Genomic DNA, 112,150 nt, shown 5'->3' on the forward strand with positions numbered 1-112,150 from the left:
TAAAGTCTTTACCAAAGGCGGTACCGCCAGTGATATCAATATTTTTAAACTCGGGTTTTGGACTGCAAGCAGTCAGTGCAAATAAAAATATTGCAATCAAAGTACTACGTAAAAAAGGAATTTTCATCTTAATGAATGTAATGGTCTATTAAAAGAGCGACGAACAAAATCGATAAATAGGTAATTGAAAAGCGGAAGGTCTTCTTGGCAAGCGCATCACTATAGGATAGGAACAAGGCAATTACGTAAGCTAAGAAGATCAATCCGAGAATGATCGCTGAAATTAAATACACTAAACCACTCATGCCATAAATATAAGGAAGCAATGTGGCAGCTATCAAAATTAGGGTGTACAGCAGAATATTCAGAAGCGTAAAGCGCTCGCCATGAGTCACGGGCAACATCGGTAAACCAGATTGCACGTAATCATCACGACGATAGAGAGCCAGCGCCCAAAAGTGGGGTGGGGTCCACACAAAAATAATGAGCACCAAAAGCCAAGCTTCTGCTGATAGCGAATTCGTCACTGCAGCCCAACCAAGTGCAGGTGGCATGGCACCCGATAGTCCGCCAATCACAATATTTTGAGGGGTTGCTGGCTTGAGCAACCAGGTATAAATCACCGCGTAGCCCACAAAGGTAGCAAGGGTCAGCCACATCGTTAAGGGGTTACAGAAGTACCACAAGATGATCATGCCAAGCGCACCCAAGATGAGCGAAAAAATAACAATGTGTGATGCTGGAACCTCGCCCGTTGCGGAAGGTCGCCACGCCGTACGCTTCATCTTGGCATCGACTGCTTGTTCAATTAAACAGTTCATCGCAAACGCTGCGCCTGCAAGCAACCAAATACCAACAATGCCCCCAATCAGAATGGGGTAAGGCACCATACCAGGGGTTGCCAGAAACATCCCAATGACTGCGCAAAAAACCGCCAACTGGGTTACTCGGGGTTTCGTTAACACCCAGTATTGGCGCCAACGCGGCATGACAGCAGGAGTGAAAGATTGGGGCTCACTCATACTGCTTTACCCATCTTGAAGGGAGTAGACCAAGATGCCCATTGACTGAGTCTTACTAAACAAAATACGATGGCCGCTGAACCGGCTGTGTGCAGCAAGGCGGCCGCTAATGGCCACTGAAAAATGACATTAGAAATACCGGTGATTAACTGCAATACCAGCAGCGCTAACAATAGCTTTGCAGTGCCGCTAAGCCCTGGCAATCCAGCATGCGCTACCCTCAAGGCATGCACCCCTAATAAGCCGAGTACTAGTGAAGCAACAATGGCAAACACCCGATGCGCCCAATGAATCGTCTGCAATGCCACTGGAGAAATATACTCACCTTGAGCATTCATACCCAGTTCACGCCATAAAGAAAAGCCCTCTTGCCAAGCAGTCTCTGGCCACACTCTACCCATACACGTAGGGAAATCAGGGCATGCTAAAACAGCATAATTTGTGCTCACCCAAGCCCCTAGAAATACTTGCATCGCTAAGACGAAAAATGCAATTACCAATAGTTTTGCCGAGAGAGGACGCGCTGGCTGCTGAGGTATTGAGGAAGTATGACCTTCCCATGATTTCTGGGCATAAGCCGTTAAAAAGGAAAGTAATACTAAAGCGAGCATGAGATGGATGGTGACAATAATCGGTTGCAGTTTGAGAGTCACAGTCCAAGCACCGAAAGCACCTTGAATACAAACCAAAATGAGCAAACCCAAACTCGCAAATAAAGGAGTCTTACCTAAACTTTTTACCTTACTCCAAGCCAAGCCCACCTGAATCAAAATTAAAGCCCCAACCATCATGGCCAAGTAGCGATGAATCATTTCAATCCAAGCCTTCATCACGGTAACTGGGCCAGTAGGCATATTAGCCTCTGCTAACCTAATTTCTCCCATTGCGTGCCAGGGATTAGAAGTCCCATAACACCCTGGCCAATCAGGGCAACCGAGTCCAGAATCCGTTAGGCGGGTGAAGGCTCCAAACACAATAAGGTCAAAAGTCATGAAGACTAAAACCCAATTGAGCTTTTGAAATACGCTGAAACCCGGCCTTCGCCAAAGATAGAACAGGGGTATGCCAGCAAAAACAATAGCGATCGCTGCCAACTCCCCGAATAACAAAAAAGAATGCATTACAGGTTTTCACCCTTACGATTTAAGCGTAGCAACTTTGCTAAATCATTTTTGATACTGGCAAACTCCTTAGGAGAATTACTCACCGGAAAATACATCATCTTGGCAGCGCTAGGATCAAGTAACTGAATCTTTTGGCCAGCACCTTCACGATTGAGCCAATCTAAAAGTTGAGTTTTTAATTGAGGGTCTGCCGGCAGATTAACGACCTTAAATCCAGCGACTTTCTCATCATAGGCAAGCAATACTTCTGGATCTACTGGCTTGCCATCGGTATTTAACCAAACCAATTGCACTCGGTCACTTTCGCGGCCTACTCCAATACGCAGCTGTCTCATCAAAAACAAGGCCTCTAAGCAAGTCTCATTTTTGATGGTGCACTCCCCTGCAGGACGAGCCACCAATAAGGTCCATTTGCCTTTGAGTGGAGTATCTAACCAGGCAGGATTAGTATCTTGTGGGGGCTGAACAAAAGTTCCGAAGTTAGTCTTCCCACCCTCTGGTTTATAAACGTAATAAGCAAAGTAAGAGGCGATCACTGGAGAGGCGCAGGCAAGTAGTAAGAACAGCATTTGAATACGGCCACGTCGCGTTTGCGAGTGAATCGCCGCTGAATCTGTTTGCGATGCTGGAATTAATAATTCTTTATCAATCACTCTAATCTCCACACTCTTTCCGTAGACGTCGATACCCTATAAATCCATTAATAAACCAGAATAAGAATCCGCATAGTGCTAGCGCAAACCACTGGAATGCATAAGCATAATGGCGATCGACTCCATTCGTTGGGGAAGGCCAGTTTCTAACTAAACCATCATTTGTTGTAGGGTTCTCTTCTCGCAAGATCCAAGGCAACTGCTTCCATGGATGAGTCTGAGCCTCAACAGCCAAATCAAAATTTTGCTCGATGCGAGGCTTAGTTTCTGTAAGGCCTTTTTTGCCCAACTCAAAAACCCTTCCGGGATGAGGGAAAACGATTCCCTCAATAGTCACCACACCATCGGAAGTGCTGATGGGAGGCAACTCAAGGCGGTTCATATTATTACGTGGAGCCCATCCACGATTTACCCAAACCACCACATCCTGATCTACTAGTTTCAGAGGCATCATCACATAGAACCCAGCTTGTGCCGCACTACCGATACCACCCTCAGGAATCGGTCTAGGGCGGTTATCCAGCCACACAGCGTCATCAGGCAAAAAGTGTCCACGGGCAATCATGCGACGCTCCTGGGCCTGCTCTAAGCCGACACTAGTGATATTTGTATTGAGATTCGCATTAAGAACTGGCATTTGCAATCGAGAGGCTAAAGAGTTGGCCAGCGCTATCTTCTGTTCAGCTCGATTAAGCTGCCACATGCCTGCCGCACAGCCAATCGCTATCACCACTAAGGCTGATACAGTAGCAACTATGCGAGAAGTAATAAAAACAGAAAAAATATTCAAGTGAGGACTTTGAGATGAAGTGGGTAATTCCAATAGCACTGCTGTTTATCGTTGGGAGCTTAGGTTCTGCTCTTTACTTCATGATGAAAGGTAAGGGTAATAGTTCAAAAATGGTCCATTCCCTGACTTTACGAATTGGCTTATCCGTTCTACTCTTTTTAGGCATTCTGCTTGCCCACTATTTTGGCTATATTGAAGCGACTGGCATCCGTGTCGGAACAAACTAAGCTAAATAAAAAAAGCAGTACTACAAAACAAATCGGGGCTCAAAGCCCCGATGTCATGGATGCTCATTACATCCAATAAATCACGACGTACAGACCAAGCCACACCACGTCAACAAAGTGCCAATACCAAGCGGCGCCCTCAAAAGCAAAGTGGTTGTCAGCAGTAAAGTCGCCCCGAATCATCCGGCGCAACACAATGGCTAACATCAAACCACCCAAGAATACGTGGAAGCCATGAAAACCAGTAAGTAAGAAAAAGGTAGAGCCGTAAATACCTGAAGTCAGTTTCAGGTTCAGGTCATGGTATGCATGGTAATACTCATAGACCTGGAAACCCAAGAAGATCACACCCAAAGCCACGGTAGCTGCCAACCAAATACTGGCTTTCTTCATGTGGTTTTCTACAACGGCATGATGGGCAATCGTGATTGTCACACCAGAGCTAAGGAGCAATAAGGTATTGATCGTTGGAATAGGCCATGGGCCCATGGTGGTGAATTTCTCGACCAAACCTGCTGGACCATCATTAGGCCAAGCTGCTGTGAAATTCGGCCAAATTATTTTACTGTCTACATCCCCTAACCACGGTAAGGCAATACTGCGCGCATAAAACAACGCGGAGAAAAAGGCAGCAAAAAACATGATTTCAGAAAAGATGAACCAGGCCATAGACCAACGATAGGATACATCCACGTTGATACCATTCTTACCTGCATTCGCCTCAGCAATCGTATCGCCAAACCACTGGTAGAGCACAAATAAAACCCAGATAACGCCTACTGCAGTCACAGGGGCACCCCAAGAGGCTTGATTGACCCAGCCTGTCATTCCAAAACCAAAGGCCACTAAGCCAAGCGCTGCCATGGCTGGATGTCTAGATAGTCCAGGGACGTAATAGTATGGGGTTGAATTAGATGACATCTTATTCTCTCTGTTCAATCAAAAAATAATCAATGGGATACAACAAGTTTTACTATCACTATGAGGATAGACATAAAAATTAACGCACCTAAAACACCTGCAATGATGATGTGCACAAAACTCAGTGAAGCAACATCCTCTTTTAAGCCCGATTCTTTCCGCACTCCTAAGAAACCCCATAAAACGGCTTTCATAGACTGCAAAAAGCTACTGTTCTTTTTCACAGCGTCGCCTTAGATTTTGGGGTCGTTGCACCAGCTGGCTGCTGAGGAACGCCTAGCTCAAAGAAGGTATAGGACAGAGTAATCGTTTTGACATCCTTGGGCATGCCTGCGTCAATCACAAATAAGACTGGCATCTTCTTCATTTCATTTGCCGCTAAGGTTTGCTCCTGAAAACAAAAGCATTCCAGCTTAGTAAAAAATTCTGTGGAGCTCTTCGGGGCATAACTCGGAATAGCTTGGGCTTTGACTGGTCGACCTAAATTGTTAGTCACCTCATAAACAATTTCTGTCATCTCGCCTGGGTGCACTTCTAAAAAATTCTTGACGGGCTTAAAAGTAAATGGGCCACGAATATTGGAATCAAATTCAATGGTGACTGTGCGTGAGTAATCGACCTGAGTGTTCCCTACTTTGTTGGCGCTATAGGCACGTGTACCGTAGGCATTTTTAGAGGTGACTACATTAATGCCGGTTACCTCACACAAAGCCTTATACATCGGCACCAGCGCATAACCAAAACCAAACATCATCACTGATGCAATCAGTAACTTCAGCAGGATTTGTCGGTTAAGGGATTGAATGGCAGCCATTGTTTTTAGTGGGAGTTAACCCAACATACTTCGTTTGATCATGATGCCAATAAAGAAGATCAGCGCAACGCTTAAAAGGATGTAACCCAATCTACGATTACTCGCAGATTGGACAGCCTTGGTAGACGCTTTAGATTCCTGCGGCATGCAACTCTTTTTCATTTGGTGGGGTTTCAAAGGTATGGTGGGGTGCTGGTGAAGGCACAGTCCATTCCAAACCTTTGGCGCCATCCCATGGATTCATGGCCGCTTTAACTCCCTCGCCGCGATAAGCAGGCAGCACAACGAATACCAAGAAATAGACCTGGGATAAGCCAAATCCTAATGCACCTATAGAGGCGAGCATATTGAAATCGGCAAACTGCGTTGGATAGTCTGCATAACGACGTGGCATACCCGCTAAACCCAAGAAATGCATTGGGAAGAAGGTAATGTTGAAGAAAATCATGGAAGTCCAAAAGTGCACCTTGCCACGGAACTCATTGGCCATATAGCCAGTCCACTTTGGACACCAGTAGTAGAAACCACCAAACATTGCAAATAAAGAACCTGCAACCAAAACATAGTGGAAGTGGGCAACAACATAGTAGGTATCTTGCGCACCAATATCAATTGGCGCTAAAGCCAAAATCAGACCAGTAAAGCCACCCATAGTAAATACGAAAATAAATCCAACCGACCACAACATCGGGGTCTCAAAGGTCATAGACCCTTTCCACATCGTTGCAACCCAGTTAAAAATCTTCACGCCTGTTGGTACAGCAATCAACATCGTGGCATACATAAAAAACAGTTGGCCTGTTACGGGCATACCGGTTGCGAACATGTGATGCGCCCAAACGATAAATGACAAGATCGCAATCGATGATGTTGCATACACCATGGAGCTATAGCCAAACAATCTTTTTCTGGAAAACGCAGGAATGATTTCACTGACAATTCCGAACGCTGGAAGAATCATGATGTAAACCTCTGGATGACCGAAGAACCAGAAAATATGCTGGAACATGATGGGGTCACCACCACCTACTGCAGAGAAGAATGATGTACCGAAATGACGATCTGTCAGAACCATCGTGATCGCACCCGCCAACACGGGCATCACAGCAATCAACAAGTAAGCAGTAATCAGCCAAGTCCAACAGAACATAGGCATCTTCATGAGCGTCAAGCCAGGGGCGCGCATGTTCAAGATGGTCACGATAATATTAATTGAGCCCATGATGGAAGACGCACCTAATAAATGCAGGGCAAAAATAGCCATGTCTAAGCCTGGGCCCATTTGCAATGTTAATGGCGCATACAAAGTCCAACCACCAGCAGGTGCGCCACCAGGAGCTAAGAACGAACCAAACAACAAACATCCCGCTACCGGCAGAATCCAGAAACTAAAGTTATTCATGCGCGCAAAGGCCATATCCGATGCACCAATTTGTAGTGGCACCATCCAGTTCGCAAACCCAACAAAAGCAGGCATGATCGCGCCAAATACCATGATCAGTCCGTGCATCGTGGTGAGCTGATTAAAAAATTCCGGGCGTAAATATTGCAAACCAGGTTGGAATAATTCCAAACGAATTCCCAACGCCATTACACCGCCAGCTAATAAGCTCACGAATGAAAATATCAAATACATTGTCCCGATATCTTTATGGTTGGTCGCAAACAACCAGCGGCGCCAGCCATGGGGCATGTGATCGTCATGCGCATGATCGTGTGCGTGGTCGTGTTCGTGTGTAGTAGAGACTGTGCTCATGGATTACTCCGGTTTAATTTAATTTGTATTAGCTATAAAAAGAATTACTTACCTGCGCGGGACGTGACAATATCTTGGGTCTGAGTGACGTCACCCGTTTTATTACCCCATCCATTGCGGGTATAAGTCATCACTGCAGCAATATCCCCATCAGAAATCACGCCCGACCATTTCGGCATTGCGCCCTTACCGTTAAGCAGGATGTTGTATACCGCGTCTTTTGGTCCTTGCACTAGCTTGCTGCCATCTAAGGCCGGGAAGGCGCCGGCACCTTTTCCATTTGGTTGATGACATGCTGCGCAATTGGATGCATACACTTTTGCACCGCGCTCTTTTTGCTCGTCCAGGGCGTACACCTTAGACGGATCATCGGAAGCAGCAGCCATTTCTTTTTTCTTATCCTCTACCCACTTGGTGTAATCCTCAGGAGAAACAACGCGGACGACAATAGGCATAAAGGCATGTTGAGCGCCACACAACTCAGAACATTGGCCACGGAAAGTACCGATTTTGTCTGCACGGAACCAAGTATCACGAACAAATCCTGGGATCGCATCTTGCTTCACACCAAATGCGGGAATGGCCCAGGCATGAATCACGTCATTAGCGGTAGTAATTAAACGAATTTTCTTACCGACGGGTACCACCATCTCGTTATCTACTTCCATCAAATACGTATTTGATTTAGGCGCTAAGTTATTGATTGCTTCGCGAGAGGTGGACAAGGTGGATAAGAAATTGATCCCTTCGCCCTCACCCTTGATGTAGTCGTAACCCCATTTCCACTGATAGCCCGTGGTCTTAATGGTGATATCTGAATTTGTAGTGTCTTTCATCGCCACCACAGTCTTAGTTGCTGGCAATGCCATGCCAATTACGATAATCAATGGGATCACTGTCCAAATAATTTCAACCGTAGTACTTTCATGGAAAGAGGCAGATTTAGCCCCCAAGGACTTACGATGCTTTAGGATGGAATAGAACATCACCCCAAAAACACCCACAAAAATCACTGCACAAATAATCAACATCATCCAGTGCAACCAATGGATCTCTTGCATGATTTTTGTAGCTGGAGCAGCAAAATTCAGTTGATTTACAGCAGGGCCACCTGGCATATTCTCAGAGGCATATGCCATTGCGCTACCTAAAGCGCCAACGATGTAGAGCGAAGCCCCAGTGACTTTTCCAAATAAATTCATCTTATTCTCTGTTTATTGTCATGAACACTGCAGCAAAACTGCTCCAGATAGTCCAAAAATGCGGTTTCAAGCCAAAACTCACTGCCATAATTATAGGGTTATTTGCATTGAAGAACAAACACTCGAGGCTAGGGCAATCTCAATCTTGATCAAGCTTATATAGATAGTGATTACTCACACTCAATCAGAATCAATCCTTGTCTTGCGCTGAATTTGATTTGGGTCAATATAGGCAATGTGATCTTGGGGCTTAGCAAGGTGTTTACCTAGGGCCCAAGCATGCCCATAAATCACCTCTAGGGTCAGCATTTTTGGCAAATCAGGCGCTGATCTGGCACTCAGATCGCTCGCAGAAGTGAGTTTTAAGGCACGAGCATCTGCCAACATGAGTTCATCGGACTCGTAATCTAAATTCAGAAACTCCATATCCATGACGGGATCAGAAAAGCGCTCACCGAGAAGCGCATCACCCATATCGTGCATATCCCAAGGGCTCGCTAACTTTTGAATACCGACCGCTTGCCCAACACTCTCGAAACGAAGCTGCTTACCCGTATCAGGACCTAGATAGCTAAATGTCAGTAAGCCGCCTTCTTTTAAAACCCGCCAACATTCTTGTAGAAAGTGTTTTGGATCGTTTAAATCCTGGAGGAATAGGGTACTCAACACCAAATCTACTGAACTGTCTGGGAGAGAAATACGACCTGTTTTTTGATAATCATCGAGAGAAATGAGAGGCGCTCTTTTAAATCTGGAATGCCACAAACGAGAGATTTGCAACTTCAGTTGATTTAGCCCAGTTAAATCTTGGGCAGGGGCACTATAAAAATGAAGGCCAGGAAAACGCTTTGTCAGAATATGCGCATGATTGCCAAGAAAATCTGGAATCACTAAAACATCTTTTACTTGGAGCTTGACGATGTCTAATTTTTGCAACATCCGGTCTGCAATTTCATCTTGAAGCCATTTGATTGATTGGGTCATTGACTCAGTATACTCAGCGCCCCATGCCTGTATTCCAGAATATTTTCCAATCCATTTGTACGCACTTATTGCCAACTGCCTGTATATCCTGCGGGAATCATCAAGCACAAACCTTGTGTATAAATTGCAGTGGAATCATCATGTCAGAGCAACTTTTGCACTATGAATGCTGCCCACAATGCGGCATCACACTTGCGTCAGATGAGCTTGATCAAAAACGCTGTCAGGATTGCACCATCCATCCGCCTTACTTTGACAGAACCTATTGTCTGGATCGATATGATGGCAAGCTTCAAAGTGCCTTGCACCAACTCAAATATCAGCATCGGCTAGCAAGTGCATACGGACTCGCGTGCGTATGGAATCAACTGCTATCTGGATCCTTAAAGAAACTTGCGGCAGATTACCTTTTACCCGTTCCCTTGAGCGAAGAAAAGCTTCATGCTCGAGGTTTTAATCAAAGCTGGGAGCTGGCAAGACGCATTGAATGCGATGCCACCATCCAAAAAAATCCATACGCCTTGATGCGCCATCACCATTCCCAACATCAGGCTAATGAAAACCGCAGCAATCGCCATACAGCCGTTCAAAATATGTTTTACGTCAACCCCATTTATTGTGAGTCTTTCAGGGCTAAGACGGTCATCGTGTTTGATGATGTCATGACTAGCGGGGCCACCTTAAATGAAATTGCTCGCATTCTGAAGGACAATGGTGCATATAAGGTGATCAATTGGGTATTACTCAGAACGCTTCGCCCGATGAAGATGAATGAGCACAAGATCTAAATAAAGAACAAAGCATGTTTAATATCGTTTTATTCGAACCAGAAATTCCACCGAACACGGGCAATATTATTCGCCTGTGTGCGAATACGGGCGCTCAACTGCATCTGATTGAACCTCTGGGTTTTCCGATGGAGGATGCCAAGCTGCGCAGAGCGGGGCTCGACTATCACGAGTTTGCTAAGATAAAAATTCATCCAAGCTGGGCGCAGTTTCTTGCCAATGAACAACCCAAACCAGAACGTCTCTTTGCACTGACCACTAAAGGTTCGGGAAAATTTCATGAAGGCGCGTATTCACCCCAAGATTATTTTGTCTTTGGCTCCGAAACCAAAGGCATTACAGATGAAGTCAGAAGCTCCATTCCAGCTCCCAATCAGATGCGCTTAGCGATGCAAAATGCTAGCCGTAGCCTTAATCTCTCAAATACGGTAGCGATTGTGGTGTATGAAGCTTGGCGCCAAAACGGGCTTACTGGTGGAAGCTAATCCAGCCTAAACTTCAAGCTTGGGGTCGCGGCTCATCAGTTTTTTTAGTGCCTCTTGTGCGGATAATTTTCCCGATAGGACCGCACCCATCATCATCGTGATCGGCATCTCAACACTAAGGCGATTGGCAAGATCAGCAACAGCGGAAGCGCACAACACTCCTTCTGCAACATGTCCTAAATTATTTAAAATCTCTGGAAGCGGTGTGCCTGCTGCAAGTGCAAGACCAACGCGACGGTTTCTGGAAAGATCACCCGTTGCCGTCAAAATCAAGTCTCCAACACCAGTCAATCCCATACAGGTCTCCGGTCTACCACCAGCAGCTTTGACTAAACGCATCATTTCTGAAAGTCCACGTGTTAATACGGCGGCTCGTGCATTAAGCCCCAGATTGAGGCCATCACCAATACCAGCAGCAATGGCTAAGATATTTTTAACTGCTCCGCCAAGCTCAACGCCAATCAAATCATCGCTCGCGTAAACACGCATATTCCCATGATGAAAGGCCATCTGAACAATATCGCATAAGGCATTCGACTTGCTCGCTATCGTCAATGCACACGGCATTTCATTACCGACCTCTTGTGCAAAACTAGGTCCTGACAGGGCGCCATAAGCATGACGCAAACCATGGCTATGCTCAAGATCTTCGCGCTCTACCACTTGATGCGGCAATAGGGCAGTACCTGGTTCTAAACCCTTACACAACCAAATAATATTGAGCGGCTGTTTAGCAATGCGCAAGACCTGCGCCACGGTTTCCGATAAACCGGACATCGGGGTAGCAACCACTAAAAGATCGTTCTGAGAAAGACGCGCAATAGCACGCTCAAGATGGGGCTCTAATTCAAGCCCTGAGGGGAGGGTAATTCCGGGCAAATACCCACGGTTTTCACCTGACTGCTTAATCTCTTCTAACTGCTGTGCATTACGGGACCATAAGCAGACATCGCCTGGCGGAAGATGGCGGGCTGCTTGCGCAGCCATAGCAGTACCCCAAGATCCCGCTCCAAGCAGTGTCACTTTCATGAACTGTGAGCCCTTAAGGCATCTTAGTGAGGCAAAACAATTTTACTTTCAGCAGGGCTTTCTTTTTCAGCCGCTTGCTGCGCTAGCATCATGCGATGCTCATACATACCGTGAAAGTTAATTTCATTTAAGTGAATTGGCTGGAAGCCTGCACGACTAATCAGGTCAGCAATATTTGAGCGCAAATAAGGATACAAAATAGTGGGGCAAGCAATTCCTAACATCGGATCAATTTGCTCAGGTGGAATATTGTTAAATTCAAAAATACCCGCTTGCTTTGCCTCTACCAAAAAGAGTGCCTTGTTATCCACTTTAGAAGTCACGGTGGCAATTAAGGTCACTTCGAAAATCTCTTCTCCTAGGCGAGTAACAGCAACATCTACCTCTACCTCAACTTGAGGCTCTGTTGCAACCAACAAAATTTGGGGTGCATGAGGCTGCTCTAAAGAGACATCTTTGAGGTAAATACGCTGGATACGAAACCCTGGCTCTTTAGAGTTATCAGCGTTATCTGGAGTGGGAATGGTTTGGTCTGTCATAGCAAACTTTCTTGTTAAATGTTTTAAGCCAATAGTGGATCAAGTTGGCCAGCGCGATCTAAGGCAACCAGATCGTCATAGCCGCCAACATGGGTTTCACCAATATAGATTTGGGGAACTGTGCGGCGCCCTGTCCGAGTCATCATGATGTCTCGTTGAGCTGGGTCGCGATCAATCAGAATTTTTTCTAAGTTGGCAACACCCTTCTTTTGCAAAAACTTCTCTGCCATCACGCAGTAAGGGCAGACTTGGGTGCTATACATCGTTACGGAAGGCATATCAATGACCCTTCTCTTTATTTAACAAGTGGCAGCGCGGCATCTTGCCAAGCCATCACGCCACCATCTAAAACGCCCACCTCAGCAAAGCCCATATTTTTAATTTTGGAAGCTGCCTTGCGTGAGCTCATGCCGGTTTCGCAAACCAATATCAGCGGGTTCTTGCGATCTAACTTCAGCTTTTCAAAACCTGCAGGCACTTGATCAGCAGGTAGATGTTTTGCACCTGGTAAATGACCCGCCTTAAATGCAGCTTCCGGACGTAAGTCCACGACGGCTGCTTTACGACGGTTCATCCAAATGGTCGCTTCGGTGGTAGATAAGCCTTTTCCGCTCATAAGCGTAGATAATGTAGGCATGAAAAGCGCTGCACCCGAAACTATTAAGAGGGCGATTAGCGCTAAATTGTCGATTTGTGTAAGAAAGTTCATCCCCGGATTATAGAATGGCTCTATGAAACAACTTGTCCTTATTCGTCATGGTGAATCCACCTGGAACCTTGAAAACCGCTTTACTGGCTGGGCAGATGTAGACTTAACCCCAAAAGGCACTCAACAAGCCATTACTGCGGGAGAAAACCTGCGTAAAGCAGGGTATGAATTTGATATCGCCTATACCTCTGTATTGAGGCGAGCCATCAGGACGCTTTGGCACATTCAAGATGCCATGGACTTAATGTGGCTGCCGGTAGTGCATAGCTGGCGATTAAATGAACGGCATTATGGCGCTCTCACCGGCCTCAATAAAGCCGAAACCGCTATTCAATACGGAGATGCGCAAGTGCATATTTGGCGTCGCTCTTATGATGTGCGTCCGCCCTTATTGGAGGCGGTAGATGAGCGGAATGTCCAAAATGATCAGCGTTACGCTAAGCTCAAGCCTACGGATATTCCCCTAGGGGAGTGCCTGAAGGACAATGTCGAGCGTGTTTTACCGCTGTGGAATGAGTCTATTGCCCCTGCTCTGAAGGCAGGCAAGCGGGTTTTGCTGGTTGCGCACGGCAATAGTATTCGCTCCCTTATTAAGTATTTAGACCAGGTTTCAGATGAAGACATTATGAAAATTAATGTCCCTAATGGGGTACCCTTGGTTTATGAGCTCGATGATGAACTCAAGCCCATTCAACATTTTTATCTAGATTAGAGTAAAAAAGAGTATGCGTAAATTTCTGAAAAACTTTACCCTCATTGCTGTCGGTCTCATAGCCGGTATTGCTGCAACGATTCAATTCTCGGCAACTGCACAGCAGAATACTACCCTGCCGCTAGATGAGTTACGTACTCTTTCTAATGTCTTCGCTCAAATTAAGCGAGAGTATGTTGAGCCCATTGAAGATAAACAATTGCTCACCGATGCCGTCAAAGGAATGGTGAGCAGTCTGGATCCGCACTCCACTTATTTAGACAAAAAAGACTTTTCAGAAATGCAAGAACAAACCAGCGGGAAGTTCGCTGGTCTCGGCATTGAAATTACATCTGAAGATGGCTTGGTTAAAGTGCTCAACCCCATTGAAGATAGCCCCGCTGCAAAGGCAGGTCTCCAAGCTGGTGATCTCATCACGCGCTTAGATGACAAGCCCGTTCGCGGTATGTCACTGGATAAAGCAGTTCGCACCATGCGTGGAACGCCAGGTACAAAAATTACCTTAACGGTATTTCGTAAGAGTGAAGAACGTAGCTTTCCAGTAACAATTACTCGTGCCGAAATCAAAGTGCAGTCGATCAAAGCAAAGATCGTAGATAACAATATTGCTTGGGTAAGAATTACTAGCTTTCAAGAACGTACGATTCCTGATCTCGCTAAAAAGTTAACAGAGCTTGCAGCCCAAGACCCAAAACTAAAAGGCATCATCCTTGACCTCAGAAATAATGGTGGTGGCTTACTTCAGGGCGCAGTCGGTGTCGCAGCCGCTTTCTTGCCGCCAGATGCCGTCATTGTTTCTACTAAAGGTCAAACACCCGATTCCAAGCAAGTGTTTAATGCCACGCCCTCTATGTACCGATTAAGTGAAGCGGGTGATCCTTTGGCCGGAGTGCCAGCGATATTTAAGAAACTACCTATGGTAGTTTTAGTCAATGCCTACTCAGCATCTGCCTCTGAAATTGTTGCTGGTGCATTACAAGATTACAAGCGCGCAACCATTATCGGTAAAACAACTTTTGGTAAAGGGTCTGTACAAACAGTACGTCCACTCACTAATGATTCAGCACTCAAGATTACTACTGCTTACTATTACACTCCTAGCGGTAAATCCATTCAGGCATTTGGTGTTCGGCCCGATATCGCAGTAGACCAAAATAAAGATGGCGATCCGGACGATGTATTAATCACCCGTGAGATCGATAGTGAAAAGCATTTACGTAATAAACAATCTCCTGAAGAAATGTTAGTAAAAGATAGAGAAAAACGTCGCCTCGAAGAGCTACAGCGTATTGAAGAAAAGAATGCTAAGAAAACGCCTGAAGAAAAAGAAAAAGATAAATCTAAGAAGCCCATAGAACTCGGTAGTGCTGATGATTTCATGCTGTCTCAGGCAGTGGCATTTATCAATGGCGCACCCGTTAAACGCTCTGCTTCCAAGCTCGAATAACTCATATCTGATCTTTAGCTGATTTATGAATGACGAGCAGTTACTTCGCTACTCAAGGCACTTACTGCTTGAGGAAATCGATGTAGCTGGGCAAGAAAAGTTACTCGACTCGCACGCCCTCATCATCGGGGCAGGTGGTTTAGGTTGTGCAGCCGCACCCTATCTTGCGGCTGCTGGTGTGGGCAAGATCACACTGCTTGACCATGACATAGTCGAGCTCACGAATTTACAGCGCCAAATTATGCATACCCAACATTCTATTGGGCAAAGCAAGGTGGCTTCAGGGAAAACATTTTTACAAAATACTAATCCCACCATTACCATCGATGCAGTTCAAGAAAAAGCAACAGAATCCTTGCTTGATAAGCTACTTCCAAGCACTAATATCGTTTTAGATTGCACTGATAATTTTGCTACTCGCCAACTGATAAATGCTGCAAACTTTAAGCATCAAAAGCCCCTAGTCTCAGGATCAGCATTAAAGTTTGACGGGCAACTGAGCGTCTTTGATGCGCGCAATCCTCAATCACCTTGCTATGCCTGCCTCTTTTCTCCAGATGAGAAATTTACTGAAGTCAGTTGTGCCAGCATGGGCATCTTCTCCCCTTTGGTAGGCATTATTGGTGCCATGCAAGCAGCGCAAGCCTTACAAGTACTGATTGGATTTGGGCAACCTTTAGTCGGAAGAATGCTGCTGTGGAATGGACTCAACACCCAGATAGATGAAATGCGAATTACTAGAAATCCAGATTGCCTCGTTTGCGGCAAAGCCCACTAGGCCATCAGTTTTTCTAAAGCCTGAGCTTGATCCTCTGGCTCAATAGCTTGCAATACGGCCATCACTCGGGACTTTAATAAACCAACATCTGCTTTCAGAATCTCGCGTTTAACCAATAAGAGCTGACTGAAGTGCATTGAAAAATCAGTTAATCCCAAACCTAATAGCAATTTAGTCATCGTGGGATCTCCCGCCATCTCACCACAAACTGCCACTGGAATATTTGCCCGCTTTGCCTGATCAATAATGCTAAATAACAAGTTCAGAATGGCCGGATGTAATGGGTCATATAGATGCGCAACCGCATGGTCTGCGCGGTCAATCGCTAAGGTATATTGAATTAAATCATTCGTACCAATAGAGAGGTAATCAAAACGATTGATAAACAAAGGAAGCACTAAGGCAGCCGCCGGAACTTCAATCATGGCACCCACTTGAATATTCGGATTAAATGCCTGTCCGCGTTGATGTAACTGCTGCTTTGCTTTTTCAATTAAGCGTAAAGTCTCATCAATCTCTCTGACATGCGCGAGCATGGGGATCATAATGCGCGCCTGTCCATGGGCTGAAGCTCTTAATATCGCCCGTAGTTGCGTTAAGAAAATTTCTGGCTCTGTTAAGGACCAACGAATTGCCCGCAAACCTAATGGAGACGTCCCGGTTTGAGATACATCAGCGCTAGCGCCTAAGGCCTTATCTGCGCCTACATCAATAGTGCGAATATTCACTGGCAAGCCATGCATTAAATCGACCACACGACGATATTCTTGATACTGCTGCTCTTCATCTGGCAGAGCTTGATGACGATCCATGAATAAAAATTCAGAGCGGAATAAGCCAACCCCAATCGCGCCCAAATCGATCGCTTGTGTCGCATCTTCTGGTAACTCAATATTAGCCAGCAATTCAATGGCTACCTGATCGACAGTAGCTGTTGGTGAATACTTGAGCTCCAAGAGCTTATGTGTTTCTTGGATAGCTTTCGCTTGGAGCAAGCGATACTGAGCCAATAACTGCTCATCCGGTGAAACTACCACCACACCGTGCACACCATCAATTACCAACCAATCGCCGTGGCGAATCATTTCACTAGCATGGCGAACGCCTACTACTGCAGGAATCTCCATACTGCGCGCAACAATAGCAGTATGTGAGGTCTTACCACCCAAGTCAGTAACAAAGCCCGTAAAGGCGTGCTCTTTAAAGCGCAACATATCGTGCGGAGCAATATCGTGCGCCACAATAATGGCGTCTACCCCAACTCCACTAGGAGAAAATAAATCCGACTCATTTAAGGTATTTTTTTGTTGCACACTGAGCGCCTTCAGAACGCGCTCCGCAACCTGACGGATATCATTGGCACGCTCTTTAAGATACGCATCTTCAATCTCAGAAAATTGCTCTAGAAGATCGTTGAGCTCTGTCGTTAATGCCCATGCGGCATTGAGGCGTTGGGTGCGTATCAGCTTGAGTGGCTTTTCAGTCAAAGCAGGGTCTGCCAGAATCATCCCATGCACATCTAAAAATGCCGCCATCTCTTGAGGAGCATCTTTTGGTAAGCCTTGACGCAATTTCGTAAGCTCTTGGCGTACTTGCTCAAAAGCATCTAATAATCTTTTAGCTTCTACTTCTTCCTTACCAAGCTCTACTAGGTGATGACTTACCTCTAGTGCTGCACGAGAAATCAGTACTGCCTTACCAATCGCAATACCATTGGATACGGGAATGCCATGTAGAGCAAAAGTCATCGCTATTCGCCTTCGCCAAAGCGATTCTGAATGAGCACTGTAATAGCTTGCAAAGCCTCATCCGCTTGCTCACCAACAGTTTCTAGCGTGATCGTGCTACCTATACCGGCAGCGAGCATCATGACGCCCATAATGCTTTTTGCATTAATTTGACGGCCATTGCGTGACAGCAATACTTCGCAAGGAAATTCTGCAGCAAGCTGTGACAGCTTTGCTGATGCCCGCGCATGTAGCCCTAGCTTGTTGATAATTTTAATTTCTGCTACTGGCATCGCTGACCTTATTTATCTGTCACTTCTTGTTGAGCTTTGGAGCCCAAACGTAATATGCCATTTTGACCGCCTTGTAAGGCTTTTTGAGCCAACTCTTCTAGCCCCTCTCCACGATGAGAAATGCATCGCATCAGCATGGGTAAATTCAATCCTGTTAAAACAACCACTGCAGAATTCAGTCCCGACAAAGGGCCTAGAGCCTCTAATTTAGAAGCCACATTGGCAGGCGTTGCCCCCATTACATCAGTCAGTATCAAGACACCGCTATCAGTACTCACGCCATAGGCAGCCTTGAGAACACGATCAAAACTTACCTTGGTATCTTCATATGGTGGAATATCCACCGCTCTAACACCTTCAGGTAATACGCCGAAGGCATGCTCAGCAAAACCGAGCATGGCACTGGCTACTGGGGTGTGGGCAACAATCACAATTCCAACCATCTCTATACCAGTTTCTTTTCGAGGGCTTTTAACCAATATTGCGCAACATCAAATCCGCTCTGCTCTGTAATTTCAACAAAACAGGTTGGGCTCGTTACATTAATTTCAGTGACGTAAGCACCAATCAAATCCAATCCTACTATGAATAAACCGCGTTCATTCAAAATGGGGGCTAAAAGTTCTGCTACACGCTTTTCAGCAGCAGTCAGTGGCATAGCGACACCCTTGCCGCCAGCAGCTAAATTACCGCGAATCTCATTGCCTTGAGGAATGCGAGCCAAAGCAAATGGTACTACTTCACCACCAATCAACAACACGCGCTTATCCCCTTCTGAGATCTCCGATAAAAAGCGTTGTGCCATTAAGGTTCGGGCGCCATTCTCACCTAAAGTTTCTACGATGCTTGCTAAATTTAAGCCGTCTGGGCCCACTCTAAATACGCCCATACCTCCCATGCCATCCAAGGGCTTAATCACAATATCGCGATGCTCTTGATGAAATGCTTTAATCGCACTCAGTTCACAAGTGATCAAAGTAGGCGGGATGAATTCTGGAAACTCAGTAATGGAAATCTTTTCTGAATGCTCCCGAATTGCCATGGGATCATTGAACACCCTAGCGCCTTGACGGACTGCAGCCGATAACAACCAAGTGGTATTTAAATACTCAATATCAAACGGGGGGTCAGTGCGCATGAAGACTGCTGTAAAGGCATTTAAGGCACGACCTTCAATACTGCCCAACTCAAACCAAGATGTACTACTGGGTTTTATCGCTAAAGTCTGACAATCTGCAACGACTGTATTTCCTCTCCAGAGAATATTGCGGCTCTGACAGAACCAAAGTTTGTGACCTGCTGCTTGTGCGACTCGCATCATTGCTAAGGTGGAGTCTTTCTCAATCTTAAAAGACTCTAACGGATCAGCAATAAAAAGAAGATCCATATTTATCTATGTGCGGGAATAAATAAATTAGGCTGCTTCAGCATTAGGATCAGAACGCTCAAGCTCTAAAGAGGCTGCTAGCAAAGCCAAACGCGCCACTACACCATAGAGATAAAAGCGATTGGGTGGCGCACTACCAGGCTTAGCACCTAGATCCGGAATAGAGTTTTGCTCAAATGCCAAGGGAACAAAATGCATGCCAGGTGAATTGAGGTTCTCATCAGGACCACGATCCGTATGTACGCGATAGAAGCCACCAATCACATAACGATCAATCATGTAGACCACAGGCTCAGCCACCGCTTCATTGACCTTCTCAAAGGTATACACACCCTCTTGAACTAATACATCACTCACCTCAAGACCTTCTTTAACCACACTCATTTTATTGCGCTCTTTGCGGTTCAAATCTTTGAGTTGGGCGGGGTCATTGACTACCATGATGCCCATACCATAGGTACCTGCATCGGCTTTTACGACCACATAGGGCTTCTCTTTGATGCCGTACTCACGGTATTTCTTAGCCGTCTTCTTGAGGATCTGCTCAACCGCTGTTTGCAATTCATCTTCACCTTTACGCTCATGAAAATTAACATTTGAGCAACTCGTGAAATAAGGGTTAATCATCCAGGGATCAATATTGACTAACTTCGCAAACTTTTTCGCAACCTCTTCATACGCTGCAAAGTGAGCAGACTTACGACGAACATGCCAGCCAGCATGCAAACCAGGTAAGAGATATTGCTCATGCAGATTTTCCAGGATCGGTGGAATCCCTGCAGATAAATCATTGTTCAACAAAATAGAACAGGGATCAAAATCTTTAAGTCCCAGACGCTGTTTCTTTAAACCAAGGCGAGATAAAGGCTCCATCAAAAGACGATTGCCATCGGGCAAATCAATCCAAGTGGGCTTTTTAATTTCATCAGACAAGGTGCCTAAGCGAACATGGAGTCCAGACTGACGCAGGATAGAGGCCAAACGAGCAATATTTTGCAAATAGAAAGTATTGCGAGTATGCCGCTCTGGAATCAGGAGTAAATTTTTTGCTTCCGGGCAGATTTTCTCAATCGCTGCCATGGCTGCTTGTACTGCCAGGGGCAACATTTGCGGTGAGAGATTATTAAAGCCGCCCGGGAAGAGGTTGGTATCTACGGGTGCCAGCTTAAATCCGGCATTACGCAAATCGACTGAACAATAAAATGGCGGGGTGTGTTCTTGCCATTCCAGCCGAAACCAGCGTTCGATAGTAGGAGTTGCTTCTAAAACCTTCGACTCGAGATCGAGAAGGGGGCCGCTCAGGGCGGTAATGAGATGTGGAACCATTCCACCATTGTAAGATTTTTAAAAGAAAGACGCGAAATCCAAGGATCTCGCGCTTAAAAACTGGGCAGCCATGCTAGGCCGCCCAGTGAGGGGTAAAACAGGCTAATTAAGACTCGTAAGCAGTCTCACCATGTGAACTAATGTCCAAACCTTCACGTTCTTGATCTTCTTTAACACGTAAACCAATCACAATATCGACTAATTTAAAGGCTATAAAAGAAACTACGCCAGACCAAATCAAGGTGGTAATCACACCTTGGCTCTGAATCCATACTTGGCTGGAAATAGAGTATTCAGCAGAAGCAGCATTAGCAACGTAATCCCAAATACCAGAACCACCCAAAGCAGGATCAGCGAATACGCCGGTTAACAAGGCACCCAAAATACCACCTACTCCATGGATACCAAATACGTCCAAGCTGTCGTCTGAGCCTAAAAGTTTCTTCAGGCCACTAACACCCCAAAGGCAAATCACACCAGCAGCAACACCGATGATTAATGCACCCATTGGACCGACAAAACCAGCAGCAGGAGTAATGGCAACCAAGCCAGCTACGCAACCAGATGCACCACCCAACATAGAAGGCTTACCTTTAATAAGCCACTCAGCACATGACCAACCCAATACAGCAGCGGCCGTTGCCAGTAATGTGTTCACGAATGCTAAGGCTGCACTACCATTTGCTTCAAGAGCAGAACCGGCATTAAAACCAAACCAACCGAACCACAAGAGTGATGCGCCAATCATGACAAACACGAGGTTATGTGGCTTCATTGCTTCTTTGCCATAGCCCAAACGCTTACCAACCATGAATGAACCTACTAGGCCAGCCATCGCAGCGTTGATATGAACTACTGTTCCGCCAGCAAAGTCGAGAACACCCTTCTGCCACAACCAACCAGCACGAGCAGTAATAGCTTCAAGTGATGCAGCATCTTTGATGTCATCCGGACCAGGCCAGAACCAAACCATGTGCGCAATTGGCAAGTAGCTAAATGTAAACCAGAGAACCATAAACAAAACGATCGCAGAAAACTTTGCGCGCTCTGCAAATGAACCAATGATCAGGCAGCAAGTAATCGTTGCAAACGCTGCTTGGAATGACATAAAGACAAACTCAGGAATCACAACGCCCTTACTAAAGGTTGCTGCTACAGAGTCTGGCGTTATACCAGCCAAGAACAAACGATCAAAGCCCCCAATAAATGCACTGCCTTCAGTAAATGCAAGACTGTAACCATATAGTGCCCACAGCACCGTGATCAAAGAGAAGCCAAACATGCACTGTACGAGTACAGAAAGAATGTTCTTACTACGGGTTAAGCCACCATAGAACAAAGCCAAACCAGGCAGTGTCATCAAGATAACTAATGCAGTACACATTAGTAACCATGCTGTATCAGCCTTATCAGGAACCAATGCAGGTGCGGCAGGAGCAGCTGCCGTCACTGCTGCCGCAGCAGAAGCTGCAACTGCCTTAGCTTCCTCAGCAGCAAAAGCTGGGGAAGCTACCATCACACTAGTCGCCCCAATGGCCAAAGCCATTGCGCTTCCAGCTAGGAGTCGTTTCATCCAAATTAACATTTTGAACCTCTCTTTAAAGTGCTGACGTACCGGTTTCACCGGTACGAATGCGAATGACGTGTTCAACTGAGGAGACAAAAATCTTGCCATCGCCAATCTTGCCAGTACGAGCTGATTTTTCAATTGCTTCAATCGCTCGCTCCAAGATGCCATCTTCAACAGCAGCTTCAACTTTTACTTTAGGTAAAAAATCCACTACATACTCAGCACCGCGATACAACTCGGTGTGACCTTTTTGACGACCAAAGCCTTTAACTTCAGTAACGGTAATGCCCGAAACTCCCACTTCCGAGAGAGCTTCGCGCACTTCGTCAAGCTTGAAGGGCTTGATGATTGCGGTAATTAATTTCATACGTTTCTCCGTTCAGAGGAAAGGAATTAGAAAGTTTTGGTGAGGGAAACAATGCCAGTTGAACCAGCTAAATTCTTAGAGCCTTGATTTGTTGGGCCTACATATGCATAAGTGCTACCACTCTTAGCAGCGGTTGTCCCAATATAAGCTGCTGCTAAAGATAAACCTCCACCGAAATCTTTGGTTAAGCCTAACTTGAAATCGGTATAGTTGAGTGTTGGAGTGCCAGCAACAACTTGTTGCCCAGCTATATATTGATAACCGACGTGCGCATTAACGGCTAAACCCCACATACCTGTATCGTAATTAACTGTTAAATCTGGATAGTAAGATCCTGCACTCTTTGCATTACCGAATAACGGGGTAACCGCGTAGGAAAACTTAACAAAACCAGTTAAGGGTCCGAATGTGAAATTCTGAGCTGCATATAGTTCCGTTGTATTCGGATTCACTATTGGTCCGGCAGTAGTGGAAGCTGAGTAAGCTCCACGAGATGGATATACGTATTGCAAGACTCCAACATCAGATGCAAAACCTTCGCCGATTAATTCCTTTTTAAATCCGCCATAGAAGTCCATTTCGATCGGTGCGGTTACACCAGAGTTACCATCTCCAATCCAGCTAATAGAGCTATTCCAGTTACCAAGATACAGACCGCTTTCATGAGCGTAGTCAAAGCCGCCTTGTATGGCCGGCTTCATATTTGACTGTGAAATACCACGATAGCGATAGTCACTGACAACTGTAACGTTCGCTGTAATTGGGCTAGGCTCTGGCGCTGCAGGTGCAGTCTGGGCAAATGCTGCTGATGCCAAGAGGCTTGAAGCTGCTAAAGCGATAGCTGTTTTTTTAATAGTTTTCATGTGTAACTCCTTGCTGTTTGAATTAAAAAGTTGAATGCTTTAATGCATGTAGCGATGATGAGGGGAGGCCATTTGGGCGCTTTGGTGGTATTCACCTAAATAATGCATATGCACTACTTTGGTGCTATTAATGGCACTCATTTAGTGAATTTTGGCTAAATTCCCTGTTTTTAGCCCTTCTCAAGCCCTTTTTGGCCTAACAACTTAAAATGTCTTCTGTGACTTTTATGCAACTCTTTATAGATCGGCGATCCCTATCATGCAAAAACCAGGCGAAATCCTAGAGCAAATTCAGCGTATTGCTGGCGAAATGCAGAACAAAGTGGGTGAGGCTATTCGGAATTCACCAGCGCAAGAAATTGAAAAGAATGTCCGCGCGATGATGAACCAAGGTTTTCAGAAGATGGACTTGGTGACGCGTGAAGAGTTTGAGCTGCAATCTAAGGTGCTATCAAAAACGAGAGAGAAATTAGAAATGCTCGAAGCTAAGGTAGCTGCCCTAGAAAAATCTTCATAACATCTGAGGATTCATTAGAGATTAATTGATGTCTTACTCTGGACGAAACTCATCAAAGAAATTGGCATACGCCTCTTCAGCAAAAAACTTTTTAGCATCTACCCGCGCTGGCGCGGTATGTAATACAGACAGTTGATAGATCCAAGCGCCGCTATCTGGTCTAACTCTCACAATCCACCGCACACGCATCGCGGTCTCGACTGCACCCGTAGAGGGAAACTCTAAAAAGTAATCTTTAGCAGCAGCACGTTGACGAGCGGCGGTTTGATACACCACATCTGCACTAGCAGCGCTTTCTGCATTAACGCTCGCTCGATTAAAAAGATTGCTTTGTATCTGCTCTATTAATTTTGGTAACAGTGGGAGCTGCTCCTTGTTCAAATAAGTAGAGCTTACTGAATAAATATCATCGTCTATTTTTACTGCCTCTAATACTTGCGCTATTTTTTGGTCTTGATATGGCAGTACTCTATCGATCTTTTCAGGCTTACCAGGAAATAATGCTGTGTAGCCCTCTTGCGGGGATTGCACTGTACGCCAATCCAATTTGGGACTACAGGCAGTTATTAAGAAAGCTGTTATGAGTAAAGCTAAGGTCTTACTAAAAGAGTAACTAGACAACACCCGCCTCATGCGCTTGTTGATCGGCGTGATAACTAGAACGCACCATCGCGCCCACAGCCGCATGCGAGAAGCCCATAGCTTTAGCCTCTTCTTCGAAATGCTTAAATACATCCGGATGAACATAGCGTCGCACTGGCAGATGATGTCCAGATGGAGATAAATACTGGCCAATAGTGAGCATATCGATATTGTGCTCACGCATATCGCGCATCACTTCTAATATCTCCTCATCCGTTTCACCTAGACCAACCATCAAACCGCTCTTGGTTGGAATATGTGGGAAACGCTCCTTAAAGTCTTTGAGTAACTTTAAAGAGTGGGCATAGTCTGCGCCGGGTCGCGCTTCTTTATACAAGCGTGGCACAGTTTCTAAATTGTGATTCATCACATCAGGTAATCCGGTAGCTGCGTGAGCACTAAACACATCTAGGGCTTTATCCAGTCGTCCTCGAAAATCGGGCACGAGTACCTCAATACGCGTATGCGGTGACAAGGCTTTAGATTGGGAAATGCAATCCACAAAATGCATGGCACCACCATCACGTAAATCATCACGATCTACGCTGGTGATCACAACATAATTCAGTTTTAAGGCAGCAATAGTGCGAGCTAAATTAGCGGGCTCTTTGGTATCTAGCGGATCTGGCCTACCGTGACCAACATCACAAAACGGACAACGCCGCGTACATTTATCCCCCATGATCATGAAGGTTGCAGTGCCCTTTCCAAAACATTCACCAATATTGGGGCAACTCGCTTCTTCACACACTGTGACCAATTCATTCTCGCGCAATATTTTTTTAATCTCATTAAATCGCGAGTTTCCAGAGGCTGCTTTTACCCGAATCCAATCGGGCTTCTTCAACACTTCATGCAATGGAATAATTTTGATCGGAATGCGCGCAGTCTTCTCGCTCGACTTTTGCTTACGCGAAGCATCGTAGTTAAGATCCTGCCGAACATTTATCGGGGAATCGAGATCTAACTTACTGGTGGTCATGATGTCATCAATTGCTTTTGCAAATGCCCTAAGAGGGTTTGGCTAATAATGTCTATATTGTCCTTGATCCCCAAAGTTTGCATGTCCAAGGTTCTTAAGCCCTCATAGCCGCAAGGGTGGATTCGGGCAAAAGCACTTAAATCTGTGGCTACATTGAGTGCAAGACCATGGTAAGAGCAACCTTTAGAGACCTTTAGGCCTAAAGCAGCCATTTTGGCACCTCGATAGTCTGGCGCTATACCAGGATCCTGTGAAAGATAAATACCAGGCGCCCCAGGTTGTCTCTCTGCCTGAATACCAAAGTCTGCCAAAGTATCAATCAATGATTGCTCGATCCGCACAACCAACTCTTTTACAAAAATACCTAGGCGCCGAAGATCCAAGAGGAGATACACCACAATTTGACCGGGGCCATGATAGGTAATCTCTCCACCGCGATCCACTTGTACTAAGGGAATTGCTTGACTAGGAGAATGCAAATTACCGGCATCACCTGCAAGCCCTAAAGTAAAAACGGGGGGATGCTCTAGCACCCAAATTTCATCAGGTGTATCAGTAGTTCTTTGTTGGGTAAACGCACGCATGGCCTGATACGTTGTCTCGTAATCAGCAACTCCTAAATGTTTTACTAGGATGCTCATCTCAAGGTGTTACAGAACAACGCTCACCAATGGGTGGGTGGACAAGGTGCGATAAAGCTCATCTAACTGCTCGCGACTCGTAGCGGTGATGGGTAAAGTAATCCCCAAATAATTCCCATCCTTTGATGGCCTTTGCTCGACCTTACTCTCATCAAAAGTAGGATCAAATTGATGGGCAATATGTAAGATGGCGGGCAAGTAATCCGGGTTCACTTTTCCCATGACCTTAATCGGAAATTCAGATGGGTACTCAATCAAGGATTTTTGTTCAGTCATATTTATCTCTAGTCTAGTGAATGGTTTCGATGATCGGGCATACCCAACCAAGCACTCGTAATGATGTTACGAATGCAATGTAAGCGACGGTGGAAAAAATGATCGGCACCTGGAACTACTTGAACCGTTAACTCTTGTGGGCGCGCCCAATCTAAAACAGCACTCAAGGTAATGGTTTCATCTACCTCACCATGAATCAAAATCGTATCTGCTGGCACAGGGGCTAATTCCCACTTACCAGCTGCACTGCCCACCATTACTAGCCGCTCTGCAGGGCGGCCCAGCTCAATCAGCCTTTGTATCAGATGCGTACCGACAAAACTTCCAAAAGAAAATCCAGAAACAACTAAGGGCAAAGTATTTGCCCCAGAAGTCCAACTCTGAGATGTAGTGAGCTCCAGTGCACTCCAGCTCGATGGGGTCCGCATCCAATCAGTGACGTAGAGTAAATCTTCTATCTCACCAATACCATCATCATAAGCACCAGCAGTAGCGCCTACACCACGAAAGTTTGGCCGCACACTCACATAACCCAATTGATTAAAAGCACGCGCCATGGTTTGTGCAACCTTGTTATCCATCGTACCGCCCATTAGGGGATGCGGATGCGCCACCAAGGCTAAACCTCTAATAGAAAAATTGGGATTGCTTTTTAATTCATCAGGTAAGTCGATGGACATTTCTATCTGACCGACTACCCCTTCAATCTGAATGACTTTTGTACGGCTATTCATGAACTGAACTTTCTGAAATCTCTCAAGCTAACTGCAAACGCTCGACCGGGCGTCCTTGAATTAAATGCGATTGGATAATTTCCTCGACATCTTCGGTATCAATAAAGGTATACCAAACTCCTTCTGGATAGACGACCATCACGGGGCCTTCAGAACAGCGATCCAAACACCCTGCTTTATTGACCCGAATTTTTCCAGGGCCAGAGAGCCCGAGTTCTTTTACTCGTTTTTTGGCATAGTCAAATAATGCAAATGCGTTGTGCTGATCGCAACACTCATTGCCGTTATCACGTTTATTAAGACAGAAAAAGAGATGGTGCTGAAAGCTCATAAAAAATATCTATCAAGGTTTTAATTTAAAGGTTAATTTATTTCGAATAAGCCAAAATAAGGCTAGTGGCAACCATACCACTGAAACCCACTGCATGAGTTCATTAAAGTGCAATAGTCGCCCTTGGTGCCAGTGTCTTAGGGTCATGATGAAATAAGGATTATCAGGTAATAAATTAATCGCAACCGTAGCGCTAATTAAAGAGATCAGCGCAATCCAAAACTTCGTTCCAGCTGAACGATTGAGCGCGAACCATAATAAAACGCTGCCCAGCATCATTCCCCAAATAGCACCAGCGGTTAACCAAAGCAAACTAAATTCCACCCCAAATTGCAAAGTTGTAAAAATCACTTTAGTAAATAGAGTCAAGCAAAGAAGGCTATTGAGTATTCTCCACTGGGGTGCCTTGCTACGCATTCCTAGCGATAGTAATAATGCCGCGCCCAGCCAACAGAGTGCGGTAATGACTGATTCTTGTACAACGTGATTCATCACCATGGTGCCCCAGTCAACTGGAGCAAATATGGCATGCCCCCATACCCCGGTGCCTAACCAAGAACTCTGCGGATAAATTTGTGACCAGGGAAATAAGAGAAATAAGGCGCAAGCTGCCCAATTCAAACCAAACCATTGATCAAATTGACGGCGGATCACGCTACCGGATAGCCACTTTGGACCCAAGGGAATAGCCAGCAAACCACCCAAAAGACCTCCTAAGACATTGGCCCACCAATCCATCAAACTTGGAATACGCGTTGGCAACCAAGTTTGCAAGGATTCCACACTAAACGCCAGAATGGCGCTTAAACCCAATGCCATAGCCAGGGCAACGAGATGACGCCAGCGGGGATAAGCGGCAAATACCAATAAAAAGCCGAGGGGGATATAGGCCAAGATATTGACCGACACATCAAATAACGTAATAAAACGAGGGGAAGGCGCAAATAACCATGCCCACGCAGCTACGCCATTCTGGAGGTTGAAATCAAAGGGATTGAGGCTGACATAGACGATTAAAAGCCCGTAACCCAAACTGATAGCTCGAGCTAAAGGCATGGCTTGTAGAGGCCAATCAAACTTGCGTGGGCGCTGCTCTTCGTGATCCATTCCCCAATTCTAGGTCAGACCTTTCTACAATAGAGAAATGAGCTGGAATTGCATCCTAGAGCGTGTCCCCAAAACCCAATCCACCAATGATGATTTATTGGTTCGCTGGCGTGCTGGGCAATTAATTGACCCTGTAGCCAGGATTGCCCATGAACAAACCGCAGGTAAAGGTAGGGCGGGTAGAGTCTGGCTTGCTCAGCCTAACGACACCCTGTGCTTCTCTTTAGCCTACCCCTTTCCATGCCGCCCCAATGAGTTAAGCGGCCTGAGTCTGGTAGTTGGCCTGGCCCTTATTACCGGCATTTCCACAGCCCTGAATATTCCTGAGAATGTCCTTTACAGTCAGGGATTAAGACTTAAGTGGCCGAATGATCTGCTACTAAATAATGCCAAGCTTGGTGGGATTCTGATTGAGGGTGGTCAAACTACACTCAGCGACCCCAGCTGGATGATTATTGGTGTTGGACTGAACTTGCGTTGCGCTGATCACATTGCTCAACGCTTAGGATCTCAGTCTTCGTTTGAGCTTGGTGCACTTGACCAACTCATCCCTGCGAAAAATGCTTTACCTGATATGGAATTTATCTGGCTCCAATTACTGGCGTCTTTTGAAAAATATCTTACTGAGTTTAAGCAATTTGGTTTCAGCCACTTTCAAAAAACTTGGGCACAGTGGGATGCATTTGATGGTCAAGCAGTGCGCATTTCCGGTGGTGGTGCTGAGCCCCTCTTAGGCATATCCACTGGGGTAGATCCATCTGGCGCATTACTTCTAAACCAAAATAACACCATCATCCCTATTCATGCGGGTGATGTTTCCTTACGAGTGCAATCATGAGTCTGTATCTTTTATTTGATGTTGGCAATACGCGCCTAAAGTGGGCCGCTGTTGAATCGACCCAAAATACTGCCGACCGCAATAAAAAACTGTGGGCTTACTCTGGCTCTATTAGCAGTAAATCATTTCAGTCGGCAGAGCTTCGTGCGGAGCTCTCCGACTACATTGCTAAAACTTTACCTAAGCCCGATGCTATCGCCTTTGCCTGCGTTGCTGGCGACGAGGTCATTGCCCATCTGCAATCTCTCTTTCCACAATGGAGTGATATTAGTTGGCATCAGTTGACTGGTGATAGCCCCTATCATGGCATGCGTACCCTCTATCAAGACCCTAGCAAACTCGGAGCCGACAGATGGGCCGCCCTGATTGGCGCAAGAGCGCTCTCGAATACCAATACTTTAATCATCAATGCCGGGACTGCCACGACGATTGATCTTTTGGGCGGTAATGGCGTGCATTATGGTGGCTGGATTTTGCCAGGACTGAGCCTCATGCAGGAGAGTCTGCAAAGCAACACCGCGCGACTTCCATTAGTCAATCGCCATGCACATCTTGCGGCGAATACTACTTCTACAAATTCAGTCCCACAAACTAGTCTTGGAGTCAGTACAGATGAGGCGATTATTGGGGGATGTGATGCCGCACAATTAGGTGCCATATTGCGTGCAGCTTACCTAGCAAAAGAGATGAATCACCCTGTTGAACGCATCTGGCTTGATGGCGGTAATGCTGCAGTGTTAGCCAATGAGATCAAGCAATTTCCTGAATTAGCCAGGCTACCCGTAGAGCCTATTGAGGGACTTGTGCTCCGCGGTCTTTGGGCTTGGTTGCTGCAGAAAATCTAAGATCGGATCAACTACTTAGCTTCTATTGAGCGCGGATCTTCCCTAATAAGGTTGTAGTCGAACGCTCATATAAAAAAGGGATCGCAAATGCTTTGCCGCCCCAAGTTTTCACTAAGCGGGTTTCTTCTAAAGTATCGATTTCATAATCGCCACCCTTGATATAAATATCCGGCCGAATTCGGGCAATTAAATTTACTGGCGTCTGCTCAGTAAAAAGTACCGTTAAATCTACGCTAGCAAGCGCAGCAAGAAGGGCCTGACGATCTGCCTCTGTATTAATCGGCCGATCATTCCCTTTGCCCAGCAGCTTGACAGAAGTATCTGAATTCACGCCAATGACTAGACTTGCCCCAAATTCTCGGGCTTGCGCCAGATAAGTGGCATGTCCCCGATGAAGAATATCGAATACCCCGTTGGTAAACACCAATGGCCTTGGAAGGGCTGCAATACGGGCATCGAGCTGTGTCAAAGAGCAGACTTTTGATTCAAAAGAAGGTAAAGGCAAAAGAGTCATATTGCAATATTAATGGCATTACGGAATGCCCAACGATATTTGCCAGAATGTCTTAGACTTACGTATCTCATTATCCTAGCTCATCTACAAGGTTCAGCATGACTCGTTATATGGCACGGTGGGCATTAGCGCTACTTTTTCTGATGCCCACAATCACATTTGCTCAAACAGCGCCACCAACAACACCCAAGTGCAGCCCCTTGTTATCGCATACCTTTCCCAGGCTGCAGGATGAAGCCCCACAGAATCTATGTCAATACCAAGGTAAGGTAGTGCTCGTGGTCAACACAGCCAGCTTTTGTGGCTTTACTGATCAATATGAGGATCTAGAGAAGCTGTACGCAAAGTACAAAAATCGCGGCCTCGTTGTTCTCGGATTTCCGACCAACGATTTTGGTAAGCAAGAGCCTGGCACTAATAAGGAAATTGCTGATTTTTGTAAAAATACCTATGACGTTAAATTCCCTATGTTTGCTAAAAGCACAATTAGTGGAAGTAATGCAAACCCCCTCTTTAAAATGTTGATTGCAAAAACAGGGACAAGTCCCAAATGGAATTTTTATAAGTATCTGATTGATCGGAATGGCAATGTCGTAGACTCTTATGGGAGCCTTACCAAACCAACCAGTAGCAGCATAACTAAAGAGCTTGAAAAGCTCCTTGGAGAAAAAATTTAGTGAGTAAGAAAAAAGTAGCCATTATTGGCGCTGGTATATCTGGTCTGGGCTGTGCTTATGCTTTAAGAAAACATCCAGACTTAGACATTACGATCTTTGAGGGCGGTAATCATATTGGTGGTCATAGCAATACGGTTGATTTTTCTCTAAAAACTAATCAAGGCGACATTAACTATGGAATTGATACTGGATTTTTAGTATTCAATCGTAAAACATATCCTCGCTTAGTCCGTCTATTTGAGGAAATCAAAGTTCCTATTGCGCCATCTGAAATGTCTTTTTCAGTATCGATTGATACCAAGGCAAAAGATGGTCATCACAAAAATATTGAATGGGCAGGGAATGATCTCAATTCTTTTTTTGGGCAAAGATCAAACTTACTCTCCCCCTCTTTCTGGAGAATGGCATATGACATCCTGCGCTTCAATCGTATGGCAACTCGGCTAGCGGAAGAACAGATTGCGGCAGATCTTGATTACGCTGAACCCGATGAGCGCATCAAAGATTTTTTAGACCGTAATCGTTTTAGCACTAGCTTTAGAGAAAACTATTTCCTACCAATGATTGGTGCCATCTGGTCTTGCTCCGTTGATCAAATGCTCGAGTTTCCGATTCAAACGATGGTGCGCTTCTGTCATAACCATGGCCTCCTTCAGATTCAGAATCGCCCGCAATGGCTTACGGTACAAGGTGGCTCTAGAGAATACGTCAAACTTCTCGTCGCCGCACTTGAAAAACAGGGCGTCAAGATCGTACGTGAATCAGTTAGCCGTGTGAATGCCAGTCAGGTAGATAAAGCGCCAGTGGAGGTCATTACCCCCTCTGGTAATCAATGGTTTGATGAAGTGATTATGGCCTGTCACAGCGATCAGTCATTAGAGCTGGTGCACGGTATCAACCAGGATGCACGAAATATTTTGGCCTCTATTCCTTATCAAAAGAATCGAGCTATTTTGCACACCGATCAACACTTCCTACCCAAGAATCAGCGCTGTTGGGCGGCTTGGAACTACACGGCAAAATCTGGTATCTCTCCCACCGCACAACAACATGTCAGCGTTAATTACTTAATTAATCGCTTGCAACCATTACCTGAGGCACTACAGAGCACTCAAATTATTGTGAGTCTCAATCCACTCACTGATCCAGATCCGAATCTGGTGCATGAGGAAATTCATTACTCTCATCCTGTCTTTGATATGCGCGCTGCTCAAGCACAAAAAGAATTGCCGCTTATTCAAGGGAATAGTTCCATTTGGTATTGCGGTGCATGGACAGGTTTTGGCTTTCATGAAGATGGTCTACGCTCTGGCGAACTCGTTGCCAAAGATCTCTTAGAAAGTATTTCTCATCCCATTCATTCTGACTCCGTTCAAGATAGCCAATAAATGCAGGTAGCAACCATTAATTTTGGTGCGGTCAAGCATCGGCGCTTTCGTCCTGCTAAAAACGCGTTTGGTTATGGGGTCTTTACTATCTCTATTCCAATGCGTGCCCGCAATGCAGATAAAACCTTACTGAGTAAGCATGGCTTAGGAGATAAGCAATTTAGGCTTTTTTCATTCTTTGACCAAGATCATGGCCTTGGTCATGCCGATAGTCTTGCCTGGGTCGAGCAGATTCTTAAAGAAAACAATATTCCTCATATTGATGGGGAGATCTGGTTGCATACTTTTCCCCGAGTACTAGGCTATGTCTTTAATCCGGTCAGCTTTTGGATTTGCACCAGGGCAGATGGTCAAGTCCAAGCCGTACTTGCTGAGGTCAACAATACCTTTGGGGAGCGCCATTGCTATCTCATCCATCAAGACTCTGGAGCAGTCTTGCGGTCCGGCGAAACCTTTGTGAGTAAAAAAGTATTTCATGTCTCCCCCTTTTGCGATGTCAGTGGGGAATACCATTTCCGCTTCCTATTTCCAAGTGACAGCCAATCGAAAAACAATATCGTCTGTCGTATTGAGTTACATGAGGATGGCCAACCCCTGATTAATACTAGTATTAGCGGCGTAGCACAGCCTTTAAGCAGGGCAGCACTGTATCTCGCTTTTCTGCGTTATCCCCTCATGAGCTTGGGTGTTATTGGACGGATTCATTGGCAGGCATTAAGATTGTGGATTAAAGGCGTTCCTTTTCACTCAAAGCCAAAACCACCCGAACTTGAAGTAACTCGATGAATCGCCCTGGTCAATCCCTTCTCTCACGCTTAATTTTTTCTCGTCAACCACAACGAGAATCTAAAGCTCAAGAGTACCGTCTAAGCACTAAAACAGTACTGAACTTGTTATCCCAGTTACGTAGTGGCCATCTTGTGGTTACCTTGCCTAATAACGAGACCAAAGAGTTTGGTAATCGCGATGATAGTTTGCATGCAGAAATCCAAATTTTGGACTGGTCTGTCTTTAAACACATTCTGTCTCATGGCGATATTGGCTTTGCAGAAAGCTATATTCGTGGACAGTGGAATACACCAGATCTCAAAGCCATTCTTGAGCTTGCTATTCGTAATCGCACTATTTTAGAAAAAGCGATCTATGGCAGTTGGTTTGGTTCCATCATGTACCGCTTAAAGCATTGGCTGAGAGATAACTCAAAAGCAGGCAGTCGTAAAAATATTCATGCGCACTATGACTTAGGAAATGCTTTTTATACCTTATGGTTAGATCCAAGCATGAGTTACTCCAGCGCTTGGTTCTCTGAGGGCGGTAAGGAGTCTTTGATTGAGGCTCAACGCGCGAAGATTAAACGAATTCTAGACTCCATCAATACTAAGCCTGGCGATCATCTCCTCGAGGTGGGTTGTGGCTGGGGCGGCTTTATGGAAGAAGCTTTACGAGATGGCCATCGTGTTACAGGCTTAACTTTATCCACTGAACAAAAAGCATTTGCAGAAGCGCGCTTAAAACAGGTTCAATCTGAAACAGAACAAGCGCAAAACTTTGAAGTTCGCCTTCAAGATTATCGTGACTGCAAAGAAAAATTTGACGGTATTGCTTCTATAGAAATGTTTGAAGCCGTTGGAGAGAATCATTGGGGTGAATATTTTCAGACTATTGCCTCACGGCTTAAAGCAGGCGGTAAAGCATGTATTCAAACTATTGTGATTGCCGAGGAGTTATTCGAACGCTATCGTCACAGCACAGACTTTATTCAACAGTATGTTTTTCCAGGGGGCATGTTGCCATCGCCCTCAAAGTTCAAAGCGGCTGCAGCTCAAGCAGGGCTAGAGGTCGAGTCTGAATTTTCTTTTGGTATTGACTATGCCAAGACCTTATGTATTTGGCGCGATAGCTTTAATCAAAAGGTAGAAGATATTTATCACTTAGGATTTGACGAGACCTTTGTCCGCCTTTGGAACTTCTATCTCATGTATTGCGCGGCTGGGTTTTCTGAAAAGAATATTGATGTTGTTCAGTTCACGCTTAAACATCAATCCACATCCATCCCACAGCCTACCTAGAGGTCGATTACCCCATGAAACAAAAAGGAATTGATAGCTTTGTAAATCAGCGTATCTGGGTAATTGGCGCCTCGAGCGGCATTGGTGAGGCATGTGCCCGGGCGCTATTGAAGGCAGGCAGCAAAGTAGCGCTTTCTAGTCGTCGTGTTGAGCGCTTAAATACATTGGCAGAATCGGCACAAGGGATGGCCTTAGTGCTGCCCTTAGATATCACCCATAAAGATCAAATCGATACCGCCTATCAAACCATCTTGGATAGCTGGGGCGGCTTGGATTTACTGCTGTTTGTTTCAGGGGTATACACCCCCATGCGTGCTGATCAGTTTGACTTTGAGATTGCACAAAAAACGATTGATGCCAATCTTTTAGGCCCGATGCGCGCTGTTGCTGCGGTATTACCTCAAATGATTACAGAACACTCAGGGCATATCGCCATTGTGGGCAGTGTAGCGGGCTATAGTGGCCTCCCCAAAGCGCTTGCTTATGGTCCAAGTAAAGCAGGGATTATCAATTTCTGTGAAACCTTGTATTACGACTTACTCCCTCAAGGAGTCAGTGTGCATATGATCTCTCCAGGATTTGTAGCGACAGAGGCTACTGCACAAAATGATTTTGAAATGCCTGCCCTGATTACTGCTGAAGAGGCAGCTACAGAAATACTGAACGGCATGCAAGCTGGCAAGTTTGACATTCACTTCCCAAAGCGGTTTTCGGGCTTCTTAAAGTTCCTCAGAATCTTGCCCTATCCCGTGTACTTCTGGATTGTGCAACGCTTCGTTAAGATCTAGGCTACATAAAAGCAAGGATACTGCGCTCGCTAATAGGGATTACTTGTATTTGTCCTTACGGATTTTTTGTTCTAAGAATTCCATTACGCTAATCGCTTTAGCCTTGTTACCAGCAATCGATGGCGAGGTCATATAACGGCCTTGCATCACAATCGTGGGTACGCCATCAATCCGATAGGCCTCTGCCATTTGTCTAGCGGCACGCGCCTTAGAAACCACTGCAAAAGAACGATACGTTGCCAAGAATGCATTGCGATCAACGCCTTGTGATGCCACCCAATCAGCAATCTCATTTTCAGTCATGAGGCGCTTATTTTCTTTATGCATCGCAAACATCACTTTGTCATTAAGCGCATCTCCTTTGCCCATAGATTCGAGGGCATAAAACAGTTGGCTGTGTGGCATCAAATCATCTCGAAATGCGACCGGCACCTTTCGAAATACGACATCATTTGGCTTACGCTTCAGCCATGCATTTAACTCTGGCTCAAAGTCATAGCAGTGTGGACAGCCGTACCAAAAAAACTCAATCACCTCAACCTTGCCCTTGGTATCTAGAGGCTGAGCTACTGGCAGAATGCGGTAGTCAAATCCCTCTTCTATCTTAGAGTTTTGAGCGCTTGCCATACCCGAAACAGCAATGGCCAAAATTGCCGTAGTAAACGAGAGAAACATCCGCTTAGATAGTGACATCATAATTTTCCAGATTTAATAATGGTTGGTTTAATGCCAATAGCATTTAATTTATCACGTACTGGGCTAGTATCTTCAACACTATTAAATGGTCCAATACGAACACGCCATAAGGTATTGCCGTCACTACTGATCTCACTTAATTGAGACTGAATTCCCTGAATAGCTAAACTAGCTTTTTGTGCATCCGCCTCCGCACGCTTGTTAAAGGCGCCCACCTGTAAGAAAAAAACCACGTCCGGTTTAATGGTAGGTGCTGGTACTGGGCTTGCCTCAGGCGGCTTCTTACCGGTAGCGAGATCGCCAATAGGATCTGGGGTGCTAATAGCAGGTGCGGCTGATTTACCTTGCAGTGGTTTGTTCAGATCCACAGGCTCGGTTACGGTCTCTTCAGTCTCTGCTGAGGTAGGTCCAGACTTGATCGCAAAAGGAAGATTGGGCGCTCTGACACCAGGGCGCTCCTGGGGTGTATTTTTTGAAAGATAAAAAGCAATCACAAAGGCAATACCTAAACCAACCCCAAGACCCAAAATAAAACCTAGGATCGTACCGCCATATTCGGAGCTAGATGCGCTAGCTCGAGAAGTGAGACTTGCTGGTTGATTGATCTTTTTCATAGCTGCTTAACCCTTGATTTTCACCATTTGATCATTACTTCTGATCTTAGACTGCATACGGATAACTTACATCTTAGCGGGTGCAGATACACCCAGTACTTTTAAGCCATTTTCAATCACCTGGCGAGTGGCTAAGAGCAAGGCTAAACGGGCCAGTTTTAAGGCTTGGTCATCCACTAAAACACGATCAGCATTATAAAAAGTATGGAAATCCCCCGCAAGATCACGTAAATAAAATGCTAAGGCATGGGGTGCCAAGTCTGCTGCAGCATCCGTTAGCACCTCTGGATACTCTGCTAAACGGCGTAATAGATGGTCAGCGGCTTTGCTCGACAACAGGGATAACTCTGCAGACTGGAGTTCAGATAACTGCCCACCCCATTGGGTCAAGATAGAGCAGATCCGTGCATGAGCATATTGCACATAAAACACGGGGTTCTCATCATTTTGCTGCAAAGCCAAATCGATATCAAACACAAACTCAGTATCCGCTTTGCGAGATATCAAGAAGAAACGTACGGCATCGCGTCCCCGTTGTAATGCTACCTCGCGCTCATCCGCTGTCATCTCAGGCGTAATGCCACCCGACCACTCCACCAGATCTCGCACAGTGACATAAGATCCCGCACGTTTGGAAATTTTGACTTCCTCACCATTGCGCATCACCGTCACCATCTTGTGCAAAATATAGTCAGGATAGGTTTTGGGAATATCCCACCCGCGCTTTAGGGCCACACCCTGCAGGCCAGATCGTACACGGGCAATAGTGCCATGGTGATCACTGCCTTGCACATTAATCACTTTCTGAAAGCCCCGATTCCATTTACTGGCGTGATAGGCGACATCTGGTACGAAATACGTAAAGCTCCCATCAGATTTGCGCATGACGCGATCTTTATCATCGCCATCATCCGTTGTTTTTAACCAAAGCGCGCCCTCAGCCTCATACGTCTTCCCTATGCTTTGTAAGTCTTGAACAATTTGCGCGACACTGCCATCGGTATAGAGGGAAGACTCTAAGTAGTAACAATCAAATTTGACGCCAAAGATTTGTAAATCTAGATCTTGCTCATGACGCAAGTAAGCGACTGCAAATTGACGAATGGCTTCAATCCTAGCTTCCTCTGATAAATCATGGCGATACTTAGGGTCTGCTTTATAGGCTGCCGCAATCTCAGCAATGTACTCCCCGTTATACGCTTGTTCTGGCCACTCAGCATCCCCTGACTTATGACCATCTAAACGGGCCTGTACAGAAAGTGCCAAATTTGCAATCTGTACACCAGCATCGTTGTAATAAAACTCACGATGGACTTTGACGCCTTGCGTTGCCAGCAAGTTAGCAAGCGCATCTCCCAAGGCTGCTTGGCGCCCATGGCCCACATGCAATGGGCCTGTGGGATTAGCAGAGACAAACTCAATCATAGCGCTGGAGACCGATGCTGCGCTGGGTGCAAGCTGCCCAAACTGCGATCCGGTTAGTAAAATCTCTTGCACAACAGCTGCCTTAGCGGATGGGCTCAAGCGAAAGTTAATAAATCCTGGGCCCGCAATTTCTGTAGAGGCAATCAGATCGGCGTAAGTTGGTTGTTGTTGTAAACGTTCAACCAAACTTTGAGCCAGTTCTTTTGGATTGAGCTTCCAGGCCTTAGAAATCTGGAGTGCAATATTGCAAGCAACATCTCCGTGATCAACGGCCTTAGGACGCTCTAAACGAGGCTGTGGGGCCTCGTCAAAGCCGCGCTCCAGCGCCAAACCTTGCAAGGCTGTCCTGAGCATCTCAATTAAATGATTTTTATGGGTTAACAACATAGATTATGGAGTTTATCAGGTGGTAAGCTATAGAAATGATCTATCAATTTCACTCTAAAGCAGGTGCAGACGTCATCATGCTGGCTGACTTAAGCCAAAGAATATTTGACCTTTTGGCTCGTCCACTAGAGGCAAGGGGGATTTTCACAACCGAGCAATTACCGGCCCTGATTACCGCCTTAGAAACAGCCATTCTTAAAGATCTCGAAGAGCGGGCCAAACATCATCAAGATGGTCCGGATAAGGCAAAGCTAGCCGATCGACTGGGTCAGCGCGCCTACCCTTTCTTAGAACTCATGAAACAAGCTCATGCTAAAGGCGAACCAGTAATGTGGGGCGTATAAACCTAGGCTGACCTAGGCCACCCCCACCATTAATCTATTGAGCTAGAAAGCTGGCGACGCACATCCTCAACTGTTTCACCGCGACGTTGAGCCATATCCTCAATTTGATCAGCAGAGATTTTGCCCACATTAAAGTAACGCGCATCTGGATGAGCTAAATAAAACCCACTCACACTAGAGGCTGGGTTCATAGCCATCGATTCTGTTAAGGTCATGCCAATATCTTCGGATCCAATCACACGCAACAAATCTTTTTTGACTTCATGCGCAGGGCAGGCTGGGTAACCAGGAGCGGGACGAATACCTCGGTACTCCTCATGGATCATCTGCTCATTCGTCAACAACTCATCCGTCGCATATCCCCAAAGATCGGTTCGAACGCGGTGATGCATGAGCTCTGCAAAAGCTTCCGCCAAGCGATCCGCTAATGCCTTCAACATAATGGCACTGTAATCATCATGCTTGGCCTGAAACTCAGCCACTTTCTTCTCAACGCCATGGCCTGTTGTGACTGCAAAACAACCCAAGTAATCTGCCACACCCGTATCTTTAGGCGCAACATAATCAGCTAATGAGCGATTAGGTCGACGCACACCATCAACCACTGGCCGCTCAGCTTGTTGACGCAAGTTATGCCAAACAAATAATGGGTGCTCACGCTTCTCATCACTGTATAAAACAATATCGTCACCAACAGTATTAGATGGATAGAACGCTACTACGGCATCGGCCTGAATCCACTGACCCTTAATCAATTTATCGAGCAAGGCCTTGGCATCCTCGAATACTTTGCTTGCCTCAATACCAACCACTTCATCTTCTAAGATTGCGGGAAACTTCCCTGCTAAATCCCAAGTCTGAAAGAAGGGCGTCCAGTCAATGTACTTGGCAATATCACTCAGAGCGAAATTCTTAAAGAGGCGGCGACCAATAAATTTGGGCCTCTCTGGAACATAAGTAGACCAGTCAATCAGCTCGCGATTTTTGCGAGCAGCTTCTAAAGAAATTGTGGGTGAGGCTTTTTTATTTGCATGCTGTTCACGAATACGGACATAGTCATCGCGCAATTCTTGAATAAATTTCTTAGCGCCTTCATCGGAGAGTAGGCTAGATGCGACTGATACAGAACGGGACGCATCGGGCACGTAGACCACAGGACCATCGTAATGGGGCGCAATCTTGACTGCAGTATGAACGCGTGATGTCGTAGCACCACCAATCATCAATGGAATTTGACGCTCGCGGAAATAGTCGTCACGCTGCATTTCTTGTGCGACATAGGTCATCTCTTCTAGCGAGGGTGTAATTAAACCTGACAAGCCTACGATATCTGCCTTCTCTTCCTTGGCACGCTTCAAGATTTCAGCACAAGGAACCATCACACCCATATTGGCTACTTCAAAGTTATTACATTGCAACACCACCGTCACAATATTCTTACCAATGTCATGGACATCGCCCTTAACAGTAGCCATCACAATTTTGCCTTTGGCTTTGGCTTCGCCACCAGCTGCAATATGCAAACGTTTTTCTTCTTCGATATAGGGAATCAATAAAGCCACAGCCTGTTTCATGACACGGGCACTCTTGACTACCTGCGGCAAAAACATCTTGCCCTCGCCGAATAAATCACCGACCACATTCATGCCGTCCATTAATGGGCCTTCAATCACTTCAATAGGTCTACCGCCTGAACCCATAATTTGCGCACGCAACTCTTCAGTATCTTCTTCGATAAATGTCGTGTTGCCATGGACTAGGGCGTGGGTTAAGCGTTCACGTACTGACGCTTCACGCCAAACCAGATTCTCTACCTGCTTAACACCACCACCTTTAAATTGATCAGCAATATCAAGTAACCGTTCTGTAGGTGTCTTGCCTTCTTTTTCCTTAAAACGATTAAGGACCACATCCTCAACCCGCTCTCGTAACTCTGGATCTAAATCAGCATACACCCCGAGTTGACCAGCATTCACGATGCCCATGTCCATGCCTGCTTGAATGGCGTGATACAAAAACACTGTGTGGATGGCTTCGCGAACACGATCGTTGCCACGGAAAGAGAAACTCACATTCGATACGCCACCGCTTATTTTGGCTGCAGGTAAGTTTTCTTTGATCCAACGCGTCGCATTAATAAAGTCAACAGCGTAGTTGTCATGCTCCTCAATACCGGTAGCAATCGCAAAAATATTGGGATCAAAAATAATATCTTCAGCAGGAAAATCGAGTTCGTTCACCAGCATCTCATAGGAGCGCTGACAAATTTCGGTCTTACGCTTAAAAGTATCAGCCTGCCCTAACTCATCAAAAGCCATCACGACAGTGGCAGCGCCATAACGACGAATGAGTTTGGCTTGTTTTCTGAAAGAATCTTCCCCTTCTTTGAGGGAAATAGAGTTCACAATCGGCTTGCCCTGAATACACTTCAAACCTGCCTCGATCACACTCCACTTAGATGAGTCAATCATGATAGGCACACGCGCAATATCTGGCTCAGAGGCAATCAAATTTAAGAAGCGCACCATCGCCGCCTCAGAATCCAACATTGCTTCATCCATATTGATGTCGATAATTCGGGCGCCACTCTCCACTTGCTGTCTTGCTACGGCCAATGCCTCATCAAATTGATTATTCAAAATCATGCGGGAGAATGCTTTTGAACCGGTGACGTTAGTTCGCTCACCGATATTGACGAAACCAACAATGGGGGTAACGTTATAAGACTCAAGCCCGGAGAGCTTCATCACTGGTAAGTTCGTCTGCTTTTCTTTATTACTCATGCGGACTCCTCCGCACTCTCGCGGTAGAAAGCACGAGGCCTGCGCTTAGCAACAGCCTCAGCTATTGCTCGAATGTGATCGGGCGTGGTACCGCAACAACCACCTACAAGATTGACTAAACCATCTTTAGCAAAACCATCTACTAAGCTCGAAGTAATGTCTGGGGTCTCATCAAAACCTGTATCACTCATCGGATTGGGTAATCCAGCATTCGGGTAGCAAGATACTGCAGTGTCACAAATACGAGCAAGCTCAGCAATGTAAGGGCGCATGAGGGCTGCGCCCAAGGCACAGTTCAAGCCAAAAGTAAGTGGCTTGATATGACGCAAACTATTCCAAAATGCTTCTACTGTTTGGCCTGAAAGAATACGGCCAGAGGCATCGGTTACCGTTCCTGAAATCATGACGGGTAGACGCTCGCCCGTCTCTTCAAAGAATTCATCGAGCGCAAATAACGCCGCCTTGGCATTGAGCGTATCAAAAATAGTTTCTACTAAAAATAAGTCAACACCACCAGCAAAAAGACCTTCAATCTGTTCTCGATAAGAAAGGCGCAGGGTATCAAAGGTCACATTGCGCGCGCCCGGATCGTTGACATCCGGAGAGATACTCGCCGTCTTCGGAGTAGGTCCGATTGCTCCTGCAGCAAAACGGGGCTTATCAGGGGTGCTATATTTTTCACAAGCGGCGCGCGCTAATCTAGCAGAGACTTCATTCATCTCCCGCGCCAAGCCCGCCATGTTGTAGTCTTCTTGCGCAACAGAAGTAGCACCAAAGGTATTGGTTTCAATAATGTCTGCGCCAGCATCTAAGTACTGCTCATGAATCTTGCTAATAATGTCGGGTTGCGTGAGCACCAACAGCTCATTGTTACCTTTAACGTCGCTTGGATGGGCTTCAAATCGCTTGTTAGCAGGCAGCCCACGATAATCTGCCTCAGACAGTTTGTACTGCTGAATCATCGTGCCCATAGCGCCATCCAAAATGAGGATGCGCTGCTTTAGAAGCTCTGGAAGTGCCTGACCGCGGGTATAAAGCAGGGATAAACCATTAGATTGCATTGAATGACCGGGATTAATCTCTAGAATCTCTTATTCTATTGGTAAACGCCACTTTTATCTTACCCGGAGCCTCTATGTTTGGAACTATCCCAGAATTCAATCAAAGCCTTGAAATGCTGAAAACCATGTGGGGCCAAGCTGCGCCCGGGCAGGCTGGTCAATTCCCCTTCAGTAGTGATGGTTCGAAGGGCGCAGGGGGCTTTGGCTCAGCCTTTCCAGGCATCGATACCGATGAGCTAGAAAAGCGCATCAAAGACCTTAAAAGTGTCGAAAATTGGCTCAATCTCAATCTGAATGTCTTGAAATCCACTATTCAAGGCTTAGAGGTACAGCATGCCACTATGATGGCGCTCAAGTCCTTTGGTGATGCGGTTTCTGCTACAGCTGCAGCCGCTACAGGAAGCAGTTCGGCATCCGAAACTAAAGCAAGCTCTGCAAGCAAGTCGCCTAAGCCACGGAAAACCGCAACACGCCGTCCTCGCAAAGCTGGCGACGCAACACACCTCGACGAAGTAGGTAGTTAAGGTGGGCAATGGCCTCGCCCATCGCAAATGTCATCTGGTGAATATCTAATTCTCGTTTGAATAACACGGGAATAATGTCGCGCGCAGTGGCTGGCTTTTGACATGCGCTGATGGTTTCTGCCAGACGATCATCGTGATGCGCTTTTAATTGCGCCACCCGTAACTTCATTCCTGTAAATGGTTTGCCATGAGACGGTAGTACCAGAGTGTCATCCGGCAAAGGTAAATAGCGATCAAGCGAGCTGAGATACAGGCCCAAAGGATCAGCGTCGGGGTCGGCATCATAGACACTGACATTGGTAGAGATGCGGGGCAAGAGCATATCCCCAGCAATCAAGACTCCGAGTGCTCGACAAAATAAAGAAGCATGTTCCGGCGCATGGCCAAAGCCCATGATGACTTGCCACTCATGACCACCAATCAAAATCATTTCACCTTCAATGATGCGACGATACTGACGTGGAACACCAGGCACCATATTGCTATAGTAATTAGAACGTCCTCGAATTTTTTCCAAATCTTCAGGGGCATTCAATCCATGCTTTTGAAAATGGTCTGCAGAACCGCCGCCACCTGCTCGTGCACCTACTGCAGCACCGCCTTCTTTGTGACTCAACCATTGGGCCGTTAAATAATCCGTCATGGAGATCCATAAAGGTACTTGCCATTTCTCACATAACCACTGGGCCAGGCCAATATGGTCTGGATGCATATGCGTGACAATGACTCTCAATACTGGCAAACCCCCAAGCTCATTGGTAAAAATCTGCTCCCAAGATGCTTTAGTTTCATCATTGGCAATCCCGCAATCTACAATTGTCCAACCCTCAACACCCTCAAAGACATCTCGCAAAAGCCATAAATTAATGTGGTCTAAAGCAAAGGGCAGCCGCATACGCAACCACCGTACACCCGGCGCAAGCTCAAGCGTGCTACCCACATCCGGCAAAGCATCTGCTAGGGGATAATGAAGAGTCTCTGTTTTAGTTGCATGATGGGCTGTGCTAGATGGATCTGATTTTTTCATGGTCTGAAGTAAGTTGATTTCTTTTAATATACTTTTTTAATTGCTGGAAAAACTGTGTCTACTGTTCCATCGCCATGCGTTAACTGGTGCGATATCAACCCAGAAAATGGGTACTGTCGCGGCTGCTATCGCACCCTCACTGAAATTGCTAAATGGTCTGCACTCTCTGATCCTGAAAAGCGGAAGGTCTGCGCCAATTTAGAAACACGCAAACCTCCAGGAGATCTTTAAGCTTATCGGTTGACATCCACAATTAAGCGGCCGCGAACATTTCCGGCCATCAACTCAGCAGCATACTTTACCGAATCTTCTAAACTAATTTCGTGAGAGATCTCCTCTAAAGTCTTGAGATCTACGAGCTTACTCAGTTGCTCATAAGCAGCTATTCGTTTAGCGCGGGGCACAGTCACACTATTAATGCCATATAAGGTTACGCCGCGCAAAATAAATGGGGCAACACTCGATGGAAAATCCATACCCTGAGCCAGACCACAAGCAGCAACTGCACCGTCACTCTTAGTTTGCGCGCAGGCATTCGCTAAAGTATGACTACCAACACTATCAACCACTGCAGCCCAGCGCTCTTTAGCCAATGGCTTTCCGGGAGCAGACAATACAGCGCGATCGATCACTTCAGCAGCCCCTAATTTCTTCAAGTAATCTGCCTCTGCCATCCGACCTGTACTCGCAATCACGGTAAAGCCTAACTGGCTCAATAGCGTAATGGCAAAGCTACCGACCCCGCCCGCCGCACCCGTTACTAGCACCTCGCCATCACTGGGTTTTAGACCATGTTTTTGTAATGCCATGACGCACAGCATGGCCGTATAGCCTGCTGTTCCGATCGCTAAGGCTTGCTTTGCAGTGAAGCCCTGAGGCAAAGGTATTAGCCATTCCGCTTTCACACGTGCCTGCTGAGCCAAGCCACCCCAATGCCCTTCACCAACACCCCAGCCATTCAAGAGCACCATATCGCCCACCTTAAAGTCAGGGCTACTGCTTTCTAGAACTTGACCTGCAAAATCAATCCCCGGCACCATTGGGAAGCTACGCACTACAGGACCCTTACCCGTAATAGCCAGTCCATCCTTGTAATTCAATGTGGAGTACAGGACTTTTACTTTGACATCTCCTGCTGGCAGGCTCGACTCGTCTATATCAGAGAGCTCAGCCCGATAGCCTTGATCATCCTTATTTACCAAAATCCCTCTAAACATGTCTCTTCCTTTTAAATACGCTGTTTTCTCCACAGCAAATGGGTAATAGGTTTATCCTAACGAGCATTGCTGATTATGGAGGTTTCCATGAAAAAAATTCTACTATTAACTACGATATCTGGCTTAACTTTGATTGGGTGCTCCTCAAGCCAAATTAATATGTCTATGGGCAATATGCGCTTAATCAGCTCTAGCGCTGCACCTCAAGAGGTGATGAACTTTGCCAATACTGCCTGTATGAACGATTTTTATCAGGGGGCAAGCTTTCTGTCTAAGGCGGGCACTGAATACCGCTTTAAATGTGTGAAAGCAGAAGAGAATGAAATCTTGACACCGATTCCTGGCACTTCAATTCCAGTTGCAGTGACTGGAAATAAATAACTCTATCTATCATTGAATATGACGCCATTTAACTCACAAGAACTACGCAAAGGATTTTCATCCTTTGCCACTGGGGTTACGGTCATTACTTGCCTAGATGCCGACCAAACACCTTTTGGTGTCACCATCAGCTCTTTTAATACCGTCTCTTTAGAGCCGCCATTGGTTCTCTGGAGCCTCAAGCAACGCTCGCACTTGATGCCCTATTTTGAAGTTGGTCATAAACAACTGATTCATGTTTTAGAAAGATCTCAAGAATCGATCGCGATGCATTTTGCTACCGTCAAAGAAAATCAGTTTGTAAACATCCCGCACACAAGTACTTTGAGTGGTCTCGCCCACATTGATGGCTGCGTTGCTTATTACGAATGTGAAACAGTTTCCATACATACTGGCGGAGATCACAATATTATTGTGGCTAAAGTACTCGGCTTAAAAAATCATCCCGAGCGTGAGCCCCTTATTTTTTCTCGTAGTCAGTTTGTTGGGCTAGATGTCGCCGAAGAAAAAACTATTTAATATATTGCCATCCCAATTGAAGGAAATCTCATGATGCGTTTATGGGGTAGAAAAAGTTCTATCAATGTTCAAAAAGTTTTATGGTGCCTCGCTGAGCTTGGGCTCGAAGAAGGAAAAGATTTTGAACGCATTGATGCAGGACTTCACTTTGGGAAAAATCGCACCCCAGAGTTCTTGAAGCTCAATCCCAATGGCTTAGTACCCACATTGGAAGATGGTGATCTTGTCCTGTGGGAATCGAATACCATCTTGCGCTATCTAATTCGTCAATATGACCAAAACAAGCGCTTTCCAACAGATACCGCTAGTCAATACCGTTCGGAGAAGTGGATGGATTGGCAAGTAGGGACGATGTGGCCAGTATTACGGATCGCTTTTCTGGGGCTCACTCGCACACCCGAGCCCGAACGCAATCATGAGAGTATTCGAAAATCATTTGAAGATACTACTCAACTACTCACCTTACTAGATCAAGATCTGGCCTTACAAAAATATTGCTCCGGAAATATTTTTCACATTGGCGATATTTCCCTGGCGCTGTGCGTCAGTCGCTGGTTTCTCTTACATCAAACCTTTCCAGATCAGACTGGGCCGCGTACGCCATTAAAAAATATTGATGCTTGGATGAAAAGGCTAGAAGACCATACGCAATATGCTGTCGTAGCCGAATCCCAACTCAATATTATTAAGTAAATTTAAGCGTAGCTTACTTCGGGTTACTTACTTAGAGTTGCTAACTGAGGTTTGCTAACTTACTGCTGCTTAAATTTCTTTTGCTGATGGTCAGCCCCAATAAATAAATACATTGCGGGCACAACAAACAGGGTGAAGAGCGTACCAATTGAGAGTCCCGTGAAAATCACGATGCCCATGGACTGACGTCCTGCAGCGCCTGCACCAGAAGCAATGACTAAGGGAACAACCCCAAGCACCATCGCCGCAGTAGTCATCAAGATAGGGCGTAGACGCACACTACTTGCTTCTACAATCGCATCCAACTTACTACGCCCCGCTTCTTGCAGTTCATTAGCAAATTCGACAATCAAAATACCGTGCTTACTAATGAGACCCATGAGCGTGACAAGTCCCACTTGGGTATAGACGTTTAAGGTCGTGAACCCTAGATTAATAAAAATGAGGGCGCCAAATAAAGCCAGCGGCACCGAAACCAAAATCACAATCGGATCTCGGAAACTTTCAAACTGCGCTGCCAGCACTAAGAAGACGATCAAAATCGCGAAGAACATAGTGACTAAAAAACCGCCAGACTCTGCCATAAATTGACGGGAAGGTCCCGCATAGTCTATGTTGTAACCCCCACCAGGAGCTACCTCTTTCAATGCTTGACGCATAAATTCTAAAAGATCTGCTTGAGATATAAAGGGGGTGCTAACCCCACCAATCGTCGCCGAGTTTAATTGCTGGAAGTGATTAATTGACTGAGGTACCACTTTTTTCTCAATCGTTGCAATCGTACGCGCCTGAATCATCTGCCCACTAGGCGTGCGAATGTAATAGTCAAGGATCTGATCAGAGTTCAAGCGATCCGTTTGCTTTACTTGTGGAATCACCCGATAAGAACGACCTGCTACAGAAAAGTAGTTAACAAACCCACCTCCTAAAGCAGCAGACAGTGCACTACCCACTTGTTGCTGAGTCATGCCTAAAGCAGCTACCTTTTCTCGATCAATCACGAGCAAGTCCTGTGGCTTATCAATCTTCAAATCTGTATCGACGTAGAAAAAATGGCCACTCTTGCGAGCTTTATCTAGAACAGCCTGAGAAACCTCATTTAACTGTTCATAAGATTCAGTAGTATTAATGACTACCTGCACGGGGAAGCCTTGCGCACCCGGTAAGGCAGGAAATTGAAAGGCTGCTACACGGGCGCCAGCAATTGTGTTCCATTTATTTTGCATATCCTGCTGAAACTTGGTCGCATTACGACTGCGCTCCTCCCAGTCTTTGAGCAGAACACCGCCAAAGCTACTTGTTGGACTGGTGATTTGAAACATTTGTTCATATTCAGGCTCTGCACTCGATATTTGATAAATCTGATCGGCATAGGTTTGCATCTGATTCACCGTGCTATTGGGAGGGCCTGAAGCCTGCATTAGTACGATCCCTTGATCTTCTGTTGGGGCTAATTCAGCATGCGCAGTGGCATACAGATATGCTACGCCACCAAGCAAAATGACCCCCATCACAATAATGACCTGCCAGGTGCTTAATAAGTCACGCAAGGTTTTTTGATAGCTATCGTGAACCTTATCAAAGATTCGATCAATTTTTTGCACGAAAGGAGAGGCTTCTTGCTCCTCAGTAAAAATACGGGAGCACATCATGGGCGACAACGTTAAAGCAATTAAACCGGAGACTGCTACAGCACTAGCCAAGGTAAATGCAAACTCTGTAAAGAGTGCCCCCGTTAATCCACCCTGAAATCCAATAGGAATATAGACAGCAATCAATACAACCGTCATCGCCAAAATAGGGCCGCCTAACTCACGAGCTGCAATCAAAGATGCCTCTAGGGGAGACTTCCCTTCTTTCATATGGCGATCCACGTTCTCGACCACAATAATGGCATCGTCTACAACTAAGCCAATAGCGAGAACCAAGGCTAGTAAAGTCAATAAATTAATGGAATAACCCAAAATCTGCATGAGGAAAAAAGTGCCAATTAATGACAAGGGCATCGCAATCACCGGGACCGCAACGGCGCGCGCACTTCCCAAGAATAAATAGATCACCACAGTCACAATCAATAGTGCTTCTAATAGCGTCATGACGACTTCATCGATAGAGCTCGTGATGAACTTGGTAGAGTCATAGACCACCTTACCAGTCATGCCAACAGGTAATTGCTTCTGAATATCTGGCACTGCAGCACGAACGCGTGCTGCTACATCCAACAAATTAGCCTGTGGTGCCACCTTGATAGCTATAAATACTGAACGTTTGCCACTAAACGCTACATTGGTGTTGTAGTCCTCTGAGCCCATATTGACAGTCGCAACTTGGTCCAAATAGACAATGTTGACACCATCTTTTTTAACGACCAATTTTTGAAACTCTTCAAGGGTATGCAAATCCGTACCGGCTACGAGGCCAACGGTGACCATATCGCCTTTAGTACTACCGACTGCCGAAAGAAAATTATTTGCGGCCATTGCGTTATACACATCATCAGCACCTACGCCTAAGCCTGCCATCTTCTCGCGGTCTAACCAGGCACGTAAGGCAAATTTTCTACCACCAGTGATCTCGGCATTCTGAACGCCTTCAATAGAATCTAACTTGGGCTTAACTACCCGCAGCAAATAATCGGTAATCGCGTTATTCGGAATGTCATCGCTATAAAACCCCATATACATGGCAGCGGTAGACTGACCAATCTGCACCGTCAGAATAGGTTGTTGAGCTTGCGGGGGTAGCTGATTCTTCACCGAACTAATCTGTGTCTGAATCTGCGTCAAAGCCGCATTAGAGTCATAGTTCAGTTTCAGGGTAGCGATGATGGTCGATAGGCCACTCACGCTTGTAGAAGATAAATAATCTATACCTTGAGCCTGCGCGATTGCAGTCTCTAGCGGTTGGGTAATGAAACCCGCAATGGTTTCAGGATCTGCGCCAAAGTAAGCCGTAGTGATGGTGACCAATGCATTTTGGGTTTGCGGGTATTGATTAACCGGCAAGGAACCTACTGCCTTTAAACCAAACACCAAGACAAGCGCACTCACAACGAGTGATAACACGGGCCTACGAATGAAGATGTCCGTCCAATTCATTTTGGACTTACTCCTGGGGCTGTGGGTTTGGTGCGTTAGCAGGCTGCACCTTGTTATTCACAATCAAGGGAGTGCCATTCTTGAGCTTAAGTTGACCACTTGTTACCACCGTCATACCCTCATCAACTCCTTTTAAGATAGCCACTTGATCGCCACGGGTAGGACCTGTGGTGACAAAGACCTGCTGTGCCTCTAATCCAGGATTGCCTTGTTTGTCTTTCTTACCGGTTGCCTTAGCAATAAAAATAGTTGAGCCATAAGGGTTATAGGTAATCGCTGTTTGAGGAAGAGTAAGTAGCTTTACTTCATCTCCTAACTTCACATTTACATTGGCAAACATGCCTGGCAATATTTTTTTATCCGGATTAGCCAGCCGTGCCTCAATCTGAATATTGCGAGTATTGGTATCCACCTTAGGGCTGACTGCCGTCACTTTGCCCACAAAACTGTCATCCTTAAACGCATCGGTCGTGACAGTAATCTCTTGTCCAACCTGAATTTGTGAGGCATTACTCTGCGGTAAATTAAAGTCCACAAAAATAGGATCTAAAGTTTGTAAGGTAAGTAACTTATCGCCAGAGTTGACATACTGTCCGGGGTTCATCATTACTATGCCCACTCGTCCGCTAAATGGTGCTTTTAAATTCTTCTTGGCAACCAAGGCGATTTGCTGTTCTACCTGAGCTTGCTTCGAAGCGGCATCTGCTTTGCTAGTATCAAATACATTTTTACTAATAGCCTGAATATCAAGCTGCTGTTTATCTCGCTCATTAATAACTTTAGCTAAATCTGCGAGTGCCTTCAAAGAATTCAGTTGGGCAACGTCAGAATTGTCATTGAGCTTAATGAGTAACTCACCCTCCTTGACATCCATGCCAGATTTAACGGGGACTGATTGCACAAGACCACCAATTTCAGTACTGAGATCTACCCCTCTAAATGCACGTACATTTCCCACGCTAGTGAGTTTTGGCTGCCACTCACTCGTACTAATTACCATGGTTGAAACCGTTGCGGGAGGTAGGCCCATGCCTCCAATGAAGTACTTGATCATCGCAATCTTGAGCTGGTTAAAGCCAAAAATTAAGCCGAGCAATAGCAACACGCCACAAAGCATGATGGTCATACGACGGCGTAATGGAGTCATAGCCTGCAATTTTGCATAGGCCTTGGTATTCATAAAACGCTCACGTGGCCGTAAAGTATTTCCAATACCCGCCCATAGAGAAATGATGCGATTACGTAAATGCCATTCTGCTTCCTTGGCGCAGATCCAAGTCCACATTGCCAATATCGCCGTTGTTACTTTTGTTTTAATTATTTCCAGAAGTTTCATTTTGATCTTTGTTCGCTATGTCTTTTGGTTGAAAGGCTGGGCCACTTCGATTCCACCAGCCTCCGCCTAATGCTGCAAATAATGCTGCCGTATCAGAGAAGCGAGTGGCTTGTGCAGATACGGATTTCACTTTAGCCAATTGATATTGATTTTGGTAATACAGCACAGCTAAGTAACTTGCTGTACCTAACTTATATTGCTGCTGTACTAAATCTAAAGTTTCACCGGCATAACGCTCTGCATCGGATGCGGACTTCAAAGCCTGTGCACCCGTCTCGAGCGCACGCAATGCATCCGCTACTTCTTGAAAGGCTTTAAGTACAGTAGCTTGATACTGGAAAACAGCTTGATCATAATTTGCGAGAGCGCCACGTCGCTGAGCTAAAAGGCGTCCGCCCTGAAACAGAGGCTGCAAAATACCGCCCGCAATCGACCATAATGCGGAATTAGGGCCAAATAACGCATCACTCGTTAATGCGGCTGAGCCAATGGCACCAGTAATAGTAAATTGTGGCAATAAATTTGCAGTCGCTACTCCCACAAAAGCATTCGTTGCCTTTAATTGTGCTTCTGCTGCACGGACATCAGGCCGCTGACGCACTAAGCTAGAGGGTACAGAGAGTGGTAGCTTCTGCGGTAAGTGTAAGGTGCCTAAATCAAACTTCGTCAGGTTGGCATTGCTCGGCAGTTCACCCACCAGTACAGCGAGTTGATTGCGCGCAAAAGCAAGATTACGTTCGTAATTAAATAAATCCACTTGTGAACTAGATACGAGGGTTCTTTGGGATGTCACATCCACTTTAGAAACGGTACCGATTACAAGCTGCTTCTCAGTAACCTCAGCTAAATTTGTTTGTGCTTTCAGAATTTCTTCCGTAGCTTGCATCTGTGCACGCAGTGCAGCTTCACGTACTGCCCCAGTCACAATATTGGCTGTTAAAGATAAGTAAGCACCTTCTAACTGAAACTGCGCAATTTCCGCTTGGGCTCTAGCGCCCTCTACTGTTCGCCGCGCCCTACCAAAGACATCTAGGCTATAAGTGACATTGACAGATGCGTTGTATAGGTTGTAGGTGTCTGAGCCATAAGGCAGGCCATAAATTGCAGAGGGTTGTAGTTGCCTATTCACCCCTCCACCCAAACCAATTGCGGGAAAATACTGCCCACCAACTTGGGCACTGACATTGGCTTGACTGGCGCGCAAGGCAGCATCGGCAGCACCTAAGTTTGGATTTTGTTGCAGGGCTTTTTTGATTAAGGCATCAAGTTCAGGAGATTTAAATAAAGCCCACCACTGCGCCTCAATATCGGCTCCTTCTAGAAATTCTTGCTCGGTACCACCGGGCACACCGGGTGCAGTCGCTAATGTTTTAGAAAGCGTACTCTCAGTATAGGTAGTAGTCTTTGGTGCATCCGGCTGCTTAAAATCGGGGCCCACTGCACACGCAGAGAGAAGCCCTGCAAAGAGCAGCGGAGATAAGCGCGCAAGAGAACAATCTATTGAAGCAAACATGAACTGTGACAAATATCCTTTTCTACAAACAATATTTGAACACACTTTTATAAATCTAATAATCTAACACCTTGATTTGAATAATGTTTTTTGTTCACAAGAAGCGGTATAAGTCAAATAGAAATTTTTACCAGTGATTTTTAAATTAAGTAATCTTCCCAAAACTACCGCTATTAAAGTCATGTATGGCTTGAGCGATTTCTGCTTGAGAATTCATCACAAACGGGCCGTATCCAACAATCGGCTCATCAATCGGCTCACCACTTAGAAGTAAGGCTCTTGAATCCTCTAACACATCAAGCTCAATACCCTGTCCATCATGACTAAACATCAGCATTTGGGCATCTTTAGCGGGCAGACTCTCACCAGACGTAACGGCTCCTGTTAGCACCACCAGAGAAGTATTCCAACCATCAGGTGCCTCAATCGTGGCCATTCCCTTCTTGAGATGAAGGTCAATTACCTGCATTGGCGTAAAGGTATGGGCAGGGCCGATTATCCCCTGAAATTTTCCAGCAATGATGCGTGCGCTCCCACCTACATTCTGGAGGTCGACAGAAGGTATCTGTTTATCCAAAATAGCTTGGTAAGCAGGCTGAGTCATCTTATCTTTTGCAGGTAGATTTATCCAAAGCTGCACCATTCTCAATATGCCGCCGCGCTTAGCAAAACTTTCTGCATGAAATTCTTCATGCAAGATACCCGAACCAGCAGTCATCCACTGCACATCACCGGGGCCAATTACACCGCCTTGGCCTGTGGAGTCTTTATGCGCTACTTCACCATCGTAAACAATCGTCACTGTTTCAAAACCACGATGGGGGTGAGAGCCCACTCCTTTGCGCTCCGTCGTTGGCAAAAATTCTGCTGGGCCTGCGTAGTCCAGCATCAAGAATGGACTCATTTGTTTTCCTAGGTTCTGATAGAAAAACAAAGTGCGAACCGGAAAACCATCGCCTACCCAATGTCCTTGATCGTTACCTTGTATGCCAATGAGTTTTTTCATGTATTCCAGTGGCCTCGAACTACTGTTCAGATTTACTCTACCGTGACGCTCTTCGCTAAATTACGTGGCTTGTCTACATCTGTGCCCAAGGCGCAGGCCGTGTGATACGCCAGGAGTTGCAAAGGCACTACATGCAAGATCGGGGAGAGGTCGCCATAGTGTTCTGGCAAGCGAATGACATTGATGCCTTCGCTACTAGTGATCTCCGTATCTTGATCCGCAAATACATATAGCTTGCCACCACGGGCTTTAACTTCTTGCATATTCGACTTCAGCTTTTCTAATAGCTCATCTTTAGGTGCTACGGTGACTACTGGCATCTTTTCAGTCACTAGAGCAAGAGGACCGTGCTTGAGTTCCCCGGCTGGATAAGCCTCAGCATGAATATAAGAAATCTCTTTTAATTTAAGTGCGCCCTCTAGTGCAATTGGGTAATGCATACCACGGCCCAAGAAGAGCGCATTTTCACATTTAGCAAATGCATCGCTCCAGGCAATAATTTGTGGCTCTAGCGCTAAGACCGCTTGTAAGGCTTTAGGTAAATGGCGCAACTCCCGAAGTATTTCTTTTTCACGCTCAGGCAATATTCTGCCAGCACGCTTAGCTAGGGATACTGCTAAAAGATAGAGTGCGACTAGTTGAGTCGTAAATGCTTTTGTAGAGGCGACTCCGATTTCAGTACCGGCCTTGGTTAAAAAACTCCATTTAGTTTCTCGCACCATGGCACTACTGCCCACATTACAAATAGACAGCGTATAGGGATGCCCCAAAGCTTGCGCATGCCGCAAAGCCGCTAAAGTATCCGCTGTTTCACCAGACTGAGATACCACCACAATCAGCGCATTGGGATTGGGAACTGTCGTGCGATAACGATACTCGCTAGCAATCTCTACTTGGGTTGGTACACCCGCTAAATCTTCTAACCAATACTTGGCAACACAGGCAGAGTAATAGCTGGTGCCACAAGCCAAAATCAAAATATGATCAAACTTCTTCCACTCTTCTGGATCCGCATGAAATAGTTCCGGGCCAAAACTAGCGATGTTGGCCAGCGTATCTCCTATAGCCCTAGGCTGCTCAAAGATTTCTTTTTGCATATAGTGCTGATAGGGACCCAGATCTACAGACTCCGCTTGCGCAGGCATTGGCTTTAACTCTCTTTGCACTAACTGGCCAGCGCGATCCATCACTTCAACTGAATCTGCTTTCAAAATAGCAATATCGCCTTCCTCCAAATACATCATGGATTGCGCCTTACCTGCCAGTGCTAAAGCATCCGAAGCTAGAAAGTGTTCATGCTCACCATGGGCTACTACGAGTGGCGAACCTGCACGCGCACCTACTAAAGTTTTGGGGCTATCTTGTGCAATTACCCCAATCGCATACGCACCATGCAACTTTGGCAATACAGCCTTCACCGCTAAAGCCAAATTCTTTTGACCGTCAGCGACATACTGCTGATGAACTAAATGGGCAATGACCTCGGTATCGGTTTCTGAAGTGAAGACATAAGCTGCAGCCTGCAATTGAGCACGCAAAGTCTCGTAGTTCTCAATAATGCCGTTATGTACGACAGCGATTAAGCCATTCGAGATATGGGGATGGGCATTTTGCGTATCCGGCTTACCATGTGTTGCCCAACGGGTATGGGCAATACCTAGTGTTCCATGAAAATCTTTACTTTGCTCTGCTAACTCAGCAACGCGTGCCGTGGTCCGCGCTCTTTCAATGGGATGCTTGGCATCAGCGCCATCAATCACAGCAAAGCCACAAGAGTCATAGCCGCGATACTCGAGACGGCGCAAACCCTCCACCAACACATCTACGATATTTTTATTAGAGATTGCCCCAACAATGCCACACATTATTTTTTACCCTTAGCTACAACCTTCTTGGCAACTTTCTTCTTGGCAGAAACTTTTGAAGCAGCTACTTTTTTCTCTTGCTTTATCGGACGCTCCCAAGGAAGAGAAATTTGTTTCGCACGGGATACCGTTAACTGGTTAGGAGGTGCATCTTTTGTCAAAGTAGTGCCAGCACCTAAGGTAGCGCCTCGCCCAACTCGCACTGGGGCAACGAGCTGAGTATCTGAACCAATAAAGACATCGTCCTCAATAATAGTCTGGTGCTTATTAACACCATCGTAATTACAAGTGATCGTACCTGCACCAATATTGACGCGTGCACCCACAATTGAATCACCTACATAAGCTAAATGATTCGCCTTACTATTTGCAGCAATCCGACTATTTTTTACTTCGACAAAGTTACCGATATGAACATCATTAGCTAAGTCAGCACCAGGACGTAAGCGTGCATATGGGCCAATGACAGAAGCAGCACCCACCTTTGCGCCATCAAGATGACTAAAAGCATGAATGGCAACCTGTTTACCAATCGTACTATTGCGAATAATGCTGTAAGGGCCAATCCGTGTTCCAGAGCCTAATGTGACATCGCCTTCAAATACACAGCCTACGTCAATGAAGACATCTGTCCCGCACTCAAGAGTACCGCGGACATCAATACGCGCAGGATCTGCAAGCGATACACCGGCATCCATTAATTGCGTAGCAATATGCTGTTGATGCACACGCTCAAGAGCAGCCAACTGATCACGACTATTGACGCCTACCGTTTCATATTCAGCATCGGCTTGTGTAGTGCGAATAGGTACGCCATCCTTAACCGCCATCGCAATCACATCAGTTAAATAATATTCGCCCTGAGCATTGCTGGCACGCAAGGCCTTTAACCATTTCTTTAAGGAATTGCTTGGCAGCACCATAATGCCGGTATTAATTTCTTGAATTTTCTTCTGAGTAGAGGTGGCATCTTTTTCTTCTACGATCTCTTGCACTGAGCCATCGATATCACGCACAATCCGACCATAGCCACTAGGATTGCTTAGGCTTTGCGTCAGGAGCGCCAAAGCACAATCCTGTCTACGCACACCATCAGCCAAGGTCACTAATTTAGCCAGTGTCTTCTTGCTAGTCAGTGGTACGTCGCCATATAGAACCAAAGTAGGCTCGTTGAGATCTAGCTTAGGTAATGCTTGTAAGACAGCGTGGCCTGTGCCTTTTTGCTCCGCCTGAATAGCAGTGCTCACTTTGCCATAGCGAGGATCTTGCTTAACGGCATTAAGAAGAAATGCTTTGACATCGGCAGCACCATGACCAATCACTACGATCGGGCCATTTTTTGTATTCTTAGTTTGTAATTCCAGGGCTGTGTTAAGAACATATTGCAGTAATGGTTTGCCAGCCAAGGTTTGAAGAACCTTGGGTAAGGCAGATTTCATCCGCTTTCCCTGCCCAGCAGCCAAAATAACGATGTTCATAGAGAGGGATTATAAGACCCCTGAATCACCGTACCGCAAGCTAATTCATCGATTTCTGCCTCGTCAATCGCCTTATCGCCCGCCGACCTTGCGGCAATGCCTGAAAGCTCCGTAGAAATCTCTAAATTCTGAAAATCAAATGCCTCACTATCCATCAAATGAGAAGGGACGATATGGTGCATAGAACGAAATAAATTCTCCACCCGGCCTGGGTATTTCTTTTCCCAATCCCGCAGCATCTCTTTCATCGCACCCCGTTGCAAATTCGGCTGACTGCCACACAAATTGCAAGGAATAATAGGGAAGTCCATATCGACTGCATAACGCTCAAGCAACTTTTCAGGAACATAAGCTAAGGGGCGAATCACAATGTGTTTACCGTCATCAGAGCGCAATTTCGGTGGCATGCCCTTAAGCTTGCCAGCAAAAAACATATTCAACATTAAGGTTTCCAAGATGTCGTCTCGATGATGACCCAGCGCAATTTTGGTCGCACCCAACTCATCTGCTACACGATACAAAATGCCTCGCCGTAAGCGTGAACATAAACCACAGGTTGTCTTCCCCTCAGTAATGACGCGCTTAACAATGCTATAGGTGTCCTGATTCTCAATATGAAACGGTACGCCCAAAGCAGTTAGGTAGTTCGGCAAAATTTCTTCTGAAAACCCAGGTTGTTTTTGATCTAAATTGACAGCAACAATCTCAAAATGAATGGGGGCACGCTCGCGTAACTTTAAGAGAATGTCGAGCATGGCATAGCTATCTTTACCGCCTGAAACACACACCATGACTTTATCGCCATCTTCAATCATGCCGAAGTCACCAATAGCTTGCCCAACTAGACGACATAATTTTTTCTCAAGCTTATTCTCTTCAAGCACCGCTTTACGAGTATCGCCCGTCATAACTGAATGCTTTTCAGCTTGCATTAGCTTGACTTCATCCGAAAGACTTCGACACCGACTGAATGGCAATCTGGATACACATCCGGCTTGGCGGTACTGACACAGGCAGCAATCACCTTAGGGTGCTGCAGCATCGCAGCCACAATATCATCGCAAAAAGTTTCCTGCAAATGAATATGCCCCCTAGAAGACAATCTCTTAATGGTTTCACGCATAAAGTCATAATCTACTACTTCATCTAATTGGTCATTGGACGGCGTATTGACATTGAGGGGTACATATAAATCAACATTCAGAATGACACGTTGCTCACCCTGCTTCTCAAAATCGTGAACCCCAATATTAATGTTGACTTCATAGTCGCGCAAAAATAAACGGCGGCATTCCATAAGCGCTGGATGAGAAAGAGTAGCTTGCATAATTTTCTTTATTTTTATTTTAATGTTTCATTCGTTTTAAACATGACGTCGCGTGAAGAAGGCGCTAAGTGCTGTCCCCCATCTACATATAAGGTGGTACCAGTTATCGCTGTCGCATTGGCTAAAAAAACAGCTGCTTGAGCAACATCCTTAGGTGTTGACGATTTACCCAAAGGCGTCATCTGATGTGCTTTAGTAAAACCAGCTTCTGTTTGATCACCTGAGAGCAAGGTAATTCCCGGAGCCAAGCCGACCACTCTTAAATGGGGTGCAAAATCAAAGGCCAATATTTCAACGGAATTTAATAGCGCCACTTTTGATAAGGTGTAGGACAGGTGATCTGGATTGAGATTAATTAACTTCTGATCGAGCAATTGAATCACTGAGGGAATGGCAGATCCCGATGTATATTTTTTTTCTAAGATACTTTTTTGATATTCGAACATACACTGTGACAACAAAATCGGTGCAGTCAAATTAACCTGCATATGGTCTTGCAAGTTTTTAGATGTCAGAGGTGTATTTGAATTAGCTCGATCATATTCAAAGATCGAAGCGCTATTAACCAAGCACTGTAGGTTTTCAAACTCAGAGGTGACGGCGCTAAATAAGGCTTTCACTTCAGCTTCTTTAGCCAGGTCCGCTTTAAATGCTGTGGCTTTGCGCCCAAGTGTTTGAATTTCAGCTACGGTTGCCTGTGCTTCCGCCTCTGAATGTCCATAATGGACTGCAATATCCCAACCTTGACGGGCAAATTCCAAAGCAATCTCTCGCCCTAGGCGCTTAGCTGCACCGGTCACTAAAACCGCTTTATTTGGCTGGGATGAGGTGTTTGAACTCAAGTTCACTGAAATTCTCTTAGACTAGCGAGCTATGGATATTACCTTGACCAGCCTAGAAACGGCTCATACCGAGCTGCTTCAGCAACAAATAATGGCTGAAATAGCTTCCCAAGGGGGCAAAATCCCATTCTCTAAGTACATGGAGATGGCTTTATATGCCCCAGGAATGGGTTATTACAGCGCTGGCGCCCATAAATTAGGATCAGGTGGAGATTTCACAACAGCTCCTGAGATCAGTCCGCTCTTTGGGGCTGCAATCGTTTCTACCTTGTTACCTATCCTGCGGGGCCTGCAATCTCAAGGCTTGCCTACCCAAATTCTGGAGTTTGGCGCCGGTACGGGCAAGCTTGCTGAATCTATTTTGACGCGGCTGCATGAGCTTGGGTTTGCTCTTGATCGTTACGACATTATTGAAATTTCCCCAGACCTTGCCCAAAGACAAGTGGCGCGCTTGCAGACGCTTTCTCAAAAGCTCAGCCTATCTACGCAATGCCATTGGCTTAGCGCCCTGCCAAGTCAATTCAAAGGGATCATTCTGGCAAATGAGGTGATGGATGCTATCCCCTGTGATGCCATTATTTATCACGATGGTTTTTGGCATTGGCATGATGTCACTACAGTCAATGAAAAATTAAATTGGATAGTAGGAAGGCCTGTTCAACAAGATTTACTTCCTGAAGCTTTACTCACGGGTCATTTCTCGGAAGGCTATCTCACTGAATTACATCCGCAAGCCAACGCTTGGGCTGGACAAATTGCCAAGCAATTACATACTGGCTTATTTCTGACTTTTGATTATGGCTTTCCGGAGACCGAGTACTACCATCCTCAGCGTTCTACTGGAACGCTCATGGCACATCATCGCCATCATGCCATTCAAGATCCTTTTTATCTTCCAGGACTTTGTGATATCACTACGCATATTGCATGGACTCAGATAGCGCGTAGTGTATTAAATAAAACCGTAGACGATGTCTATCTGAGCAATCAAGCAGGGTATTTACTCGATGCCGGCATTGGGGATATTGCGCTAGAAATCGGTGACCCCAGCAATCCAAAAACTTTCTTACCGATTTCTAATGCATTACAAAAACTGTTATCAGAAGCTGAAATGGGTGAGCTCTTTAAGGTCTTTGCTTTTTCGAAGAACCTCAACGCTGCTCTACCCGATGTACTCCACTACACCTTAGAAGACTTGCCAGGGCTGCGAGGCAGAAACCGTCTCTCGTCTTGCTAGTTTTTAAGCGCCACTGTCACAGCAGCAAGTCTTGCCGCATCGACTGCGCTTCGAATGACCTCACCATTAGCGCGATTCTCTGAGGGAATACTAGCGATCACCGCTGCGGTATTCAGCGCTTGGGTTTGTTGCAAACTCGTCATCAAGGGTTGAATTGACAAACTAATACTTTGAGCTAACCCTAGTAAGTCTAGTGTGCGCTCAGGCTTACGCCACGCATCTGCGCGGTTAAACCAAGTCAACACATCAACGGGTTCATATACCCCAGCAGCTGCACTAGCGGTCTTTTCTATCAGTTGATACAACTTACTAAAGATCTCGCAAAAATCTCGCACCTCCTTAGGCATGCGCACACACTCTGCCCAAGAACGAATAAGCTCACTAGGCAGGTGCATGAGTACTACAGCGCAGCGATACTCGAGCAGAGCATGGATTGAATGTAAACGCACAATCAATTCTTCGCGGGCAAGCTCTTGAGTTAACTGCAATGTGAGCGCTGATGGCAAAAGGGTTTTAGCAGCGCCCGTATCTAACAGAACCTGAAACATTCGCATTGGCTTCTCAGCCATCAATCCTCTAGCCAACTCTTGCCAAATACGTTCTGCAGATAGTGCGGCTAATTCATTCGATTGCACAATGGCTTGTAAAGCCTTCATAGTTTGCGCTGCTATCGTAAATGTAGGGAAACGTGCTGCAAAACGCGCAATGCGTAAAAGTCGCAAAGGATCTTCGGCAAAAGCATCAGATACATGACGAAATACTTTAGCTGCTAAATCCTGTTGGCCATTGTAGGGATCCAAAATAGGTCCCACCCTATTACACTCTTGATCGACTTCTTGAGCCATTGCATTGATCGTGAGGTCTCGACGCTCTAAGTCTTGCTCTAAGGTGACAGTAGGGTCGGCATAAAACATAAACCCTTTATAGCCCTTGCCAGTTTTTCGTTCTGTTCGCGCAAGCGCATACTCTGCCTGAGTATCTGGATGCAGGAATACGGGGAAATCTTTCCCTACCGGCCGATAGCCCTTAGCGATCATCTCTTCGACGTTGGAACCCACCACGACATAATCAATGTCATGTACTGGTAAACCCATAAGGGTATCCCGAATAGCGCCACCGACTGCATAGATCTTCATTAACTTATTTCATACCTTCAAGCGTACGCCGACTCATTCCAAATACTTGAGTCAGTGCATCTAGACCGCCAATCGGCAAAATATTTGGCACCTGCATAGAAGCAATATTGTCTCGTGACATCAAAGTTGAAACAGGTAGGTACTCAAAAGCCAGTGCTTGCAAATACCCCACAAAGTCTGGAACAGGAATAACGGCACATCGAGTGTCTACTTTGCGTGCTGCCAGTTCGACAATCTCTCGCATGGTGTAAACCGTTGTTCCAACAAGGTCATATGTCTGGCCAATAGTAGCCGGCATCTTTAGAGACTTAGTAAAGGCCCCAGCTACATCATCCACGCTGACAGGCTGAAACTTGGCAGTGGAATTAGCCAAAGGCATCGCTGGAAAAATCTTGGTTAATTTTGCAAATAAATTAATGAATTGATCTTGGGCGCCAAAAATCACAGAAGGTCTAAAAATAGTCCAATCTAGACTACTGGCTTTTACAGCTGCTTCGCCATCACCTTTACTGCGCTGATACATAGAAGGACCCTTTGAGTCAGCTCCTAAAGCACTCATATGTAAATAACGCTTCAGGCCGTTGAGTTGCATAGCAGTAATAATATTTTTTGGTAGATCCACATGGGCTGCTTTAAACACTGCACCATAAGGTAATGCTGGCTTGTCATGTAAGACGCCTACTAAATTAATCACAGCACCGTTAGCTTGGATGCGTGAGCACAGATTTTGCAAGGTATCAAACTCGTGAACATCAGCATCTTCTATGTGAACCTTAGGTAGCATGCGTAATTCACTAGCTGCTGCTAAGTGCCGCGTAGGCAGTAACACGGAATATCCCTCAGCTTGCAATTGCGCCGCTAAGACCCTGCCTACAAAGCCATTACCACCAATCAGCAAAATGTCATATTTCATAAAAAATCCGATTTCATTAAAGGTTTAAGGTAATTCAGATGCGAGGGCTACCTTAGGTGTAATTACACCTAGGCGTTGCTTCAAAGAAGTCGTCTGACCATTCATAACTGAGGAATAGTAAATCGAATTGGCAAGCACATTCTTGACGTAAGTCCGTGTCTCTAAGAACGGAATCGTTTCCGCAAAAATGGCGCCCTCAGTTGGACTTGTGAGTTTTTCACGCCACGCTTTAGAGCGTGAGGGGCCTGCGTTATACGCTGCAGATGCAAGTACCCAGGATCCATCCAAATCGACTAAGACCATATTTAAATAATTACTGCCCAAAGTTAAATTAATATTGGTATCGCTCAGTTTGTCATTGGTATAGTTCGTCATACCAATTTTCTTAGCGACATACTTTCCAGTATTGGGCATGACTTGCATCAGGCCAGAGGCGCCTACTGATGAAGAGGCATTCATGATAAAACGAGATTCTTGACGAATCAGCCCATATGCCCAAGCTAAGTTCAAATCAATTTGCTTGGCAATCGGCGTCAACTCCTCACGAAATGGCGTTGGATAACGAAGACTAAAGTCATGCTCTTGTTTTGTACGGTCAGCCGTATTGACTACGCGGTCATAGAGGGCGATGCGTTTTGCATACTCAGCAGCAGCCAATAGCTGTTTGTCGCTCATATTGCGCAACTCCCAGTTCCATTCACGATTTCCTTCGAAACGTAAATTCATGGCATAAAACCGTTCGCCCCTAAGAAATCCTTTACGACTCGCCATGGTTTCTATATCTGCATCATTTACTTTCGTACGGGCTGGTGGATGATTTGATTTACCTAAATCTTCACGTGCCAACTGCCCATAAAAATTAAATTGCTCACTGACTAACTCTAAATTCTCACGGGCTTTTTCATGCTGGCCTTCGGCCTTCAGTGCACGTGCATACCAGTAGGTCCATGCGGGATCTTTACTGCGTACTGCAGGATTCATACCCTCGATCGCATTCTTGACTAGCAGCCAGTCTTTCGCACGCAAGCCTGCACGTACTTTCCACTCCTGTCCTTCAGTGGATAAGAGTTCATTAAAACCCAGATCCTGTTGCAAGCGATAAGCATCATCTGCCCTAGGGTCTAATTTTTTAGCCAGAAACTGCCCAATGACTCCCCAGGCTACCGCTTGATTTTCTTTACTATAGCGAGGAGCATTTTGTGAGAAATCCTTAAATGCTTTTGCAGGATCTGCTCTGGCGGCCTTCACAATTTCAGCGATGGGATCTTCACCGCCAAGACGGCGAGACATTGTCTCAAAACCAAGCTCACCAGCAGCCCGACCCAAGGCCTTTGCCTCACTCGGCGTCATTCCACCAGCCCCCACTAAAGCAGGGACGAGCTCTTGGCAAGCTAAGCCAAAAAAGCGAGGATCAAGCAACACGGCACGTGCATCCATCGCTAACTTCATAGGGTTCTCACCTTGTATCAACTTAGATTGCAGCGCATAGCATTTCAACTGCGTATCGTCATCCAAAGCAAACTTGGGATATTCCATATCAAAGCGTGACCAATCTTTGCGCTTACCCAAGACCAGCAACCAATCATTACGCATCCGATCTGCTAGAGCGGTACCCTGATATTGGTTTAAGAAAGCCAGTACCTGCGCATCTGCATTCGTATCTGCACGAGCTACACCAGCATTATCAAATAACTGCGGCTTGATACGGAAATAGGCTACGTAGTCTTCATAGGGGTAATTGGCCAGACTTGCAGCAAGTGTTTGTGTGCGAGCAACATCATTTTTTCTAGCGGCATCACGTAACTCAATAAAAGTACGATCAGCATCCGTCATTTCAAATGTAGAGGCCTTACTTTCTTTAGGCTGAATTGCTTTTTTTGCTTTCTCTGCAGCGAGTACGGGCGTACAAACTAGCAAGGTGAGCGATAGCAGCAAGCCTAAGGTTTTATGCAAAATACTTAAATCGTTGAACTTCTTTTCCACTATATGGCCTTATCGATTTACTATATTTCTCAATTTTCGCCTGATAATGGTTGATATGCACGGCAATTCTCCAAAAACACTACGGCAGGACTTACTCGCCCAAAGAAAACAATTTGTGGCAAGCGCCCGCTATGACGCAGCAAGAGCAGCGCTTTTCAGCGGGCTAGCGGAGTTTCTTGCGGAATCAGAAGCCCAGATTCGCTCGGTTGCTCTATATTGCCCGATTCAGTCTGAAATTGATGTCCGCCCGACCCTGTTGGACTGGGCTGACCAGTCACCTGAACGAATCCTTTGTCTACCTTTTGCGCGCCCTGATAAACATCTGGATTTTTATGCCTGGCATAGGGATGACATCCTGATACCTAGCCAGCATGGTGTTCCAGAACCCGACCCCAATAATTTTCTAAGGCCTCAAGTCATTCCAGACTGTATTTTGATCCCCTGCGTGGGGTGGTCTCAATCGAGTGATGTGATAAGTACAAGTGCCATAAACCATTACTGGCGTCTGGGTTATGGCGGTGGCTATTTTGACCGCACCTTAGCGCAGCTACGCAAAACTAAACCAGATCTCATTTGTATCGGCCTTGGTTTTGATTGGCAGAAACTCAATGATGCCCAGTGGCAGGCTCAAACTCATGATGAGCCCTTAGATGGAATGTTGACCGAGTCAGGCTTACTTGGCTAAGCTCTTGATCGTGATTATTGTCTTATTTGCCTAGGCAGTCTGTCTAGGCTTAAATTATCAGCAATGGCTAAAACAGCATCTGCTTGGTTCAGAGAATAGAAGTGCAAACCAGGTGCACCGGCAGTTAATAGCTGATCGCATAGATCGGTCACTACCTCTTCACCAAAAGCTCGGATAGAAGCAACGTCATCGCCATAGGATTGAAGTCTGAGACGAATCCACCGCGGAATCTCTGCACCACACGCATCTGAAAAACGCAGCAACTGGGTGCTATTGTTGATCGGCATAATGCCTGCAATTACCGGCTGAGTAACACCTAATTCATAAGCCTCATCAACGAAACGGAAGTACGCATCGCTGTTATAAAAGTATTGTGTGACTGCAGAGTTAGCGCCTGCCTTCATCTTCTGTACAAAAAAATCAATATCGGTTGCCGGCGATCTAGCCTGCGGATGGGTTTCTGGATAAGCAGCCACATCAATATGAAACCAATCACCCGTTTCTGTACGAATAAACTCCACCAACTCATTAGCATGATGAAACTCACCATACTGACCCATACCAGAAGGTAAATCACCACGCAAAGCAACAATGCGTTTAACGCCTAGAGCTTGGTATTGCTTGAGCATTTCACGTACGCTCTCACGTGAGCTACCCACACAAGATAAATGCGGAGCAACTGCTGCACCAGTAGCATGAATATCACTGACTACTTTTAATGTGCCAGACTGGGTAGAGCCACCGGCACCAAAAGTCACAGAATAGAACGCGGGCTTGAGTGACTCACTCAAACGCTCGCGTACGAGATGCAACTTACTCTCACCTTCCGGTGTTTTAGGAGGAAAGAATTCGACGCTTAATTCCATGATCTTGGGCCTATGTATCTATTAAATAATATCTGCTACTACCTGCTATTTTTTAATAACGATAGTGTTCGGTCTTGTAAGGGCCTTCCTTCGTTACACCAATATACGTTGCTTGCTGATCAGACAAGACAGTAAGCTGTGCATTCAATGTCTTGAGCTGTAAGCGGGCTACCTTCTCATCCAAATGCTTCGGCAAAGTGTAAACACCGACTGGGTATTTATCTGTGCCGACTGCATTCCATAATTCGATCTGGGCGATCACTTGGTTTGCAAATGAAGAGCTCATAACGTATGAAGGATGACCGGTACCGCAACCGAGGTTCACTAAGCGACCTTTAGCCAAAATGATGATGCGCTTCTCTGGCTTGCCATTGGCTGCAGGGAAAATCACATGGTCAACTTGGGGTTTAATTTCTTCCCACTTATATTTTTCAATACCTGCAACATCAATCTCATTATCAAAGTGACCAATGTTGCAAACGATGGCTTGGTTTTTCATCTTCGCCATATGGTCATGCGTGATTACGTGATAGTTACCTGTTGCCGATACAAAAATATCTGCTTTATCCGCAGCGTAGTCCATAGTAACTACACGATAGCCTTCCATGGCTGCTTGCAATGCACAAATAGGATCAACTTCAGTGACCCAAACTTGGGCAGACAAGGCACGCAATGCTTGGGCTGAGCCTTTACCCACATCGCCGTAACCACACACCACGGCAACCTTACCAGCCACCATCACGTCCGTAGCACGCTTGATTGCATCGACTAATGACTCACGGCAACCGTAGAGATTATCGAACTTACTCTTCGTCACAGAATCATTCACATTGATCGCTGGGAACTTCAGTTCACCTTTAGCAAACATTTGATACAAGCGATGTACACCAGTAGTTGTCTCTTCAGTAACGCCTTTAACTTTATCTAAGCGAGTGGAGTACCAAGTTGGATCGATTGCTAATTTCTTTTTAATCGTTGCAAATAAAATGGTTTCTTCTTCACTTGTTGGATGACCAATACAAGCCTGATCTTTTTCAGCACGTGCACCGAGATGCAGCAAAAGGGTAGCATCGCCACCATCATCCAAAATCATATTCGTAAAGCCGCCATCAGCCCACTCGAAAATACGGTGGGTATAGTCCCAATATTGCTCTAGGGTCTCACCTTTAATAGCAAACACGGGAGTGCCGTTTGCAGCAATCGCCGCAGCAGCATGATCTTGCGTTGAGAAAATATTGCAAGAAGCCCATTGCACCGCTGCACCAAGCGCCTCTAAAGTTTCAATCAACACTGCAGTTTGAATGGTCATGTGCAATGAGCCTGTAATACGGGCACCGCGCAAGGGCTGCTGAGCAGCAAACTCATCACGAATGGCGATTAAGCCAGGCATCTCCGTTTCAGCAATCGCGATTTCTTTACGGCCAAAATCAGCCAAAGTGATATCGGCAATCGCGCAACGGTTTACAACGAAATTATTTAAATCAGTAACGGTATTCATTCATGCTCCAGCTAAATACGATTCAATGCTGGAGTAGAAACTCGCTAGCCATTGAATCATGGGTTAGCGAGCGCGGTTGCAATTAGCGAATCCCGTTTAAGGACTTGCTCCCTTCAAGCCTGGGGAAGCACTGGTTCTCAGTGTTCCTTGCAACGCTCCTTAAAGGTATGGCGAAATTGTAATCAATTTCGCCATATTTGGCATCAATACTACAAATTCATGCTTACAGGCCTGCGGCGGCACGCAATACAGGTGCCTTATCGCACTGCTCCCAGGTGAATTCTGGTTCTTCACGACCAAAGTGGCCGTAAGCAGCTGTCTTGCGATAAATCGGGCGCAAGAGGTTCAGCATCTTCACAATCCCTTTAGGACGTAGGTCAAAGTGCTCTGATACCAATTGGGCAATCTTTTCATCAGAAATCTTGCCAGTACCAAAGGTGCTGACCATCACTGAAGTAGGCTTAGCCACACCAATCGCGTAAGAGATCTGAATCAAGCACTTACTAGCTAAACCAGCAGCAACCACGTTTTTAGCAACGTAACGACCAGCGTACGCAGCAGAGCGGTCAACCTTAGAGGGATCCTTACCAGAGAAGGCACCACCACCGTGAGGGGCTGCACCACCGTAGGTATCCACAATAATTTTGCGTCCAGTTAATCCACAATCACCTTGCGGACCGCCAATCACAAATCGGCCAGTAGGGTTCACTAAGAAATTGATTGCGCCTTTAATAAGATGCTTTGGCAATACGGGTTTGATGATTTCTTCAATCACCGCTTCACGCAATTTCTCAAGAGAAATTGCTTCATCATGCTGAGTCGATAGCACTACGGTATCAATAGAGTCAGGTTTGCCATCTACATAGCGTAAGGTCACTTGTGACTTTGCGTCTGGGCGCAACCAATTGAGGCGGCCATCACGGCGCAATTGAGATTGACGCTCTACCAAGCGATGTGACAAATGAATCGGTAAAGGCATCAGCTCTGCGGTCTCATCACAGGCATAACCGAACATCAAACCCTGGTCGCCAGCGCCTTGATCTAATCCGTCATCATGCGCCTTGTCTACGCCCTGAGCAATGTCTGGACTCTGCTTGTCGTAGGCCACTAGGACTGCGCAACCTCTGTAGTCAATACCGTAGTCCGTATTGTCATAACCAATTTCACGCAAAGTATTGCGTGCTACTTGAATGTAATCCACATTCGCAGTGGTAGTGATTTCACCGGCAAGTACTACTAAGCCGGTATTACACAAGGTTTCTGCCGCAACACGGGCGGTTGGGTCTTGAGCCAAAATAGCATCTAAGATCGCATCTGAAATTTGATCTGCTACTTTATCGGGGTGACCTTCAGAAACGGATTCTGAGGTGAAGAAGTAATCATTTGCCATTGCATATTCCTTTAAAAAATTAACACGATCAGTTGGACAACTCGACGTGCCAGGAACCACAACGGCGACGCTTTAGCAGAATTTTTAATCGCCCTGCAAGTTGTCTTAACTCAGCGATATTTCAATTCTATCCGAAAACTGCCAGATTGATGTTGGGAAGTGAAAAATTTGGCCCTCTAGCCCTTATTGAATATCATAGATAGGTGCGTAAACTACTTCTCAATTTGATACTCAATACGATAGCCGTATTGCCGCTATGCCTAGTTCAAGTCATGGGGGCTGTTTTAGGGATGCTAGCCTACGTGGGTTCTGCACAATATCGAGCACTTTTTCGGACTCAATACGAGGCGGTAGTGAAGCAATATCACCTGCCCCACCAAATCTGGAGGGCTAGCGCTGCTTCTGGGCAACTCTTCTCAGATAGCCTATGGATATGGCGCAACCCGAAAAAAGCATTAGATCTGGTCGAGATACAAGACTGGCATCTGGTTGAAGAGGCGATTGGTGAGGGTCATGGCCTCGTGATGCTGACACCCCATTTAGGCGGTTTTGAAATTATTCCCCGAGTACTGGCGCAGCACTTTCCTGCAACCATTCTCTATCGCCCCTCACGGCAAGCTTGGCTCAACGATATCGTTGAAGCAGGACGTGCCTATCCTAATATGCATTTCGTGCCTACTAATCTGCACGGTGTTCGCCAAATGACTCGCGCCTTAACGCGTGGTGAAGCAATTGGCATTCTTCCCGATCAAGTGCCTAGTGGCGGTGAAGGTGTTTGGGTGCCGTTCTTTAGGCGGCCCGCATACACCACTCCACTACCAGCACGATTGGCTAATCGCAATCACACGCCAGTGGTGATGTTTACTGCAATACGTAAAGGCCTAGGTAAGGGTTGGTTAATGCAGGCCAAAAGATTAGCGCAACTTTCGGATGACTCGACAATCGCAGCTAGTGAGATTAACGCTGCTATCGAACAGGCTATTTTGCTTGCGCCCAATCAATTTATCTGGGCTTATAACCGCTATAAACATCCTAGTGGTGCTGAGTTGCCTCCAGACCCATCCTGAGTTCAGTAGCCCGCTTGTCTCCAAAAGATCGGCAAGGTAACATGCATGACGTAGAGAGTAAATACGAGAGTAAGCATCAATAAAGAATTGGAAATCTTTTGAGTACGAATTTCAGTAAAGCTTCACGTAAGTTGCGCTTCACCAAAATGCATGGTGCTGGTAATGATTTCATTGTGCTCAATGGTATTGATCAAGACCTTAGCAATATCACACGTGAGCAATGGCAAAGACTGGCGCATCGCCAATTTGGTATCGGTGCAGATCAAATTTTATTGGTAGAAAAAGCAACGCGTCCAGATGCTGATTTTCGATATCGTATTTTCAATGCGGATGGTGGTGAAGTTGAGCAGTGTGGCAACGGCTCACGCTGCTTTGTTCGTTTTGTGATTGACCAAGGACTATCCGATAAAAATCCATTGCGTGTTGAAGTAGCGCACACTGTTCTGATCTTGCACGCCCATCCCGATGGTCAAGTAGAAGTGAATATGGGTGCGCCGATTTTTGAACATAGCCAAATTCCGTTTGATGCAAGTGGCTTAGCAAGCAAGCAAGAGTTTCATGAAATGCTCTATGCCCTTCCTATTCAAACCCCAGCACCGCACGATAGCTGGGTTGGCGTGCTCTCGATGGGCAATCCCCATGCTGTTCAAGTAGTCGGTGATATTAATAGCGCGCCTGTTTTAGAGGAGGGGGCATCTATTGAGTGTCATCCCGCTTTTCCGAAGAAGGTCAATGCAGGGTATATGCAAGTTTTGAATCGCCAGGAGATTCAATTGCGCGTCTTTGAGCGTGGTGCTGGTGAAACACTGGCTTGCGGTACTGGTGCATGTGCCGCAATAGTGTCAGGTATTCGTCGTGGCTTATTGGATTCACCTGTCACGGTCCATACTCGAGGTGGTGATCTCCAGATTGCTTGGGGTGGACTGGTCAATGAAGTCGCTCAAAGCGTCATCATGACGGGTCCTGCAACTACGGTGTTTGAGGGCGAGACCGAACTAGTGGAGTCTTAAATGCCGTACTTTTCGCGGTAAGCTTTCACAGCAGGTAAATAATTGCTTAACTGAGTATCACTCGAGGCTGCTAAGAAAGTCATTAAGTCTGTAAGGTTAGCAATCGCTACTACAGGCAATCCAAACTCTTGCTCAACCGCTTGCACTGCTGATTGATTACCGATCTCCGTTGCCGTGCCTGATTTTTCCATCCGATCAAGTGCAATGAGTACTGCTGCTGGCTCTGCTCCTGCAGCCCGAATCAAAGCAACTGACTCTCGCACTGAAGTCCCAGCAGAAATCACATCGTCAATGATGACGACTCTGCCTTTGACTGGGGCGCCCACCAAAGAACCGCCCTCACCATGATCCTTGGCTTCTTTACGGTTGTATGCGTATGGCACGCTCCGACCGCTATCGGCCAAAGCAATCACTGTTGCCGCCGCCAAAGCAATCCCTTTATAGGCCGGTCCGTAGAGCATGTCATATTGAATATTGGATTCTTGTAAGGCTTTAGCGTAGTAACGCCCCAAGGCACTTAAACGAACGCCATCATTAAATTGGCCTGCATTAAAAAAATAAGGGGAAAGTCGCCCCGCTTTGGTTTTAAACTCCCCAAACGACAAAACATTTGCCTCTAAGGCAAAACGAATAAAGTTATCTTGATTAGAATTTTTTGAGCTCATAGGCCTATATGTTACGCATCATTTCTGCCAACCTCAACGGTATCCGCTCTGCGGTCAAAAAAGGGTTTTTACCTTGGGTCATTCAGCAGCAGGCTGATTTCGTATGTATGCAGGAGTTAAAAGCCCAACGAGACGATCTGGAGGAGGCCATCCTCAATCCTAATGGCCTGCATGGCTTCTTCCACCATGCGGAGAAAAAAGGCTATAGCGGCTGTGGAATCTATACTCCCCATAAACCCGACGACGTTCTGTATGGCTATGGCAATACAGAGTTTGATGCCGAAGGTCGTTACGTTGAAGCCCGCTTTAAGCAGTTATCAGTGATTTCTGTTTATATGCCCTCTGGGTCTAGCTCCCCTGAACGACAAGAAGCGAAATATCGCTACCTAGACTCTTTTCTGCCCCACCTCATTGCGCTGAAAAAATCAGGGCGAGAAATCGTACTTTGTGGAGATGTCAATATCGCCCACCAAGAAATCGATCTGAAGAACTGGAAAGGCAATCTTAAGAATTCGGGATTTTTACCTGAGGAACGGGCCTGGCTTACTAATTTATTTTCTCAAGTGGGTTATGTCGATGTTTACCGAAAACTGGAACCCGCAGCGAGTGATGCTTGCTATACCTGGTGGAGTAATCGGGGGCAAGCCTATACGAAAAATGTAGGGTGGCGGATTGACTATCAGATCACCACTCCAGGCATTGCTGCTAGTGCAAAAAGTACAGCTGTCTTTAAAGATGAGCGCTTCTCAGATCATGCACCACTGACGGTAGATTATGACTGGTCTCTCTAGTCCGTCATGAGTGGCGCATCATGCTTCTTTAACTCAACCACTTTAAAGTGCATCGCGCACCAAATCAGAATTAACACGGGTGCGCCAATAATGGCCGTCCCGATGAAAAAAGTAGGATAACCGAAGCTATCTACAAATACACCTGAAAAGCCAGCCAGCCACTTAGGTAGTAACAACATCATGGAGCTAAACAAAGCATACTGCGTAGCCGAGTACTGAATATTCGTTAATGATGATAAGAATGCAATAAATGCCGCAGTAGCAATACCCGAGCTGAGATTGTCTGCAGAAATCACCCAAACTAAACCATTGAGGTTATGGCCTTGGGTTGCTAGCCAAGCAAACAGAATATTACTTATGGCAGATAGGGCGGCCCCTAAGAATAAAATTCGCATGACGCCAAACCGTAAAGTGAAAACGCCGCCAATAAAAGCGCCCACTAGCGTCATGATGACGCCAAACACTTTACTAACAGCTGCTACCTCATCTTTGGTATAGCCCATATCGACATAAAAGGGATTGGCCATGATGCCCATCACCACATCACTAATCCGATATATAGCAATTAAAGCTAAAATTAAAAATGCATGCCAACGATAGCGTTTAATAAAATCCGCAAAAGGTTCAATCAAAGTTTGATGAAGCCACGCTTTGGCATTCCGTGCTTTAGCTAACTCAAGCCTAATAGGCTCTTTGCTAAATAAGGTTGTCACTACGCCTACTCCAATAGAAGCAGCCATACAGAGATAAGCGAATTGCCAAGCACTCGCATCATAAGTACCAGCGCTTGTTTCGACCCGCGCAGCCAGCCATAAAACACCGGCGCCCGCCCATATCAAAGCGAGTCGATAACCCGTTTGATAGGTTGCCGCTAAAGCTGCTTGGTGATCACTGTCAGCAGATTCAATCCGAAAAGCATCTAGGGCAATATCTTGTGTAGCGGAACCAAAAGCTACTAACAATGCACACCAAACAATCGGTGTGAGCTGTGCCTTAGGATCAATACTCGCCATCCCGATCAACCCTATTACGATTAAAGCCTGTGCAAATAACAACCAACTCCGTCTACGACCAAAAAGCTTGGTTAGCAGAGGAATAGGTAAGCGATCTACTAAGGGGGCCCACATCCACTTGAAGGCATAAATTAATCCTACCCAAGTGAGGTAGCCAATCGTGCTGCGATCAATGCCCGCCTCTCTTAACCAAAAACTGAGAGTTCCCAAAATCAGTAGTAGGGGTAGGCCTGCAGAAAAACCTAAGAAGAGCATTCTCAGACAAGGCCACTCGAGATATACCCGAAAATCTTTTAGCCAGGACTGCGCACTATTAAGCACGGCGAACGCGGAATAACGCTAAGCTTCCGAACAAATTAGGCATCAAAGTCACTATGCGACCGTCATGCAAAATGCATTGATCCAAAATCTTCAAGCCTAAGCTGGAAGCTAATTTTTCAAAGTCAGCTACCGTAAGTACGCGCACGTTAGGGGTGTTGTACCACTGGTAGGGCAGGCTCTTAGATACAGGCATATGGCCAAAGCCAACAGCAAGACGATGCGACCAATGCCCAAAATTTGGGAAGGACACAATCGACTCTTTGCCAACACGCACTACCTCACGCAAAATCTTCTCGGTTTCATGAATGGTTTGAAGTGTCTGCGATAACACGACTGTATCAAAACTATCATTCTCAAAGAGCGCTAAGCCACCCTCCAAATCTTGCTGAATCACATTCAAGCTTTTTTTCACACAAGATAGTACGCGGGCATCATCAATCTCTACGCCGTAAGCATGTACTAGTTTTTGTTTCTTTAAATACTCCAGAAAGCTGCCGTCGCCACACCCCAGATCGAGTACTGAGCTATCAGCGTTAATCCATTGCGCAATGGCGGCAAAGTCAGCGCGCATCAAGATCTAACTCCTTGTTCTAGCATTTGCTCAAAATAGGCTCGAATCAGATTGTGATAACGCGGATCATCCAATAGGAAAGCGTCATGACCATGGGGTGCATCGATTTCTGCATAACTTACTTCACTCTTGTTGCTGAGTAAAGATTGAACGATTTCACGACTACGATTGGGAGGAAAGCGCCAGTCGGTAGAAAAACTTACCACCAAAAACTTCGCCTGCACCTCAGCCAAAGTACGATTCAAGCTACCACCATACCTCCTGGAGGGGTCAAAGTAATCTAATGCTCTCGTAATCAGCAGATAGGTATTGGCATCAAAGTACTTGGAAAACTTATCGCCTTGATGGCGCAAGTAACTCTCTACCTCAAACTCCACACCAAAACTAAAGCGGTAGTCGTGCGACTCGCCATCAGGGCGTTGTAGCTCGCGCCCAAATTTTTCTGCCATATCGTCGTCTGACAAATACGTAATGTGTCCCACCATCCTTGCCAATTTCAGGCCGCTTTTTGGAACCACACCATGCTCATAGTAATTACCGCCATGAAAATCAGGATCAGACAAAATAGCATTACGAGCAACCTCATTAAATGCAATATTCTGAGCACTTAGTGTTGGGGTGGAAGCAATCACTATGCAGTGTGCTAAACGCTTTGGAAATTGAATAGACCAAGCCATAGCTTGCATGCCACCTAAGCTGCCTCCCATCACCGCAGCAAAACAACGAATGCCCAATTTATCGGCCAAACGGGCTTGGGTATTCACCCAATCCTCGACGGTAATCACTGGAAAATCGGCGCCGTAAGGTTTGCCGCTTACAGGATTAATACTCATTGGACCAGTTGATCCAAAACAAGAGCCTAAGTTATTGACCCCAATCACAAAAAAATGATCTGTATCAACTGGTTTACCGGGGCCAATCATGTTGTCCCACCAGCCAATATCACTCGCATCATCGGGGTTAGGGCCAGCTACATGATGCGACGCATTTAAGGCATGGCATACCAATACTGCATTACTTTTAGCAGCATTGAGCTTGCCGTAAGTTTCGATCACTAAATCATAGTTGGCCAATATGGCGCCATTTTGCAAAGGCAAGGGCTCGGCAAAGTGGATTGTATTTCTAGAGAGGTGTAGCTCGCTCATTCGGATAGAAGAATGCGTAGGCTTGCATCAGATGCATCCGTTGGCAGTTTTTTAAAGCCGCTACGAGCAAATCGATGCCAACGCCCTAAAACGTAACTCATAAGAATTGCTGCCCGAACACTAATATCATCTTGACTAAGGTTTGCTAAAGCGCCACCTTGCGTTTGACCAATCCGTAGTGCCTGCTTTAAGGATGCCTCGACACGATCCAGCACTTGGGTAATCCGCTCTTGCAAACGATCATCTTCTTGGAATAAAGCATCGCCTAGGAGCACTCGGGTCATGCCAGGATTTTTTTCGGCAAAAAATAGCAACATTTGCAAAATCCCTCTGGCTTGTGCAAGGCCTGACTCTTCTTTTTGGTTGATCTGATTAATTAAACCAAAAATTGTTTGCTCGATAAAAGCAATGAGTCCCTCAAACATCTGTGCCTTACTGGCGAAATGGCGATAGAGCGCTGCTTCCGAAACTTGAATTTTTGCTGCCAAAGCAGCAGTCGTTACACGCTCACCCTTAGGGTTTTGCAACATCTCAGCCAAGACTTGCAAAATTTGTAAGCGGCGCTCTCCTGGGCGAGGACGCTTACGAGTCTTACCCTCTTCGGAAGTCGAAGCTTCAATCGGCGATGAAGTAGGATCTAAAGAATCACGCATGTCATCTCTCTTATGGCACTCTTAACGCGAGCGAATCATGGTTCCGAATGCTTGCTCAGTCAGAATCTCAAGTAACAAGGAATGTTCTATTCTGCCATCAATAATATGAACTGAATTCACGCCACTCTTTGCCGCGTCTAAAGCTGAAGAAATCTTTGGCAACATCCCACCAGAAATAGTCCCATCAGCAAACAAGCCCTCAATCTCACGGGCCGTGAGGTCTGTTAGAAGCTTGCCATTTTTATCCATCACACCAGGAATATTGGTCATCATCACCAATTTTTCTGCGTGCAAAATTTCCGCCATTTTGCCGGCGACTAAATCCGCATTGATGTTGTAGGCCTGGCCTTCTTCACTAAATCCAATCGGTGAAATTACCGGAATAAATGCGTCATCTTGCAAGGCTTTCACTACTGCAGGATTAATGGCTTGGATCTCACCCACAAAGCCAAGATCAATCGTTTTACCAGCCTGCTTTTCATCAGCTACAAACATTTTCTTAGCCCGAATTAAGCCGCCATCTTTGCCCGTCAAGCCGACTGCCTGGCCGCCAAAGTGATTAATCAGCATCACAATATCTTGCTGCACTTCGCCACCGAGAACCCATTCCACGACTTCCATGGTTTCTTCATCCGTAACACGCATACCTTGAATAAAGGTGCCGGTCTTACCAATTTTTTTCAGCGCTTCGTCAATTTGAGGTCCACCGCCATGTACTACCACGGGATTCATACCCACTAATTTGAGCAAAATCACATCACGCGCAAAACTTTCTTTGAGGCGATCTTCCACCATAGCGTTTCCGCCGTACTTAATCACAATCGTTTTGCCGTGATAAGCCCGAATGTAAGGCAAAGCCTCGGCGAGTATCTCCGCCTTTAATAAAGGAGGGATATCACTAATGGAGGGTGCTTGACTAGTCATCAATCGCCAAATAATTTTTGACGCAGTTCACGACGCTCTTGAGCCTCAAGAGATAAGTTGGCTGTTGGACGGGCAATCAGGCGGTTTAAGCCGATCGGTTCGCCAGTCTCTTCGCACCAACCATAGTCTGCAGTCTCAATCCGGGCCAATGCCTGCTCTACCTTTTTGAGTAATTTGCGCTCACGATCACGCGTACGCAATTCCAGTGCATGCTCTTCTTCGATCGTTGCACGATCTGCTGGATCAGGTACCAAAATATTTTCACGAAGATGCTCTGTAGTTTCAAAAGCATTTTTCAAGATGTCATTTTTTAAGGTCAGCAACTTCTGACGGAAGAAATCAAGTTGACCCGCATTCATGTAGTCCTTTTCAGGCATCTTGAGCAATTCAAGCTCTGTTAAAGGCGCACCTTTGACAGCTTTACTAGAAGCTTTTGCCGCAGCCGTCGATTTTGTGGGTGTTTTTACCGTCATTTCGTTCTTTCCTGATTTTGAAGCATTATTGCCCCATTCTGCCTAAGTTTTACAGCCCTTTTATTCATACTGATCAATATCGACCGTGGCGGCGGATTGTACTTGAATTTTATCAAGCCAAACAGCCCTCTAGGCCAGCCAGCAGGGTGTCCTTAGGTAAATCGATGCCGATAAAGACCATGCGGGTTTGCTTAGTTTCCGTACCCCATAAACCCGCCATATCGCTCCCCATCATCTGATGAACCCCCTGAAACACCACTTTTTGCTTACTGCCCTTCACATATAGCACCCCTTTGTAGCGCAACATCTTCTCGCCAAAGACCTCCAAAATGCCCCCCAGGAAGTCTTCTAATTTTTTATGGTCAAAGGGTTTATCACTACGAAAAACAAAGGATTGGATACGGTCTGTATGACCAGCATGGCCATGGTGATCGTGACTATGATCGTGATGGTCGTGACTATGATCATGGCCGCAATCCGTATGGTCGTGATCCTCTTGGGCTAAAAAATGGGGGTCGATTTCTAGCTTGGCATTTAAATTAAAGCCCTTCAGATCCAAAACAGCATCTAGCGGAACAATACCCTTAGAGATGCCCTGAATCGGTGCGCGTGGATTCATATGCATCAAGCGATTGCGCAAGGCCTCAACCTCTGCAGGCGTAACTAAATCCGTCTTCGTAATAAATATTTGATCGGCAAAACCCACCTGACGCTGTGCCTCCTCGTGCTCGGTTAACTGGTGTTGCCCATGTTTTGCATCTACTAAAGTGACGACTGCGTCCAATACATAGTGGTCTGCAACGTCATCATCCATAAAAAAAGTTTGGGCTACGGGACCTGGATTTGCAATACCCGTTGTTTCAATCACGACACGCTCAAAGCTAATCTTTTTGTCTTTGCGCTGCTCCCAAAGGGTATTAAGGGCCTCTACAAGGTCACCACGAATCGTGCAACAAATACAACCATTACTCATTTGCACAATGTTCTCTTGATTGTCTTGTACCAAAATATCGTTATCGATATTTTCTTCCCCGAACTCATTCTCAATCACGGCAATTTTTTTACCATGTTGCTCAGTCAAGATATGTTTGAGCAAAGTCGTTTTGCCGCTACCCAAAAAGCCTGTCAGAATTGTTACCGGAATTAATGCCATTTTTGATCCAATCAAAATCTAGAAATACTTTTCCCAAATAGGAAACCTAATATATTACCTAGTTCTTCAGGCTTTACCAGCCTTTGCACGAGGATGGGCTTTATCGTAAGCTTGTGCCAGGTGCTGAAAATCTAAAGAGGTATAAATCTGAGTGCTGGCAATACTGGCATGCCCCAGCATTTCTTGTACTGCCCGCAAATCTTGCGAAGATTGCAGTACATGGCTAGCAAAACTGTGTCGCATCATGTGAGGATGGACATGGGTTGGCAGTCCTGCCCGCATAGCTAAAGTACGCAAACGTGCCTGTACCGTCCGAGGTGATAAACGTGCGCCTGTTGCTGAAACAAATAAGGCAGCTGAATCGCGTGCTTTTTCAAGCAACTCACGCACCTCGCGCCAGGCTTTTAAAGATTGCATTGCTGGGACGCCCACAGGGACTGAGCGGCGTTTGCCACCTTTACCCAAAACTGTAACTTCTGCTGCATCCCAATCTAGCCAGCCAGCAGATTCATGTTGGCGACCTTTGCTTTGCAGGACATCGATACCCAGAAGCTCTGATAAACGCAAACCAGAAGAATAGAGTAGGTCGATGATGGCGGCATCACGCACTGTTTCTAAATCTGCTGTGTCAGCAGCCTCTTTAACTGCTTGATTTACCAAAGCCAGTGCCTGCTCTACAGAGAGGGCCTTAGGTAAAGACTTCAGCCGCTTAGGAGCTTTAACATCGTCGACTGGATTTGCAACCAGGTTCTGAGTCACTCGTCCCGCCTGAGCAGCGCGGCGCGTATCTTTTTCGGTCAACCAGTCATACCAGCCACGCCAGGCAGAAAGTGCTCTGGCAATCGTGCGTGAAGATTTATTCTTGGCATGTAAGCGGCCTGCCCAACGGCGCACATGGGCATTACTTACCTTGAGCAACTCAATCGCATCGTCTGCTGCGAATGTTTGTAGTTCATGAAGATCAGCGCAATAGGCTTTTAGGGTATGCGGTGACAGTTGCCGCAATACGTGGAGCTCATGCAAATACTCAGCCACGAGCGGATGAAGTTCAGCTGGCAGTTTGCTCATAGGCCTGGATGCGATCCAAAGCTGCAGCGGTTAATTCGGCAATCTGGCGTAAATAAAAGGCGCCCATATCTGCTGTAAAACGCGTTTCATCTCTACTAGCTAGTAGCAAGACTGCCGGCGCCTGAGAGACCCCTAAGCTTTTACCCAAGGGCAAGCCAATGGCAACCATGCTTTGCCACTCTGGGTTTATCCTTACTTGCGTTGCCAATAGATCAACGCTAGCTGCAGCAAGCTCTTTGGCAGAGCCGCACAAAGGCTTATCAACCCAAGGACCAAAGGCAACATTCGGCGCCAGAATTTGTGCAGACTCCACTTCAAATACCTCAGCCAAACCCGTCGTTACAGCCCCATCTACATCACCTTTATTGTTTGCTCGCATCAGGCGTAGCAACCAAGACACCAAATTTTGCTGCGTCTTATCGTTTCGACTACCAAAATGCAACATCTCACTAAGGCGACGGTTTAACTCTTGATTTTGTGAGCGCAGCATGGTCATCTGCCGCTCTTGCAAGGAGATTGCACGATCCTCATGGGGATGCTTTAAGCGAATTTCATTAAACAGGTCTGCATAACGCTCAAAGAAGCCCGGTGTCGCACGCAACCACTCTGCTACTAATTCTTCTTGCTCAGTCTGCTGTGGATCAATTGCACTCATATTTCTCTCTATGGATGATTTTTAGTCTAAATTAGCCGAGTTTTTTACGCAGCAATTCATTGACTTGACCTGGATTGGCTTTGCCTTGTGACGCTTTCATAATTTGCCCCACCAAAGCATTAAATGCTTTTTCTTTGCCAGCACGAAACTCCTCCACTGACTTTTGATTCGCCGCTAAGACCTGATCAATAATCACTGCAAGCGCCCCACTATCGCTAATTTGCTTCAAACCCTGCGCATCAATCACTTGATCAACAGTGCTGATGGCTTTCTCTGCGAGAGCGTCTTCCCACAGGATGGCAAAAATATCTTTAGCAATCTTATTGGAGATCGTACCATCTGCAACCCGTGTCAATAAAGGCGCTAAATGCTCTGCCTTTAAAGGTGCATTTGCACTGACAATACCGGCACGATTTAAAGAAGAGGCAAACTCTCCCGCAATTAAATTAGCGGCAGCTTTTGCCAATGGTTTGCCGACTAGCACTAGCAATTGCTCAAAGATTTTTGCTGTATCGCGGTCTTGCGTGAGTAACTGGGCATCATAGGCGCTTAAGCCAAATTCACTTTGCCACTGCGCACGCAGTTGGGCTGGAAGCGTAGGCATATCACTGCGCACTGCTGCAATCCAAGCATCGTCAATCACGACTGGCAACAAATCAGGGTCCGGAAAATACCGGTAATCATTCGCATCTTCTTTGCTGCGCATACTGCGTGTCTCCTGTCGATCAGGATCATATAGACGCGTTTCTTGTACTACCGTACCGCCGTCTTCAATCAGCTCAATCTGTCGGCGCACTTCATATTGGATCGCCTCTTCTAAGAAGCGAAATGAATTTAAGTTCTTAATTTCGCAACGGGTACCAAATGCTGCTTGACCCATAGGGCGAACAGACACGTTTGCATCACAGCGGAAAGAACCCTCTTGCATATTGCCATCGCACACACCTAACCACACCACCAGGCTATGCAATGCCTTGGCATAAGCTACCGCTTCAGCAGCGCTTCGCATGACAGGCTCAGTCACAATTTCTAATAAAGGTGTACCGGCACGATTTAAATCAATGCCACTAGATGCTTCGCCATGGGGGCCTAAGAAACCTTCTTCGTGAACTGACTTTCCTGCATCCTCTTCCATGTGGGCGCGGGTCAGCTCCACAAACTTGACCTCATCGCCCATCAGAATTTCTACCTGTCCCCCGATCACCACTGGGAGCTCCATCTGACTGATTTGATAACCCTTAGGTAGGTCAGGATAAAAATAGTTTTTACGCGCAAAAATACTTGCTGATGCAATCTTTGCATTGACTGCTAAGCCAAAACGAATAGCGTGTTCTACTGCCTCACGATTAAGAACAGGCAGTACGCCAGGTAGCGCTAAATCTACTGCACAAGCCTGAGTGTTAGGGGCTGCGCCAAAGCGCGTGCTTGCACCACTAAAAATCTTCGATTGGGTTTGTAATTGCGTGTGGGTCTCTAGACCAATCACTATCTCCCATTGCATCATGCCACCTCGCTTGCTTGACGCATATGCCAATCACTGGCTTGCTGATATTGATGCGCTACTTGCAATAAACGCGCTTCTGAAAAATAGTTACCAATTAACTGCATACCAATGGGCAAATTATTTTTATTAAAGCCGCAAGGGGCACTCATGGCTGGTAGCCCAGCTAAGTTAGTAGAAAGGGTGTAAATATCTTCGAGATACATCTGCAGTGGATCTTTTGATTTTTCCCCTAAACGCCAAGCCACATCTGGGGCTACAGGCCCTAAGATCACATCACACTTATCAAAAGCCGCCTGAAAATCAGCCGCAATAATGCGACGGATTTTTTGTGCCTGTAGATAGTAAGCATCGTAGTAACCATGACATAAGACGTAGGTTCCAATCAAAATACGTCGCTTTACCTCTGCTCCAAAACCTTCGGTACGCGACTTCTTATACATATCCGATAGGTCGCTGTATTCTTTTGCCCGATGGCCATAACGTACGCCATCAAAACGGCTCAAATTGCTCGATGCCTCCGCAGGTGCCAAAACGTAATACACCGGAATAGACAACTTTGTTTTGGGTAAACTCACCTCCACCAATTGGGCGCCTAAGTCTTGCATCACTTTTGCTGCGGCATTCACTGCGTTTGCAACATCTTGTGCCAAGCCTTCTGCAAAAAATTCTTTCGGCAATCCGATTCTCAATCCCTCGAGTGGTTTTGCAGGGTTTGTATTGCTTGCTTCCCAGTTCTGATTTAAGTAACGGCCATAGTCTTCGCCAGAATCAGCCAAAGAAGTCGAATCACGCGGATCATGAGAAGACATGGCAGTGAGTAGCAAAGCGCAATCTTCAGCAGTTTTACCCATTGGGCCCGCTTGATCCAGTGAGGAGGCGTAGGCAATCATGCCGTAGCGGGATACGCGCCCATAGCTTGGTTTAATGCCCGTCAAACTACAAAAGGCGGCTGGTTGACGAATGGATCCACCTGTATCGGTACCGGTTGCTATCGGAGCTAAGCCAGCAGCAACGGCAGCTGCCGATCCCCCTGATGAGCCACCCGCAACATAGGCAGAATTCCAAGGATTGAGAACTGGTCCATAAGCTGAGTTTTCATTGGAAGAACCCATCGCAAACTCATCCATATTGGTCTTGCCTAGGCAGACCATACCGGCACCACGAGGATTTATTTCGCTAGGTATGCCAAGGTTTTCTACAACGCTTGCATCAAAGGGGCTCAAGTATCCCTCTAGCATTTTTGAGCCCGCCGTTGACTTCCAGCCACGGGTTACAAAGACATCCTTGTGAGCAATAGGAACGCCTGTCAATGGGCCTGCTTTACCAGAAGCCAATATATTATCTGCAATAGAAGCTTGCTCTAAACTTAAGTGAGCACTTACATCTAGATAGGCATTCCAATGCTTACCAGCTTCAATTCGACCTAAAAAATATTGCGTAAGCTCGGTGCTGGAAACCTCTTTAGCGGCCAAGGCCTTTGCCATAAGTGCAACAGTAGTATGGTGCCAACTCATTCGATCACCTTGGGTACTAAAAAATAACCCTCATGTGTAGCGGGGGCTGACAACATGTTTTCAGTACGGTGATCGGTTTCAGTCACTTGGTCTGCACGCAAAGGTTGCGCTAATTCCCGCAAAAAGAGAATAGGGTGCGCCAAAGGCTCTAGGCCAGTAGTATCAACCGCCTGCATCTCCTCTACCAAGGAGAAAACGGCCTGCAATTGAGGTAAAACTGCCTCGGCTTCTGCCTGGCTTAACTCAAGACTGGAAAGGTGCGCAATGCGCTGGACATCATTCAGTTTCATGGGGCGCTAGAGTATCATTCCTATATATATTTTTTAACACTTACTTATTCTCCCACTACATCATGTTTGGTTTTTTTCGCAGCTACTTTTCTAATGACCTAGCCATCGACCTAGGCACCGCCAATACCCTCATTTACATGCGTGAACGGGGTATTGTGCTTGATGAACCCTCCGTTGTAGCCATCCGAACTGAAGGCGGTCCAAATGGTAAAAAAACTATTTTAGCCGTTGGTAAAGAAGCAAAGGCCATGTTGGGGCGTGTTCCTGGAAATATTGAGGCCATTCGCCCCATGAAAGACGGCGTAATTGCCGACTTCACCATTACCGAGCAAATGCTCAAACAATTTATCAAATTGGTCCATGAAAGCAAACTCTTAAAGCCAAGCCCGCGAATTATTATTTGCGTTCCTTGTGGCTCAACTCAAGTAGAGCGCCGCGCTATTCGTGAATCCGCCTTAGGCGCAGGCGCATCACAAGTATTTTTAATTGAAGAGCCGATGGCTGCTGCGATTGGTTCAGGCTTGCCTGTTTCTGAAGCTGCGGGTTCTATGGTTGTCGATATTGGTGGTGGCACTACAGAAGTTGGCGTGATGTCCTTAGGTGGCATGGTGTACAAGGGCTCTGTGCGTGTTGGTGGCGATAAGTTTGATGAAGCCATTACAAACTACATTCGTCGTAATTACGGCATGCTAATTGGCGAACAAACTGCTGAGCTGATTAAGAAAACAATTGGCTCTGCCTTTCCTGGAGCAGAAGTACGTGAGATGGAAGTCAAAGGGCGTAATCTTTCTGAAGGTATTCCACGTAGCTTTACTGTCACTAGTAACGAAGTTCTAGAGGCACTAACCGATCCATTAAATCAAATCGTGACTGCAGTAAAAGCTGCGCTGGAGCAAATACCCCCTGAGCTTGCATCTGATATCGCCGAACGCGGCATGATGCTTACGGGTGGTGGTGCATTATTGCGTGACCTCGATCGTTTGCTACTTGAAGAAACAGGTCTACCCATTCATATCGCGGAAGATCCCCTCACTTGCGTCGCTCGTGGTTGCGGCATTGCACTAGAGCGCATGGACAAGTTAGGCGGAGTGTTCTCGCAAGAGTAATCGACACTCATATCGATTAGGGCATTGCAACATAGCGCTCCCCCCCTTTTCAGGCAAGGTGTTCCCGCCTTAGTTAAGCTGATTGTCTGCCTGTCTATCAGCATCACATTGATGCTGATAGATTTTCGTTTTAAAGCACTGGACCCAATTCGGGATAGCCTTAACTGGATATTGCGTCCGCTCGAATATGTGATGGTCATGCCACGTAATATGTACGAGGCTACTTCAGACTATTTCACTACCCGTGGAACGCTCGATCGTGAAAATCAAACCATGAAAATCAGGCAAGCTGAGTTGTCTTTACTTGCCAACCAATCTGAATTTCTAGTGGTTGAAAACCAAAACTTACGTCAATTAATGGATCTGCAAAAACAGCTCCCATTCAAAACGCTACCTGTTGAAATCTTATTCAACCCCACCAATCCAATGTCACAAAGAATCGTGATCAACCGTGGTAGCACGGATGGCCTGAAGCAAGGTAACCCTATTGCAAACGACGCTGGTATCTTAGGTCAAGTAGTACGTCTGTATAGCAACTCTGCTGAAGTTTCTCTACTGGAAGATCGTGATTTTGCAGTTCCAGTTCAGGTTGCCCGCAATGGCTTAAGAGCTTCTGTATTTGGGGCTGGGCGTGGTAACCCTTTAGAGCTCCGTTATCTTCCTGTAGCGAGTGACCTTGAAGTTGGTGACATCCTGATTACCTCTGGTATTGATGGTGTGTACCCGCCAGGGTTTGCAGTCGCCGTGATCAGCCGCATTGAACGCAATGCAGATAAAAACTCATCGAATGTATTTTGTGAGCCGGTCACACCGGTCAACCGCTATCGCCAAGCATTAGCGCTACTTTATGATCCACAGTGGGATGCTAAAGCCTCCACTGGCTACCCTGCGGCACCACTTACCAATACTCCTGGTAGACGTCAAACGCGCACTCGAGGCATGCAATGATTGACTTTCAGAGTGGATACATTCTTCGGCCAGTCAATCCAGCCTTTGTTTATTTCAGTCTGTTTTGTGCGCTTCTATTAAATCTTTTACCGATTGGTAATTACAGCTGGGTACCAGACTGGCTCATCATTTGCATTGTGTTTTGGAATATTCACCAGCACAAATATGTGGGTGTCATTACAGCCTTCATTCTTGGCTTATTGATGGATGTACATAATGCCGATCTGCTAGGAATACATGCCTTTAGCTATTCACTGGTCGCCTATCTTGCGATTTCTTGGCACAGGCGCATTGTTGCCTTAGCCATTTTGACGCAAGCCTTGCACCTGATCCCTATCTTTCTTTTAGTCTCCTTATTTCCAGTATTGGCACACTGGCTACTTAGTGGTGAGGTGTATTGGTGGGCACTGTCTGGTTCGATACAAGCCCTACTAGAAGCAATGTTGTGGCCCTTGGTAACACGCATCTTGCTCTCACCCCAACGTCGTCCCATCGACGTTGACCATAACCGTCCTATTTAATCGGCAGCATGGTTTCTTTTAAAAAACCCAATTTGGATTCCTTTCAAGGGCGCATTCACATTGCGACCCTGTTTGTTACGTTTTGTTTTTTAATATTGGTGACACGCTTAGTGTGGCTTCAACTCATCAGCCACAATAAATATGCGCTGCAGGCTGAAAATAATCGGATTGCTTTAGTTCCTGCCCCAGCAAATCGTGGCCTTCTCATAGACCGCAATGGCATTGTGATTGGCCGAAACTATTCCGCACTTACCCTGGACATCAATGCCGAAGAGATTCAAGGCAATGTAGACACCCTCATCGATGAACTCTCTCAAATTGTGATGATTTCCCCAAAGGATCGTCGTAATTTCAAGCGTTCGCTGGAAGATTCCCGAAAAATGGGGACATTTCCACTCCGTTCGATGCTCACTGAGGCAGAAACAGCCCGCTTTATGGCGAATCGCTACCGCTTCCCTGGCGTCGAGATCCGCGCCCGTAACTTTCGCGAATACCCTTATAACGAATTGGCCTCTCATTTAATTGGCTATATCGGCCGTGTTTCTAAGGCAGATAAAGAACGCATGCAGGCTGAAATAGAAAATGCCAAGGCTGATGATCCAAGCGCTTTACAAACTTCCTTCTTGCCTGGAATTCAGTATGTAGGAAAAATTGGTATTGAGCAAAGCTATGAAGAGGTGTTACGTGGTACGCCCGGATATGACCAAGTAGAAATTACTGCAGGCGGGAAACCAGTGCGGACATTGTCGAGCTCACCTTCAGTGCCCGGAAAAAATGTCGTACTGTCTATCGATATTAAATTACAGTATTTAGTGGAACAACTCTATGGAAACTTTCGGGGTGCATTTGTTGCCATCGAACCGGCTACTGGTGATATCTTGGCATTTGTCTCTAAACCTAACTTCAATCCTAATGATTTTGTTGAAGGGATTGATGCTATTACTTGGAAAGAGTTAAATGACTCACCACAAAAGCCGCTGTACAACCGGCCACTTAAAGGAATCTATCCACCCGCATCGACCTATAAACCATTTATGGCACTGGCTGCCTTAGAAACTAAAAAGCGTACCGCTACACAATCTATAGCAGACCCTGGTTACTTTGTATTTGGTAACCACACCTTCCGCGATGATAAAAAAGGTGGGCATGGCATGGTGGATATGGAAAAATCTATTGTCGACTCTTGTGATACTTACTACTATCTTCTCGCGCGCGATATGGGCGTGAACATGATGCATGACTTCATGAAACCGTTTGGCTTTGGTCAAATTACTGGTATCGATTTACGTGGTGAATCTAAGGGAATATTACCCTCCACTGAATGGAAGAAAATAGCCTTCAAGAAACCCGAACAGCAAAAATGGTATGAAGGTGAAACGATTTCATTGGGGATTGGCCAGGGATACAACACCTTTACTATTTTGCAGTTAGCGCATGGTATGGCCAATATGGTGAATAACGGCATTGTCATGAAACCGCATCTAGTTAAGGCGATTGAAGATCCATTTACTAAAAATCGTACCCTCACCACACCAAAAGAAAGTTATCGCATTGATCTCAACCCAGAGAATATTGAGGTGATCAAAAAGGCCATGGTGGAGGTCAATAACTCCGGTACATCTGCGTCCGTCTTTAGAGGGGCCGGTTATAAGGTTGGTGGAAAAACAGGCACGGCGCAGGTATTCAATTTAAATGCAAAAGAATATAACCACGGCTCTACAGCAGAATTTTTACGTGACCATGCTTTGTACATTGCATTCGCACCAGCAGATAAACCTACCATTACAATTGCACTGATTGTAGAAAACGCTGGGTTTGGTGCGCAATACGCTGCACCGATTGCACGTAAGGCATTGGATTTTTATCTTGAAGGTAAATGGCCTAAGGAGATTCCTGAATGGAAAAGAGCGCCATAAGTAAAACCAAACAATTCTTATTCAGTATTTTCAGTGGCTTTGATCGCCAGCTAGGCCTTATTCTGCTTGCACTTGCAGCGATCGGCTTTTTTACTTTTTTATCTGCCAGTCAAAATACCCCTGTTCACTTTCAAGATGAATTACGCAATCTCATGCTGTCTTTCATGGTGATGTGGATTGTTTCTCGCATTCCACCGAAGTGGCTAGAAACAGCAGCGGTTTGGATTTACGTAATAGGAATTACATTACTCGTGGCCGTAGCCATATTTGGTTTAATTAAAAAAGGGGCGCGGCGTTGGATTAATTTGGGGATTGTGATTCAGCCTTCGGAGTTGATGAAAATTGCTACGCCCCTCATGTTGGCTTGGTATTTTCATAAACGTGAAGGCGTTCAAAAAGCCTGGGATTATGGAGTGGCAGCAATCATTCTTGGCATTCCTGTATTTCTGATTGCGCGTCAGCCAGACTTAGGCACTGCGCTATTAGTATTTGCGGCTGGCATGTATGTCATTATTCTTGCCGGCTTGCCGTGGAAGTGGATTCTGCCATTTATTGCTATTGGCACTTTTGGAATTATCTTAATTATTATTTTCGGTAATACAATTTGTGCCAACGATGTGACCTGGCCCTTGATTCATGCATATCAAAAACATCGTGTTTGCACTTTACTGGATCCTAGTAGCGACCCTCTTGGGAAAGGCTTTCATACGATTCAATCGATGATTGCGATTGGGTCGGGTGGATTTTTTGGTAAAGGCTGGTTTCAGGGGACACAATCACATTTAGAATTTATTCCAGAAAAGCATACTGACTTTGTGTTTGCAGTTTTCTCTGAAGAATTTGGCCTGCTAGGAAACTTAATATTATTGGGGCTTTTCTTTGCACTCATTAAAAGAGGTTTAGCAATATCTGCAAGTGCGCCCAATCTATTCACCCGCCTTCTAGGCGGTTCTGTCACTCTCATTTTCTTTACCTATGCCTTTGTTAATATTGGCATGGTTAGCGGCCTACTACCGGTTGTGGGGGTTCCCCTCCCATTTATTAGTTATGGCGGCACTGCGCTAGTAACTTTGGGGTTTGGTGCTGGCATCTTGATGAGCATTCATCGTCATCGGCGCTTAGTGCAAAGCTAAAAGAGATAGCTCACTTGCTTGCTGGATGGATGAGCAAACAAAAAGCCCGGCTAGCCGGCTTTTTTGTTAACAGAATAAAAATTACTTCTTACGCTTGTTAACTGAATCTTTAAATGCCTTACCAGCAGAAAACTTAACAGTTTTAGCTGCAGCAATTTTGAGTGGCTCACCAGTTTTTGGATTGCGGCCCATACGCGCTGCGCGCTTACCAGAAGAAAAAGTACCGAAACCGATCAGTTGTACTGAGTCGCCTTTAGTAACAGCTTTAATGATTGTCTCAATAGCAGAATTTAATGCAAATTCAGCTTTGGCTTTTGAGATCTCAGCGTCGTCAGCAATCGCTGCGATTAGTTCTGCTTTGTTCAAGTGAAGCTCCTTATATATATTGATGTCGGCGCACATTGCGCTAACATGATTTTAACCACAAAAAATTACAAAAATAAAGTTGCAATACAGCAATTTTATCAATTGAAGCCCGTTACTCTTCTAAAACGATAATATCTGATACAAAATACTCTGTGTCACCAAAGCATGTGGAAGGTAATCCAATGTGCTGGTCATATTTTAATGCTACTTTTTTACCAAGATTAGCATTTATTTTTTGTGCTACGGCATCATCACGCACCGTAAAGAGGAATTTTTCTGACATCGTTCCAGGCATTGAAACCATAGCAAGCTCTCCTTCCCAGGTCTTGCATATATATCCTCGGTGAGAGAATTTCTGTACATATCCAGCTCGATCACCACTGCCATAACTCCAATTCAACATGATGAAGGTATAGGCTGCCATCCCTACTAAGCCAATCAATACAAGGCTTAAGAGCCATTTTATGAAGCCATTCATGCGAATTTTCCTTAATAAATTATCATTCAGTATATGGGCATAATTCTACAAAATAGATAGGTATAGGCTCTTCAACCCAACTAAAATGGTTACGTTAACGCCAAACGGTCAATTTATGCCATTACGCCACCTCATTTTTTTACTCTTTGTTACTTCGGCTATTTACGTCTATTTCAGGGGGAAAGTGCGTTTTGGTGTAGTGCGCTCCCTAACTGACTATCAAGTGCTTCTCGCGCCAATTAATAGCCTTCTGTACCTATTTTCTAAAGTAAAGCCAGGGGCGTTTATTCCCGTAAAAGATTTCCCAGATCTGCAAGTCCTTCAGGACAATTGGGAGCTAATTCGAGACGAAGCGCTTGCCTTAAATGCAGAGGGCTCGATTGCGGCCGCAACCGGCTATAACGATATCGGCTTCAACTCTTTCTTTAGAACTGGGTGGAAACGTTTTCATCTCTATTGGTATGGCAAGGAAATGCCTTCAGCCCAAGCAAGCTGCCCGAAAACAGTTGCTCTGCTTAAATCCATTCCTTCTGTTAAGGCAGCCATGTTTGCCTCATTGCCGCCCGGCGCTACCTTAGTACGCCATCGCGACCCCTATGCCGGTTCATTGCGCTATCACATAGGTTTAGTGACCCCCAATGATCCCAAATGCTTCATTGATGTCGATGGTGAGCGCTACCATTGGAAAGACGGTGAGCCTGTGATGTTCGATGAAACCTATATTCACTATGCTGCCAACGAAACTGATCATCAGCGCATTGTCTTATTCTGCGATATTGAGCGCCCGGTCTACACCAAGCCTATTGCGCTATTGAATCGCTGGTTTGGGCGCTATGTCATGAGCGCCGCCTCTTCTCAAAATGTGGAGGGAGAAAAGGTGGGCCTTGTTAATGTGCTTTTTAAGTACTTCTACCACCTTAGAGCACAAGCAAAAAAACTTAAAGCCAGCAATCGTAGTATTTACTATCTTGGCAAGTGGGTGCTTATCTTGGGAATTTTATGGGCCATTTTTTGGTAAGGCTTAAGGACTCAAAATCTGAGCAATCTGTTCTGGTGTGATCGAACCCCATACTTCGACCCTTTTATTGCGACTATTTTGACCAGATAAAAACTGAATTTGCTTTTGTGGCACCTTCAATTGCTTGGAAAGCCAAGATAAGAGCATTTCGTTGGCCTGGTTTTCGATCGCAGGGGCTTGTAGAGAAATCTTTAACTGCCCATCATGCAGACCAGCAACTTTAGTTTGCTTGGCTCCAGGCTGACAGTACAGCACCAATGCAATTCCAGTAGGAGTTTGTTTTAACCAGCTAGGCATCATTAAAGTAATTTAAACTCAAACCATGATTATGAAGAACTCTCAGGCTTTAGAACAACTTTTTACCAATAATCGTGAGTGGGCTGCTGACATGATTGCAAAAGATGCTGATTTTTTTAAGCGTCTTGTCTCACAACAGGCCCCAGAGTATCTTTGGATTGGCTGCTCTGATAGCCGCGTTCCTGCAAACGATATTGTCAATTTACTGCCGGGGGAGCTCTTTGTTCACCGTAATGTGGCCAATGTCGTTGTACATACTGACCTCAATTGCTTGTCAGTCATTCAATTTGCCATTGATTTATTAAAGGTCAAGCATATTCTAGTAGTAGGTCACTACGGATGCTCTGGAGTGCATGCAGCGCTGACTGATAAACGCATTGGACTTGCAGACAACTGGCTGCGACATGTTAAAGATGTCCATCAAAAACATGGGCGGTACTTAGGTGATGCCATTCCGAGTCCAAAACGCCAAGATCGCCTGTGTGAACTCAATGTGATCGAACAAGTGGTCAATGTTTGTGAAACTACCATCGTTCAAGATGCCTGGTCTAGAGGACAAGACCTGACTGTTCATGGTTGGACCTATCGCCTAGAGACTGGATTAGTCAATGATTTAGGTATGTCGATTAGCTCTCCTGATGAAATGCATATTCGCTATGCTCAATCTCTGTCTCGCTACGAAGCGCATTAAACGTTCATTTGCTTAAAAATTTTTCAAACCACCTTGGAGTCCTTCTCCTTCGATTGCTAGCTGCACTTCCTTATGGGCTTCTGACCAATATTGGCCATGGCTTAGGTAGCTTAGCCGCGATGATCTCAAGTGAACGTAATGAGGTTGTCAAAACGAATCTACAACGCTGCTTTCCTGATTTAAATTCGCATGATCGAGATCAACTCCGCAAGCAACATTGGCGACTGCTCGGCCGAAGCTTGGTTGAAAAAAGTATTATTTGGTTCGGCAGCAAGGAGCAGCTAGCCAACATGATTGAAGTGCAATCTGAAGTAGATTTGAATGATAGACAAGCGCGCATTTTGGTGAACATGCATTTTGTAGGTATCGAGGGTAGTATTATTTTGAGCGCGCTTTCTAAAGAACAGGGTTGGCCACGTACCTCTGGGTTCTTTCAAAGAATGAAGGATCCTTTCTTTAACAAAAAAATTGTTGAATGGCGCAATCGTTTTGGCGGAAACTCGATTGATCGCCAAGGAAACACCATTGCACTGATTCGAGAAATCCGCCAGGGGAGCTTCATTATCATTGCCCCAGATATTGATTTAGGACTAAAAGATTCTACTTTTGTTCCCTTCTTTGGTATTCAAACGAATACGATTACAGCCGTATCTCGACTTGCCAGCATTACTGGGGCACAAGTGTGCATGATGATTACTACCCTTAAAGAAGATGGCTCAGGCTATATTTGTAAAATTAGCAAGCCCCTCGAACACTTCCCTACAGATAACCCTGAAACAGATACTGCAAGACTCAATCAAATTTTTGAAGCAGAAGTGCGCTTAAGGCCAGCAGAATATTATTGGGTTCATAAGCGCTTTAAAAATCGTCCGCCCAATGAGGCAGGCTTTTATTAAATTTTGCATCAACTAAAGTCCTTCCTCACTGAGACAATTGCCTGATAATCTCCTAATGGAAGAAAAAATTCGCGTATCTAAGCTGCTATCTGAATTGGGTCTTTGTTCGCGCCGTGAGGCCGACTCGTATATTGAGCAAGGCCTCGTAACCGTGGATGGTGAGATTGTGAATGAACTCGGTTCACGTGCATTTCGTCATCAAAAGATTGAGTTACAGTCCGGTGCAAAAGTCCAGCAGGCTTCACGGATTACCGTCATCCTCAACAAACCTGTAGGATTTATCTCCCATTTTGATGATGAGCAAGAGTATCAGCCCGCTGCCTCTTTGATTACCCCAGATAACTACTTTGCCAGCCCGCTAGATAAAGGACGAAACCCGCGCTTTAATACCCGCGGACTAGCACCTGCTGGCCGCCTAGATATTGATTCCACTGGCATGTTGGTCTTGACGCAAGATGGCCGTATTGCCAAGCTCTTGATTGGTGAAAATAGTCCGATCGAAAAAGAGTACTTAGTGCGCGTTGAGGGAGCCCTTTCCTTTGCTGATCTAGATCGCCTCAAGCATGGTCTTGAGCTCGATGGGGTGACTTTAAAGCCCGCCCAAGTGAGCTGGCAAAACGAAGACCAGTTGCGCTTTGTATTACGCGAGGGTCGCAAACGCCAAATTCGTCGTATGTGTGAAATGGTGGGCCTCAAAGTATTGGGCTTGAAACGAGTCCGTATGGGGCGTCTCTCCTTAGGCGCCCTACCTGTTGGTAAGTGGCGCTTTGTAAGGCCGGAAGAGCAATTCTGAATAGCAGCACCCGCTTATAATCCTGACTCTAGGATTAACTGCAGAATTACCATCGAAACCATCTCATCCAACACCCCTGGCGCAGAAGTTTTAAGGCGTCGCAGCTTTGCCATCATTTCTCACCCAGATGCTGGCAAGACAACGCTGACTGAAAAACTGCTGCTTTACGCTGGGGCGATTCAAATTGCTGGAAGCGTCAAGGCTCGTAAAGCCAGTAGGCATGCGACCTCAGACTGGATGGAGATTGAGAAACAGCGGGGAATTTCTGTAGCCAGTTCGGTGATGCAGATGGAATATCGCGATTGCATCATCAATTTACTAGATACCCCAGGCCATCAAGACTTTTCGGAAGATACCTATCGGGTACTCACTGCTGTTGACTCGGCATTAATGGTGATTGATGCTGCCAATGGCGTGGAGTCACAAACCCTCAGACTATTGGAGGTATGTCGCGCTAGAAATACGCCCATTGTGACGTTCATCAATAAGATGGATCGTGAAGTTAAGCCACCGATGGAGCTCATGGATGAGATTGAATCGGCTTTAGGTATTGAAGTAGTCCCCTTCACATGGCCCGTAGGCATGGGTAAATCCTTTGCGGGCGTGATTGATATTGCCCACTCACAAATGCGTATGTTTAAAGCGGGTGAAGATCGCGTGACAGAAAATTCTCATGCGATTGTTGATATCCATGATCCTGCACTGAAAGCACGCCTAGGTAGCGACTTAGAAAATGCACTGACAGAAGTAGATCTCATTAAAAATGCCATGCCTGCTTTCAACCTTGAAGCATTTTTAGCCGGCCGCCAATCACCTGTCTTCTTTGGCTCTGCCATCAATAATTTTGGCGTAAGAGAAATTCTCAATACCTTAGTAGAATTAGCGCCATCACCTGGACCACGCAAATCCTTACAACGTGAGATCAGCCCTGCCGAAGATAAATTTTCAGCGATGGTCTTTAAGATTCAGGCAAATATGGATCCAGCACATCGAGATCGGGTTGCCTTCTTGCGTATTTGTTCTGGGCACTTTCAGCGCGGCATGAAGCTCAAGATCTGCCGCAATGGTAAAGAGATCCGCACCAACAATGCCCTGTCCTTCCTTTCACAACGCCGTGACATTTTGGATGAGGCATTTCCTGGCGACATCATTGGATTGCCTAACCATGGGGTTTTGAGGCTTGGTGATACGCTCACTGAGGGTGAGCATCTACAATTTACCGGGCTACCATTTTTCGCCCCAGAAATATTCCGCATGGTGGAGTCTGCTGATCCCCTGCGCTCCAAACAGTTACGTACAGGACTTATGCAACTTGGTGAAGAAGGGGCAATTCAGGTATTTCGTCCGATGATGGGCGGAACGATGTTGCTCGGTGCATTTGGTCAACTGCAGTTTGAAGTGGTCAGTCATCGACTCCAAACTGAATATGGTGCTGAGGTACGTCTGCTACCTGCGCGTTACAACCTAGCGCGCTGGGTGAGCTCAGATGACCCCATTGCCTTAAAGAAATTTATTCAAGAAAATATCCACCGTATGGCAGAAGATGTTGTGGGGGCGTCCGTATTTTTAGCTTCCCATAAATCCGAGTTAGATGTTGCTCAACAACGGTGGGAATCCATTCAGTTCCATGCCCTGAGAGAGCATGCCGGCTTAATTTATCAATCTGATTTAGCGAGCTAAATCAGCGGGCTGGAGTAGATGGCCAATTGCAATCGAAGACGGCAATAAGTGCTGTGTCATTCTTTCTAAAAGCAGCTAGCTTCCCATATTGTGCACAGTAGGCATTAGCCTTTTGGGTCAAAGATTCTAGCGATGCACCATCACTATTAAGAAAAGTTACTTTGTTGGCATCTGAGGCATCTGTATAAACAGCAGCACAGCTAGACAAGCTCAATAGGCATAGGATTAAGAAGGGGATGAAGGATCTATAGGATGCAGGGGATATAGGGAATGTGAGATATCTCATGATGCTCATATCATAGCGCTTAGGCTAGTTAACTGTTATTCTGATTTATGATCACTATTCCGCGCCCTAGACAGGGGAATCTAATGAGCAAGCTCATAGATTCATCATTCCGACACTCTAGGAAATTATATGGCTGCTGGCCAAAATCAAAGAAATAGAAAAAACGACTCCATGCTCACAAAAACAGGCAAAGCAAGATTAGGCCCGCTTAATGATGCTCAGTTAAATAAATTACTCGAATCTAGTACCAAACCAAAAGAAAAAGCCAAAATTCAGCGAGCGCTTACTAAGCGCGGATCATCGCCGATCATCGCCACAGCATAATGCTCAAGCCCCGAAATATATCGGGGCTTTTTTTATGTTGTAAACCCTGTATCTATTTTTTACTTATTAGCTCCAGACCTTGATACTGAACTCGCAATGTCTTTATCATCACTACATGATTACAACGCGCCTTTGCCTCATTCGTCACGGCGAAACTACTTGGAACACTGAGAAGCGCATTCAGGGACATACCGATACGCCACTCAATATGCGTGGCGAGTTGCAAGCTCGTCACATGGCGCTGGCACTTAAAAATACCCCTTATAAATTTGATGCACTGTATACAAGTGATCTCAAGCGAGCAGCAGATACCGCTAATGCTATCGTTCATGTCTTTGGCATTAAACCAAATGTCACACCAGCTTTGCGAGAGCGTCATTTTGGCGCGCTTCAAGGGCTCGTCATTGAGGAGACTCCGCTAGCCAAGCCTGAGCTATGGCAAGCACATATTGCTAGGCAGCTTGATCATGAACTTGATGGCGGAGAAAGCATTGCGCAGCTGGCGCATCGTGTTCAGGGTGTGTTGAATGAGATGGAAGAACGACATCGTGGAAAAACCATTTTGGTGGTGAGCCATGGTGGCACCTTAGATATGATGTATCGCATTGCAAGTAAACAAGATTTACGTACTCAACGTATTGCTTCTGTTCCCAATGCTTCTTTAAACTGGATTGTTCACAATCATGACGGTTGGACCATCGAACAATGGGGCGACACCCGACACCTAGAGAGCGCCGCCCTAGAAAACGTCGACCTTTAGAGGCGATCCTTACTTTCTGATGTGAGCATGACGGGCAGCATCTTGAGACATGCCGGCACCTTTTGGTTTGCCTTCAAGCCCTTCTTTCTCGGCAGTAATTTCTTTACGGCGCTCTTTACAAGATCCAGCAATTTCTTGAAGTGCTTTACGCGCTCTGGCAGCTGAAGCTTTTACGCCCTTACCTTGAAACTTTTCATTTTCTGCTTGATAGGTTTCAAAAGCAGCAACTAATTTATCGTGATGAGACATAGTATTCCTTATCAATAATGATGTTTATAAATCTGATAGCTACTTTAACTCATAAGCCCTTTAAGTAATTCATTACCCACATCGGGTCGCTGTCACTGGGGAAAATAGGGTAATGAACAGCCTTAATAATGCTGTCATCCGCTATTAACGTAACGCGCTTTAACAAAGTCATTCCTGCTGCAACAAAAGTAGGCAAATTCAGCGCCTTCTGAAATTGATAATCTATATCGCTCAAGACCGGAAATGGCAGATGTAAACGTTCAGCCATCTCTTGTTGATATGCACTGGTTTGAACGCTCAAGCCAACAACCTCTGCACCTAGTCTCTGTAGCTCTTGATAATGATCTCTAAATGAACAGCTTTGTGGAGTACAGCCTCTAGCACCTGGGATTTGATCCCACCCCTCTGGTAAAGCTATATTAGGTTGACCAGTCATGGGGTAACAATAAATAACTACCTTACCCTTCATTGCCCCTAAATTGACCATCGATCCATTGGTTGACTGCAAGGAGATAAGGGGGATCTTCATACCCTTAAGATGGTCGGTCGCGCCATCATCTTGGGGAACCGGAAGATCTTTAGGGAGCTGGCTGTAATTTGTCATAGTGCGCTCAATTTCATATGTAATTAGATCACTCCTAACACTTGATTGAGTGAATTACCCTCAAATGTTGGTCGGTTTCCGATTTCTTCAAAAGGAAGACCTTGTCGATTCACCCAGAAAACATCTAGCCCAAACCAAGAGGCTCCAACTACATCCCATGCATTACTTGATACAAATAAAATTTCATTCTTAGAAACTGAAAAAGCATCTAGCAACAATTGATAGCTCTGCGGTGCAGTTTTAAACAGCTTCACCTCCTCGACTGTTACTACTTTATCTAGGTAGGGCTGTAAGCCATTACTTTGCACGACCGTGCTCAGCATATCGCGACTGCCATTAGAAAGGATGGCCGTAGAGATTGCGCGCTCTTTAAGTGCCTTTAATACTGTCAGGCTATCTCCAAAAGCGCTAAGCTTTGCGTATTGATCCATAAGACGCTTTTCATACTCTGGAGTCAGGACTAAATGCATACGTTTACAAACATAATGTAAGGCACGAATAGTAATCTCCCAAAATGGCAGGTAATGTTTGCTGCCCAGTGGATTGGGATCACTCATGGTCACTAAGCGCGTATATTCAATTTGACGATCTCGCCAGAGGTTTGCAAATTGCTCGCCTTGATTCGGAAATAACTCCTCAGCAAGCTGCCCCATCGAATACACATCAAACAACGTTCCATAAGCATCAAAGGCAATCACTTTATACAATCTCATCTCCAATATTTACTATTGATATTGAACTACAGTCTTTTTACCAACATCTTTTTTCCTAAAATGACGGTAGAAACTACCAGCACAGCAAATACTACATTCATCAAGGTCAAAGAGTCACCCAATAATATGCTAGCGGCAAGCAAGGTACAAAAGGGCTGAATGAGTTGGACCTGACTGACGCGGGCAATGCCACCAATTGCGAGCCCCTCGTACCAAAAGAAAAACCCTAAAAACATCGGAAATATACTTAAATAAATAAAGCTAGTCCAAGCTACCATTCCAGCATCTATATACAGTGGGTTACCGGTGTATATCGTCATCGCTATATTGATCGGCAATGAAATCACAAGCGCCCAAGAAATCACTGCACGTGGATTGATTTTTCGAGATAGTTCACCCCCTTCGACATAACCAATACAAGCACATAAGCCACCAAGCACTAAGAGGAGGTCAACATGCGTAAAGCTTCCTGAATTTTTGAGTAGCGCATACGACATGACTAGCCCAGCGCCCAATAAAGAAACCAACCAAAATCCAAGAGAAGGTCGCTCCTTAAAGCGCATGACTCCAATCACCGTGGTTGCTAATGGCATCATGCCCAAAATAACCGCGCCATGAGAAGAAGAGCCTTCTGTCATAGCAACCGTAGTAAAAATAGGAAAACCAAAAACAACGCCTAATGAAATCACTACAAACTTAGCAAAATCAATCCTTTTAGGCAGCGCTTCTTTTTTATAAGCTAGGTACGCTAAAGCGACTAGACCAGCCAGTGTGGCCCTACCAAATGCGATGAAGTAAGGATCAAAGCTTAATACTGCAATCTTACTAACTGGCAAGGTCAAGCTAAAAATGAGAATGCCAATAAACCCTATTAGCATTCCCTTACTCTCTTTGTTCACTTTAGCCTTATTGATTTTGTTTAATGGATTGTATTAACAAAACCTTAGTCATCGATAAAGCCCACTATTTCAACTCACCTCTTAAAGGTGTGAGTGCACCATTTTCCTAATCAAACATATCAGGCTGCGTCTCTTTGAGTAAACCCCAAATTGGCTGAAAATGTAACCAACCAACATATTCGCTTCCAACATTTTCACGACTATAACGTGCTACCTCTGGAGACAATAAGATGGGCTTTAAGCCACTAGCCTGCACAGCCATCTGTTGTTTGCAGCAGCGCTCCAATGCGATGAACCAAAAAGCAGCTGCCTCAATGCTATGGCGGCTCGCAGTAAATAATCCATGATTTTGATGAATGGCTGCCTTGACGCCTTTAAAAGCACTTGCTACTTTATGACCTGCTTTTACCTCTACTGCAACCTGTCCTGCCTCTTCCCGAATCACAACATGGTCTTCAAAGAATGCCGCTGTATCTTGCGTGATGGGTTGTAACTCTTGACCTAGTGAGGCAAAAGCGGTGCCATAAACGGTATGTGCATGACACATAGCCAACACATCAGGATACATTTCATGAACAGCCGCATGCAGAATAAAACCTGCCCGGTTAATGGCATGCTTTCCTTCTACGATGTTGCCTTTGTGATCGGCCAAAATTAAATTTGACATCTTAACTTGCTTAAAGTGCACTGCCATTGGATTGGTCCAATATAAATGGGGATGCTCTGGGTCACGAACTGTCAGGTGCCCTGCAAAACCATAGTCAAAGTCCTCGAGAGCAAAAGCGCGACATGCAGCAACCAGACGCTCCTTACGGTGTTGTCGCTCTTGTGCCATGCTCGTAAATTCTGGAATCTGTGGGTAAATTAAGTGCGCCTCATCTGGATCGTAAATAGATGCCTTAGGCTTTTGCCCTAATCCTTTTTTAAGGCCAATTTCAGCAACGGTATTCATGATTTATCCCTTTGTTTTAAAGCTAGTATTTTTTATATCATGGCTTTTTTGATGCTTTGGGGCAAGCAAAGACTATTCATATACACATGAATTTTATTCATGTATAACTATTAAACATGAAATTAAAAGGAAGCTTGCGTGCGCCGAATACCCAACTTTGTACTTTTAAGAGCTTTTGAAGCAGCGGCTAGATTAGAAAGCTTTACCTTAGCCGCCCATGAATTGAGCCTTACGCAATCTGCCATTAGCCACCAAATAAAAGAGTTGGAAGGCTATTTTGGGCGAGCGCTTTTTATTCGACGCAACCGAGGTGTGGAACCAAACTTAGAAGGTAAACGTCTGTTAGAGAGTCTTTCACGGGTCTTTGATGTGATTCAGGATGCGTGTAGTGAGGTGAGCTCAGCATCCACATCTCAAGTGCTGGCGCTATATTGCCCCCCAAGCCTAGCAGTGAATTGGCTAGGGCCGCGCCTTCCTGACTTTTTTAAGACGTACCCCAACATTACTATTCGTATGACATCGGGCTCTGAACCTGCAGACCTCAATCAGGCAAAGGAACTGGATATTGCCATTGCGTATGGGATGCCCCCCAAAAGGCCTGGAATAAGCGTGATCTCATTAGGCTTAGAACGAATTGCGCCGCTCTGCTCGCCTACTTTGCTCACTAAAAGACTTTCAGCTCGTGTTGCGCTTATAGACCTTCCCTTGATTGACTCACAACTAAGTCGCGTCATGTGGCCAAGCTGGTTCACTTTAAATAGTATGGAGCTGCCGAACAAACCCCGATCCTCATTTGACCGTGCCGCCTTAGTCATTGCAGCTGCCGTGGATGGTCTAGGTGTTGCATTAGAGAGCACACGTCTTGCGGAGCGTGCATTAATCAAGGGCGAGCTCGTAGAGATTGGTGCGGAGGAATTTATCCCAATTGAACAAGAGACGCATTTTATTTATTGCCGATCTAGTGAATGCAATCTAGAAAAAGTTAAAGTGTTTCAAGACTGGCTATTAGGAATGATTTAAAAAAACTACCCTTAACCTCATTCAGGTGCGCGACGAGCGAGTACTTTAAGGGCAGGATCATTATTTAATAGACCACGTATTTCTGAGCCATGAACTTGCCCTGTGAATACATATTTTGTATTTAAGTACGTGAACTCATAGGTCAAATCTATACCGTTAATTTTGCCTTCTTCAAAATAGATGGGGCGTTTGTCAGTAACTTCAATGTTGCCATCAAAAAATTGCTTCTTTTGTACTATGTTTAATCTTGTACCTTCGCCACTGGGTAAGCCTGTCACCATCCAATTGCCGTCGATAGCTGCTGGAACTACCCAGTAATACATCATCTCCCCAGTCGATATTTGACGCTCTTGATCGGGTATCCATGATTCAATTGGAAAAGTATTAGAAACCACTCGTGTACCAGGCCTCATCTTGAGGATCTTGGGCATCAGTTTAATGTTCAGATTTTCACCAAGATAAAGTGTTAAGACCGTCGCTTGCGAAAAGTCTTCAATAAAAATATCGCCCTGTTTAAAAGTAACGAGAGCTTGAACATTTTCACGCACTGCGTTGCGTTGTGAAAGGGCTACCAAATCAGGGTTATATTCAATACCCATAGCATGAGCTCTGTATTTTTTAGCAGCCTCAATTGGAATGACACCGTCTCCTGATCCCAGATCATAGAGAAGATCTTTTGAGCTCAGCTTTGTCATGACGAACATTTGATGTGCCATCTCCACCTGAGTGGGGATCCACATTACATCTTTACCTTGAGTCGCTCTTTGAAGCTCAAAGCGATCATCTCCATAATTTGTAGATGCGCAGCCAACAAGAAATAGGGCACATACCAATAGTGCTGCTCTTATGAGTGTGTGTATTTTCATTAGACTACTTTCTCATCAAATAAACTTGAGGAACTACATCAATAATTGATGAAAATCCTCGCCAGAGTAAAAGCAAGCATGACCAAAAAATATGGTTGCCAACATACTTTTTGTAAGCAAGAATCCCATTACTGCCGCAATTCCACCAAAAAACTGGGGTGAATATAGGTTGAGCTCAAATACCTGGGAAGTAGTCTGCTTCATAAAAATAAGCTCTGGAAGAACAATGGCTATCAATGCTGCAGTAGGGGCGTAGCGCAAGAATTCATGAACGGATTCTGATATATGAAATTTTGACCCTGCCAACAAAAAGAAGCCACGCGTTATGAGCGTTACTAACATCAAACCAAAAAAAGAAATCCATAACTCGACTGTACTCATGTATATCTCTTCTTCTGAATTTTATCCATCAGCATAGCGGCTAGCACTCCGGAAACTACTGAAAAAATAATAGTTAGGCGATAAGGGAAATTCACTGTGAGCATACAGGTAATAGCGGCTGCCACTGCAGATACAAGCGCAGTTTTATTTTTAATGGTGGGAACAATAAGCGCAATTAATGCCAAGGTACCGGCAAAGCCAATACCCCAAGAGCTGGGTATGTAAGCGCCAAAAGAGATAGCAAGCACTACCCCCACAATCCAAATACTCCAGTTGCTTATTGCTAAACCTAAGAAATAAAAAAGCTCGTAGGTTGATTTTTTATCTGAGCTAGCTGAAGGAAACTTTTGTAGAAAATTCGCAAAAGTCATATCTGTATTCAAGTATCCAATGATAGTTTTTTGAAAAAATGAATACCGCTTAAAGTGGGGTTGAATGGCAGCGCTAAATATCAAAAATCGTGAATTCACAATGAAGGCTGTGAGCCATATAGTCCAGTAGGGAAAATCTCCATTAATTAGTGGCATGACTGCTAATTGTGCAGATCCAGCATAAACCAAGATGTTAAAGGAAAAGGTTTCCAATGAATTTAATCCAGCACTGATTAAGGCAATATTCGTCACAATAGACCACGCTAGTATTGCTAGTGCGGGCTCGCGCATGGACTTAACACCTTCGAGAAAGTGCGGGTTTTTAAAAAACTTCAAGTGGCTTAAATGCTTTTCTATTCAAATATAAATTCACATTAAACATTATTACACTAGAACTTTCCCGCTCCAGCATGAGGGAAATAAAAATAAGTTGCTTTACATTGCTTAATAAAGATTGTTTGGTTCTTAGCAGCCCAGTATGGTTGCGAAAGAACATCTGCCAAGGCTGATTCTTTAATGGCAAGAGGTACGCCAACTTCTCCCATAAAAAACATGATGAGCCTCCCTAACTCTGCCCTATTTTTTCCAAAAATTGCCATTAATTCACTAATTCAAATGGCACCTCTTTGTTTCAGAATCAGCTCACTAACATTCTTATTTAGATCAGAGGATGCACAGATAGATGCGGACCTAGTCGCATCTCAAATTTGAGAATAGTAAACTCAAGATTTTGACTAAGGTATGGCGGTAATTTTTGTCCATCCCTCGAGTTTCTGGCGCCCTAAATAGTATCAAATAGATGCCAAGTTACTAACCGCCGCCAGTACAGGCAGGATTTTTATCTTGCCAAGAAACATTTGGAGAGCAGTTAATGCCAATGGTAGATGGTGCGGAAGATCCAGCACAGCTAACTAGAACAAGTAGCGTAGCCAACGATACAGTGGTTACAAAACGTCCTAATTACCTTCTATTTAGTCTATAGGTTTACAAAGAACATCACAAAAACACTAGCACCTAAAGCAGGATCCAACGTCTTGATGCACGGATAAACAGTTTGCGGGAAACCATTTATCCGCTGGGCCTTAGTGGAAGAGCCCTATGTAAAACATGTACCAACTATAGGTGCATAAGACATAGCTTGGTTAGTCTGGCTTCGCACATTCATCGGGCTTGATTTGGTCGGGGCTCTTTTGCCCAAGATACACACCAATTAATTTTACTGGCTGAGTGCCAACGGCCTTACCTAAATGGCACCAATTAATAGCCTCAATAAAAGATGTTCCAGCCTTAATAGTGCGCTTGCCCTTGCTTCCATAATCAACTTCAAGGACTCCAGATATTACATATGCAAAAAGAGGAACTGAATGTTTATGTAAGCTTGTTTGCCTACCTACGGGAATTTCAATCTCATAAGCTTTAATTAACGGCTCACCAACAGGATAGGAAAAGTTTTGACCTAGAATTGTCTTTGGTGATTCAGCGATGGCGATCACGCTAGCATTGATGTCCTCATAGACTACCTTTCCGTCTTCGTAAGTAGCTGACATTACTGCAGGGGCATTGACTAGTAGCATTACAACAGCTAAGTATTTGGACGTATTTAAAAGTTTTTTGATACTATTCATATTTTCCTTTTCGGCATAATAAATTCAATTACAAAATGTAATTTTGAAAAATGCGGACTAAATTCTTGATAAGCTAATGGTGCTCAATTTTTTAGTAATGTTTATAAAAGACAGAAATTAGCCATCAACATAATAGCTAACATCACCCCTAGCAATTCTATGCCATTTTAAAAAGTAATCTCCTCATTTTTAACCTAAGCTAAAAGTAGAAGCTAGTGCTGAAATGACCTCCTCACATATTTTTAATGAAGTTACTGGCCGAGCCCATTATGGCGAAAAGGGGAGTCAATACAGACGTACATGGCATTGCAGGGAGCGAGGCTAACAGCCCTAGCATTAGTCGTCTAGAGCCTGAGCGCAGAAGCTTGAACCACGCAGTCATTCATGCTGACATTATTTAAGACGAACTAAAACTGTTTAATTCTTGCAGGGCCACTTTTTTATCATTGCATCGAAAGCCAGGGAAGCAAAAGCCTCCTTCATGCGATCTGGCTGAGTTGCAACATAGTCACTCACTACTTTAGCTCGTTCTTGCACATTGACAGTTTTCGGTATGCAGATTTTTTTATCATAATGAGCATTATCTTCAACGCCTAAAATAATCCCAATACAAAGTCCTTGATTAAATCCCTCTGTCTTTCCACTTGCTACCTCACTGCATATCGAATTGAGAGTAGCGGTTGTTAAATCAGGTATGCTATTCATATTGGAACTTCCAAATGACCAGGTTGAGCTGAAGAAGAGCCAAGCAATCAGAATGTTTGGAACTTGACTACTTATTTTTATATACATATAAATAGTTTAATTGAGTATTTTTTCATTCTATGTCCGTCAGAAGAGAAAAAAGCCAGGCCAAAAGAAAATAGCCCAACAAGTAGGCTATTTAAAGTTCTTGGTGGCCCAGGGCAGAATCGACCAGGGCCCGAGGATGTCTGACTTTAGTTCAACTTAATATAAGTCTGTGGAGCATCAAGACTAATGTACTTAATGTCTTTGGAATTCATGTCCATTCTTTTTAAGTCAAATTCTTGAACATTGGTATTGCCAAACATTTTTATAAAGTATTTCATATTCTTAATATCACTAACAACTGACCACTCAGTGATCTCCACTCCACCAACACCACCACCATAGGAGTTTGTGGCAGGTAGCTGAATCGCCCCGGGCGGGATGTCAAAGCTTCCTAAAATATGCCATGCTGTATTAGTTTGTTGTTCTGAAGATAAGTTTTTAGGGGCAGATTTTGAAAGAAAGAGAGCCCTAATAAAGCGGCTTGGGCTTAAGTAGTCACCAGGCAATCCATGTAAACCACTTCCTGAACTTGGCGGAATATATGAAGCACCATTGATAACTAATGGATCTTTTTCTACTGGAGTGAGGTTTGCATAGTTACCAATATTGGCTAAATGAAATGAAAAGGCAGGATCATTGGTCATCACATGCGTTGGATTGTCAGTGATGACTAACTGGCCTTTAATGTATTCAATTGCAATACTTTTACCCCCCGCATCATGTAATGTCATATGAAGAGGAGCGGCTATATTGTGATATTGAGGAATAGTGGAGCGATTAACCTTAATAGCCCTGAAGCCAGTCTTCACTTCATCAACAGTAGCAAAGTTAGTTAAGGCATAGATCAGCATTTGCGCTGAAGCAATACTATTTCCAGAATCGCCGGGAGCTACGACCTGAAAGTCTGCTGTATTAGGAGCATTTAATAGGCCGCCTACTAGACCTTTTTCATTCATACCATCAACTAAGAATGGCAACCCAAGCACATTCAAACCAGCCACAGCGTATTTTGTAGTCCAATTCTTGCCGGTACCTGGCTTTCCATCCACTCCGACTCCTGACATCTTCAAGCTTCTGGGCACTAGAGTTAATTGGGACTTTAGTGGAAGACCAAACTCCATCGTGCGGCCATAGACAAACCACCATCGTTGCCAGATAGAAGGAAGCTAGTACAAGCATTTGCCAAAGGAGCAAAGCCAAGAGATGTCGCAATGAGCATACTCAGTAGTTTTTTCATAGGTCCTTATGTTTTCAAAAAATTGAATATATGTGAAATATACCTTACCTAAATATCGCTTTAAATGACATGCGCAGATGAGGGGTGTTTGACTGACCCAAAAATTGTGGAAGTCTAACTATCTAACCATTTGAGAACTCAGGATTAATCGTCTGAAATAGGCTAAGTATTAAGATTAATACAAATGCTACAAGGCTAAATCCATTGATAAGCCAAGGTCTCTTCTTGATTGATGGACAATCTATTAGCCCGACAATAACCAGCACAACGGTCAGTAAAGCTAACTGGGATAGATTAATTAAAATCAATGTGGCGATATTCCAAAAACCCGTAGTTCCTGGTACAAGATTTTAATGGACGATATATTGCTCTCTGCCGCCCCCAAAAACCCCAACCAAAAATGTTCCCACCCAGTTAGCCCAAAGCGATACATATAAAGTGAGGGTTGCTATTTTTTTGGAGAAAGCAGGTAGCGATAGCTGGGGCCACATCCAAGCAAAGGCAAAAAATACTAGGGCTTGTACTGCTCCAATGAGATGCGCCTGTAGCAATCCAATTTGAGCTGCCGCATAAGGAGAGTAAATGGGCGCTAAAAGCCCACATAGAAACATCACCAGGCCGGAGACTAAGAATTTTTTCTCAAATTGAAAGTTCATACATCTCCAAAAAAAATCAGATTAACTTTAACGTGCACTTTTTAATTGCCAATACTGATAGCTCCAGCAATATGCTATTTTTATAATCATTCGTTATATGTGGAGTTACTTGTACTACCCACAAAATAAAACACCGCAGATTTGCCTCTACGGTGCTTTACGATACTTCTTGCTAGCTCAGGACAGAATCGACCGAGGCCCTAGAATATCTGACTTGATTTCAAGCTCTTAGGGCAACCATTAAGAACGGGCTTGCCAGCAATGCGATCTTTTACCCATTGAAGATACATCGGACCAGAAACCCCAGGAGTTGCGAAATGCGTTTGCTCCCCAGGCAATTGGATACGCTCGATATTACTTCCCATGGCACACATTTGTTTTTGATAAAGTTCGTGCATGATCGGAGGAACCGCCGTATCTTTCGTGCCCCAATAGATTATTACTGGCGCAACCGGCTTAACGGGCAAAACGCTGCCATCAATAAGGGCTTTTACCCAGGCCATGGTATTGGCTGGCTTATCACTTAGGAGCGCTTTGAACTGATTGCCATAGGTGTAATTTAGGGTATCTGCAGTCACATGCATACATTTGTTAGTGAGCACTTGATCAATCACTTTTGAGCCCTGATCTGTAAACATATCACTGAGCTTCAGATTGGGGTAAGCCACTTGCGTCCCCCACATAGTCATCGCAAAATGGGAGAAGTTAAATACGTTATCGGAAAATAACTGAATGAGTCCATTAATGGCTTTATCGGCAGAGGCCTGATCTTTATTAGCATTCTGAATCATTACCCCAGCATCATCAGGAGCCAATGCAACAAATCCTAGCACCTGCAAATCATCAGTCACGGCACCCTTCTGATTAAGGTAATCTCCCAAGCTGGCAGCGGCAATCGTTGCCCCGCCACCTTGTGACCAACCATAGAAAATAGTGCGTTTACTGGCCCCAGTGTCTTTTATGGAAATTGCTGCGCGCGCTGAGTTAATTAAATCGCGGCCATTGGTTCCAGCTACAGCATATTGATGCTTACCGCCGCCGCCCAATCCTTGATAGTCAGTTGCTACAACAACATAGCCTTCCTTAATAAACTCCTCTAGGTTTGGAATGCCGTAATCCGTCCACGAATTACCGCCTACCAAGAAATACTGATTTAATGGAGCTGCAGGATTAAGCACTTGGGACGGTCCACAATTTTGTGCTGTTCCCGTTGTTCCATGCGCCCATGCCATTACCGGTCTCCCCTCAGATGGCGCCTTAGCAATAGGAGCAACAATTAGCCCCGTTGAAATTGTTTTTCTGTTGCTGACATCTGAAGAGATATAGGCAATGCGCCATGCTTGAGCACCGGGTACATTGGTCTTAATAGACTCTTTTTTAATCACTTGGCCAAGCTGTCCCTCTGCTTTTAGTTTGGTAACGGCTTCATAAAAAGGGGGTATTGCTGGATCTGCTAAGGTAGGAAAAGAAACCCCACTAAAAATAATGGCAGTAATGAATGCTAGTTGAAATTGAAAAGTCATTGAGGTCCTCAAATAAAGCTTATGTATTAATTATAATAATACGAGGCATTCATAATGGTATAGGTTGTCGTTTAAAACGATATTTCTAGCGAAGACTATAGCTTGGTGGCATCTGCAGGGTGCCAAGCATGAACATAGTGACATCCGCTAGACAGCGAGTGGATTACCGCAAATCAACTTGATCTAGCCCAAAAGAAAATAGCCCAACGAGTGGGCTATTCAAAGTTCTTGGTGGCCCGGGGCAGAATCCACCAGGCTCTAGAATGCCTAAATCTATCTACTGAGTTAAGCTCGGCGCTGCCCCACTAACAATCAAATAGAAGAGGTATCCCCATCCCAGTACCAAAATGAGCCCTATCAAATATTGGGGGAAGTGAATTGCTTGCTCAGGAAAGCCCTGTTTTTTGCCGCTCACCATTGCTCTTACTAGGTTCTCTTTTTGGAAGCAAACTCATCATAACTGCGGCGACAACGTGAATGATTACGAATGCTAAGGCTAGGCTCGAAATGGCTTCGTGCGCCCCGCTCATGAAATCCCCAAGAAACTCTTTAACACTCAAGTAGCCTGTGAGTCCAATTAAGAGAATAAGGAACATTAGTCCAACCATCACCATGCCTCCCACCGGGTTGTGTCCAGGAGTGTCATGCTGATGACCGCTCAATAAAACCTTAAGGTGCCCAATCATGTCTTTGGGGCCTTTAATGAACTGAGAAAAGCGAGCGTATCTCGTTCCAATGACGCCCCAGACTATACGAAACAATACTAGCGCACAGGCAGAATAGCCAAATGCATAGTGAATCATTTGTAGGCGCTCGCTTTCCGAAGTCAGCCAGGCTCCAGAAAAACAAATCACTAAGAGCCAATGAAAAACGCGAGTGGGCGCATCCCACACTAAGATACTTTGCTTATTATTCATTTGGCAGGTACTGCAACATTCTTTTCACTGAAAATACCTTCAGCCGCACCAGAATGACAGGCTCCGCAGTTAGCAGGACTTTTGATACTTTGCCTTTTCCAAACATCAGCTTTGATCTCATCATGCTTACGTACAAACCAAGAGGTTTTGGTGATGCGATTTTCTGGTGCCAGTTCGCTATATTTTTGTCTAGTCGCGGCATTCTTTCTTAACCAATTGGTAATTTCTAATTGATCTTTTTGTTCAATGCTCGCATCAGTACCAAAATGCTTGCTTAGGCTGCCCATTACATTTTGCCAACTCTTATCGCTCAGTAAGCCGGGGGGATATGCCATATGACAACTAGCACATTCAGCATCATAAGATTTAGGCATATCAGATGGCATAGGCATCTTTGCCGCTAGTACTGAGCCGGTCATGAGTAAAGCAATGAAAACCATTAACAGTTTGTTCATTAGCATCTCACTTAACACTCATCAACCAAGAAAGCACATCCGCCTTTTCTTGAGCAGTGCATTCGTGGCCTAAAACATCGTTACAGTTGCGTTTGAACCATTTTTCAACTTTTGCTTGGTCACTAAATCGCTCTGGGTTCGCATTGGGTGACAAAGGCTTTATTACTTTGCCAGTAATAATATGTTTCGTGTCGTGGTTGGGTGGATTTTCATGGCACGAAGTGCAACTCCACTCCTGGCCATGCTTGGCGTTAAAGAATTGCTCGCCACGCACAGGAGATGCCCTGCCAGACTGTGCCTCATATCCCTTTAATAACTCCTGCGGGGTTACTGAAACAGCCACCTCAATAAAACTAAGCAATATCAAACCTACCAATAATTTTTTATGCATGATGCCGCGCCTCACTTATCTTACTTTTCAGTATGAGCTCATTGAGCGACTAAACCAAGACAGAGAAGTAATTATGTCTATGCTGATTGATATAGATCAAAAGTTTAGATGCAATGTCGTTTTAAACGACAATCCTAGCGAAGGCTTAGTCTAGAGACAGAGTAGAGCATCCCCACTTCTCGGATCATTTCGCATTGGAATAGTTGCAACGCTAAGCCAAAGTAGAAAAGCCCTGTGTAAACCATGTGCCCGATATAGAGCCAAAAGAAAATAGCCCAACTAGTGGGCTATTTAAAGTTCTTGGTGGCCCGGGGCGGAATCGAACCACCGACACAAGGATTTTCAATCCTCTGCTCTACCGACTGAGCTACCAGGCCATTTAAGAAGATCATTATACGCAAACTGTTTTAACGCTGTCTAAATGCGCCTACTGTAGCTAACTCTGTTGATTTATTGGGACTTCCTATATGGGTGGGGATGAGGCATCCTGTTTACGGTATTGATATTGCTGGGTTTTGTGTTGGGGTTGGGTAGAGGACTTCTAGTTCTCTATCAATTAAACCAGCTGAGTCGACAGCACATCAGTCAATCTTATTTCATCTGTTTCATTTGAGCTATTTCAGCAACACTTAACGAACCATTCTTATCTATATCCATCGCATTAAAGTCTTTTATAGATATATTACAAGCAGCGGCTTCAGATGCATTTAAGGTGCCATCTCCACTAATATCACACTGCTTCATCCAGATCTTAGCCTCTTCA

At 45.4% G+C, this 112,150-nt stretch carries 128 protein-coding genes, 1 tRNA gene and 1 riboswitch (2 of these 130 running past the window's edge); of the genes, 39 read left to right on the top strand and 90 right to left on the bottom strand.

Features of this window, described 5'->3' with window-relative positions; all coding sequences use genetic code 11:
* The 5 genes in view from DCO16_RS10405 to DCO16_RS10425 are tightly spaced (at most 1 nt apart) and all read right to left on the bottom strand, a layout consistent with a single transcriptional unit that may run on beyond the window.
* A protein-coding gene (locus DCO16_RS10405; protein WP_173943573.1) for an SCO family protein crosses the window boundary here: on the bottom strand, positions 1 to 127 show its start. The gene continues 464 nt to the left of window position 1, outside the view; only the first 127 of its 591 coding nucleotides appear in the window; the start codon lies at positions 125 to 127; its stop codon lies off the left edge, out of view.
* 1 nt (position 128) lies between these two features.
* Entirely contained in the window at positions 129 to 1,022 is an 894-nt protein-coding gene (gene cyoE, locus DCO16_RS10410) for a heme o synthase (protein ID WP_173943574.1), read from the bottom strand.
* Entirely contained in the window at positions 1,019 to 2,143 is a 1,125-nt protein-coding gene (locus DCO16_RS10415; protein ID WP_173943575.1) for a COX15/CtaA family protein, read from the bottom strand. The genes cyoE and DCO16_RS10415 overlap by 4 nt, the downstream gene beginning before the upstream one ends.
* Positions 2,143 to 2,799, bottom strand: coding sequence for a redox-active disulfide-containing membrane protein (locus tag DCO16_RS10420; protein WP_173943576.1), 657 nt, complete (start codon positions 2,797 to 2,799; stop codon positions 2,143 to 2,145). The genes DCO16_RS10415 and DCO16_RS10420 overlap by 1 nt, the downstream gene beginning before the upstream one ends.
* A gap of 1 nt (position 2,800) precedes the next feature.
* Entirely contained in the window at positions 2,801 to 3,589 is a 789-nt protein-coding gene (locus DCO16_RS10425) for an SURF1 family protein (protein WP_173943577.1), read from the bottom strand.
* A gap of 14 nt (positions 3,590 to 3,603) precedes the next feature.
* Here DCO16_RS10425 and DCO16_RS10430 point away from each other — a divergent pair, with 14 nt between their 5' ends.
* The gene (locus DCO16_RS10430; RefSeq protein ID WP_173943578.1) at positions 3,604 to 3,816 is read left to right on the top strand and encodes a twin transmembrane helix small protein; all 213 of its coding nucleotides are present in this window, start codon (positions 3,604 to 3,606) and stop codon (positions 3,814 to 3,816) included.
* Between the two features lie 66 nt (positions 3,817 to 3,882).
* Here DCO16_RS10430 and DCO16_RS10435 read toward each other — a convergent pair whose 3' ends face one another.
* The 7 genes from DCO16_RS10435 to DCO16_RS10460 form a co-directional block, all read right to left on the bottom strand.
* Positions 3,883 to 4,737: a cytochrome c oxidase subunit 3 gene (locus tag DCO16_RS10435; RefSeq protein ID WP_173943579.1), complete on the bottom strand. Its 855-nt coding sequence runs from the start codon at positions 4,735 to 4,737 to the stop codon at positions 3,883 to 3,885.
* Positions 4,738 to 4,766: 29 nt separating this feature from the next.
* A complete protein-coding gene (locus DCO16_RS10440) occupies positions 4,767 to 4,961 on the bottom strand; it encodes a DUF2970 domain-containing protein (RefSeq protein ID WP_415836218.1) in 195 nt (64 codons plus the stop codon).
* Positions 4,958 to 5,551, bottom strand: coding sequence for a cytochrome c oxidase assembly protein (locus DCO16_RS10445; protein ID WP_173943580.1), 594 nt, complete (start codon positions 5,549 to 5,551; stop codon positions 4,958 to 4,960). The genes DCO16_RS10440 and DCO16_RS10445 overlap by 4 nt, the downstream gene beginning before the upstream one ends.
* 15 nt (positions 5,552 to 5,566) lie before the next feature.
* Entirely contained in the window at positions 5,567 to 5,698 is a 132-nt protein-coding gene (locus DCO16_RS11220; RefSeq protein WP_217426666.1) for a cytochrome oxidase small assembly protein, read from the bottom strand.
* A complete protein-coding gene (gene ctaD / locus DCO16_RS10450) occupies positions 5,682 to 7,307 on the bottom strand; it encodes a cytochrome c oxidase subunit I (protein WP_173943581.1) in 1,626 nt (541 codons plus the stop codon). Before ctaD ends, DCO16_RS11220 begins: the two co-directional genes overlap by 17 nt.
* 44 nt (positions 7,308 to 7,351) lie before the next feature.
* A complete protein-coding gene (gene coxB, locus DCO16_RS10455; protein ID WP_173943582.1) occupies positions 7,352 to 8,509 on the bottom strand; it encodes a cytochrome c oxidase subunit II in 1,158 nt (385 codons plus the stop codon).
* 180 nt (positions 8,510 to 8,689) lie between these two features.
* The gene (locus DCO16_RS10460) at positions 8,690 to 9,493 is read right to left on the bottom strand and encodes a methyltransferase domain-containing protein (RefSeq protein ID WP_173943583.1); all 804 of its coding nucleotides are present in this window, start codon (positions 9,491 to 9,493) and stop codon (positions 8,690 to 8,692) included.
* Between the two features lie 140 nt (positions 9,494 to 9,633).
* On the opposite strand from DCO16_RS10460, the gene DCO16_RS10465 reads away from it, so the two are divergent.
* Both DCO16_RS10465 and trmL read left to right on the top strand, forming a co-directional pair.
* The gene (locus DCO16_RS10465; protein WP_254598043.1) at positions 9,634 to 10,281 is read left to right on the top strand and encodes a ComF family protein; all 648 of its coding nucleotides are present in this window, start codon (positions 9,634 to 9,636) and stop codon (positions 10,279 to 10,281) included.
* A gap of 14 nt (positions 10,282 to 10,295) precedes the next feature.
* Positions 10,296 to 10,766 carry a tRNA (uridine(34)/cytosine(34)/5-carboxymethylaminomethyluridine(34)-2'-O)-methyltransferase TrmL gene (gene trmL, locus DCO16_RS10470; protein WP_173943585.1) on the top strand — a complete coding sequence of 157 codons (471 nt, stop codon included), beginning with the start codon at positions 10,296 to 10,298 and terminating at the stop codon, positions 10,764 to 10,766.
* Between the two features lie 6 nt (positions 10,767 to 10,772).
* On the opposite strand, the gene DCO16_RS10475 is transcribed toward trmL, so the two are convergent.
* The 4 genes from DCO16_RS10475 to DCO16_RS10490 are packed head-to-tail and all read right to left on the bottom strand — an operon-like array spanning position 10,773 to position 12,971.
* The gene (locus tag DCO16_RS10475; RefSeq protein WP_173943586.1) at positions 10,773 to 11,795 is read right to left on the bottom strand and encodes an NAD(P)H-dependent glycerol-3-phosphate dehydrogenase; all 1,023 of its coding nucleotides are present in this window, start codon (positions 11,793 to 11,795) and stop codon (positions 10,773 to 10,775) included.
* Positions 11,796 to 11,818: 23 nt separating this feature from the next.
* Positions 11,819 to 12,334: a protein-export chaperone SecB gene (gene secB, locus DCO16_RS10480; RefSeq protein WP_173943587.1), complete on the bottom strand. Its 516-nt coding sequence runs from the start codon at positions 12,332 to 12,334 to the stop codon at positions 11,819 to 11,821.
* Between the two features lie 23 nt (positions 12,335 to 12,357).
* The gene (grxC, locus tag DCO16_RS10485) at positions 12,358 to 12,612 is read right to left on the bottom strand and encodes a glutaredoxin 3 (RefSeq protein ID WP_173943588.1); all 255 of its coding nucleotides are present in this window, start codon (positions 12,610 to 12,612) and stop codon (positions 12,358 to 12,360) included.
* A 17-nt stretch (positions 12,613 to 12,629) separates the two neighbouring features.
* Positions 12,630 to 12,971 (bottom strand): rhodanese-like domain-containing protein, encoded by a 342-nt coding sequence (locus DCO16_RS10490; RefSeq protein ID WP_254598044.1) that lies wholly within the window; start codon positions 12,969 to 12,971, stop codon positions 12,630 to 12,632.
* A 94-nt stretch (positions 12,972 to 13,065) separates the two neighbouring features.
* On the opposite strand from DCO16_RS10490, the gene gpmA reads away from it, so the two are divergent.
* From gpmA to DCO16_RS10505, 3 genes are read left to right on the top strand one after another with little or no spacing between them, the layout of a single operon-like run.
* A complete protein-coding gene (gpmA, locus tag DCO16_RS10495) occupies positions 13,066 to 13,755 on the top strand; it encodes a 2,3-diphosphoglycerate-dependent phosphoglycerate mutase (protein ID WP_173943590.1) in 690 nt (229 codons plus the stop codon).
* A gap of 13 nt (positions 13,756 to 13,768) precedes the next feature.
* Positions 13,769 to 15,202 (top strand): S41 family peptidase, encoded by a 1,434-nt coding sequence (locus DCO16_RS10500; RefSeq protein WP_173943591.1) that lies wholly within the window; start codon positions 13,769 to 13,771, stop codon positions 15,200 to 15,202.
* A gap of 25 nt (positions 15,203 to 15,227) precedes the next feature.
* Entirely contained in the window at positions 15,228 to 15,980 is a 753-nt protein-coding gene (locus DCO16_RS10505) for a HesA/MoeB/ThiF family protein (protein WP_173943592.1), read from the top strand.
* Here DCO16_RS10505 and ptsP read toward each other — a convergent pair.
* The 8 genes from ptsP to DCO16_RS10545 all read right to left on the bottom strand — a co-directional run bounded on the left by ptsP (position 15,977) and on the right by DCO16_RS10545 (position 23,513).
* A complete protein-coding gene (ptsP, locus tag DCO16_RS10510) occupies positions 15,977 to 17,728 on the bottom strand; it encodes a phosphoenolpyruvate--protein phosphotransferase (protein WP_173943593.1) in 1,752 nt (583 codons plus the stop codon). The genes DCO16_RS10505 and ptsP overlap by 4 nt on opposite strands.
* A 2-nt stretch (positions 17,729 to 17,730) precedes the next feature.
* Positions 17,731 to 18,000 (bottom strand): HPr family phosphocarrier protein, encoded by a 270-nt coding sequence (locus DCO16_RS10515; protein WP_173943594.1) that lies wholly within the window; start codon positions 17,998 to 18,000, stop codon positions 17,731 to 17,733.
* 8 nt (positions 18,001 to 18,008) lie between these two features.
* On the bottom strand, positions 18,009 to 18,443 hold the full coding sequence (locus DCO16_RS10520; RefSeq protein ID WP_173943595.1) for a PTS sugar transporter subunit IIA: 435 nt from the start codon (positions 18,441 to 18,443) through the stop codon (positions 18,009 to 18,011).
* A gap of 2 nt (positions 18,444 to 18,445) precedes the next feature.
* Complete coding sequence (gshB, locus tag DCO16_RS10525) at positions 18,446 to 19,387, bottom strand: glutathione synthase (protein ID WP_173943596.1); 942 nt, start codon at positions 19,385 to 19,387, stop codon at positions 18,446 to 18,448.
* Between the two features lie 27 nt (positions 19,388 to 19,414).
* Complete coding sequence (gene gshA, locus DCO16_RS10530) at positions 19,415 to 20,713, bottom strand: glutamate--cysteine ligase (protein WP_173943597.1); 1,299 nt, start codon at positions 20,711 to 20,713, stop codon at positions 19,415 to 19,417.
* Positions 20,714 to 20,819: 106 nt separating this feature from the next.
* Positions 20,820 to 22,298, bottom strand: coding sequence for an ammonium transporter (locus tag DCO16_RS10535; RefSeq protein ID WP_173943598.1), 1,479 nt, complete (start codon positions 22,296 to 22,298; stop codon positions 20,820 to 20,822).
* Between the two features lie 13 nt (positions 22,299 to 22,311).
* Positions 22,312 to 22,650, bottom strand: a complete 339-nt coding sequence (locus DCO16_RS10540) for a P-II family nitrogen regulator (protein WP_173943599.1) — start codon at positions 22,648 to 22,650, stop codon at positions 22,312 to 22,314.
* Between the two features lie 26 nt (positions 22,651 to 22,676).
* Positions 22,677 to 23,513, bottom strand: coding sequence for a TorF family putative porin (locus DCO16_RS10545; protein WP_173943600.1), 837 nt, complete (start codon positions 23,511 to 23,513; stop codon positions 22,677 to 22,679).
* Between the two features lie 259 nt (positions 23,514 to 23,772).
* Between DCO16_RS10545 and DCO16_RS10550 the strand changes: the two genes are divergently transcribed.
* Positions 23,773 to 24,030 (top strand): accessory factor UbiK family protein, encoded by a 258-nt coding sequence (locus DCO16_RS10550; RefSeq protein ID WP_173943601.1) that lies wholly within the window; start codon positions 23,773 to 23,775, stop codon positions 24,028 to 24,030.
* A 33-nt stretch (positions 24,031 to 24,063) separates the two neighbouring features.
* On the opposite strand, the gene DCO16_RS10555 is transcribed toward DCO16_RS10550, so the two are convergent.
* The 7 genes from DCO16_RS10555 to DCO16_RS10585 are packed head-to-tail and all read right to left on the bottom strand — an operon-like array spanning position 24,064 to position 28,743.
* Positions 24,064 to 24,651: a hypothetical protein gene (locus DCO16_RS10555; protein WP_217426667.1), complete on the bottom strand. Its 588-nt coding sequence runs from the start codon at positions 24,649 to 24,651 to the stop codon at positions 24,064 to 24,066.
* The gene (gene lipA, locus DCO16_RS10560) at positions 24,644 to 25,654 is read right to left on the bottom strand and encodes a lipoyl synthase (RefSeq protein WP_173943603.1); all 1,011 of its coding nucleotides are present in this window, start codon (positions 25,652 to 25,654) and stop codon (positions 24,644 to 24,646) included. The genes DCO16_RS10555 and lipA overlap by 8 nt, the downstream gene beginning before the upstream one ends.
* Complete coding sequence (gene lipB, locus DCO16_RS10565; RefSeq protein WP_173943604.1) at positions 25,651 to 26,295, bottom strand: lipoyl(octanoyl) transferase LipB; 645 nt, start codon at positions 26,293 to 26,295, stop codon at positions 25,651 to 25,653. The genes lipA and lipB overlap by 4 nt, the downstream gene beginning before the upstream one ends.
* A gap of 9 nt (positions 26,296 to 26,304) precedes the next feature.
* On the bottom strand, positions 26,305 to 26,571 hold the full coding sequence (locus tag DCO16_RS10570; RefSeq protein ID WP_173943605.1) for a YbeD family protein: 267 nt from the start codon (positions 26,569 to 26,571) through the stop codon (positions 26,305 to 26,307).
* A gap of 8 nt (positions 26,572 to 26,579) precedes the next feature.
* The gene (locus DCO16_RS10575) at positions 26,580 to 27,305 is read right to left on the bottom strand and encodes an alpha/beta hydrolase (protein WP_173943606.1); all 726 of its coding nucleotides are present in this window, start codon (positions 27,303 to 27,305) and stop codon (positions 26,580 to 26,582) included.
* Between the two features lie 22 nt (positions 27,306 to 27,327).
* Positions 27,328 to 27,636 carry a (2Fe-2S) ferredoxin domain-containing protein gene (locus DCO16_RS10580; protein WP_173943607.1) on the bottom strand — a complete coding sequence of 103 codons (309 nt, stop codon included), beginning with the start codon at positions 27,634 to 27,636 and terminating at the stop codon, positions 27,328 to 27,330.
* 12 nt (positions 27,637 to 27,648) lie between these two features.
* The gene (locus DCO16_RS10585) at positions 27,649 to 28,743 is read right to left on the bottom strand and encodes a VanZ family protein (RefSeq protein WP_173943608.1); all 1,095 of its coding nucleotides are present in this window, start codon (positions 28,741 to 28,743) and stop codon (positions 27,649 to 27,651) included.
* A 37-nt stretch (positions 28,744 to 28,780) separates the two neighbouring features.
* Here DCO16_RS10585 and DCO16_RS10590 point away from each other — a divergent pair, with 37 nt between their 5' ends.
* Both DCO16_RS10590 and DCO16_RS10595 read left to right on the top strand, forming a co-directional pair.
* Entirely contained in the window at positions 28,781 to 29,581 is an 801-nt protein-coding gene (locus DCO16_RS10590) for a biotin--[acetyl-CoA-carboxylase] ligase (protein ID WP_173943609.1), read from the top strand.
* Positions 29,578 to 30,426, top strand: coding sequence for a type III pantothenate kinase (locus DCO16_RS10595; RefSeq protein ID WP_173943610.1), 849 nt, complete (start codon positions 29,578 to 29,580; stop codon positions 30,424 to 30,426). The genes DCO16_RS10590 and DCO16_RS10595 overlap by 4 nt, the downstream gene beginning before the upstream one ends.
* A gap of 22 nt (positions 30,427 to 30,448) precedes the next feature.
* On the opposite strand, the gene rfaE2 is transcribed toward DCO16_RS10595, so the two are convergent.
* The gene (gene rfaE2, locus DCO16_RS10600) at positions 30,449 to 30,940 is read right to left on the bottom strand and encodes a D-glycero-beta-D-manno-heptose 1-phosphate adenylyltransferase (protein WP_173943611.1); all 492 of its coding nucleotides are present in this window, start codon (positions 30,938 to 30,940) and stop codon (positions 30,449 to 30,451) included.
* Positions 30,941 to 31,038: 98 nt separating this feature from the next.
* On the opposite strand from rfaE2, the gene DCO16_RS10605 reads away from it, so the two are divergent.
* From DCO16_RS10605 to DCO16_RS10625, 5 genes are read left to right on the top strand one after another with little or no spacing between them, the layout of a single operon-like run.
* A complete protein-coding gene (locus DCO16_RS10605; RefSeq protein WP_173943612.1) occupies positions 31,039 to 31,617 on the top strand; it encodes a glutathione peroxidase in 579 nt (192 codons plus the stop codon).
* Positions 31,617 to 33,005, top strand: a complete 1,389-nt coding sequence (locus DCO16_RS10610) for an NAD(P)/FAD-dependent oxidoreductase (RefSeq protein WP_173943613.1) — start codon at positions 31,617 to 31,619, stop codon at positions 33,003 to 33,005. Before DCO16_RS10605 ends, DCO16_RS10610 begins: the two co-directional genes overlap by 1 nt.
* Positions 33,006 to 33,791: a DUF1365 domain-containing protein gene (locus DCO16_RS10615; protein ID WP_173943614.1), complete on the top strand. Its 786-nt coding sequence runs from the start codon at positions 33,006 to 33,008 to the stop codon at positions 33,789 to 33,791.
* Positions 33,788 to 35,074, top strand: a complete 1,287-nt coding sequence (locus DCO16_RS10620; protein WP_173943615.1) for an SAM-dependent methyltransferase — start codon at positions 33,788 to 33,790, stop codon at positions 35,072 to 35,074. The genes DCO16_RS10615 and DCO16_RS10620 overlap by 4 nt, the downstream gene beginning before the upstream one ends.
* Before the next feature lie 14 nt (positions 35,075 to 35,088).
* On the top strand, positions 35,089 to 35,862 hold the full coding sequence (locus DCO16_RS10625) for an SDR family NAD(P)-dependent oxidoreductase (RefSeq protein WP_173943616.1): 774 nt from the start codon (positions 35,089 to 35,091) through the stop codon (positions 35,860 to 35,862).
* 39 nt (positions 35,863 to 35,901) lie between these two features.
* On the opposite strand, the gene DCO16_RS10630 is transcribed toward DCO16_RS10625, so the two are convergent.
* From DCO16_RS10630 to argS, 3 genes are all read right to left on the bottom strand, one after another.
* Positions 35,902 to 36,558 carry a thiol:disulfide interchange protein DsbA/DsbL gene (locus DCO16_RS10630; RefSeq protein ID WP_173943617.1) on the bottom strand — a complete coding sequence of 219 codons (657 nt, stop codon included), beginning with the start codon at positions 36,556 to 36,558 and terminating at the stop codon, positions 35,902 to 35,904.
* Positions 36,555 to 37,172: an SPOR domain-containing protein gene (locus DCO16_RS10635; RefSeq protein WP_173943618.1), complete on the bottom strand. Its 618-nt coding sequence runs from the start codon at positions 37,170 to 37,172 to the stop codon at positions 36,555 to 36,557. Before DCO16_RS10635 ends, DCO16_RS10630 begins: the two co-directional genes overlap by 4 nt.
* A 66-nt stretch (positions 37,173 to 37,238) precedes the next feature.
* Positions 37,239 to 38,984, bottom strand: coding sequence for an arginine--tRNA ligase (gene argS, locus DCO16_RS10640; protein WP_173943619.1), 1,746 nt, complete (start codon positions 38,982 to 38,984; stop codon positions 37,239 to 37,241).
* Positions 38,985 to 39,019: 35 nt separating this feature from the next.
* Here argS and DCO16_RS10645 point away from each other — a divergent pair, with 35 nt between their 5' ends.
* Positions 39,020 to 39,328, top strand: a complete 309-nt coding sequence (locus DCO16_RS10645) for a DUF1840 domain-containing protein (protein ID WP_173943620.1) — start codon at positions 39,020 to 39,022, stop codon at positions 39,326 to 39,328.
* 29 nt (positions 39,329 to 39,357) lie between these two features.
* Here DCO16_RS10645 and metH read toward each other — a convergent pair whose 3' ends face one another.
* Entirely contained in the window at positions 39,358 to 42,111 is a 2,754-nt protein-coding gene (metH, locus tag DCO16_RS10650; protein WP_173943621.1) for a methionine synthase, read from the bottom strand.
* Positions 42,108 to 43,172: a homocysteine S-methyltransferase family protein gene (locus DCO16_RS10655; RefSeq protein ID WP_173943622.1), complete on the bottom strand. Its 1,065-nt coding sequence runs from the start codon at positions 43,170 to 43,172 to the stop codon at positions 42,108 to 42,110. The genes metH and DCO16_RS10655 overlap by 4 nt, the downstream gene beginning before the upstream one ends.
* A gap of 74 nt (positions 43,173 to 43,246) precedes the next feature.
* On the opposite strand from DCO16_RS10655, the gene DCO16_RS10660 reads away from it, so the two are divergent.
* Positions 43,247 to 43,696: a PhaM family polyhydroxyalkanoate granule multifunctional regulatory protein gene (locus DCO16_RS10660; RefSeq protein WP_173943623.1), complete on the top strand. Its 450-nt coding sequence runs from the start codon at positions 43,247 to 43,249 to the stop codon at positions 43,694 to 43,696.
* On the opposite strand, the gene DCO16_RS10665 is transcribed toward DCO16_RS10660, so the two are convergent.
* A complete protein-coding gene (locus DCO16_RS10665; RefSeq protein ID WP_173943624.1) occupies positions 43,620 to 44,723 on the bottom strand; it encodes an MBL fold metallo-hydrolase in 1,104 nt (367 codons plus the stop codon). The genes DCO16_RS10660 and DCO16_RS10665 overlap by 77 nt on opposite strands.
* A 54-nt stretch (positions 44,724 to 44,777) precedes the next feature.
* Between DCO16_RS10665 and DCO16_RS10670 the strand changes: the two genes are divergently transcribed.
* Positions 44,778 to 44,954 carry a DUF1289 domain-containing protein gene (locus tag DCO16_RS10670; RefSeq protein ID WP_173943625.1) on the top strand — a complete coding sequence of 59 codons (177 nt, stop codon included), beginning with the start codon at positions 44,778 to 44,780 and terminating at the stop codon, positions 44,952 to 44,954.
* Positions 44,955 to 44,956: 2 nt separating this feature from the next.
* On the opposite strand, the gene acuI is transcribed toward DCO16_RS10670, so the two are convergent.
* Positions 44,957 to 45,940, bottom strand: a complete 984-nt coding sequence (acuI, locus tag DCO16_RS10675) for an acrylyl-CoA reductase (NADPH) (protein ID WP_173943626.1) — start codon at positions 45,938 to 45,940, stop codon at positions 44,957 to 44,959.
* A gap of 87 nt (positions 45,941 to 46,027) precedes the next feature.
* Between acuI and DCO16_RS10680 the strand changes: the two genes are divergently transcribed.
* The 3 genes from DCO16_RS10680 to DCO16_RS10690 are packed head-to-tail and all read left to right on the top strand — an operon-like array spanning position 46,028 to position 47,533.
* Positions 46,028 to 46,321 carry a hypothetical protein gene (locus DCO16_RS10680; protein ID WP_173943627.1) on the top strand — a complete coding sequence of 98 codons (294 nt, stop codon included), beginning with the start codon at positions 46,028 to 46,030 and terminating at the stop codon, positions 46,319 to 46,321.
* 18 nt (positions 46,322 to 46,339) lie between these two features.
* The gene (locus DCO16_RS10685) at positions 46,340 to 46,840 is read left to right on the top strand and encodes a flavin reductase family protein (RefSeq protein ID WP_173943628.1); all 501 of its coding nucleotides are present in this window, start codon (positions 46,340 to 46,342) and stop codon (positions 46,838 to 46,840) included.
* A gap of 30 nt (positions 46,841 to 46,870) precedes the next feature.
* Complete coding sequence (locus DCO16_RS10690; RefSeq protein WP_173943629.1) at positions 46,871 to 47,533, top strand: glutathione S-transferase family protein; 663 nt, start codon at positions 46,871 to 46,873, stop codon at positions 47,531 to 47,533.
* 59 nt (positions 47,534 to 47,592) lie between these two features.
* Here DCO16_RS10690 and DCO16_RS10695 read toward each other — a convergent pair whose 3' ends face one another.
* The 9 genes from DCO16_RS10695 to DCO16_RS10735 form a co-directional block, all read right to left on the bottom strand.
* Positions 47,593 to 50,631 carry an efflux RND transporter permease subunit gene (locus DCO16_RS10695; RefSeq protein ID WP_173943630.1) on the bottom strand — a complete coding sequence of 1,013 codons (3,039 nt, stop codon included), beginning with the start codon at positions 50,629 to 50,631 and terminating at the stop codon, positions 47,593 to 47,595.
* 7 nt (positions 50,632 to 50,638) lie between these two features.
* Positions 50,639 to 51,778 (bottom strand): efflux RND transporter periplasmic adaptor subunit, encoded by a 1,140-nt coding sequence (locus DCO16_RS10700; RefSeq protein ID WP_173943876.1) that lies wholly within the window; start codon positions 51,776 to 51,778, stop codon positions 50,639 to 50,641.
* Positions 51,779 to 51,944: 166 nt separating this feature from the next.
* Positions 51,945 to 53,480 (bottom strand): efflux transporter outer membrane subunit, encoded by a 1,536-nt coding sequence (locus DCO16_RS10705; RefSeq protein ID WP_173943631.1) that lies wholly within the window; start codon positions 53,478 to 53,480, stop codon positions 51,945 to 51,947.
* Between the two features lie 145 nt (positions 53,481 to 53,625).
* Positions 53,626 to 54,486: a pirin family protein gene (locus DCO16_RS10710; RefSeq protein ID WP_173943632.1), complete on the bottom strand. Its 861-nt coding sequence runs from the start codon at positions 54,484 to 54,486 to the stop codon at positions 53,626 to 53,628.
* Between the two features lie 32 nt (positions 54,487 to 54,518).
* Positions 54,519 to 56,351: a glutamine--fructose-6-phosphate transaminase (isomerizing) gene (gene glmS / locus DCO16_RS10715; RefSeq protein WP_173943633.1), complete on the bottom strand. Its 1,833-nt coding sequence runs from the start codon at positions 56,349 to 56,351 to the stop codon at positions 54,519 to 54,521.
* A complete protein-coding gene (glmU, locus tag DCO16_RS10720; protein WP_173943634.1) occupies positions 56,351 to 57,829 on the bottom strand; it encodes a bifunctional UDP-N-acetylglucosamine diphosphorylase/glucosamine-1-phosphate N-acetyltransferase GlmU in 1,479 nt (492 codons plus the stop codon). The genes glmS and glmU overlap by 1 nt, the downstream gene beginning before the upstream one ends.
* A complete protein-coding gene (ttcA, locus tag DCO16_RS10725) occupies positions 57,826 to 58,761 on the bottom strand; it encodes a tRNA 2-thiocytidine(32) synthetase TtcA (protein WP_254598045.1) in 936 nt (311 codons plus the stop codon). Before ttcA ends, glmU begins: the two co-directional genes overlap by 4 nt.
* On the bottom strand, positions 58,761 to 59,156 hold the full coding sequence (locus DCO16_RS10730) for a dihydroneopterin aldolase (protein WP_173943635.1): 396 nt from the start codon (positions 59,154 to 59,156) through the stop codon (positions 58,761 to 58,763). The genes ttcA and DCO16_RS10730 overlap by 1 nt, the downstream gene beginning before the upstream one ends.
* 14 nt (positions 59,157 to 59,170) lie before the next feature.
* On the bottom strand, positions 59,171 to 60,004 hold the full coding sequence (locus DCO16_RS10735) for an SDR family oxidoreductase (protein ID WP_173943636.1): 834 nt from the start codon (positions 60,002 to 60,004) through the stop codon (positions 59,171 to 59,173).
* A 37-nt stretch (positions 60,005 to 60,041) separates the two neighbouring features.
* On the opposite strand from DCO16_RS10735, the gene DCO16_RS10740 reads away from it, so the two are divergent.
* On the top strand, positions 60,042 to 61,235 hold the full coding sequence (locus tag DCO16_RS10740; protein ID WP_254598046.1) for a class I SAM-dependent methyltransferase: 1,194 nt from the start codon (positions 60,042 to 60,044) through the stop codon (positions 61,233 to 61,235).
* Here the strand turns inward: DCO16_RS10740 and DCO16_RS10745 are convergent.
* The 3 genes from DCO16_RS10745 to DCO16_RS10755 are packed head-to-tail and all read right to left on the bottom strand — an operon-like array spanning position 61,232 to position 65,267.
* Positions 61,232 to 62,371 (bottom strand): tRNA nucleotidyltransferase/poly(A) polymerase-related protein, encoded by a 1,140-nt coding sequence (locus DCO16_RS10745; protein WP_173943638.1) that lies wholly within the window; start codon positions 62,369 to 62,371, stop codon positions 61,232 to 61,234. The genes DCO16_RS10740 and DCO16_RS10745 overlap by 4 nt on opposite strands.
* Before the next feature lie 4 nt (positions 62,372 to 62,375).
* Positions 62,376 to 63,284 (bottom strand): complex I NDUFA9 subunit family protein, encoded by a 909-nt coding sequence (locus DCO16_RS10750; protein ID WP_173943639.1) that lies wholly within the window; start codon positions 63,282 to 63,284, stop codon positions 62,376 to 62,378.
* A gap of 24 nt (positions 63,285 to 63,308) precedes the next feature.
* Entirely contained in the window at positions 63,309 to 65,267 is a 1,959-nt protein-coding gene (locus DCO16_RS10755) for a lytic transglycosylase domain-containing protein (RefSeq protein ID WP_254598047.1), read from the bottom strand.
* Positions 65,268 to 65,322: 55 nt separating this feature from the next.
* Here DCO16_RS10755 and DCO16_RS10760 point away from each other — a divergent pair, with 55 nt between their 5' ends.
* Positions 65,323 to 65,952 (top strand): 5-formyltetrahydrofolate cyclo-ligase, encoded by a 630-nt coding sequence (locus tag DCO16_RS10760; RefSeq protein ID WP_254598048.1) that lies wholly within the window; start codon positions 65,323 to 65,325, stop codon positions 65,950 to 65,952.
* Positions 65,953 to 65,966: 14 nt separating this feature from the next.
* On the opposite strand, the gene metF is transcribed toward DCO16_RS10760, so the two are convergent.
* The 3 genes from metF to metK form a co-directional block, all read right to left on the bottom strand.
* Positions 65,967 to 66,818, bottom strand: coding sequence for a methylenetetrahydrofolate reductase [NAD(P)H] (metF, locus tag DCO16_RS10765; RefSeq protein ID WP_173943641.1), 852 nt, complete (start codon positions 66,816 to 66,818; stop codon positions 65,967 to 65,969).
* Between the two features lie 52 nt (positions 66,819 to 66,870).
* Positions 66,871 to 68,316, bottom strand: a complete 1,446-nt coding sequence (ahcY, locus tag DCO16_RS10770) for an adenosylhomocysteinase (protein WP_173943642.1) — start codon at positions 68,314 to 68,316, stop codon at positions 66,871 to 66,873.
* A gap of 61 nt (positions 68,317 to 68,377) precedes the next feature.
* Positions 68,378 to 68,483: riboswitch (S-adenosyl-L-homocysteine riboswitch) on the bottom strand.
* Positions 68,484 to 68,539: 56 nt separating this feature from the next.
* Positions 68,540 to 69,706: a methionine adenosyltransferase gene (gene metK / locus DCO16_RS10775; RefSeq protein WP_173943643.1), complete on the bottom strand. Its 1,167-nt coding sequence runs from the start codon at positions 69,704 to 69,706 to the stop codon at positions 68,540 to 68,542.
* A 203-nt stretch (positions 69,707 to 69,909) separates the two neighbouring features.
* Here metK and DCO16_RS10780 point away from each other — a divergent pair, with 203 nt between their 5' ends.
* The gene (locus tag DCO16_RS10780; protein ID WP_173943644.1) at positions 69,910 to 70,773 is read left to right on the top strand and encodes a lysophospholipid acyltransferase family protein; all 864 of its coding nucleotides are present in this window, start codon (positions 69,910 to 69,912) and stop codon (positions 70,771 to 70,773) included.
* 146 nt (positions 70,774 to 70,919) lie between these two features.
* Positions 70,920 to 71,783, top strand: coding sequence for a diaminopimelate epimerase (dapF, locus tag DCO16_RS10785; protein ID WP_217426747.1), 864 nt, complete (start codon positions 70,920 to 70,922; stop codon positions 71,781 to 71,783).
* Here the strand turns inward: dapF and pyrE are convergent.
* Complete coding sequence (gene pyrE, locus DCO16_RS10790; RefSeq protein WP_173943646.1) at positions 71,780 to 72,448, bottom strand: orotate phosphoribosyltransferase; 669 nt, start codon at positions 72,446 to 72,448, stop codon at positions 71,780 to 71,782. The genes dapF and pyrE overlap by 4 nt on opposite strands.
* An 8-nt stretch (positions 72,449 to 72,456) precedes the next feature.
* Between pyrE and DCO16_RS10795 the strand changes: the two genes are divergently transcribed.
* Positions 72,457 to 73,239, top strand: a complete 783-nt coding sequence (locus DCO16_RS10795) for an exodeoxyribonuclease III (RefSeq protein ID WP_173943647.1) — start codon at positions 72,457 to 72,459, stop codon at positions 73,237 to 73,239.
* On the opposite strand, the gene DCO16_RS10800 is transcribed toward DCO16_RS10795, so the two are convergent.
* The 12 genes from DCO16_RS10800 to gatC form a co-directional block, all read right to left on the bottom strand.
* Entirely contained in the window at positions 73,236 to 74,573 is a 1,338-nt protein-coding gene (locus tag DCO16_RS10800) for an AmpG family muropeptide MFS transporter (protein WP_254598049.1), read from the bottom strand. The two genes, DCO16_RS10795 and DCO16_RS10800, sit on opposite strands and share 4 nt — an antisense overlap.
* Positions 74,566 to 75,144, bottom strand: a complete 579-nt coding sequence (gene metW, locus DCO16_RS10805; RefSeq protein WP_173943648.1) for a methionine biosynthesis protein MetW — start codon at positions 75,142 to 75,144, stop codon at positions 74,566 to 74,568. Before metW ends, DCO16_RS10800 begins: the two co-directional genes overlap by 8 nt.
* Positions 75,144 to 76,289, bottom strand: a complete 1,146-nt coding sequence (gene metX, locus DCO16_RS10810; RefSeq protein ID WP_173943649.1) for a homoserine O-succinyltransferase MetX — start codon at positions 76,287 to 76,289, stop codon at positions 75,144 to 75,146. The genes metW and metX overlap by 1 nt, the downstream gene beginning before the upstream one ends.
* Positions 76,286 to 76,942 carry a nucleoid occlusion factor SlmA gene (gene slmA, locus DCO16_RS10815; protein WP_173943650.1) on the bottom strand — a complete coding sequence of 219 codons (657 nt, stop codon included), beginning with the start codon at positions 76,940 to 76,942 and terminating at the stop codon, positions 76,286 to 76,288. Before slmA ends, metX begins: the two co-directional genes overlap by 4 nt.
* A 21-nt stretch (positions 76,943 to 76,963) precedes the next feature.
* Positions 76,964 to 77,866, bottom strand: a complete 903-nt coding sequence (gene argB, locus DCO16_RS10820; RefSeq protein WP_173943651.1) for an acetylglutamate kinase — start codon at positions 77,864 to 77,866, stop codon at positions 76,964 to 76,966.
* Complete coding sequence (gene dksA, locus DCO16_RS10825; RefSeq protein ID WP_173943880.1) at positions 77,866 to 78,243, bottom strand: RNA polymerase-binding protein DksA; 378 nt, start codon at positions 78,241 to 78,243, stop codon at positions 77,866 to 77,868. Before dksA ends, argB begins: the two co-directional genes overlap by 1 nt.
* Positions 78,244 to 78,451: 208 nt before the next feature.
* Positions 78,452 to 79,492: a CobW family GTP-binding protein gene (locus DCO16_RS10830; RefSeq protein ID WP_173943652.1), complete on the bottom strand. Its 1,041-nt coding sequence runs from the start codon at positions 79,490 to 79,492 to the stop codon at positions 78,452 to 78,454.
* Between the two features lie 66 nt (positions 79,493 to 79,558).
* Complete coding sequence (locus DCO16_RS10835; RefSeq protein ID WP_173943653.1) at positions 79,559 to 80,560, bottom strand: tyrosine recombinase XerC; 1,002 nt, start codon at positions 80,558 to 80,560, stop codon at positions 79,559 to 79,561.
* The gene (locus DCO16_RS10840; RefSeq protein WP_173943654.1) at positions 80,541 to 81,215 is read right to left on the bottom strand and encodes a DUF484 family protein; all 675 of its coding nucleotides are present in this window, start codon (positions 81,213 to 81,215) and stop codon (positions 80,541 to 80,543) included. The genes DCO16_RS10835 and DCO16_RS10840 overlap by 20 nt, the downstream gene beginning before the upstream one ends.
* A gap of 31 nt (positions 81,216 to 81,246) precedes the next feature.
* Complete coding sequence (gatB, locus tag DCO16_RS10845; RefSeq protein ID WP_173943881.1) at positions 81,247 to 82,716, bottom strand: Asp-tRNA(Asn)/Glu-tRNA(Gln) amidotransferase subunit GatB; 1,470 nt, start codon at positions 82,714 to 82,716, stop codon at positions 81,247 to 81,249.
* The gene (gene gatA / locus DCO16_RS10850) at positions 82,716 to 84,233 is read right to left on the bottom strand and encodes an Asp-tRNA(Asn)/Glu-tRNA(Gln) amidotransferase subunit GatA (protein ID WP_173943655.1); all 1,518 of its coding nucleotides are present in this window, start codon (positions 84,231 to 84,233) and stop codon (positions 82,716 to 82,718) included. The genes gatB and gatA overlap by 1 nt, the downstream gene beginning before the upstream one ends.
* Positions 84,230 to 84,523 (bottom strand): Asp-tRNA(Asn)/Glu-tRNA(Gln) amidotransferase subunit GatC, encoded by a 294-nt coding sequence (gene gatC / locus DCO16_RS10855; protein WP_173943656.1) that lies wholly within the window; start codon positions 84,521 to 84,523, stop codon positions 84,230 to 84,232. The genes gatA and gatC overlap by 4 nt, the downstream gene beginning before the upstream one ends.
* A gap of 62 nt (positions 84,524 to 84,585) precedes the next feature.
* Here gatC and DCO16_RS10860 point away from each other — a divergent pair, with 62 nt between their 5' ends.
* From DCO16_RS10860 to rodA, 5 genes are read left to right on the top strand one after another with little or no spacing between them, the layout of a single operon-like run.
* A complete protein-coding gene (locus tag DCO16_RS10860; protein ID WP_173943657.1) occupies positions 84,586 to 85,629 on the top strand; it encodes a rod shape-determining protein in 1,044 nt (347 codons plus the stop codon).
* Positions 85,630 to 85,653: 24 nt separating this feature from the next.
* Positions 85,654 to 86,577 carry a rod shape-determining protein MreC gene (gene mreC / locus DCO16_RS10865; protein WP_173943658.1) on the top strand — a complete coding sequence of 308 codons (924 nt, stop codon included), beginning with the start codon at positions 85,654 to 85,656 and terminating at the stop codon, positions 86,575 to 86,577.
* Positions 86,574 to 87,098 (top strand): rod shape-determining protein MreD, encoded by a 525-nt coding sequence (mreD, locus tag DCO16_RS10870; RefSeq protein ID WP_173943659.1) that lies wholly within the window; start codon positions 86,574 to 86,576, stop codon positions 87,096 to 87,098. Before mreC ends, mreD begins: the two co-directional genes overlap by 4 nt.
* A gap of 8 nt (positions 87,099 to 87,106) precedes the next feature.
* Positions 87,107 to 89,014: a penicillin-binding protein 2 gene (gene mrdA / locus DCO16_RS10875; RefSeq protein WP_173943660.1), complete on the top strand. Its 1,908-nt coding sequence runs from the start codon at positions 87,107 to 87,109 to the stop codon at positions 89,012 to 89,014.
* The gene (gene rodA / locus DCO16_RS10880) at positions 88,996 to 90,147 is read left to right on the top strand and encodes a rod shape-determining protein RodA (RefSeq protein WP_173943661.1); all 1,152 of its coding nucleotides are present in this window, start codon (positions 88,996 to 88,998) and stop codon (positions 90,145 to 90,147) included. Before mrdA ends, rodA begins: the two co-directional genes overlap by 19 nt.
* Before the next feature lie 81 nt (positions 90,148 to 90,228).
* On the opposite strand, the gene DCO16_RS10885 is transcribed toward rodA, so the two are convergent.
* On the bottom strand, positions 90,229 to 90,513 hold the full coding sequence (locus tag DCO16_RS10885) for an HU family DNA-binding protein (RefSeq protein ID WP_173943662.1): 285 nt from the start codon (positions 90,511 to 90,513) through the stop codon (positions 90,229 to 90,231).
* Positions 90,514 to 90,625: 112 nt separating this feature from the next.
* Complete coding sequence (locus DCO16_RS10890) at positions 90,626 to 90,991, bottom strand: DUF8785 domain-containing protein (protein WP_173943663.1); 366 nt, start codon at positions 90,989 to 90,991, stop codon at positions 90,626 to 90,628.
* Between the two features lie 85 nt (positions 90,992 to 91,076).
* Between DCO16_RS10890 and DCO16_RS10895 the strand changes: the two genes are divergently transcribed.
* A complete protein-coding gene (locus DCO16_RS10895) occupies positions 91,077 to 92,009 on the top strand; it encodes an aspartyl/asparaginyl beta-hydroxylase domain-containing protein (RefSeq protein ID WP_254598050.1) in 933 nt (310 codons plus the stop codon).
* A 3-nt stretch (positions 92,010 to 92,012) separates the two neighbouring features.
* On the opposite strand, the gene DCO16_RS10900 is transcribed toward DCO16_RS10895, so the two are convergent.
* Positions 92,013 to 92,309: a DUF167 domain-containing protein gene (locus DCO16_RS10900; RefSeq protein WP_217426668.1), complete on the bottom strand. Its 297-nt coding sequence runs from the start codon at positions 92,307 to 92,309 to the stop codon at positions 92,013 to 92,015.
* 22 nt (positions 92,310 to 92,331) lie between these two features.
* On the opposite strand from DCO16_RS10900, the gene can reads away from it, so the two are divergent.
* From can to DCO16_RS10930, 6 genes are all read left to right on the top strand, one after another.
* Entirely contained in the window at positions 92,332 to 92,997 is a 666-nt protein-coding gene (can, locus tag DCO16_RS10905) for a carbonate dehydratase (protein ID WP_173943664.1), read from the top strand.
* Positions 92,998 to 93,005: 8 nt separating this feature from the next.
* Positions 93,006 to 93,893 (top strand): LpxL/LpxP family acyltransferase, encoded by an 888-nt coding sequence (locus DCO16_RS10910; RefSeq protein ID WP_173943665.1) that lies wholly within the window; start codon positions 93,006 to 93,008, stop codon positions 93,891 to 93,893.
* A gap of 55 nt (positions 93,894 to 93,948) precedes the next feature.
* Positions 93,949 to 94,686, top strand: a complete 738-nt coding sequence (locus DCO16_RS10915) for a pseudouridine synthase (RefSeq protein ID WP_173943666.1) — start codon at positions 93,949 to 93,951, stop codon at positions 94,684 to 94,686.
* Between the two features lie 111 nt (positions 94,687 to 94,797).
* Positions 94,798 to 96,366 carry a peptide chain release factor 3 gene (locus DCO16_RS10920; RefSeq protein WP_254598141.1) on the top strand — a complete coding sequence of 523 codons (1,569 nt, stop codon included), beginning with the start codon at positions 94,798 to 94,800 and terminating at the stop codon, positions 96,364 to 96,366.
* A 415-nt stretch (positions 96,367 to 96,781) separates the two neighbouring features.
* Entirely contained in the window at positions 96,782 to 96,976 is a 195-nt protein-coding gene (locus DCO16_RS10925) for a hypothetical protein (protein WP_173943667.1), read from the top strand.
* A gap of 115 nt (positions 96,977 to 97,091) precedes the next feature.
* Positions 97,092 to 97,736: a histidine phosphatase family protein gene (locus DCO16_RS10930; protein ID WP_173943668.1), complete on the top strand. Its 645-nt coding sequence runs from the start codon at positions 97,092 to 97,094 to the stop codon at positions 97,734 to 97,736.
* A 9-nt stretch (positions 97,737 to 97,745) separates the two neighbouring features.
* Here DCO16_RS10930 and DCO16_RS10935 read toward each other — a convergent pair whose 3' ends face one another.
* The 5 genes from DCO16_RS10935 to DCO16_RS10955 all read right to left on the bottom strand — a co-directional run bounded on the left by DCO16_RS10935 (position 97,746) and on the right by DCO16_RS10955 (position 101,153).
* A complete protein-coding gene (locus DCO16_RS10935) occupies positions 97,746 to 97,985 on the bottom strand; it encodes an Hc1-related histone H1-like protein (RefSeq protein ID WP_173943669.1) in 240 nt (79 codons plus the stop codon).
* Between the two features lie 49 nt (positions 97,986 to 98,034).
* On the bottom strand, positions 98,035 to 98,589 hold the full coding sequence (locus DCO16_RS10940) for a peroxiredoxin (protein ID WP_173943670.1): 555 nt from the start codon (positions 98,587 to 98,589) through the stop codon (positions 98,035 to 98,037).
* Positions 98,590 to 98,612: 23 nt separating this feature from the next.
* A complete protein-coding gene (locus DCO16_RS10945; RefSeq protein WP_367652071.1) occupies positions 98,613 to 99,302 on the bottom strand; it encodes a haloacid dehalogenase type II in 690 nt (229 codons plus the stop codon).
* A 26-nt stretch (positions 99,303 to 99,328) separates the two neighbouring features.
* The gene (locus DCO16_RS10950) at positions 99,329 to 100,180 is read right to left on the bottom strand and encodes a DMT family transporter (RefSeq protein WP_173943671.1); all 852 of its coding nucleotides are present in this window, start codon (positions 100,178 to 100,180) and stop codon (positions 99,329 to 99,331) included.
* 127 nt (positions 100,181 to 100,307) lie between these two features.
* Positions 100,308 to 101,153, bottom strand: coding sequence for a class II aldolase/adducin family protein (locus tag DCO16_RS10955; RefSeq protein ID WP_173943672.1), 846 nt, complete (start codon positions 101,151 to 101,153; stop codon positions 100,308 to 100,310).
* Between the two features lie 138 nt (positions 101,154 to 101,291).
* Between DCO16_RS10955 and DCO16_RS10960 the strand changes: the two genes are divergently transcribed.
* The gene (locus DCO16_RS10960) at positions 101,292 to 102,173 is read left to right on the top strand and encodes a LysR substrate-binding domain-containing protein (RefSeq protein WP_173943673.1); all 882 of its coding nucleotides are present in this window, start codon (positions 101,292 to 101,294) and stop codon (positions 102,171 to 102,173) included.
* Positions 102,174 to 102,190: 17 nt separating this feature from the next.
* Here the strand turns inward: DCO16_RS10960 and DCO16_RS10965 are convergent, their stop codons facing one another.
* The 5 genes from DCO16_RS10965 to DCO16_RS10985 all read right to left on the bottom strand — a co-directional run bounded on the left by DCO16_RS10965 (position 102,191) and on the right by DCO16_RS10985 (position 105,416).
* Complete coding sequence (locus DCO16_RS10965; protein ID WP_173943674.1) at positions 102,191 to 103,039, bottom strand: methyltransferase domain-containing protein; 849 nt, start codon at positions 103,037 to 103,039, stop codon at positions 102,191 to 102,193.
* Positions 103,040 to 103,072: 33 nt separating this feature from the next.
* Positions 103,073 to 103,420 (bottom strand): AzlD domain-containing protein, encoded by a 348-nt coding sequence (locus DCO16_RS10970; protein WP_173943675.1) that lies wholly within the window; start codon positions 103,418 to 103,420, stop codon positions 103,073 to 103,075.
* Positions 103,417 to 104,082, bottom strand: coding sequence for an AzlC family ABC transporter permease (locus tag DCO16_RS10975; protein WP_173943676.1), 666 nt, complete (start codon positions 104,080 to 104,082; stop codon positions 103,417 to 103,419). Before DCO16_RS10975 ends, DCO16_RS10970 begins: the two co-directional genes overlap by 4 nt.
* Before the next feature lie 98 nt (positions 104,083 to 104,180).
* Positions 104,181 to 104,390: a hypothetical protein gene (locus DCO16_RS10980; protein ID WP_173943677.1), complete on the bottom strand. Its 210-nt coding sequence runs from the start codon at positions 104,388 to 104,390 to the stop codon at positions 104,181 to 104,183.
* A 543-nt stretch (positions 104,391 to 104,933) separates the two neighbouring features.
* Positions 104,934 to 105,416: a cupin domain-containing protein gene (locus DCO16_RS10985; protein WP_173943678.1), complete on the bottom strand. Its 483-nt coding sequence runs from the start codon at positions 105,414 to 105,416 to the stop codon at positions 104,934 to 104,936.
* A gap of 269 nt (positions 105,417 to 105,685) precedes the next feature.
* Here DCO16_RS10985 and DCO16_RS11345 point away from each other — a divergent pair, with 269 nt between their 5' ends.
* A complete protein-coding gene (locus DCO16_RS11345; RefSeq protein ID WP_302480371.1) occupies positions 105,686 to 105,817 on the top strand; it encodes a hypothetical protein in 132 nt (43 codons plus the stop codon).
* Positions 105,818 to 105,833: 16 nt separating this feature from the next.
* On the opposite strand, the gene DCO16_RS10990 is transcribed toward DCO16_RS11345, so the two are convergent.
* The 10 genes from DCO16_RS10990 to DCO16_RS11035 all read right to left on the bottom strand — a co-directional run.
* The gene (locus tag DCO16_RS10990) at positions 105,834 to 106,121 is read right to left on the bottom strand and encodes a Rap1a/Tai family immunity protein (RefSeq protein ID WP_173943679.1); all 288 of its coding nucleotides are present in this window, start codon (positions 106,119 to 106,121) and stop codon (positions 105,834 to 105,836) included.
* Positions 106,122 to 106,354: 233 nt separating this feature from the next.
* Positions 106,355 to 107,329 carry a linear amide C-N hydrolase gene (locus DCO16_RS10995; protein ID WP_173943680.1) on the bottom strand — a complete coding sequence of 325 codons (975 nt, stop codon included), beginning with the start codon at positions 107,327 to 107,329 and terminating at the stop codon, positions 106,355 to 106,357.
* Positions 107,308 to 107,445, bottom strand: a complete 138-nt coding sequence (locus tag DCO16_RS11000) for a hypothetical protein (RefSeq protein ID WP_173943681.1) — start codon at positions 107,443 to 107,445, stop codon at positions 107,308 to 107,310. Before DCO16_RS11000 ends, DCO16_RS10995 begins: the two co-directional genes overlap by 22 nt.
* 350 nt (positions 107,446 to 107,795) lie before the next feature.
* Entirely contained in the window at positions 107,796 to 108,101 is a 306-nt protein-coding gene (locus DCO16_RS11005; RefSeq protein WP_173943682.1) for a styrene oxide isomerase, read from the bottom strand.
* 200 nt (positions 108,102 to 108,301) lie between these two features.
* Positions 108,302 to 109,624, bottom strand: coding sequence for a lipase family protein (locus DCO16_RS11010; protein WP_173943683.1), 1,323 nt, complete (start codon positions 109,622 to 109,624; stop codon positions 108,302 to 108,304).
* 386 nt (positions 109,625 to 110,010) lie between these two features.
* The gene (locus DCO16_RS11015; protein ID WP_217426669.1) at positions 110,011 to 110,541 is read right to left on the bottom strand and encodes a cytochrome b/b6 domain-containing protein; all 531 of its coding nucleotides are present in this window, start codon (positions 110,539 to 110,541) and stop codon (positions 110,011 to 110,013) included.
* Complete coding sequence (locus DCO16_RS11020; protein ID WP_254598052.1) at positions 110,538 to 110,996, bottom strand: diheme cytochrome c; 459 nt, start codon at positions 110,994 to 110,996, stop codon at positions 110,538 to 110,540. The genes DCO16_RS11015 and DCO16_RS11020 overlap by 4 nt, the downstream gene beginning before the upstream one ends.
* 7 nt (positions 110,997 to 111,003) lie before the next feature.
* On the bottom strand, positions 111,004 to 111,387 hold the full coding sequence (locus DCO16_RS11025; protein ID WP_173943684.1) for a DUF1924 domain-containing protein: 384 nt from the start codon (positions 111,385 to 111,387) through the stop codon (positions 111,004 to 111,006).
* Between the two features lie 301 nt (positions 111,388 to 111,688).
* A tRNA-Phe gene (locus tag DCO16_RS11030) sits at positions 111,689 to 111,764 on the bottom strand.
* Between the two features lie 214 nt (positions 111,765 to 111,978).
* Positions 111,979 to 112,150 carry the 3' portion of an EF-hand domain-containing protein gene (locus DCO16_RS11035; RefSeq protein WP_173943685.1) on the bottom strand. Its footprint extends 98 nt past the window's final position, so 172 of the gene's 270 nt are visible here — the last part of the coding sequence; its start codon lies off the right edge, out of view; its stop codon occupies positions 111,979 to 111,981.

The organism is Polynucleobacter antarcticus, from assembly GCF_013307245.1.
GTDB classification, from domain to species: Bacteria; Pseudomonadota; Gammaproteobacteria; order Burkholderiales; family Burkholderiaceae; genus Polynucleobacter; species Polynucleobacter antarcticus.

Bases quoted from the DNA above. Each gene is read 5' to 3' on its own strand.
- cyoE (WP_173943574.1), bottom strand. From the start codon at position 1,022: ATGAGTGAGCCCCAATCTTTCACTCCTGCTGTCATGCCGCGTTGGCGC.
- DCO16_RS10415 (WP_173943575.1), bottom strand. From the start codon at position 2,143: ATGCATTCTTTTTTGTTATTCGGGGAGTTGGCAGCGATCGCTATTGTT.
- DCO16_RS10430 (WP_173943578.1), top strand. From the start codon at position 3,604: ATGAAGTGGGTAATTCCAATAGCACTGCTGTTTATCGTTGGGAGCTTA.
- DCO16_RS10435 (WP_173943579.1), bottom strand. From the start codon at position 4,737: ATGTCATCTAATTCAACCCCATACTATTACGTCCCTGGACTATCTAGA.
- DCO16_RS10445 (WP_173943580.1), bottom strand. From the start codon at position 5,551: ATGGCTGCCATTCAATCCCTTAACCGACAAATCCTGCTGAAGTTACTG.
- DCO16_RS11220 (WP_217426666.1), bottom strand. From the start codon at position 5,698: ATGCCGCAGGAATCTAAAGCGTCTACCAAGGCTGTCCAATCTGCGAGT.
- ctaD (WP_173943581.1), bottom strand. From the start codon at position 7,307: ATGAGCACAGTCTCTACTACACACGAACACGACCACGCACACGATCAT.
- coxB (WP_173943582.1), bottom strand. From the start codon at position 8,509: ATGAATTTATTTGGAAAAGTCACTGGGGCTTCGCTCTACATCGTTGGC.
- DCO16_RS10460 (WP_173943583.1), bottom strand. From the start codon at position 9,493: ATGACCCAATCAATCAAATGGCTTCAAGATGAAATTGCAGACCGGATG.
- DCO16_RS10465 (WP_254598043.1), top strand. From the start codon at position 9,634: ATGTCAGAGCAACTTTTGCACTATGAATGCTGCCCACAATGCGGCATC.
- trmL (WP_173943585.1), top strand. From the start codon at position 10,296: ATGTTTAATATCGTTTTATTCGAACCAGAAATTCCACCGAACACGGGC.
- DCO16_RS10475 (WP_173943586.1), bottom strand. From the start codon at position 11,795: ATGAAAGTGACACTGCTTGGAGCGGGATCTTGGGGTACTGCTATGGCT.
- secB (WP_173943587.1), bottom strand. From the start codon at position 12,334: ATGACAGACCAAACCATTCCCACTCCAGATAACGCTGATAACTCTAAA.
- grxC (WP_173943588.1), bottom strand. From the start codon at position 12,612: ATGCCTTCCGTAACGATGTATAGCACCCAAGTCTGCCCTTACTGCGTG.
- DCO16_RS10490 (WP_254598044.1), bottom strand. From the start codon at position 12,971: ATGCCTACATTATCTACGCTTATGAGCGGAAAAGGCTTATCTACCACC.
- gpmA (WP_173943590.1), top strand. From the start codon at position 13,066: ATGAAACAACTTGTCCTTATTCGTCATGGTGAATCCACCTGGAACCTT.
- DCO16_RS10500 (WP_173943591.1), top strand. From the start codon at position 13,769: ATGCGTAAATTTCTGAAAAACTTTACCCTCATTGCTGTCGGTCTCATA.
- DCO16_RS10505 (WP_173943592.1), top strand. From the start codon at position 15,228: ATGAATGACGAGCAGTTACTTCGCTACTCAAGGCACTTACTGCTTGAG.
- ptsP (WP_173943593.1), bottom strand. From the start codon at position 17,728: ATGACTTTTGCTCTACATGGCATTCCCGTATCCAATGGTATTGCGATT.
- DCO16_RS10515 (WP_173943594.1), bottom strand. From the start codon at position 18,000: ATGCCAGTAGCAGAAATTAAAATTATCAACAAGCTAGGGCTACATGCG.
- DCO16_RS10520 (WP_173943595.1), bottom strand. From the start codon at position 18,443: ATGGTTGGAATTGTGATTGTTGCCCACACCCCAGTAGCCAGTGCCATG.
- gshB (WP_173943596.1), bottom strand. From the start codon at position 19,387: ATGGATCTTCTTTTTATTGCTGATCCGTTAGAGTCTTTTAAGATTGAG.
- gshA (WP_173943597.1), bottom strand. From the start codon at position 20,713: ATGGTTCCACATCTCATTACCGCCCTGAGCGGCCCCCTTCTCGATCTC.
- DCO16_RS10535 (WP_173943598.1), bottom strand. From the start codon at position 22,298: ATGTTAATTTGGATGAAACGACTCCTAGCTGGAAGCGCAATGGCTTTG.
- DCO16_RS10540 (WP_173943599.1), bottom strand. From the start codon at position 22,650: ATGAAATTAATTACCGCAATCATCAAGCCCTTCAAGCTTGACGAAGTG.
- DCO16_RS10545 (WP_173943600.1), bottom strand. From the start codon at position 23,513: ATGAAAACTATTAAAAAAACAGCTATCGCTTTAGCAGCTTCAAGCCTC.
- DCO16_RS10550 (WP_173943601.1), top strand. From the start codon at position 23,773: ATGCAAAAACCAGGCGAAATCCTAGAGCAAATTCAGCGTATTGCTGGC.
- lipA (WP_173943603.1), bottom strand. From the start codon at position 25,654: ATGACCACCAGTAAGTTAGATCTCGATTCCCCGATAAATGTTCGGCAG.
- lipB (WP_173943604.1), bottom strand. From the start codon at position 26,295: ATGAGCATCCTAGTAAAACATTTAGGAGTTGCTGATTACGAGACAACG.
- DCO16_RS10570 (WP_173943605.1), bottom strand. From the start codon at position 26,571: ATGACTGAACAAAAATCCTTGATTGAGTACCCATCTGAATTTCCGATT.
- DCO16_RS10575 (WP_173943606.1), bottom strand. From the start codon at position 27,305: ATGAATAGCCGTACAAAAGTCATTCAGATTGAAGGGGTAGTCGGTCAG.
- DCO16_RS10580 (WP_173943607.1), bottom strand. From the start codon at position 27,636: ATGAGCTTTCAGCACCATCTCTTTTTCTGTCTTAATAAACGTGATAAC.
- DCO16_RS10585 (WP_173943608.1), bottom strand. From the start codon at position 28,743: ATGGATCACGAAGAGCAGCGCCCACGCAAGTTTGATTGGCCTCTACAA.
- DCO16_RS10590 (WP_173943609.1), top strand. From the start codon at position 28,781: ATGAGCTGGAATTGCATCCTAGAGCGTGTCCCCAAAACCCAATCCACC.
- DCO16_RS10595 (WP_173943610.1), top strand. From the start codon at position 29,578: ATGAGTCTGTATCTTTTATTTGATGTTGGCAATACGCGCCTAAAGTGG.
- rfaE2 (WP_173943611.1), bottom strand. From the start codon at position 30,940: ATGACTCTTTTGCCTTTACCTTCTTTTGAATCAAAAGTCTGCTCTTTG.
- DCO16_RS10605 (WP_173943612.1), top strand. From the start codon at position 31,039: ATGACTCGTTATATGGCACGGTGGGCATTAGCGCTACTTTTTCTGATG.
- DCO16_RS10615 (WP_173943614.1), top strand. From the start codon at position 33,006: ATGCAGGTAGCAACCATTAATTTTGGTGCGGTCAAGCATCGGCGCTTT.
- DCO16_RS10620 (WP_173943615.1), top strand. From the start codon at position 33,788: ATGAATCGCCCTGGTCAATCCCTTCTCTCACGCTTAATTTTTTCTCGT.
- DCO16_RS10625 (WP_173943616.1), top strand. From the start codon at position 35,089: ATGAAACAAAAAGGAATTGATAGCTTTGTAAATCAGCGTATCTGGGTA.
- DCO16_RS10630 (WP_173943617.1), bottom strand. From the start codon at position 36,558: ATGATGTCACTATCTAAGCGGATGTTTCTCTCGTTTACTACGGCAATT.
- DCO16_RS10635 (WP_173943618.1), bottom strand. From the start codon at position 37,172: ATGAAAAAGATCAATCAACCAGCAAGTCTCACTTCTCGAGCTAGCGCA.
- argS (WP_173943619.1), bottom strand. From the start codon at position 38,984: ATGTTGTTAACCCATAAAAATCATTTAATTGAGATGCTCAGGACAGCC.
- DCO16_RS10645 (WP_173943620.1), top strand. From the start codon at position 39,020: ATGATCTATCAATTTCACTCTAAAGCAGGTGCAGACGTCATCATGCTG.
- metH (WP_173943621.1), bottom strand. From the start codon at position 42,111: ATGAGTAATAAAGAAAAGCAGACGAACTTACCAGTGATGAAGCTCTCC.
- DCO16_RS10655 (WP_173943622.1), bottom strand. From the start codon at position 43,172: ATGCAATCTAATGGTTTATCCCTGCTTTATACCCGCGGTCAGGCACTT.
- DCO16_RS10660 (WP_173943623.1), top strand. From the start codon at position 43,247: ATGTTTGGAACTATCCCAGAATTCAATCAAAGCCTTGAAATGCTGAAA.
- DCO16_RS10665 (WP_173943624.1), bottom strand. From the start codon at position 44,723: ATGAAAAAATCAGATCCATCTAGCACAGCCCATCATGCAACTAAAACA.
- acuI (WP_173943626.1), bottom strand. From the start codon at position 45,940: ATGTTTAGAGGGATTTTGGTAAATAAGGATGATCAAGGCTATCGGGCT.
- DCO16_RS10680 (WP_173943627.1), top strand. From the start codon at position 46,028: ATGAAAAAAATTCTACTATTAACTACGATATCTGGCTTAACTTTGATT.
- DCO16_RS10685 (WP_173943628.1), top strand. From the start codon at position 46,340: ATGACGCCATTTAACTCACAAGAACTACGCAAAGGATTTTCATCCTTT.
- DCO16_RS10690 (WP_173943629.1), top strand. From the start codon at position 46,871: ATGATGCGTTTATGGGGTAGAAAAAGTTCTATCAATGTTCAAAAAGTT.
- DCO16_RS10695 (WP_173943630.1), bottom strand. From the start codon at position 50,631: ATGAATTGGACGGACATCTTCATTCGTAGGCCCGTGTTATCACTCGTT.
- DCO16_RS10700 (WP_173943876.1), bottom strand. From the start codon at position 51,778: ATGACTCCATTACGCCGTCGTATGACCATCATGCTTTGTGGCGTGTTG.
- DCO16_RS10705 (WP_173943631.1), bottom strand. From the start codon at position 53,480: ATGTTTGCTTCAATAGATTGTTCTCTTGCGCGCTTATCTCCGCTGCTC.
- DCO16_RS10710 (WP_173943632.1), bottom strand. From the start codon at position 54,486: ATGAAAAAACTCATTGGCATACAAGGTAACGATCAAGGACATTGGGTA.
- glmS (WP_173943633.1), bottom strand. From the start codon at position 56,351: ATGTGTGGCATTGTTGGGGCAATCTCTAATAAAAATATCGTAGATGTG.
- glmU (WP_173943634.1), bottom strand. From the start codon at position 57,829: ATGAACATCGTTATTTTGGCTGCTGGGCAGGGAAAGCGGATGAAATCT.
- ttcA (WP_254598045.1), bottom strand. From the start codon at position 58,761: ATGCAAGCTGAAAAGCATTCAGTTATGACGGGCGATACTCGTAAAGCG.
- DCO16_RS10730 (WP_173943635.1), bottom strand. From the start codon at position 59,156: ATGCAAGCTACTCTTTCTCATCCAGCGCTTATGGAATGCCGCCGTTTA.
- DCO16_RS10745 (WP_173943638.1), bottom strand. From the start codon at position 62,371: ATGAAGATCTATGCAGTCGGTGGCGCTATTCGGGATACCCTTATGGGT.
- DCO16_RS10750 (WP_173943639.1), bottom strand. From the start codon at position 63,284: ATGAAATATGACATTTTGCTGATTGGTGGTAATGGCTTTGTAGGCAGG.
- DCO16_RS10760 (WP_254598048.1), top strand. From the start codon at position 65,323: ATGCACGGCAATTCTCCAAAAACACTACGGCAGGACTTACTCGCCCAA.
- metF (WP_173943641.1), bottom strand. From the start codon at position 66,818: ATGGAATTAAGCGTCGAATTCTTTCCTCCTAAAACACCGGAAGGTGAG.
- ahcY (WP_173943642.1), bottom strand. From the start codon at position 68,316: ATGAATACCGTTACTGATTTAAATAATTTCGTTGTAAACCGTTGCGCG.
- metK (WP_173943643.1), bottom strand. From the start codon at position 69,706: ATGGCAAATGATTACTTCTTCACCTCAGAATCCGTTTCTGAAGGTCAC.
- dapF (WP_217426747.1), top strand. From the start codon at position 70,920: ATGCATGGTGCTGGTAATGATTTCATTGTGCTCAATGGTATTGATCAA.
- pyrE (WP_173943646.1), bottom strand. From the start codon at position 72,448: ATGAGCTCAAAAAATTCTAATCAAGATAACTTTATTCGTTTTGCCTTA.
- DCO16_RS10795 (WP_173943647.1), top strand. From the start codon at position 72,457: ATGTTACGCATCATTTCTGCCAACCTCAACGGTATCCGCTCTGCGGTC.
- metW (WP_173943648.1), bottom strand. From the start codon at position 75,144: ATGCGCGCTGACTTTGCCGCCATTGCGCAATGGATTAACGCTGATAGC.
- metX (WP_173943649.1), bottom strand. From the start codon at position 76,289: ATGAGCGAGCTACACCTCTCTAGAAATACAATCCACTTTGCCGAGCCC.
- slmA (WP_173943650.1), bottom strand. From the start codon at position 76,942: ATGCGTGATTCTTTAGATCCTACTTCATCGCCGATTGAAGCTTCGACT.
- argB (WP_173943651.1), bottom strand. From the start codon at position 77,866: ATGACTAGTCAAGCACCCTCCATTAGTGATATCCCTCCTTTATTAAAG.
- dksA (WP_173943880.1), bottom strand. From the start codon at position 78,243: ATGCCTGAAAAGGACTACATGAATGCGGGTCAACTTGATTTCTTCCGT.
- DCO16_RS10830 (WP_173943652.1), bottom strand. From the start codon at position 79,492: ATGGCATTAATTCCGGTAACAATTCTGACAGGCTTTTTGGGTAGCGGC.
- DCO16_RS10835 (WP_173943653.1), bottom strand. From the start codon at position 80,560: ATGAGCAAACTGCCAGCTGAACTTCATCCGCTCGTGGCTGAGTATTTG.
- DCO16_RS10840 (WP_173943654.1), bottom strand. From the start codon at position 81,215: ATGAGTGCAATTGATCCACAGCAGACTGAGCAAGAAGAATTAGTAGCA.
- gatB (WP_173943881.1), bottom strand. From the start codon at position 82,716: ATGCAATGGGAGATAGTGATTGGTCTAGAGACCCACACGCAATTACAA.
- gatA (WP_173943655.1), bottom strand. From the start codon at position 84,233: ATGAGTTGGCACCATACTACTGTTGCACTTATGGCAAAGGCCTTGGCC.
- gatC (WP_173943656.1), bottom strand. From the start codon at position 84,523: ATGAAACTGAATGATGTCCAGCGCATTGCGCACCTTTCCAGTCTTGAG.
- DCO16_RS10860 (WP_173943657.1), top strand. From the start codon at position 84,586: ATGTTTGGTTTTTTTCGCAGCTACTTTTCTAATGACCTAGCCATCGAC.
- mreD (WP_173943659.1), top strand. From the start codon at position 86,574: ATGATTGACTTTCAGAGTGGATACATTCTTCGGCCAGTCAATCCAGCC.
- mrdA (WP_173943660.1), top strand. From the start codon at position 87,107: ATGGTTTCTTTTAAAAAACCCAATTTGGATTCCTTTCAAGGGCGCATT.
- rodA (WP_173943661.1), top strand. From the start codon at position 88,996: ATGGAAAAGAGCGCCATAAGTAAAACCAAACAATTCTTATTCAGTATT.
- DCO16_RS10890 (WP_173943663.1), bottom strand. From the start codon at position 90,991: ATGAATGGCTTCATAAAATGGCTCTTAAGCCTTGTATTGATTGGCTTA.
- DCO16_RS10895 (WP_254598050.1), top strand. From the start codon at position 91,077: ATGGTTACGTTAACGCCAAACGGTCAATTTATGCCATTACGCCACCTC.
- DCO16_RS10900 (WP_217426668.1), bottom strand. From the start codon at position 92,309: ATGATGCCTAGCTGGTTAAAACAAACTCCTACTGGAATTGCATTGGTG.
- can (WP_173943664.1), top strand. From the start codon at position 92,332: ATGATTATGAAGAACTCTCAGGCTTTAGAACAACTTTTTACCAATAAT.
- DCO16_RS10915 (WP_173943666.1), top strand. From the start codon at position 93,949: ATGGAAGAAAAAATTCGCGTATCTAAGCTGCTATCTGAATTGGGTCTT.
- DCO16_RS10925 (WP_173943667.1), top strand. From the start codon at position 96,782: ATGGCTGCTGGCCAAAATCAAAGAAATAGAAAAAACGACTCCATGCTC.
- DCO16_RS10930 (WP_173943668.1), top strand. From the start codon at position 97,092: ATGATTACAACGCGCCTTTGCCTCATTCGTCACGGCGAAACTACTTGG.
- DCO16_RS10935 (WP_173943669.1), bottom strand. From the start codon at position 97,985: ATGTCTCATCACGATAAATTAGTTGCTGCTTTTGAAACCTATCAAGCA.
- DCO16_RS10940 (WP_173943670.1), bottom strand. From the start codon at position 98,589: ATGACAAATTACAGCCAGCTCCCTAAAGATCTTCCGGTTCCCCAAGAT.
- DCO16_RS10945 (WP_367652071.1), bottom strand. From the start codon at position 99,302: ATGAGATTGTATAAAGTGATTGCCTTTGATGCTTATGGAACGTTGTTT.
- DCO16_RS10950 (WP_173943671.1), bottom strand. From the start codon at position 100,180: ATGCTAATAGGGTTTATTGGCATTCTCATTTTTAGCTTGACCTTGCCA.
- DCO16_RS10955 (WP_173943672.1), bottom strand. From the start codon at position 101,153: ATGAATACCGTTGCTGAAATTGGCCTTAAAAAAGGATTAGGGCAAAAG.
- DCO16_RS10965 (WP_173943674.1), bottom strand. From the start codon at position 103,039: ATGAAAATACACACACTCATAAGAGCAGCACTATTGGTATGTGCCCTA.
- DCO16_RS10970 (WP_173943675.1), bottom strand. From the start codon at position 103,420: ATGAGTACAGTCGAGTTATGGATTTCTTTTTTTGGTTTGATGTTAGTA.
- DCO16_RS10975 (WP_173943676.1), bottom strand. From the start codon at position 104,082: ATGCGCGAGCCCGCACTAGCAATACTAGCGTGGTCTATTGTGACGAAT.
- DCO16_RS10980 (WP_173943677.1), bottom strand. From the start codon at position 104,390: ATGGCAATTTTTGGAAAAAATAGGGCAGAGTTAGGGAGGCTCATCATG.
- DCO16_RS10985 (WP_173943678.1), bottom strand. From the start codon at position 105,416: ATGAATAGTATCAAAAAACTTTTAAATACGTCCAAATACTTAGCTGTT.
- DCO16_RS11345 (WP_302480371.1), top strand. From the start codon at position 105,686: ATGGCGAAAAGGGGAGTCAATACAGACGTACATGGCATTGCAGGGAGC.
- DCO16_RS10990 (WP_173943679.1), bottom strand. From the start codon at position 106,121: ATGAATAGCATACCTGATTTAACAACCGCTACTCTCAATTCGATATGC.
- DCO16_RS10995 (WP_173943680.1), bottom strand. From the start codon at position 107,329: ATGGAGTTTGGTCTTCCACTAAAGTCCCAATTAACTCTAGTGCCCAGA.
- DCO16_RS11000 (WP_173943681.1), bottom strand. From the start codon at position 107,445: ATGAAAAAACTACTGAGTATGCTCATTGCGACATCTCTTGGCTTTGCT.
- DCO16_RS11005 (WP_173943682.1), bottom strand. From the start codon at position 108,101: ATGAACTTTCAATTTGAGAAAAAATTCTTAGTCTCCGGCCTGGTGATG.
- DCO16_RS11010 (WP_173943683.1), bottom strand. From the start codon at position 109,624: ATGACTTTTCAATTTCAACTAGCATTCATTACTGCCATTATTTTTAGT.
- DCO16_RS11015 (WP_217426669.1), bottom strand. From the start codon at position 110,541: ATGAATAATAAGCAAAGTATCTTAGTGTGGGATGCGCCCACTCGCGTT.
- DCO16_RS11020 (WP_254598052.1), bottom strand. From the start codon at position 110,996: ATGAACAAACTGTTAATGGTTTTCATTGCTTTACTCATGACCGGCTCA.
- DCO16_RS11025 (WP_173943684.1), bottom strand. From the start codon at position 111,387: ATGCATAAAAAATTATTGGTAGGTTTGATATTGCTTAGTTTTATTGAG.